Source organism: Amorphoplanes friuliensis DSM 7358 (genome assembly GCF_000494755.1).
Taxonomy (GTDB): domain Bacteria; phylum Actinomycetota; class Actinomycetes; order Mycobacteriales; family Micromonosporaceae; genus Actinoplanes; species Actinoplanes friuliensis.
Genome location: NC_022657.1, coordinates 7,620,231 through 7,733,137, shown reverse-complemented (window position 1 = coordinate 7,733,137; position 112,907 = coordinate 7,620,231). Strand labels below are relative to the sequence as shown.

Sequence of the window (112,907 nt, the reverse complement as noted above, 5' to 3'; positions counted from 1 at the left end):
TGCCCTGGTCGAGGTCGTGCCCCGGGCCTGGACCCACCTGCTCGCGGTGGCCACCGGCGCGCCCCTCGACCCGGCCACCGAGACCCCGCCGGGCTGGCGCAAGCTCGCCGCCGACCGCAGGCCCGGCACCGGCATCCCCACCACGCTGACCGACGGCATCGAGCCGGCGGTCGAGCGCTGGGAGCCGGGCACCACACCCGACCCGGTCGACAAGGCCATCATGGCGACCCGCCGCGCGGTCTTCCCGCTGCACGGGCTCGACCCTCACGACATCCGGGACTGAGGCAGGGGACAGCGGTGACCAGAGAAGCGGACGTGCTGCTCTCCGACGGCAGCGCCGTGCACATGCGCCCCATCCGCCCCGACGACGCACCGGCCATCGTGGAGTTCCACTCCCGGATGAGCGACCGCACCCGCTACCTGCGCTACTTCTCTCCCTACCCGCGCATTCCGGAACGCGACCTCGCCCGCTTCGTCAACGTCGACCACCGCGACCGCGAGGCCTTTGTCATCGTCAGCGGCCCGCGCATCATGGCGGTCGGCCGGTACGAGCGCCTCGGACCCGACGCACCCGAGGCCGAGGTCGCCTTTGTCGTCGAGGACGCCCACCAGGGCCGCGGCATCGGCTCGGTCCTCCTCGAGCACCTCGCCGAGGCGGCGCGGGAGCACGGCATCACCCGCTTCGTCGCCGAGGTCCTCCCGCAGAACGCCGGCATGCTCCGCGTCTTCAGCGACTTCGGCTACCAGGTCCAGCGCAAGTACGCCGACGGCGTGGTGCACCTCGAGTTCCCGATCGCCCCGACCGAGAAGTCCCGCGAGGTCCAGGAAAGCCGCGAGCAGCGCACCGAGGCCCGGTCCATCTCCCGCCTGCTGCACCCCCGCGCCGTCGCCGTGTACGGCGCGAGTGCCAGCGGCCAGGGCATCGGCGCCGCGTTGCTGGGCCACCTGCGCGACGGTGGCTACACCGGCACCGTGGTCCCCGTGCACCGCAGCGCCGACCGCGTGGCGGGACTCCCGGCCTACCGGTCGGCCGTCGCCGCCGGTGTTGCGGTTGATCTCGCCCTGGTCGCCGTACCGCCCGAGGGTGTCGCCGAGGTCCTCGCCGACGCAGCCGCCGCCGGTGCAGGCGGCCTGGTGGTGGTGTCCGCAGGCTTCGCCGAGGCAGGCGCGGAAGGAGCGCGGGCTCAGCGCGAGCTGATCGACTCGGCCCACGCCGCCGGCATGCGCGTCGTCGGCCCGAACTGCCTGGGCATCGCCAACACCGACCCCGCCGTCCGCCTGAACGCAACACTGGCCCCGGCCCTGCCGGCCGCCGGACGGGTGGGCTTCTTCAGCCAGTCCGGTGCCCTGGGCGTCGCGCTGCTGGCCGAGGCCGACCGCCGCGGCCTGGGGCTGTCCAGCTTCGTGTCGGCGGGCAACCGCGCGGACGTCTCGGGCAACGACCTGCTGCAATATTGGCAGGACGACCCCGGCACCGACGCCGTCCTGCTCTACCTGGAGACGTTCGGCAACCCCCGCAAGTTCGCCCGGCTCGCCCGCCGGATGAGCCGCGTCAAACCCGTGGTCGCGGTCGCGTCGGCCACCCGCCCACCCGGCCTCGCGGGCGACCTGCCCGGTCCGGACACCAAGGCGGTCACGGCGCTCTTCGCGCGTTCCGGTGTCATCCGGGTCGACACCGTCGCCGAACTCTTCGACGTCGGCATCCTCCTCGCCCACCAGCCCCTCCCCGCCGGCCGCCGCGTCGCCATCGTGGGCAACTCGTCGGCCCTGTCCGGCCTGGCCGTGGCCGCCTGCCGCGCCACCGGCCTGACCGTCGCCGACGGCTACCCGTGCGACATCAGCCCTCAGGCCGGCGCCCACGACTTCGCCGACGCCCTGGCCGACGCCGCCGTCGACGACCGGGTGGATGCGCTGGTGGTCGTCTTCGCGCCACCCCTCCCGGGCCAGCTCCCCGACGAGGACGCCGACTTCGCGGCAGCACTCGGCAGCGTGGCGCTGGCCGGCGAAAAGCCGACCGTGGCGACGTTCCTGCTCGGGCAGCTCCCACCCCGCGTCCCGGCCTACCCCTCGGTCGAGGAGGCGGTCCGAGCCCTCAGCCGCGTCGCCACCTACGCCGACTGGCTCCGCCAGGCCCCGGGCGCCCTCCCGGCCCTGTCCGGAGTGGACCCGTCCGCCCCCGAGCTGCAAGGCCCGCCGACCGACCTCCTCGCGGCCTACGGCATCAAGGTCGAACCCTCCAGCTCCGCCGGCTCACTCGACGAGGCGCTGGCAGCAGCCGAAACCCTCGGCTACCCCGTCGCCCTGAAAGCCGCAGGCGGAGCCCTCCGCCACCGCATCGACCTGGGTGCGGTCCGCCTCGCCCTGGCCGACGCGGAAGACGTCCGCGCCGCCTACAGCGAGCTCTCACAAGCCTTCGGCCCCGACGTACTCGTCCAGTCGATGGTCCCCGCAGGCGTCGCCTGCACCGTCGAAGTCGTCGAAGACCCAGCCTTCGGCCCGGTCATCGGCTTCGGCCTAGGCGGCGTAGCCAGCGAACTCCTCGGCGACCTCGCCTGGCGCGCCGCCCCGTTGACCGACCGCGCGGCCGCCGCCCTGGTCGACGAACCCCGCGCGGCGCCACTCCTCCACGGCTACCGCGGCTCGGCCCCGGTCGACCGGGGAGCGCTGATCGACCTGCTCTTACGCGTAGGCCGCCTCGCCGACGAACACCCCCAGGTCCGAGCCCTGTCTCTCAACCCGGTCCTGGCCCGCCCCGACGGCATCACCGTCCTGCACGCCTCCGTCGAACTCGGCGAACCCGGCACCCGCCCCGACACCGGCCCCCGCCGCCTCCACACCGCCTGACCCCCACCCCAACCACTCGCCGAGCGGCGTTCGGTCCAGCGCAGCTCCTCGCGGAGCCGGTCGAGGGTGCGCAGGGTGTCCGGCGCGTGTGCACCCAGCGTTCCGTGTGGACCTGCCGCCACCCACCCCAGGCGGGCGTGCGCCGGCCACTGTCGCCTGACCGCGATCACGGGCGCCGGCCTTTCATTTCCCCGCCCAGCCCACCGCAACAGGTGTCCGCTCAGGCACTAACCCGACTTCCGCCTCGAAGGCCCAACTTCGGAGAAGTCGGTCCTTCGACGCGCCCATGAAGGGCCAACTTCCTGCTTGAAGTTGGTGCTTCGAGACGGTCATGAAGGCCCAACTTCCATGAAGTTGGCCGCTCGTGGACGCCTTGAAGGCCCAACTTCCTTGAAGTTGGTGCTTCGACGCGCTCACGAGGGCCCAACTTCCTTGAAGTTGCGTGCCGGTCGACGGCTTCGACAGGTGTCGGGTGTGCTCGACTCTCATGCCGCGCAAAGCCTGCGGTGGTGAGCAAGGGCGGGGCCCGGTCCCGCTCGGGTGCCCAATTTCCGTGAAGTCGGGCCTTCGAGGCGCCCGTGAAGGCCCAACTTCATTGAAATTGCGTGCCAGTCGACAGCCGTCGGTCGCGCCTAGGCCCGTGGGCCCCCGGACTTTGGCTCCGTGGCCCGTGGCCCGTGGCCCGTGGCCCGTGGTCCGCGGGTTCGTGGCCCGTGGTCCGCGGGTTCGTGGCCCGTGGTCCGCGGGTTCGTGGCCCGTGGCCCGCGGGTTCGTGGCCCGTGGGTCGTGAGCTTGGGCTCGGGCCTGGGCTTGGGTCGTGACTGTGGGCCGGAGGCAGGAGGTCGGTTTGGGCCTTGCTGTCAGGCCAGACGAAGCCTGGCGTGACCGGCATCTGGTTGGGTACAGACTTGAGCCTCGCTCGGACGACAACTTCACGGAAGTTGGGCCTTCAAGGCGCCCACGAGCGCCCAACTTCAAGGAAGTTGGGCCTTCAAGGCGCCCACGAGCGCCCAACTTCAAGGAAGTTGGGCCTTCAAGGCGCCCACGAGCGCCCAACTTCAAGGAAGTTGGGCCTTCAAGGCGCCCACGAGCGCCCAACTTCAAGGAAGTTGGGCCTTCAAGGCGCCCACGAGCGCCCAACTTCAAGGAAGTTGGGCCTTCAAGGCGCCCACGAGCGCCCAACTTCAAGGAAGTCGGGCCTTCAAGGCGCCCATGAGGGACCAACTTCCTTGAAGTTGCGGACCGAGCGACCGGCGTGGCCACGGTGCCGGGGCAGACCGCGGCTGGTCGGGGGTGCTGGAGTAGCAGCGCGTTCAAGCCGATCACCGACCGCCGTGAGCCGCAGGCGGCCGGGGGAGTCAGACGGGGGCGTGGTCGTCGGTCGGTGCGCCCAAGAGGTGGAGGGCGAGCCGGTTCGCTGCGGCCAGCACCGCCAGCAGCCCCGCCAGGATCACATGACCAGTAACCGCGAGGGCGACCGTAGCCCCACCGAAGACCACCCACTCCGGTACAAGACGCAACGGGTCCGCAACAGGCCGGCGCGCCTTGGGCGCCACCCACTGTGCCCAGACGAGCGCGGCCACCAAAGGCAGAGCGATCGCGGCGAGCAGCCGCAGCCAGACCGCGCCAGGCAGCTGCCAGCCGGCGTAGGCGAGGGCGGCGAGGGCGCAGAGTTCGAGCACAAATCTGAGCAGAAGATTGATCGCCCTCACGATCAGCATCCTGGCGCAGTCGGTGCGGGGGCGGCAAGGGTAAAAACAACGAAGCCGGCCGCGAATCGCGACCGGCTTCGTTCGTCATGGGGTTCAGCTGGCGTAGGCCTCCAGGCGTCCCGCGCGCTGCGGGTCGCGGAGCTTGGACATGGTGACCTTTTCGATCTGGCGGATGCGTTCGCGGCTCAGGCCGAATTCGCGGCCGACCTCGTCGAGGGTGCGCTGGCGGCCGTCGTCGAGGCCGAAGCGGAGGCGGATGACGGCGGATTCGCGTTCGGACAGGGTGGAGAGGACGATTTCGACTTCGCCGCGGAGTTCGCTGCGGCCGGCGGTGTCGCCCGGGTCGGCGCGGTGGTCGACGGCGGCCACGAAGTCGCCGAGGGCACTTTCGCCGTCCTCGCCGACGGCCTGGTCGAGGCTGACGGGTTCGCGGTCGTACGAGATGAGCTCGATGACCTGGAACTCGGGCACGCCCATGGCCTGGGCGATCTCGGCGACGCCGGGCTCACGGCCCAGGGTGGCGGCGAGGTCGCGGCGGGCGCGGACCATGCGGTTGACCTGCTCGACCATGTGCACCGGGATGCGGATGGTGCGGGCCTGGTCGGCCATGGCGCGGGTGATGGCCTGCCGGATCCACCAGGTGGCGTACGTGGAGAACTTGTAGCCCTTGGTGTAGTCGAACTTCTCGACTGCGCGGATCAGGCCCAGGTTTCCTTCCTGGATGAGGTCCAGGAAGGCCATGCCACGACCGGTGTAGCGCTTCGCGATGCTGACCACGAGCCGGAGGTTGGCCTCGAGCAGGTGGTTCTTGGCGGCGCGGCCCTCGGCGATGATGATGTGCAGGAGGGGCGCCAGGTCGCTGCCCGCTGCGGGGAGCTTCTCGTCGGCGTAGAGGCCGGCCTCGATCCGCTTGGAGAGAGTCACCTCCTCGACCGCGGTGAGCAGACGCGTGCGGCCGATGCCGTTCAGGTACGCCCGGACGAGGTCCGCGGACACGCCGCGCTCGTCGGTTGCGTCCAAGTCCGCCAAGGGCTCGACACCGTCGGTCATGATGTTCTCGGCAGCAACCGCCGCCGTGGACTCCGTCGCCTTCATCTGCAGGACCACCTTTCAGTCCCCTCCCCGCGTTCACCGAGTCGTGCATTCCCAGCCGCATTCGTGCCGGTGATCACTAGCTTGGCGGCAGGCGCGTTAAGCGGAGGTGAGGCAAGCGTCCAGGTGGCATGAATCGGGGAGAACCCTGAGGTCGTGAACCCGACTCGGTGCCCGGATTGATGGGACATTTACCGAAGGCGACGCAATTTCGAATGCTTTGCCGAGGGCCGATAATCTGCAGAAGGAACGCTTCCAGGAGGGAAACACGTGGTCTTCAAGCGCATGATGCAGGCGATGGGTGTCGGAGGCCCGTCCGTGGAAACGGTGCTCGCGAACCCGAACTGCCGGCCCGGCGGGTTTCTCGAGGGGCAGGTGCACGTCATGGGCGGCGACCACGCCGTCGACATCGAGTACGTCGCCGTGGGCCTGATGACGCGGGTCGAGGTCGAGAGCGGCGACAGCGAGTACAACACTGATCAGGAGTTCCACCGGCAGCGGCTGACCGGCTCCTTCAAGCTGGACGCCCATGCCCGCCATGACATCCCGTTCCGTTTCGACGTGCCGTGGGAAACCCCGATCACCGAGGTGTACGGGCAGCATCTGCACGGCATGACGATGGGTCTGCGTACGGAGCTGGAAGTGGCCCGGGCGGTCGACAAGGGTGACCTGGACGCGGTGGCTGTGCATCCGCTGCCGGCCCAGGAACGCATTCTCGACGCTTTCCTGCGGCTGGGTTTCCGCTTCAGCCGGGCGGATGTCGAGCGGGGACGGGTTCACGGCGTGCACCAGACGCTGCCGTTCTACCAGGAGATCGAGTTCTATCCGCCGTCGCAGTACGCGGGCCGGATCAACCAGCTCGAGGTCACTTTCATCCCGACGCCGCACCAGTTGCAGGTGGTGCTGGAGATCGACAAGCGGGGCGGGCTCTTCACCGAGGGTCACGACTCGTTCGGTCGGTTCGACGTCGATTACCACACTGTCGATCAGGTCGACTGGACAGCGCAGCTCAACGGGTGGCTGCAGCAGTCCTCGCAGCGCCGCGGTTTCTTCTAGGTCTCCAGCCAGACGGTTCTCGGGCCCACGTTCACGCTCTCGACGAGCATGTGGGCCCGGAACCGCCCGGTCTCGACGGTGGCACCTCGCTCACGCAGGGCCTCGACGAAGGCCGTGACCAGCGGTTCGGCGACTTCGGCCGGGGCGGCGGCGGACCAGGTGGGCCGGCGGCCCTTGCGGGCGTCGCCGTAGAGGGTGAACTGGCTGACCACCAGCAGCGGCGCGCCGGTGTCGGCGGCCGAGGCGTCGCCGTCGAGGATGCGCATCTCGTGGACCTTGCGGGCCAAGTTTTCCGCGATCGTGGACGTGTCGTCGTGGGTGACGCCGAGCAGGACCAGCAGCCCGTTCTCGATCTTTCCGACGACCTCGTCGTCGACGGTCACGCTGGCCCGGCTCACGGTCTGGATCAGGGCGCGCACGCGAGCAGCCTTTCGACGGCGGGGCTGAGGTCCTCGGTGCCGGACAGCTGCCGGTCGCGGAAGCGGACCACCTCGTCCAGCAGTCGGGTCGGCTGACCGGGGGCGACCCGCAGAAATGCCGCCAGAACCGGCAAGGGCGCGTGCTGCGCCAAGATCAGCGCGGAAAGGCCGGTGTCCAGGTCCGGGTCGCCGGTCCGGGCGTTGCACCAGTCGATGACAACCGGGCCGCGCGAGGTCATCAGCACGTTCTCCGGGTGCAGGTCGAGGTGGAGGATGGGCGAAATCTCGTGCAAGTGGCTCAGCAGGCCGGCGAGCTGGGCGGCGCCCTCCTCGACCCCGATCGACCCCTCGGCAAAAGCCTGGGCCATCGTGGGGCCGTCGAGGCGTTCCATGATCATGTCGCGGCCCGAGGCGGAGAAGACCTCCGGGACCGGATAGCCGGCACCGGCGAGGTAGCGCATGGTGGCCACCTCGCCGGTCACGTCGGCTTCTCGGCGATAACGGCGCAGGACACGGCGCTCGTCGAGCGCGTACACGTCTGCCTCGCGGCCGGAGGCGATCAGCGGGCCGGTCACCCGCCGAACATAGCGGTCAGTCGGTCGGTTCCATGGAACCGGTCGTGGCGTCGCCGGTCGTGGTGTTGGCCACGCCCTCGCCGTGCCGGGCCTTGGGACGGAAGCTGTTGGGGCCCGCCGTGCCGCCCGTGGTCGTGACCGCACCGCCGTCGCGCGGCGGCGGACCACCGTTGATCAGCTGGTCCGTGTCGGTGCCGGCCGCGATCGTGCTCGACAGGCCCGGGTCGTCGTTGCCCTTCTCGGGGCGGGACGTCGACGGCTCGTCCAGCGTTTCGGGCGCGTAGTCGCTGTTGTCGCTCATGGTGTGCAAGGTTGCCCGGACGGGCTGGTGGCAAACCGGTTCCAGTCGAGCTCCTCGGCTGGGTGCGGCCGGGCGTACAGGTATCCCTGGCCGCGGGTGCAGCCGAGTTCGCGCAGCTCGGCCGCCTGTTCCTCGGTTTCGATGCCCTCCGCGATCGTCGTCAGGTGCAGCGCCTGGCTCAGCCGGATGACCGCCTCGGTGACGGCGGCGCCCTCGGAGGTGCCGTTCAGCTCGTTCACGAAGGTGCGGTCGATCTTGAGGATGTCGACGGGCATCCGCGTCAGGTAGTGCAGCGACGAATACCCGGTGCCGAAGTCGTCGATGGCGATCCGGATCCCGTACGAGCGCAGCGCCCGCAACGCCGGGATGCCCGCGTTCTCGTCGACGATCGCGGACTCGGTCACCTCCAGCACCAGGCGTTCCGGGTCCAGGCCGGTACGCCGCAGCACAGCCAGGACGTCGTGCACGATCGTGGGCTCCTGCAGCTGCCGCGGGGACAGGTTGACGCTCACGTACCGGGCGTCCCACTCGACCGCCTGGCGGCAGGCCTGGTCGAGCACCCACAGGCCGATGGCGTTGATCGCACCGTTGCGTTCGGCGATCGGGATGAACTGGTCCGGCGGCACCGGGCCGAGACGCGGGTGCTGCCAGCGCAGCAGGGTCTCCGCGGCGAGTGGCCGGCCGTCCTCGAGGTCGACGATGGGCTGGTAGACGACGTGCAGCTGACCACGTTCCAGGGCCACGGCGATGTCCTCGCCCAGCGCCGCGTCCGCGGCGCGGCGGTCCGTCATCGACGGATCGTGCACGGCCATGCCGTGCGATCCCGCCCGCTTGGCGTGGTACATCGCGACGTCGGCGCGGCGCTGCACCTCCTTGGCCGTGTCACCGGTACGGGCTGTCGTGACGCCGATGCTCGCCCGGATCGGCAGGGTGTCGTCACCGAGGCGAACAGGCCGGGCGGTGGCGGCGGCCAGGATGCGCTGCGCCGCCACGGCCGCTTCGGTGGCGTCGGGGATGTCGGCGAGCAGCACCACGAACTCGTCGCCACCGATGCGGGCCACGGTGTCACCCGTGCGGACGGTGTCGCTGAGCAGCCGGCCGAACTCGGTGAGCACCTGATCTCCGGCGGCGTGTCCGTACACGTCGTTGATCGGTTTGAAGCCGTCCAGGTCGATGAGCAGGAGGCCGATCGGCTCACCGGCCGCGACGGCGGCGGTGAGCCGGCTGTCGAGGGCGGTGCGGTTGGCCAGGCCGGTCAGCGAGTCGTGGAGGGCGAGGCGTTGCAGCTCGCTCTCGCGCTCGCGCAGCCGGGTCTCGACCTCCTGGCGGCGTTCGATGTCGCCGCGCAGGGCGGCGGTGGCCTGGTCGACGCGGGTCATGGCCCGGTTCCGCGCGCTGGTCAGGATGGCGACGAGCACGGTGAGGAGCAGGGTGATCGCGATCGTCGCGGCCAGCGTGAGCCCGACGATCCGGCGGTCCGTCGCGCCGAGCAGTTGCGCGGTCGGGTGCACGGTCAGCCGCCACTGCCGGCCGCCGACCTCGAGGATCCGCTTCTGCGCCGTGTCCGGCCCGTGCTTTGTGGTGCCGACCGAGACCAACGGAATGTCACTCGTGCCGTGGTGGTCGTCGAGGACGGCAGTGACCGCGCCCTGCGTGTGCACCTGCAGAGTCGTGTTCAGGAAGTCGCGGCCGTGTACGCCGAGCAGCACCCAGCCGCGCAGAGCGGGCTGCCCGTCGGCGTCGAAGCCGTGGTAGACGGGCGCCGTCATGATGAACGACATCTGCTGCTCCGCCCGCGGCAGCGACCGGTCCTTGAGCAGCACGTACGCCTCGCTCATGGTCACCTGACCGGTGCGCCGCGCCTCCACGAGCGCCTGGAACGGCTGCACGGCCTGGTTGAGGTCGATGCCGGGCCGCAGGGGTCGCATGTCGAAAGAACGGCTGAACACGACAAAGGCGTGCTCGACCCCGCGGCCCTGCGGGGCGAGCACAAGGCCGGCGGCACCCTGCTCCCGCCAGAAACCCTGCAGCGCGGGCACCTGCGAATCGGTGCCGGTCACGATGAACGCCAGCGAACTGGCCCCGGGAAGCCGCGCACTCGTGAGGTAGGAAGTGATCCCGGTGAAGTCGCCGTAAGTGAACTCGGTCTGCGCGTTGATCGCGGCGGCCACATCCTGCAGCGCGTCACCGTAGTGCCTGACCTCGTCGAGGACCGCACCCTCCACGAGGTCGCTGTAGCGGTTCATGGCCTGGTCGGCGTACCGCTGCTCGGCCCGGCTGACCGCAACGGTCGCCGCACCGGACACCCCGGCACCACCGAGCAGCACCAGAAACACCAGCACCAGTCCGGCCCAGCGCCGGCGGTCGGAGGCGGTCATCACAGCTCGCACGAACACCTGATCGGTACCGGAGGCGCGTACCTGACCCTTTCCGGGGCCGCGACGGCCGTCCATCATGGGCGGATGGCCCGAGGCTTGAGGTACGCCGACGCTGTTCGTCTGCTCGGTGGGGCCAGCCCCGCGATCAAGGCCGCGGACACCCTCCTCGGCGGCGCGCTGACCATCGCGACGGCCGGCGGCAGCGACGCGGCGCTCGGTCTTTTCGACGCCAAGGCCGAGGTGATCCGTCTCGGCCACGTCGTGGCCGGCAAAGTGCACGATTCGGTACGCGGGCAAGCGCGCCACGACCGCAGCAGCCGTCTCCAGGCCGCCCACGGGATCCTCGTGGTGTCGAGCTTCTTCGAGGCGGTCGACGAGATCATCGCCGCGACCGAGCTGGACCCGCCCGAGCTGACCCGTGACGACCAGGTGCTGCTGGTGGCCGGCACCCCGATCACCGGTGACTGGCTGCGGGACCTGCTGGGCGCGCCTGTGCCCGTACCGTCCGCCGAACGCTCGGCCGTCGGCCTGCTGGACGATCTCCGCGACTGGTACCTGCGCGAGGCATTGCACTTCGGCACGTACCTGCAGGGCCTGGCCGCGTGGGAACGCGCCGACCAGCGCAGCCGTCGTGCCGTCCAGCGGCTGCTCTCCGAGGTGCTCCCGGCGGCGGCGCTGCGCCGGTACGAGGACTCCCGCCGGGCGCTCGCCATCGACGTACCGGAATTCGGTCTGTGGGTCCGCCGGGCCGAGGACCGTGCGGTCGGTCGCAGTCTGATCGAGCTGCAGGAGGTGCTGGAGCGGACCACTTCCGCGCGGGACCCGGACCGCCGCCGGCGCGCCCTGGCCGCCGCCTACCGCGTCGAACTGGACAAACCGGTCACCGGGGAGGCTTCACCGGAGCTGATGATCCCGGCGCTGGGGGAGGCCTACCTCGATCCACTCTTCCGGGTCAAAGCCGCCGGGCCCACCGCCCGGCCGGCCGAGCACTCCTGGTGGGACGCGGACATCCGCTCCGACTTCGCCGCGTTCCTGGCGGAACACCTGACCACCCCGCAGGCCGCCGAGGCGCCGTTGCTGCTGCTCGGCCAGCCCGGCGCCGGCAAGTCGGCGCTGACGCGGGTGCTGGCCGCGCGGCTTCCGGCCGCCGACTACCTGGTGGTCCGGGTGGCCCTGCGCGAAGTGCCGGCCGAGGCCGAGATCCAGGACCAGATCGAGCAGGCCATCCGTACGACCATCGGCGAAACGGTCGCCTGGGCCGACCTGGCCGCGACCGCGGACGGCGCCCTCCCGGTGATCATGCTGGACGGCTTCGACGAGCTCCTCCAGGCGACCGGCGTCCACCAGTCCGACTACCTGCAGCGTGTCGCGCGCTTCCAGGAACGGGAGGCGGTGCAGGGCCGCCCGGTCGCGGTCATCGTCACCAGCCGCGTCGCGGTCGCCGACCGAGCCCGCCTCCCCGACGGCACTCTGATCGCCCGCTTGGAGGGCTTCGACGACGCACGCGTCGCACGCTGGCTCAGGACCTGGAACTCCCTGAACCCCACGCGTGCGGTCCAGCCCGAGGTCGTCCAGCGCTACTCCGAGCTGTGCATGCAGCCGCTTCTCCTCCTGATGCTCGTCCTCTACGACGCCACCACCGGCGCTCTCCGCGAGGACACCACCTTCGACACCGCCCAGCTGTACGAACGCCTGCTGCATCGTTTCGCCGAGCGTGAGGTGCGCAAACTGCACGCCGGTGAGCCGGAGCCGCGGATGGCGGGACTGGTCGAGGCCGAGCTGACGCAGTTGTCGGTGGTCGCGTTGGCGATGTTCAACCGCCTCCGCCAGACCGTGACTCAGCAGGACCTGGACGCCGACCTGGCCGCCCTCGGACTCACCACCGGGCGTCGGGCCGAATCCGAGGGCTTCCGCAGCTCGCTGACCGCGGGCGAGGAGGTGGTGGGCCGCTTCTTCTTCATCCAGCGGTCCGAAGCCCTGCAGGACGGGCGTCAGCTGCGGACCTACGAGTTCCTGCACGCCACCTTCGGCGAATATCTGGTCGCCCGGCTGGTGGTCCGGACAGTGCGGGGCAATGCCGCACGCGCCGCCGCCGACGATTCACCGCTGGGCCCGGCGACGACTGACGAGGGTGTCCTGCCCGGGCTGCTCAGTTATGTGCCGTTGATCGCCCGGGGAACCGTCCTGCCCTTCATTTCCTCGATGCTCGCCACGTCGAAACACGAGGAGATCCGGTCCTGGTTGATCGACGTGTTACGGGTCGCGATGATCCGCCCCGAGCCGGCGCGGGGGCGATATCAGCCCGTCGACAAGCGCGTCGACCACATGATGGCGACCTACTCCCTCAACCTCACGCTGCTGGTGATCGCGTGCGGGAAGCCGCTGCCCGCCTCGGAGATCTTCGTCCACGCGGCGGACCCGGCGGCCTGGTTCCAGGGAGCGGCCCAGCAGTGGCTGGCCGCGGTTCCCTCCGGCATGTGGAGCGCGTTCGCCGAGACGGTGTCGATCCGGAAGACCTGGGCGGGAGAACGCCGCGACCTCGTCCTGCATCGGGCAGCCGGGCTGACGCCGATTCCGGTCGACCTGCTGTGGACCTTTCCCGGCATCGGGCACCTCGCCGACACCTCCCAGCCGGGTGTGGGCCTCGGCGTCGACTCGATCGACCAGATGAACAGCCTGCTCCAGCTGATGGGTCAGGAGGGAGGCGACGTGATGTTGCACGCCGTCGAGCCGCTGGCCGCGGAGCTTCCCCGTTCACTGACCACCTTTGTCGTCCATGAGGCCGGCGAGGTCGAGTCCATCGCGCGCAGCCTGACTCGGGTGTGGTTGACCTCGTCGCTGGATGGAACCACCGCGGACCTCGTCGAGGCCTACCACCGCGCGGTCCGGGCGGTCGAGGGCAGAATGTGGGATCCGAACGAATTCGACCCGTCGCTCGTTCCCGCGATCCGTGTTGTCCTGCGTCTGCTGACCGCGGACGTGACACGGATCCCGGCGGTCACTCTGGACGAGTGGTTGCTGCGGCTGGTGACAAGTCCCTACTTCACTCAGGCACACGTGCCGGACGCCCTGGAATTCCTGGTGGCGGCCTCCCCGATCGTGGACATCCGCACGATGGCCGAGCGGGTTGTCGGCAAGCACGCCGACGGTACGACCAAGTGGTCGCCGGCCGACGAGATCCGTGTCTTCCGGGCCCTGCGCGAGCTTCAGAGGTGCCTTCCGGACTCTGAACTCGACATTCGCCGGGAACCCGATCAGTAGGCCCCGTCCGCCGCAGCCACGACGCTCGTCCGTTCGCCGCGGTGGCGGGCGGCCAGGTCGTCCAGGATCGCTGCGGTGGCCGTCGCGCCGAAGCGGGTCGCGCCCGCCTCGACCAGCTCCAGCAGGGTGTCCAGCGTGCGCACGCCACCCGCGGCCTTCACCTCGATCGCCGGTGAGACCGTCGCCCGCATCAGGCGGATGTCGGCCAGGGTCGCCCCGCCCGGTGCGAAGCCGGTGCTCGTCTTCACGAACTGCGCGCCGGCCTCCTCGACGAGCCGGCAGCCCAGGACCTTCTGGTCGTTGGTCAGGTAGGCGTTCTCCTGGATGACCTTCACGCACCGTCCGCCGGCGGCCTGCACCACCGCGGCGATGTCGTCGCGGACGTAGGCGGCGTCGCCGCTGCGGAGCCGTCCGATGTCGAGCACCATGTCGATCTCGTCGGCACCGGCCTCGACCAGCGCTTTCGTCTCCGCCACCTTGATCGCGGTCAGCGTGTTGCCGTGCGGGAAACCGACGACCGTCCCGACCAGCACCCCGGTCCCGTGCAGGGCGGCGACAGCCAGGGCTACATCGGACGGGCGTACGCACACCGACTTCGTCCCGCGGGAGGCGGCGAGCTCGCAGCCCTGCCGGACCTCGCCGACGGTCAGGTCGGGACGCAGCAACGAGTGGTCGATCATCTTGGCGACCTGCTCAACGGTGGGAAGCACTACACGTCTCCTTCTCGGGGTGGCTGCACGTCGAACGCGACCTGCAGCGAGTAGCGCGAGCCGACATAACGGCTCACGGTGTATTCGAGGGGTGCGGCGTGCTGGTCGACGATCAGGCGGGTCTCCACCAGCAGCGGCTCGCCGTCGGGCACCTGCAACCGGCCGCCGTCCCGGCCGGCGGGCTGCGCGGTCAGCGTGGACGATCCCAGCGTCGGACGGACCCCACGCTCGTGCAAGGCGCGGTGCAGCGAACCCGTCTCCAGGTCCGCCTCCAGCAGGCCGTCGAGGTGCGGCGGGAAGCACGCGTACTCGACCGCCAGCGGGACGTCGTCGGCCAGGCGTACCCGGGTGATCGCAACGACCTGGGGAGAAACGGCCGTGAGCTGCAACGCAGCGGCCTCCTCGGCGGTGGCCGGCCGCACCTCACCCTCGACCAGCCGCGACGACGGCCGCCGCCCCCAGCTGCGCACCTGATCGTGAAAGCTCATCAACGTGCCCGCGGCCCGCGGCGCCGGTCGCTGCCGCACAAAGGTGCCCCGGCCCTGGATCCGCTCGATCAACCCGTCGGCCTCGAGCGCGTTGAGCGCGGCCCGCACGGTCATGCGCGCCACGCCGAACTCCTCGGCCAGAGCGGACTCGGCCGGCACACCGTCCCCGGGCCGCGCGGTGACGAGCCGCGCCCGCAACGCCCGCTCGATCCGCACGTACAGCGGCGTATTCGCCATCCGCTCCTCCAGGTCGTCTAGACAACCTAGAAGTTAGTCCGCCGGGGCGGCTCGGGTCCATAGGATGTGGGCCATGACGCTTTCGCTGCCCATCGCCGCCGAGGCCAACGAACTGCTGACCAACGACCCCTTGGCGCTGCTCATCGGCATGGTGCTCGACCAGCAGAGTCCGTTGGAGAAGGCGTTCAGTTCGCCGTACGTGCTGGCGCAGCGGCTCGGGCATGCGCCGACCGCCGAGGAGCTCGCCGGGTTCGATCCCGAGGCGCTGGTGACGATCTTTGCCACGCCGCCTGCCCTGCACCGGTTTCCCAAGGCCATGGCGGCCCGGGTGCAGGAGGTCTGCCGGGCGCTCGTCGAGACCTATGACGGCGAGGCGCAGAACCTCTGGCAGGGCGCCGGTGATGGCAAGGAGCTGGTGAAGCGGATCGCGGCGCTGCCGGGCTTCGGGAAGCAGAAGTCGCAGATCTTCGCCGCGCTGCTCGGGAAGCAGTACGGCGTACAGCCGCCCGGCTGGCGTGCGGCCGCCGGTGCGTACGGCGAGGAGGGTTCGCACCGGTCGGTGGCGGACATTGTCGACGGGGAGTCGCTGGCGCGGGTGCGGGCGTTCAAGAAAGAGATGAAGGCCGCGGCGAAGGGCTGAGCAGGAGGTCCTGGAGTTCCGTTGGCGGCAGCGGGCGGGCGAAGAGATATCCCTGGCCGACGCCGCACCCCAGCAGCTGGAGTTCTGCCGCCTGTTCGGCCGTCTCGATGCCCTCGGCGATCGCGGTCAGGTGCAGGACCTGGCTCAGGCGCAGGATCGCCTCGGTGATGCCGGAGCCTTCCGGTGTGCCGTTCAGCTCGGCGACGAAGCTGCGGTCGATCTTGAGGATGTCGACCGGGAGGCGCGTCAGGTAGTGCAGGGACGAGTAGCCCGTGCCGAAGTCGTCGATGGCCACGCGGATGCCGTGCTCGCGGAACTCCTGCAGCATCGCGATGCCGGCGCTCTCGTCGACCAGGGCGGACTCGGTGATCTCCAGGACCAGGCGGTCCGGGGCCAGGCCGGTACGCGCGAGCACCCCGAGCACGTCCTGCACCAGCGTCGGCTCCTGGAGCTGGCGCGGTGACAGGTTGACGCTCACGTACAGGCCGTCCCACCGGGTGATCTCGCGGCAGGCCGTCTCGAGGACCCAGAGGCCGATGGCGGTGATCGTGCCGGTGCGCTCGGCGATCGGGATGAAGTCGGCGGGGGAGACCAGGCCGAGGCGGGGGTGCCGCCAGCGGATCAGGGCCTCGACACCGATCGGGCGGCTGTCGGTCAGGTCGACGAGCGGCTGGTAGAGGACGTGGAGCTCGTCGCGGTCGAGGGCGCCGGCCAGGTCCTCGGCGAGCAGCGAGTCCGCTTTGCGGCGGTCGGTCATCGACGGGTCGTGCAGCTGCACGCCGTGGGTCCCGAGGTGTTTCGCCTGGTACATGGCGATGTCGGCGCGGCGCAGGAGTTCCTTCGGGCTGTCGCCGGCCCGGCTCGTGGCGACGCCGATGCTCGCGCGTACGGGAAGGGTGTCGTCACCGAGCCGGACCGGCGCGGAGGCGGCGGCGGCCAGCACACGCTGGGCCGCGGCGACTGCTCTGGCGTCGTCCGGCACGTCCGTGATCAGCACGACGAACTCGTCACCGCCGATCCGCGCGGCGACATCACCCGTGCGTACCCCGGCCAGGAGGACCTGCGCGAACTCGGTCAGCATCGCGTCGCCGGCCGCGTGCCCGTACGCGTCGTTGACCAGCTTGAAGTCGTCCAGGTCGATGAGCAGGAGCGCAACGTCGGAGCGGGTGCCGACCACCTCGGCCAGGCGGGCGTCGAGCCCGGCCCGGTTGGCCAATCCCGTCAGGGGGTCGTGGAGGGCCATCTGTTCGAGTTCGAGCTCACGCTCGCGCAGCCGGGTCTCGACCTGCTGGCGGCGTTCGATGTCGCTGCGCAGGGCGGCGGTCGCGGCGTCGACCTTGCTCATCGCCCGGTTGCGGGCACCGGCAAGCAGCGCGACGAGCAGGGTCAGCAGCAGCGTGATCGTCATGGCCACGGCGAACGTCGTGCCGACGATCCCGCGGTCGGTCTCCTCGAGCAGCTGGTCGGTCGGGTGGACCTCGAGCCGCCAGGTGCGCAGCCCGGCAGAGACACTCGCGGTCCGGTCGAGCGCCGCGGGATAGTTGCGGGCCTTGCCGCCGGACGCGCTGGCGATGGTGCGTTCGACCCGGTCGGTCGGATCCTCCAGGCCGGCGGTCACCGCGCCGTGCGACTGCGTCCGCAGCGTCTCGGTGAGCAGGTCACGGCCGTGGACGCCCATGGTCAGCCAGCCGCGGAAGGCGCCGCCGATGCGGTAGACCGGCACGGCGAAGAGGAACGACAGCTGCTGCTGGGTCACCGGCAGAGCACGATCCTTGAGCAGCACGTACGCCCGGCTGACGGCAAAACCGCCGAGGAACTGTGCGTCCTGCAGGGCGTCCGAGGCCTCGGGTGCGGCGGACAGGTCCATGCCCGCCACGACCGGCACGCCGTCGAAGGACCGGGTGAACACCGCGAACGCGTGCTCGCCGGCGGTGTCGACCGGGCTCAGCATCAGGTTGCTCGCGCCGCGCTCACGCCAGTACGACTGCAGCGCGCCGACCCCGCTGTCGGGCGTACTGACGACAAAACCCAGCGAGGTGGCACCGGGCAGCCGGCGATTACTGATCTTGTTGGTGATCCAGCCGAAGTCGTCGGCGGTCAGATCCGTCTGCGCGCCGAGGGCGGTGGCGACGTCATCGAGCGTGTCCCCGTACCGCTGGATCTCGGTGGTGATCGCCCTGGTCAGGTCGCTGGTGTACCGGTCCATGAGCTGCGCCGCGTACCGCTGCTCGGCCCGGCGGGCGTTGCCGGTCGCCACCCACGCGACGGCGGTGCCGAGCAGTGCGACCACGACGACGAGGGCGACGCCCGACCAGCGTCGCCGATTCGACCCGAGAGACGTCGACCGCACGGCTACCTGATCGGTCGGACGGGGCCGCACCTGAAAGGGTTCGCTGCGTCGATAGTGGTCGCGACGGCCGCCGCGGTGTAAGGATGAGCTGTCGATCGGAGTTCCAGGTGAAGAAGCAGCCGGTGTTGATCACCAACGCCGCTCGCAGCCAAGACGACCAGCTCCGCAGCCGCCAGATCCGCTACGTGTCGATGATGAGCGTGCGCGCCGGCTGCCTGATCCTCGGCGCGATCCTGATCAGCGTGAAACCGCCGTTCCTCCCGCTCTGGCTGATTCTCTGCGCCGCCGGGATGGTCTTCCTGCCCTGGGCGGCGGTGCTGATCGCCAACGACCGCCCGCCCAAGAGCAGGGCCCACCCCGCGGGCGTCCCCACGGTAAACAACCAGCGGATCCTCACGGCCGAGTCTGCCGAAGAGGTCCGCCACCGCACCATCGACCTCGAACCCTAGACAGCCGGTCGCGCACCCAGCGTCTGCACCGCCGCCGCGCCGAGCGCCGCCCCGGCCTCCAGCGCGGCCTGCGGCCCCGCACCCGAACACCACGCCCTGAGCAGGCCCGCCGCAAAAGCGTCACCGGCCCCGGTCGGATCAATCACCGGTACGCGTACACCGCCGATCAACCGCAACAACCCGTCCTCGCCTCTCCACACAGCGCCGTCCGCCCCCAGCTTGACGACCACGTTCCGGGCTGAGCGGGCCAAACGCGCGGACTGCTCCTCCGCGGTCCCCGCTCCGGCCAGCACGGCTGCCTCGTCGGCATTGCAGAGGAGGAGGTCGGTCCCGCGTACCAGGTCGAGGAAAACCTCGGCCCCCAGCTGCCGCAACGGCTCCGCCGAGGCCGCGTCGACACTGGTGGTGAGGCCGCGCTCGGCGGCCGCCGCCAGCGCGGCCAGGCCGCCGGGGCGCGACCCGGCATGCAGCAGCGGATAACCGGAAAGATGCAGGTGGGACGCGTCGTGCGCGGTCTTGACCGCCGCCGTGACGTCCGCCGGGTCGAGCAGCAGCGCCGCGCCACGATCGGTGATCATCGTGCGCTCGCCGGTCGAACTCAGCACCACGACACTGCCGGTCGGCACGCCAGGATGCGCGCGGACCGCGCAGCGGACACCGGCGGCGAGGAGCTCGGCGATGCGCTCGCGGCCGGCGTGATCGTCACCCGTCGCGGCGATCAGGGTGACGCCGCCCCCCTCGCCGCCGCCGGACTCGTCCTCGGCCTGGCCGCGTGCGTCCGGTCCGGCTCCGGCTTGGGCTTCGGCTTGGGCGAGCCAGGCGGCTGTGTTGGCCGCCTGGCCGCCTCCACCTACGGTGATCCGCGCGTCGGTGTCCGAGCCCACGGCGAGGCTGCCGACGTGCACGACCAGCACGTCGGTCACCAGATCCCCGACAACCAGAACGCCCTTCCTGCCGGGTGCCGGCTGGCCGGTTGTCACGCGGGCAGGGCGAATCCGAGGGCTGCGGGTGCCGGGGTCGCCGCGGCCGCGATCTGGGCCGCCAGCGCCGCGTTGCGCAGGATGATCCGCACGTTGACCTCGAGGCTCTTGCCCTGGGTGCTCCCGTGGAAGTGCGCCAGCAGGAACGGCGTGACCGCCTTGCCGGTGATGCCGTCGCGCGCGAGCAGCTCCAGCCCCTCGGCCAGCGTACGGTCGTGCAGCTCCGGGTCGAGCTGCTCGTCGGCCGGCAGGGGGTTGCCCAGCACCAGCGCACCGGCGCCCACACCCTGGTCGGCGCGGGCTGCGATCACGTCGGCGACCTGCGCCGGCGAGTCCAGCTTCCAGTCGACGTCGAAGCCGCCGTCGGTCACGAAGAAGCCCGGGAAGCGGTACGTGCCGTACCCGGCCACCGAGACGCCGAGCGTCTCCAGGCGTTCCAGCGTCGCGCCGACATCGAGGATCGATTTGACCCCGGCACAGACCACGACGATGGGTGTGCGGGCCAGCGTGGTCAGGTCGTTCGACTCGTCGAAGGTCGTGTTCGCCTCCCGGTGCACACCGCCGAGCCCGCCGGTGGCAAACACGCCGATGCCGGCCGCGGCCGCGATCGCACTGGTGGCGGCGACGGTGGTCGCGCCGTCCGCTCCCGTGGCCGCCGCGACGGCAAGATCACGAACGGAGAGTTTGGCCACACCGTCGGCACCGGCGAGATGCTCGATCTGCGGGTCCTCGAGGCCGACGACCACCTGGCCGCCGATCATCCCGATCGTGGCGGGAACAGCACCGTTGTCCCGGACTGTCTGCTCGATCTCGCGGGCGACCCGCAGGTTGTCGGGCCGGGGCAGGCCGTGAGAGACGATCGTGCTCTCCAGCGCCACCACCGGGCGGCCGTCGCGGCGCGCCCGGGTCACATGGTCGCCGTAACGGATGGTGAAGCGGCCCATCTGCCGCGTGGAATCGGTCACGATCGCAACGGTACGGTGCCCCGCCGCTCCGTTGTCGTTGGACCGACCAGGCGTGAGGTGTCAGACTTGCGGGTTGGAGCTTCTTCCGTTGTGACCGGGGGGCACACGGGTTGGCCACCATCCTGAGACTCATGAAGGGCAGATGCCGTGAGCACGCAGATTCTGGAGCGTCCGGAGACCAAGGACGCCGACACCGGTCCCGAGATGTTCCACTACGTGCGCAAGGAGAAGATCGCGGAAAGTGCCGTCATGGGCACCTACGTGATCGCTCTGTGCGGGGAGAAGTTTCCCGTGACCAAGACGCCGAAGCCGGGCTCGCCCGTGTGCCCGCAGTGCAAGGAGATCTACGAGTCGATGAAGCACTGATCCACGGGGAGTCCGCGTGACCGGCAGCTACACCATGCTGATCGCGGACCTGATCGGTGTGGCTGTCTTCGCGGCTTCCGGCGCGGGGGCCGCGGTCGCGAAGCGCCTCGACCTGTTCGGCGTGGGCTTCGTCGGCTTCGTGGCGGCCCTAGGCGGCGGCATCCTGCGCGATCTGGTGATCGGCGCAGTGCCTCCGCTTGCCTTCTCCGACTGGCGCTACGCCGTCACCGCCGTGTGCGCGTCGGTGGCCGTGTTCTACCTGCACCCGCAGCTCAGCCGGCTGCGGCGTACGGTCCTGGTGCTCGACGCGGCCGGGCTCGGGCTGTTCACCGTGTCCGGCACGATCAAGGCCCTCGACGCCGGTGTTCCGGCCGTCGGCGCCTGCCTGGTGGGAATGCTCACAGGTATCGGCGGCGGTCTCGCCCGCGATCTGCTCACCGGTGAGATCCCGGCGGTCCTCCAGCGCGACATCTACGCGGTGGTCGCGCTCGGCGGAGCGGCCGCCGTCACCGTCCTGACCTGGCTCGACCTGGCCGGTCCGCTCCCGATGGCGTCCGCCGCGGCCGCGATGATCGGGGTACGCCTCCTCGCGCTCTACCGGCGCTGGTCAGCTCCCGTCGCTGTGCCGTGACCCCGTGTTGTCGTAGGCCGCCGCTATGCTGAGTTTCGCCTCTGCGGCCGGTTGCGCGGGGGCATTTTTGTTGGACATCGAGACTGTTCGAGTCGAGAGGAACGTCGCAGCTTGAGCCCGCCACTGCCGGACCTGGAGACCTTCCCGCCGTTGCGTGCCTGGCAGCGCAAGGCACTGGTGGAATATCTGCGCCGGCGCAGCCCCGACTTCATGGCGGTCGCGACCCCCGGCGCCGGCAAGACCACCTTCGCCCTGCGCATCGCGGCGGAGCTGCTCGCCGACGGCACGGTCGAGCAGGTGACCGTCGTGTGCCCGACCGAGCACCTGAAGACCCAGTGGGCCTCGGCCGCGGCCCGCGTCGGCATCCAGCTGGACCCGTCCTTCCGCAACGCCGACGTCCACTCGTCCCGGGACTTCCACGGCGCCGTGCTCACGTACGCCCAGGTCGGCATGGCCCCCGCGGTGCACCGCCGCCGCACGATGACCCGCCCGACGATGGTCATCCTCGACGAGATCCACCACGCCGGCGACTCCCGCACCTGGGGCGACGGCGTGAAGTCGGCCTTCGAGGAGGCCGAACGCCGCCTGATGCTCACCGGCACCCCGTTCCGCTCCGACGACAACCCGATCCCCTTCGTCACGTACGAACGCGGCGACAACGGCCTCCAGCGCTCCCGCTCGGACTCGATCTACGGCTATTCGGACGCCCTCCGCGACGGCGTCGTCCGCCCCGTCATCTTCCTGGCGTACTCCGGCGAGACCCGCTGGCGCACCAGCGCGGGCGACGAGCTGGCGGCCCGCCTCGGCGAGCCCATGACCAAGGACCTGATCGCCCAGGCCTGGCGTACGGCTCTCGACCACCGCGGCGACTGGATGCCCCAGGTCCTCAGGGCCGCCGACGCCCGCCTCTCCCGCCTGCGTTCCCACGGCATGGTCGACGCCGGCGGCCTGGTCATCGCCAGCGACCAGCAGACCGCCCGGGCGTACGCGAAGTTGCTGGGGGAAATCACCGGCGAGCCGGCGGTGGTCGTCCTCTCCGACGACCAGGGCGCCTCGGCCCGCATCGGCACCTTCGCCCTCTCCGACCAGCGCTGGATGATCGCCGTCCGCATGGTCTCCGAAGGCGTCGACATCCCCCGCCTGGCCGTCGGCGTCTACGCGACCAGCGCCTCCACCCCGCTGTACTTCGCCCAGGCCATCGGCCGCTTCGTCCGTGCCCGCGTCACCGGCGAAACAGCCACGGTCTTCCTCCCGAGCGTCCCGCATCTCTTGGGCCTGGCCAGCGAGATGGAAGCCGAACGCGACCACATCCTCGGCGCCCCCAAGGACCCCGACGGCCTCGACGACGCCCTCCTCGAGCGAGCCCAGCGCGCCGAAGACGCCGAAGGCGACCTCGACAAACGCTTCGAAGCCCTCTCCGCCACCGCCGAGCTGGACCAGGTCATCTACGACGGCACCTCCTTCGGCACGGGCGCCCGCACGGGCACCCCCGAGGAGGAGGAGTACTTGGGGCTTCCGGGCCTCCTGACGCCCGACCAGGTGTCTGTGTTGCTGAACAAGCGCCAGACCGACCAACTGGCCGCGCAGAAGCGTCAGAAGGCCGCTGAGCCGGTTCCAGCCCAACGGGAGCCGGTGGTGGTCCTGAGCGCGGGGGAGCGCCGCAACAGCCTCCGCCGCCAGCTCAACACCCTGGTCGCCGCCCACCACCACCGCACCAACCTCCCCCACGGCAAAATCCACGCCGAGCTGAGGCGCTTGTGCGGCGGCCCCCCGAGCGCCCAGGCAACCATCGAACAACTCGAAGAACGCATCGCCACCATCCAAACCATGTAACCCACCGCCGCCTCCCGCGCGCGGTTACCTGGGTAAACGGGCGTTAGTGACTGGCCCGCACGTCCCGACCGGCGCACCCACGGTGGTGTCGCCTGGTGGCCTGACAGCGGTCACAGCGGCACCGCTCGTCGGCCGACACACGGTGACTCGCATAGGGCCGCGCTGACCCAGCTCCGCGCCCGCAGGCCGCCTCCGGCAACTATCCGGTCAGCCGCACATCCCGGACAGCGCAGGCCGGAGAGCACGCCCACCACCCATCAAAGGCCGAACCCACGGCACACCCAACTTCCTTGAAGTCGGGCTCTCAACCCACCCCGAGCGCCCAACTTCCGTGAAGTCGGGCCTTCAGCGCGCTCGCGTGCCCAACTTCCTTGAGGGCGGGCTCTCATCGCGCTCGCGTGCCCAACTTCCGTGAGGTCGGGCCTTCAGCGCGCTCGCGTGCCCAACTTCCTTGAGGGCGGGCTCTCATCGCGCTCGCGTGCCCAACTTCCGTGAGGTCGGGCCTTCAGCGCGCTCGCGTGCCCAACTTCCTTGAGGGCGGGCTCTCAACCCGCCCCAAGCGCCCAACTTCCTTTAAGTTGGGCCTCCAGCGCGCCTCGCGTGCCCAACTTCCGTGAAGTTGGGGCTTCAAGGGGTGGCGTCAGGCCCGACTTCCGTGAGGTTGGGCCTCAGCGGCGGTGTGGGCCCGACTTGCGTTGAGTTGGGCCTTCAGCGGGCCGCAAAGCTGCCCAACTTCCGTGAGGTTGGCCCTTCGGCGGGCCGAGAGCGCCAACTTCCTTGAAGTTGGTGCCACAAGGAGCGGCGTAGGCCCGGTTTGCTTGAAGTTGGGCTTGGAGTCCTCCGCGAGCGCCCAACTTCCTTGAAGTCGGGGTGCAGCGGGTCGCGTGGGCTCGGTTCCGTGGGGCTGGCGCTGCAACGGGTCGCATGGGCCTGACAGCCGTGGAGTCGGGCCTTCAGCGGGCCGCGATCGCCCAACTTCCTTGAAGTTGGGCTGCAACGGTCGTGGTCGTTCCGACTTATTCGAGTCGCTTAGCCCCGACTTCTGTGAAGTTGGGGCTTTAAGGGGCGGCGTAGGCCCGACTTACGTGGAGTTGGGCCTTCGACGCCCCCTGAGGCCCCGACTTCCTTGAAGTTGGGCACTTCAGTGCGCCCTGAGGGCCCACCTTCCTTGAAGTTGGGCACTGCAGTGCGCCCTGAGGCCCCGACTTCCTTGAAGTTGGGCGAGGGGAGCAGCCCTTGCGCGCGGTAGCCGGCCTCGGAGGCTGCTGGCTGCAGGCGATCAGCATGGCCGGGCTGGTGCGCACGCAGCCGGCGTTCGGCGGGAGCGACGGTCGGTGCCATGCAGTCAGGCACGAAACCCCAGTCCAAGATCGACGAAGGGGCCGATTGCCGCCGGTGGGTGGGGGTTGGGCATGAAAAAGGGGCGTCCCGTGGGGAACGCCCCTTTGGTGGCTGAGGGGTTAGTTGGAGTTGGACATCATGTCCGCGCCGCGCCATACGAACTCGGGGTCGGCCTTGTACTGGACCGTGATTTTCACCAGGTCCTCGGCATACCTGTTGGCGTGGTGTCCGCAGAACACCAGCTCGCTGCCACCAGCCAGGGTCAAACGGAGCTTTCCGGCTGCATTGCAGCGGTCGCACCGTTCATCGGCTGCTGGTCCGGCCACCGTTCCCGCCGGCGGCGTGAGAGTCGGGGTCATCGCCTTCCTCCTCTGGTCGTCACCGATGAACATGTTCCTCGGCTACTGCTCACCCATCGTGCAACACCCTTGGCCTCTGCAGCCTTCCCACTGTGCCCCGAGGGGACTCAAGTCACATGTGGTCCGGTCAGTGTGCCGTGCTCCAAGGGTGCCACGTCAACGATCACTTCCCCACAACGGTCTGATCACCACCGAACGATGTACGGGTGGTGACCAAAGAGGCACGGACTGTTGACTGAACCGGTTGTTGTCCAGTATTGATCAAGGTGTCCGTGCCTCCTCCGTTCAGGCTCAGTCCAGGTAGTCGCGGAGGACCTGCGAGCGGGACGGGTGCCGGAGCTTCGACATCGTCTTCGACTCGATCTGGCGGATGCGCTCGCGGGTGACCCCGTAGACCTGGCCGATCTCGTCCAGGGTGCGCGGCTGGCCGTCGGTCAGGCCGAAGCGCAGGCGGACCACGCCGGCCTCGCGCTCGGACAGCGTCTGCAGGACCTGCTGGAGCTGGTCCTGGAGCAGCGAGAACGACACGGCGTCGACCGCGACGACGGCTTCGGAGTCCTCGATGAAGTCACCGAGCTGGCTGTCGCCCTCGTCGCCGATGGTCTGGTCGAGGGAAATGGGCTCCCGGGCGTACTGCTGGATTTCCAGCACCTTTTCCGGGGTGATGTCCATTTCCTTGGCCAGCTCTTCCGGAGTGGGCTCGCGGCCCAGGTCCTGGAGCAGCTCACGCTGTATGCGGCCGAGCTTGTTGATGACCTCCACCATGTGCACCGGGATGCGGATGGTGCGGGCCTGGTCGGCCATGGCGCGGGTGATGGCCTGGCGGATCCACCAGGTGGCGTACGTGGAGAACTTGTAGCCCTTGGTGTAGTCGAACTTCTCGACTGCGCGGATCAGGCCCAGGTTTCCTTCCTGGATGAGGTCCAGGAACGCCATGCCACGACCGGTGTAGCGCTTGGCCAGCGAGACGACGAGTCGCAGGTTGGCCTCGAGCAGGTGGTTCTTGGCGCGCTCGCCGTCGCGGCCGATCCAGCGCAGGTCGCGCTCGAAGGTGCGGTCGAGCTTCTCTTCACCGTCGTCGCAGGCGCGGAGGCGCTCGGCGGCGTAGAGGCCGGCCTCGATGCGCTTGGCCAGCTCGACCTCCTGCTCGGCGTTGAGCAGGGGGACCTTGCCGATCTGCTTCAGGTACGCGCGGACCGAGTCGGCGGACGCGGTCAGCTCGGCGTCGCGGCGCGCCTGCTTGAGCGCCTCGGACTCCTCGTCGTCCCACTCGAAGTCGCCGTCGGTCGCCGTCGCGGCCGCGTCGGTGGCGGCGGCCTTGACCATGGCGGCCGGCTCCTCCACGACGACGTCCTCGATCTCGGCCGCGAGCTCCTCGGGGTCGATCTCCTCGCCCTCGGCGGGTGTCTCACCGGGCTTCGCGGCCTTGGCGGCCTTTGCGGGGCCGGGCTTGGGCGCGGTGCCGGCTGCGGCCTTGCGTGGTGCGGCCTTCTTGGCGGGTGCGGCCTTCTTGGCGGCCGGGGACCCGTCGTCGTCCGCGCCCGGCTGCGTCGGGGCCGGTGCGGCCTTCTTCGCCGCCGGAGGGCGGGTCGCCTTGGCGGTGGTGGCCTTGGAGGCGGGTGTGACGGCGCGGGCGGCGGAGACGCGGCGGCGGGTGCTCGCCGATCCGTCGACGACAACCGTGACTCCCGCGTCCACGAGGGCTCGGAGGATCTTCTTGGCCTGGGCCGGCGTCACCTCGGCGGACTCGACCGTCTGGACGACCTCGGCTGACGTGATCTGCCCGCCCGCACCCTGAGCATGGGCGATCAGGGCCTCGGTGAGAGAGCGAACGTCGGCACCGGTCTGGTGGGCTTCTGTCACGAATGACCTTCCGGAGGGCGATGTAACACGGCCATGTGCCCAGCGCAGCACGCGGCGGAACGAGGCTGGCCGGTGTGGTGTGGGAGCCCTCGGGACGCGGACGGGCCCGCTGGCGGCTGTCCGTGAAGCGTGGGCAGGGGTGAATTGTAGCGCCGTCCGGCGAGATCCTCCCGCCGCAGCACGCCACCGGCACGCCGCGGGTGCTCCGGAAGGGGGTGCCCGGGGCGTTCGGAAGGCTCGGCGGGACAATCGTAGACGTGGAAAACGCTGCGGAACGGCAGGTATCGACACCGGGCGAGTTGCTCGGGATCGCGGTGCGGATCGCGCGGGAGGCCGCGGAGACCGCCCGGCGGATGCGCGTCGACGGCGTGACCGGCGTTCGGACCAAGAGCACCGACACGGACGTCGTGACGGCGGCCGATCGTGCCGTCGAACGTCAGGTGGTGGCCGCGCTGGCCGCTGAGCGCCCCCAGGACGGCGTACTGGGCGAGGAGTACGGCAACTCCACCTCCGCGGCCTCCGGAGCCGTGCGGTGGATCCTGGACCCCATCGACGGCACCGTGAACTATCTCTACGGACTCCCGCAGTACGCGGTCTCGCTCGCCGCGGAGGTCGACGGCGTCGTGGTGGCCGGCGTGGTGCGCAACGCGGCCACGGGTGACGAGTGGACGGCCACGCTCGGCGGCGGCGCGTGGCGTGACGGCCGGCGGCTGAGCGGCTCGGTCCGGACCACGCTCGACCAGAGCCTGGTCGCCACCGGCTTCGGGTACGACGCGGCCCGCCGGGCGCACCAGGCGGCCGTCGTCGCGGGGTTGATCACCCGGGTGCGTGACATCCGGCGGTTCGGCGCGGCGTCGCTCGACCTCTCCCTGGCGGCGGAGGGGCAGGTCGACGCGTACTTCGAAAAGGGACTGAACCCGTGGGACCACGCCGCGGGCGGACTGGTCGCGGCCGAGGCGGGCCTGCGGGTGTCCGGACTCGACGGTGCCGCCCCGGGCGCGGACATGGTCCTCGCGGCGCCACCGGCGCTCTTCGGCCCGCTGCACGATGTTCTGACCGAGCTGGACGCCGCCGGTGGGCCGTAGGCGGCTCAGGAGTCCTTCTTGGGCGCCACGCAGGCGCCGACCGGGAGTTCGGGCTCGCCCAGTTCGACCAGCGACTGGTTGACCTCGGTGGTGGTGGCGAGCTGCTGGAAGCCGCTGCCGACGACGATGTCCACGACGGCGCCCTTGCGCTTCGCGTCGTACTGCACGTCGGCCTGGTTCAGGAAGTACGCCCGCAGCAGCCACGCGGAGCCGACCGCCTCGGGGCCGTACCGCATGACCGCGACACCGTCGACCTTCTTCTTGTTCTCGGCCGGCTTCTGCGTCTTGAAGCGGCGGTTCTTGAACTCGTTGGTGACGCTGTCGGCCAGCCCCGCGGTGTCCGTACCGTTGAAGACCCGGACGGTGACCTGCTCGGGATCGTCGGGGAGGGTCACGTCGGCCAGCACCGAGCCGGCGGGGCAGCCGCCGTTGGCGACCGCGTCGCCCTGCGTGTCGCGGACCAGCGCCACGACGACGAAGACCACCGCGGCGACGGCGAGCACACCGACCACCACGAGTGCTCGGACGCGGGCAAAGCTCATGGAACCGGCTCCCGGGGTCAGCTCGATCGACCGCCGCCCGGTGCCGGACGGGGCATGCGGAGAGGTTAGCGTCTGTCCGCCATGCCTGCGGAAAGAGGGAATGTTCCCGGCGCGCCGACGATGATCCACGCCCTGGTACCCCTACTTTGATGTCGCCTCGGTCACATCGGGAACAATTGGCCGCCCGCGCGCGTACAAGCCACGCGCGAGGGCGGTAAGGTGCCGCGTTTGCCGGGGCAGTTTCACGAGGGGGTGGGGGCGCCCCGGCGGACGGGCGATCCCTGCTGTTCGGTCAGGCAGAAAAGTCCGTCGGAAACGGGAACCGAAACGTCGTCGCCGGCGTTACTTACGCCAAGTGACACATCGATACAGGAGAGTGAAATCCGATGGCCACCGACTACGACGCTCCGCGTCGCGACGAGGTCGACCTCGGCGAGGACAGCCTTGAGGAGCTCAAGGCCCGCCGCGCCGACTCGCAGTCGGGCGCAGTGGACGTCGACGAGGTAGAGGTGGCGGAGAGCTTCGAGCTCCCCGGTGCTGACCTGGCCGACGAGGAACTCACCGTCAAGGTGCTGCCGATGCAGACCGACGAGTTCCGCTGCGCCCGTTGTTTCCTCGTGCACCACCGCAGCCAGCTCGCGGTGGAGCGCAACGGGGAACTGATCTGCCGCGAGTGCGCCTGACCGGCGCGCTCGTGAGCAGGGTTTGCCCCGGTCGTCGCCGACGATCGGGTTACGTACCGACCCCAGATCCCGGTTCGCCCGTTTGACCGGGCGGCACCACCGGGTATCAACCTGACCGGGTACAGCAGAGATCCGACAGCAGACACGGGGAGGTCGACGATGAGCCGCCCAGACGAAAACTCGGCACAGTCCGCAGATCCGGGGCGTGAGCTCATCAAAGTCGATCCCGCCGAGCCTGCGGAGGAGGGCATCGGCGCGACCGTCGCGGCGTTGTCCGCCGACGATCTCGAGCCCGCCAAGCGCCGGCACCTGCTCGGCCGGCTCGTCGGCGACGTCCGCCGCCGCGGGCTGGGGCAGCTGTTCCGGCCGAAGGCGGCACTGCGCTGGATGGCCGATGTGGTCGCCGACGTCGCACCGCACGTGCCCGTCCGCGACCTGGAGACCCTCCGTCTCCACTTCGACGGTCTGGAGGGTGACGACCTCGCCGACCGTCTGATCCGCAACGCCGCGCGGGCCACTGCCGGGATCGGCGCGGCCGGCGGCGGCGTGGCCTCGCTCGAGTGGGCGGCCACCCCGACCCTGCTCTCCGCCCCGGTGCTGCTGGCGGCGGAGACCGTGGCCGTGGTCAGCATCGAGCTCAAGCTCGTCGGTGAGCTGCACGAGGTCTACGGGCGCCCGGTCACCGGCACCGCCACCCAGCGCGCCTCGTCGCTCATCCAGGCCTGGGCCGGTCAGCGCGGCGTCAACCCGCTCGTGCCGGGTGTCGGCGTGGCCACGGTGCTCGGCACCGCCGCCCGCAAGGAGCTGCAGAGCACCCTGCTGCGGCGTTTCGGGCGCAACCTGACCACGCTGGGACCGCTGCTCACCGGTGCGGCCGTGGCGAGTTACCTGAACAGGCGCGCCACGCGTGGTCTGGGCGAGAGCCTCACCAAGGACCTCCGCAAGGGCAAGAAGAACGCGGCGATCATCGATCCCGGCCGCAAAGAGATCAGTTCTTAGCGCGCAGCAGCGCCGTCGCCAGCTCGACCGGGCGCCGGGAGCTGACCACCCAGAACGGCGTCGGGTCGGCCGGGTCGTCCAGCACGACCTGCACGCCGCCCTTGATCCACGGTCGTTGCACCACGAAGGCCAGCGGGTGGGAGCCGACACCCAGCACTTCACGCTTGCCGTCGGCGTCCAGGGCGATCACGTCGGCGATCACACTCAGCGGCAGCCGGGCGTCGTCGACGTGGAGCTCGGTGTCCGTGACCACGACCCGGATGCGGTCCGCGCGCCACAGCAGAAGCAGAGCGACCGGCAGCAGGACCGCGAACGGCACCCAGGCGCGGAGGCCGGAGCTGCCCATCCACACCTCGGCGGCGAGCAGGGCGGTCACACCGAGCCCGGCCGGCCAGGCGAACCACGGGATGTGGAGACGCTCGGCGTACGCCCGGCGGGGCGCGGTGGTGCGTGCGGACGGCTCGGCTGTCACCCTGGTGAGGGTACGGCGCGCCTCCGCCCGTGACCACGGCAGGATGGCAGGGTGGGTGCCGCTCGCCGACGAGGAACGTGAGGAACAGATCGTGACCGACACCGTGGCCGTGCAGCTCCGCCGGCTCGACCCCGACCTGCCGCTGCCGGCGTACGCCCACCCGGGTGACGCGGGTGCCGACCTGGTCGCCGCCGAGGACGTCGAGCTCGTGCCGGGCGCGCGGCAGACCGTGCGGACGGGCATCGCGATCGCTCTCCCGGAGGGTTACGTCGGGCTCGTGCATCCACGCTCCGGACTGGCCGCACGCCTCGGCGTGACGGTGCTCAACGCGCCCGGTACGGTCGACGCCGGTTACCGCGGCGAAATTCTGGTGAACCTGGTCAACCACGACCCGGCCGCCACCGCGAAGATCTCCCGTGGCGACCGCATCGCCCAGCTGGTCGTGCAACGGGTCGAGCGGGCCGCGTTCCACGTGGTCGACGAGCTCTCCGACACCGCACGCGGGCAGGGCGGGCACGGCTCTACCGGCGGACACGTCGCCCTGCCGGCGCAGCAGCAACAGCTCTAGATCGAAGAAGGTGGCAACGCAGATGTTCTCCCGCAAGCGCGGCGGTCCGAAGCACGTGCGCCCGGACGACGCACCCCAGTCGGCGGCGCTCGCCAAGAGCATGGGTGACGGCCCGGCGCCGGACTTCGGCCCGTACGACAGCTCCCAGGCGCCGGACGGGGTCCAGCGCCTCGACCTCGGCAGCCTGCTGATCCCGGCCGTCGAGGGTGTCGAGGTGCGGGTGCAGGCCAACCCGGACGGCGCCGTCGAGCAGGTCGTGCTCGTGCACGGCAACAGCGCGCTGCAGCTCGGCGTCTTCGCCGCGCCCCGCAGCGAGGGCATCTGGGACGAGGTGCGGTCCGAGATCGCCGGGGCCATGAAGTCCGACGGCGCCTCCCCGCAGGAGTTCGACGGGCCGTACGGCGTCGAGCTCGCGGCGCGGGTCAACACACCCGAAGGCCCGGCGGACGTCCGGTTCGTCGGCGTGGACGGGCCGCGCTGGATGGTCCGGGCCCTGTTCCAGGGTCAGGCTGCCGCCGACCCGGGCCAGGAGGGCGTGCTGGGCGAGTGCCTGCGCGATCTGGTCGTCGTCCGCGACGACGAGGCCCGGCCGGTCCGTGAGGCGCTGCCGCTGCGACTGCCGCGCGAGATGGCCGAGCAGGCCGAACAGCAGCACGACCACGATCATGACCATGATCACGACCACCACCACGACCACGATCACCCGACCACCAACGGGCGCCACGCCCAGTGATCAAAACAGCTGCCGGTGAGGTACGTCACCGGCAGCTGTTCCGGCGTACCGTGAAGTTGCGGTACCGCCCCACACTGGGTGCCGTCCGCCGGGACCCCCACCGGCGCGTTCCACGGCTTGCCGAGGAAGGTGGCACCAGGTCATGTCGACCGACGAGCGCACCGGTCTGCGCCGGTTCTTCGAGAGGCTGACCGCCTCCGAGGAGGAGCTGGACGCGCAGGAGCTGCAGCGCGACAGCGCCAAGTGCGGTGCCATGCCGGCAGGTCAGTGCCACCGGGGTGAGGTCGTCTCGGTGTCGGGACGGCTCCGCACGGTGGCGTACACTCCCCGCACCAACCTGCCGACGCTCGAGGCCGACCTCTACGACGGCAGCGACGTGGTCACGCTCGTCTTCCTGGGCCGTCGTTCCATCGCCGGCATCGAACCGGGTCGTCAGCTCACCGCTCGCGGCCGGATCGCCCTGCGCGACGACCGCAAGGTCATCTACAACCCGTACTACGAGCTGGAGGCGCCCCGGTGACACCCGGCAGCGAGCCCCGTCACGCCGCGCACGAAACCGTGGAGGAGCGGGTCGCCGAGGAGGTCGTCGAAGGGCTCGACCTCAAGGCCGAGCCGGAGGAGGAACCCCTCCCGTCGATGAGCGAGCAGATCTCCGAGCAGCTGGGCGGGGTGCGTGGGCTCATCGAGTCGAGCGTTCCCGTGCTCGCGTTCGTGCTGCTCAACGTGCTGCTCGGCGAGTCCGGTCTCGACCTGGGCAAAAAGACCGCGCTGTACTGGGCGATCGGCGGCAGCGTCGGTTCGGCGGTGGCCATCGGCGTCTACCGGCTGGCCCGCAAGGAGCCCGTCCGGCACGCGGTCAACGGCCTCTTCGGCATCGCGATCGGCGCGTTCCTGGCCTGGCGCACGGGCGACGCCAAGAACTTCTACCTGCCGGGCATCCTGCTCACCCTGGGCCAGGTGGTCCTGCTGATCGGGTCCGTCGCGGTCCGTCGCCCGATCATCGGGTACGTGTGGGGAGTGCTCGCCAACGGCGGTAAGCACGACTGGTTCGACAACAGCAAGCTGTTCCGGACGTTCCAGTGGCTGACGCTGGTCTGGGCCGCGTCGCTGTTCATCCGGGCCGGTGTGCAGGGCTGGCTCTACCTCGCCGACGAGGCCAACGCGATCGGCGTCGTGCGCATCCTGATCAGCTGGCCGATCTACGCCGCGACCTTCGCCTTCACCGCCTGGGCGGTGCACCGGGTGACCTCGGCCCAGGAAGCCGAGGCCGGGGCTGGTGCCGGGGCTGCGGCCGGGGCCGAGCCCGCCGAAGAGGCGAAGGCCTAACCGAGCTCGCGGGCGCTGCCCAGCACCACCGCGCGGACCGCGTCCTCGACCTCGGCCGTGCAGACGAAGATCAGCTCGTCGCCGGCCTCCAGCGGGTCGTCCGGTGTCGGCACCAGGACACGTTTGCCGCGCAGGATCGCCACCAGTGCCGAGTCGCGGGGCATCGGCACCGCGCGGACGGGCTGACCGACGTAGGGCGCGGTGGTGGGCAGGGTGATCTCGACGAGGTTCGCCTCGCCCTGCCGGAACGTCATGATCCGGACCAGGTCGCCGACGGTGACCGCCTCCTCGACCAGGGCGGCCATCAGGCGCGGCTTGCTGACCGCGACGTCGACACCCCACTGCTCGGTGAAGAGCCATTCGTTCTCGGCGCGGTTGACCCGGGCGACCACCCGGCCGACGGCGAACTCCGTCTTGGCCAGCAGCGAGCACACCAGGTTGGCCTTGTCGTCGCCGGTCGCGGCCACGACCACGTCGCAGGCGGCCACGTCGGCCTCCTCGAGGCTGCTGACCTCGCACGCGTCCGCCAGCACCCACTCGGCCTCGGGTACACGTTCGGGGCGGAGCTGGCGGGGCTGACGCTCGATCAGCATCACCTGGTGACCGTTGCCGATGAGCTCCTGGGCGATGGACCGGCCCACGTTCCCGGCGCCCGCGATGGCGATACGCATGGTCAGTGACCCCCCAGCCCGGCGCCGGCCGCACTGGCCAGCACGTCGTCGACGATGTCGTCGGTGACCACCATGAAGACCTGGTCACCGTCCTGCAGCACGGTGGATGCCGTGGCGAGCGAGCCGATGCCGAAGCGCATGAGGTACGCCACGCGGGCGCCCGTGGCGTCCTCCAGCGACTTCACCGTCTGCCCGACCCAGTCCCGGTGCAGCGGCGCCTCGACGATCGACACCGAGCTGGTCGGGTCGCGGAAGACCTCGACCGTGCCCTCGGGGACGAGGTGCCGCACCATGCGGTCGGCCGCCCAGCGGATGGTCGCCACCGTGGGGATGCCGAGCCGCTCGTAGACCTGGGCCCGTTTGGCGTCGTAGATGCGGGCGACGACCCGGGACACGCCGAACGTCTCCCGGGCCAGCCGGGCCGAGATGATGTTGGAGTTGTCGCCGCTGGACACGGCCGCGAAGGCGTCCGCGCGTTCGATGCCGGCCGAGCGCAGCACGTCGCGGTCGAAGCCGATCCCGGTCACGGTCGTGCCGCCGAACTCCGCCCCCAGCCTGCGGAAAGCGTCGGCATTCTGGTCGATCACCGCGACCGAGTGGCCGCGGGCGTCGAGCTTGTGGGCCAGCGTCGAGCCGAGCCGGCCGCAGCCCATGATCACCACGTGCAAGGTTTTGCACCTTCCCGCTGGATGCGTACTTGTCAGAGCGTGCCATGCGGTCGCGAGACCCGGTGCCCGGGGCGGCCGACGGCGTGGCGTCCGCAGCCGTACTCTTGGCGCTTGTGGCAAGTTCGACGTCCCTAGCGAAGCGGCTGCTCCTCGGCCGGCCCTTCCGCTCCGACCGGTTGCAGCACACGCTGCTCCCGAAGCGGATCGCGCTGCCCGTCTTCGCGTCGGACGCGCTGTCCAGCGTCGCGTACGCGCCCGACGAGATCCTGCTGACGCTCTCCATCGCGGGAGCCGGCGCCTTCATCTACTCGCCGTGGATCACCCTGGCCGTCGCGGTCGTGATGGTCACGGTGGTCGCGAGCTACCGGCAGAACGTCCACGCGTACCCGTCCGGCGGCGGTGACTACGAGGTGGCGACGGTCAACCTCGGTCCGCGCTTCGGTGTGGCGGTGGCCAGCGCTCTGCTGGTGGACTACATCCTGACCGTGGCGGTGTCGGTCAGCGCCGGCGTCGCCAACCTCGGTTCGGTCGTGCCGTTCGTCGCCGAGCACAAGATCGGGATCGCGATCGCGGCGATCGTGGTCCTCGGCGCGCTCAACCTGCGGGGGCTGCGGGAGTCCGGCACCGCCTTCGCCATCCCCACGTACGCGTTCATCTTCGTGATGCTCGGCATGATCATCACGGGGCTGGTCCGGGTCTTCATCCTCGGTCAGGACCTGCGGGCGCCCAGCGCCGACCTGATCATCTCGGCCGAGGAACACCACCTGACCAGCTTCGCCTTCGTCTTCCTGCTGCTGCGGACGTTCTCCTCGGGCTGTGCCGCGCTGACCGGTGTCGAGGCCATCTCCAACGGCGTGCCCGCCTTCAAGCCGCCGAAGAGCAAGAACGCCGCCACCACCCTGTTGCTGCTCGGTGGCATCGCCATCCTCATGCTGGTCGGCATCGTGATGCTGGCCCGGGCCACCCACCTGCAGTACGTCGAGGACCCGCTCACGCAGATCGCCGGCGGGCCGGCCAACTACGTGCAGAAGACCGTCACCACGCAGCTGGGCGAGACGGTGTTCGGCAACGGCTCGATCCTGCTCTACCTGCTCGGCGCGGTCACGGCCCTCATCCTCTTCCTGGCGGCGAACACCGCGTTCAACGGTTTCCCGGTCCTCGGCTCGATCCTGGCCCAGGACCGGTACCTGCCGCGCCAGCTGCACACCCGCGGCGACCGGCTGGCGTTCAGCAACGGCATCATCTTCCTGGCGGTCGCCGCGATGGTGCTGGTCGTGGCGTTCGACGCCGAGGTCACACGGCTGATCCAGCTCTACATCGTGGGCGTGTTCGTGTCGTTCACGCTGTCGCAGGCGGGCATGATCCGGCACTGGAACAGGCTCCTGAGAACCCAGCGGGACGCCGAGGCCCGCCGCCGCATGATCCGGTCGCGCACCATCAACACCTTCGGGATGGCCCTGACCGGCGCGGTGCTGATCGTCGTGCTGATCACCAAGTTCCTGCTCGGCGCGTGGATCGCGATCGCGGCGATGCTGGTGATCTACGTGCTCATGCTCGGCATCCACAAGCACTACACGCGGGTCGCCCAGGAGCTCGAGCCCAGCGACGAGCGCCCGGTCCTGCCGTCGCGCAACCACGCGGTCGTGCTGGTCAGCAAGGTGCACAAGCCGACACTGCGTGCCGTCGCGTACGCCCAGGCGACCCGGCCGGACACGCTCACCGCGGTCACGGTCAACGTCGACGACAAGGACACCCGGCGGATCCAGGACGAGTGGGAGCGCCGGCAGATCCCGGTGCCGCTGACGGTCGTCGACTCGCCGTACCGGGAGATCACCCGGCCGATCATCGACTTCGTCAAGAGCATCCGGCGCGGTTCGCCGCGCGACGTGGTCACCGTCTTCGTCCCCGAGTACGTTGTCGGCCGCTGGTGGGAGAACCTCCTGCACAACCAGAGCGCCCTGCGCATCAAGGGCCGGCTGCTGTTCGAGCCCGGCGTGATGGTCACCAGCGTGCCGTGGCAGCTCCAGTCCAGCCAGGACCGCGACCTCGAACGCCTGGACCGTGACCTGAGCCGGGCACCCGCGCGCGGGCCGCGCACCCGGCGTACCGATCTGCCGGTGGCCGCCGAGCCGGCGGCGCCCGAGACCAGGGAAGAGCAGAAGTGACCGACGAACTGTACGAAGGTGACCGCGTCGAGGTCACCGTCGGTGCGCCCGCGCACGGCGGGCACTGTGTCGCCCGGATCGGTGGCGCGCACGGCCGGGTCGTCTTTGTCCGGCACGCCCTGCCGGGGGAGCGGGTGACCGTCGAACTGACCGAGCTGCACAAGGGTTATCTGCGCGGCGACGCGGTCGAGATCCACGAGGCTTCCCCGGACCGGGTGGAGGCGCCCTGCGTTTATGCCCACCCCGGTGGCTGCGGTGGCTGCGACCTGCAGCACGTCGCGCCGCCCGCCCAGCTGGCCTGGAAGACCTCCATCGTGCGTGAGCTGCTCGGCCGGATGGGTGGCCTGAGCGCCGAGCGGATCGCCGAGCTGAACGTCGAGGTCGAGCCGCTGCCCGGCGGCCCGCTCGGCTGGCGGTCGCGGGTCCGGTACGCCGTGGACGCCGCGGGGCGGGCCGGTCTGCTGCAGCACCGCTCGCACCAGGTCGTACCCGTGGACCGGTGTCTGATCGCCCACCCGGCTCTGCAGGAGCTGGACGTGACCGCCAAGCCCTGGCCGGACGCGGCAGCGGTCGAGGTTGTCGCCTCGACGGGCGGCGACGTCAGCGTCGTGGCCCGCGCAGCCGGCGGACCGCTGCTCTCGCCGGTGGACGGCGACCCGCTGCTGGACGAGGCCCCCGGTGGTTCCCGTGTGCTGGTGGACGGCCCGGCCGAGGTGCGTGAGCAGGCCGCCGGCCGCGAGTGGCGGGTGCCGCCGGAGGGCTTCTGGCAGGTGCATCCCGCCGCGGCGGACACGCTGGTCAGCACCGTGCTCGAGCTGCTGCAGCCGGCACCCGGCGAGACCTCCTGGGACCTGTACGGCGGCGCGGGCCTCTTCGCGGCGGCCGTGGCCGGGCGGACAGGTGCGCGGACGACCGTGGTCGAGTCGTCGCCGGTCGGTGTGGCCGCGGCACGGACCAACCTCGCGGATCTCCGTGGTGTCGAGGTCGTCCCGGCCAAGGTGGACGTGGCCCTGACCCGGCGCCGGATCACCGGCCCGGTCGATCTGGTCGTGCTGGACCCGCCGCGCACCGGCGCGGGCGCGAAGGTCGTCAAGGGGATCACCGCCGCCGGCCCGCGGGCCGTGGCCTACGTGGCCTGCGACCCGGCGGCGCTCTCCCGTGACGTGCAGACGTTCGGCGCCGAGGGTTACCGGCTGGCCGAGCTGCGGGCCTTCGACTGCTTCCCGATGACCCAGCACATCGAGTGTGTTGCCCTACTGGTGCGCGGGAGCTGACGCGGCGCGCTCCTCGAGCTCGTGCGGGTCGTCGTCGTAGCTGGTCTCGTCGAACGGGTCCTCGCCCGACAGCACCGCCCGGGCCTGGTCCTGGTCGATCTCCTTGGTCCAGGTGCCGACCAGGACGGTCGCCACGGCATTGCCGGCGAAGTTGGTCAGCGCGCGGGCCTCGGACATCAGGCGGTCGATGCCGACGATCAGGCCGACACCGGGAACCAGGTCGGGGCGGTGGCTCTGCAGGCCGCCGGCCAGGGTGGCCAGGCCGGCGCCGGTGACACCCGCGGCGCCCTTGGACGCGAGGATCATGAAGAGCAGCAGGGAGATCTGCTCTCCCACCGACAGCGGGTTGTCCATGGCGTCGGCGATGAACAGCGAGGCCATCGTCAGGTAGATCGCCGTGCCGTCGAGGTTGAACGAGTAGCCGGTCGGCACCACGATGCCGACGACCGGGCGGCTCACGCCCAGGTGGCCCATCTTGGCGATCAGCCGCGGCAGGGCCGACTCCGACGACGAGGTCGACAGGATCAGCAGGAACTCGCGGGCCAGGTACCGGAACAGCTTGAAGATCGACATGTGGGCGACCAGGCGCAGCAGCAGGCCCAGGATGACAAAGACGAAGAGCAGGCAGGTCACGTAGAAGCCGACCATGATGCCGGCCAGGCTCTTGAGCGCGTCGAAGCCGGTCGCGCCGACCACCGCCGCCATCGCGCCGAAGGCACCGATCGGGGCGAGCCACATCACCATCGCCAGGATCTTGAAGACCAGCCGCTGGAAGACCGAGACCACCCGGATGATCGGCTCGCCCTTCGCGCCCAGCGACTGCACCGCGAAGCCCACCAGCAGGGCGACCAGCAGGGTCTGCAGCACCTCGCGGGTGATGATGGCGCCGAGCAGCGACTCGGGGATGATGCCGAGCACGAAGTCGACGCCCGACTCGGCCTCCTGGCTGACCTGCTCGGCGCCGGTGGCGGCGAGTTCCTCGCTCAGGTTCAGCCCGGCGCCCGGGTGCAGGATGTTGCCCACGACGAGGCCGATGGCCAGCGCGACGGTCGACATCAGGAGGAAGTAGCCCAGGGCCAGCCCGCCGACCCGGCCGACCTGAGCGGCCTTCCGGATCGAGCCGACGCCCAGGACGATCGTGCAGAAGATCACCGGCGCGATCATCATTTGGATCAGGGCGACGAACCCCGTACCGAGGGGGCGCAGCGACTTGCCCACCTCAGGGAAGAGGAAGCCGACGGCTATGCCGAGCGCCATCGCGACCAGCACGGCGATGTAGAGGAAGTGGCTGCGGTCGCGGCGTTTCGCCGGCGCTGCTGCATCGACGGTCATGGCTCCTTCCTACCCCAGCAGGTGATCTGAGTCACCTCGGCGCTGATGTGCAGGTTTTGTGGAGGAGGTCTCTGTAGCCGTTCGCGCCAGATGCGGGTGAGCCGTTCGCCGATAGACTGACTTCCCATGAGCGAGCTCAGTGATCAGACGACGGCCGGCCTTCTCCCGGGTATCAAGACCCCCGCCGACCTCAAGCGTCTCGACCCTGACCAGCTCACCCTGCTCGCCGCGGAGATCCGCGACTTCCTGGTCGCCAAGGTGTCCCGGACGGGCGGTCACCTGGGCCCCAACCTCGGCGTCGTGGAGACCACCCTCGCGCTGCACCGGGTCTTCGACTCCCCGCGCGACCGGGTCCTCTTCGACACCGGCCACCAGGCCTACGTGCACAAGATGGTGACCGGCCGGCAGGACGGATTCGAGCGGCTGCGCCAGCGCGGCGGGCTCTCCGGCTATCCGAGCCAGGCCGAGAGCGAGCACGACCTGATCGAGAATTCCCACGCGTCCACGGCCCTGTCGTACGCCGACGGCATCTCCAAGGCCTTCGCGCTGCGCGGGGAGGAGCGGCACACGGTCGCGGTCGTCGGTGACGGCGCCCTGACCGGTGGCATGTGCTGGGAGGCGCTCAACAACATCGCGTCGGCGAAGAACCGCCTGGTCATCATCGTCAACGACAACGGCCGGTCCTACGCGCCGACCATCGGCGGGCTCGCCGACCACCTGTCCACGCTGCGCCTCAACCCCGGTTACGAGCGGGTGCTCGACCTGGTCAAGGACGCGCTGGGCTCGACACCCGTGGTCGGCAAGCCGGTCTACGAGGTGCTGCACGCGGTCAAGAAGGGCATCAAGGACGCGGTCAGCCCGCAGCCGATGTTCGAGGACCTCGGCATCAAATATCTCGGCCCGGTCGACGGGCACGACATCCAGGCGATGGAGTCGGCGCTGCGCCGGGCCAAGGGCTTCAACGCCCCGGTCATCGTGCACGCGGTGACCCGCAAGGGCTACGGCTACCGTCCCGCCGAGGACGACGAGGCCGACTGTCTGCACGGCCCCGGCGCCTTTGCCATCGAGACCGGCAAGCTGCTCGCCGCGCCGTCGGTCAAGTGGACGAACGTCTTCGCCGAGGAGCTCGTCGCGATCGCGGACGAGCGGCCCGACGTCGTGGGCATCACCGCCGCGATGGCCGAGCCGACCGGCATCGCCGCCCTCCAGAAGAAATACCCCGAACGCACCTACGACGTCGGCATCGCCGAGCAGCATGCGGTCACGTCCGCGGCGGGCCTGGCGATGGGTGGTCTGCACCCGGTCGTCGCCGTCTACGCGACTTTCCTCAACCGCGCGTTCGACCAGGTGCTGCTCGACGTGGCGATGCACGGCCTGCCGGTGACGATCGTGCTCGACCGGGCCGGCATCACCGGTCCCGACGGGCCGAGCCACTACGGCATCTGGGACATGAGCGTCTTCGGCGCGGTCCCGGGCCTGCGGATCGCCGCGCCGCGCGACGCCACCACGCTGCGCGAGGAGCTGCGCGAGGCGGTCGCCGTCGACGACGGCCCGACGATCGTGCGCTTCCCGACCGGTTCGGTCGCCGCCGACCTCCCGGCTCTGCGCCGGGTCGGCCCGGTCGACGTGCTCCGCGAGGACGACCGCAAGGACATCCTGCTGGTCGCCGTGGGTGCGTTCGCCAAGCTCGGCATGGAGGTCGCCGAGCGGGTCGCGGGTCAGGGGTACGGCGTGACCGTCGTCGACCCTCGCTGGGTCCGTCCGGTCCCGATCGAGCTCGCTTCGCTCAGCCGGGGGCACCGCCTCGTGGTGACCCTCGAGGACGGCATCCGCGCCGGTGGTGTCGGCGATGCCGTCGCGAGCATGCTGCGCGATGCCGGCGTCTCCGTGCCGCTGCGTGACCTGGGTGTGCCGGCGGGTTTCCACCCGCACGGGACCCGCGCCGAGATCCTGACCTCGCTCGGTCTCACCGCGCAGGACATCGCCCGCGACGTGACCGAGTGGGTCTCGCAGCTCGAGGAGGCGGCCGCGGAGCACCAGCCGCAGGGCTGATGGTCAACGAGCCGTTTTGTTATCCATCCGTTACCTTTGAGTCATGGCGGCGGAGACGTTCGGCGGCGCGACGGTAGTCATCGACCTCGGTCTGGCCCGGGGCGAACCCGACGAGTACGCCCGGCCGGTGGGGTCCACCGTTCCGGCCTGGTTCGCCCCGGTGCTCATCGCCGTGGTGGTGCTGCTGTCGTCCGCCGCCTCGGCCGCGCCGCCCCCGCCGGTCCTGTCGCCGCTGCTCAGCCTGCAGGTCGGGCCGGCTGACCCGTACACCCTGACTGAGGGCGGCGACCTGCTCGCGCAGACGTACGGGCAGCTGAACGCGTACGCCCTCGACGATGGGCGGCTCAAGTGGCAGGCCGGGTCGTCGTCTCCGACCTACCGGCTGCGCACCGGCGGTGGTCTGGTGCTGATGCGCCCGTGGAGCGGCAACCGCGGTGACCCCGGCACCACCGCCATCTCCCTGACCAGCGGCGCCGCCCAGTGGCGGCGCTCCGGCAACGTCGTGACCATCCCCGGCTCGGCCACCCTGCTCGCCGTGTCCGGTGTCCGCAGCAGCTCCGGCTCCGGCCGCCGGGTGCAGGGAACCGTCGACGCGGTCGATCCCGCCACCGGCAGCACCCGGTGGCAGGTCACCGTCCCGTCGACGGCCGTCCTGCTCGGTGTGCCGGGGCCGGTCGGGCAGGACCCGCGGATGCTGCTCGTGCACGACAGCCGGACCGCCGCCGTGCACGACCTCAGCACCGGCAAACAGCTCGCCGGCACCGCGCTGCCGGCCGCGGACTACGGTCCCGACAACCCGGTCGTCTCCGGCGGGCTCCTCCTGCTGCGCCACCCCACACCCACCGGGCGGATGGTCAGCGCCTTCGACCCGGTGACGCTCGAGCAGCGCTGGAGCCGGCCCGCCGGGTACGCGTTCGGCGTGACGTCCTGCGGCCGGCTCGCGTGCCTGACCGGCCCGGACGGGGTCCGCGCGGTCGACCTCGCCGACGGCCTCCAGCGGTGGTTCAAGGCCGGCTGGCGTGGGGTCGAGCAGCGCAACGGGATGGTCGTCGCGTACGGGACGCGGACCGGGGAGACCGATCCGGTCGGCGTGATCGACCCGGAGACGGGTGCGGTGCTGACCGATCTGCACGGATGGCGTCCCGTGCCCGCGTCCGGCGGCGGTGACCAGCTCGTCGTGACCAGGCCGGCCGACGGCGGAGGTCGTACCATGGTCGCGATCGCCGGCCCCGGGGACGCGGGACCGCGGGTGCTCGCCGACCTGCCTCCGGGTACGGGTGACTGCCAGTCCGCCCCGAGCCGGCTGGTGTGCCGGTCGTCCGCCGGTGATCTGATCGTCTGGGCGTACCGGAAGAAGGGGTGATCGTGGCGCTGATCGAGCTGAGCCTGGACTCGCCGGCTCCGCCCGAGGCAGCCACCCCGCCGCCCGCCTCCTTCTATCGCCGTGCCGGGCTCGCGCTCACCGTTGTGCTGGTGCTCGCGCTCGGTGGGGCCGCACCGGTCTCGTCGATGCTGTGGTCGCGCCTCGGCGGGGTACCGCTGCCGGCCGGCGGCGACTTCCAGGTGACCACCGACCGGATCTTCACCATGGATCTCGACGCGAGCCCCCGGGTCCTGACGGCGTGGCAGTCCGACCCGGTCCGCCGGCTCTGGAGCATCGAGGCCACCGGCTCCGGAGATCCGTTCCTGGTCCGCGACGCGACCGCCGATCTGGTACTCGTCCAGCAGGGAAGCAGCATCTCGGTGCTGGATGGCCGCACCGGAAACCTCCGCTGGACCTCGGACGTGCCCGTGCAGCGGCTCACCGGGACGGTCGGCGTGGTCCGGAAGGAGACGTTCCGGCCCGGGACCGAGTACGACCCCGAGTCCGGTGACCCCGGCCGCCTCTACGGCGTCTTCGGCGATTCGCTGCACACCGAACCCGCCCTCAGCACGGAACTGCGCGGTGTCGAGCTCGCCACCGGGCGTCCGCTCTGGTCGTTCAAGGTGCCCGGGTCGGCCTTCACGGCCTGGCCGGACGAGCCGGGATCGGCCTTCGCGGTGCTCTCGGCGCAGAAGCTGACCCTGATCTCCGCGGAGACCGGCCGGGTCGTGCGCGAGCGGACCGTCCCCAGGATCGACGGTCAGGGGCCCGCCATGGGTGAGGTCGTCGACAACATGGTCATGGTCCACTACGGCGCCTTCGGCGCGGGCGGGAAAGTTGTCGCGTACGCGCTGGACACCCTCGACGAGCGCTGGCACCAGGACCAGCCCGACCCGTCCGGCAACCCCGCCGCCTGTTACGGCGTGAGCTGCACGGTCACCCGCGACAACCTCGTGGTCCTCGACGTGGACACCGGCGAGCCGAAGTGGCAGGCGTCCGGACCGGACATCCTGTCGTTCGGGCCCGCCTCGGTTCTCGAGGTCCGCAACCTGACGACGCCGGTGCGCTCGGTCAGCCTCGGCACCGGGCAGACCGTGGCCGACCTCGACGGCTGGCGCGACTACTACCAGGTCCGGGGCGAGCCCGCCGTCCTCCTGAGCCGGCCCCAGGACACCCGGACGACGGCCTTCGGGGTGCTGCGGGCGGGCCGTACCGCGGTCCAGCCGCTCGGTGTGCTGCCCGCCAACGTCCTGCAGTGCCAGGCCGCCCCGGGCACCGTCGTCTGCCAGACCTTCGAACAGCTCGAAGTGTGGTCCTACCGCGGCTGACCCGCCCGATCTTCGTCCACCCGGCGCACAATGGCGGCGTGGGAGATGTCCTGATCGACCTGGGTGAGCAGCACGGGCGGCTCCCGGACGTCCCCGCGCCCCGCCGCCGGCCGGCACACCGCTTCCGGATCGCCCTCGCCGTCCTCACCGCCGTCCTGCTGATCACCATCACCGGTGCGGCGCCGCGTCCCGCGCCCGCCGAGCCGATCACCGTCCCGGCCCGCATCGGCGACAACATGTTCGTCGACCGGACCCGCGTGTACGTGGTCAGCGCCGGCCCCGCCCTCCACGACTCCGCGGTCAACAACAAGATCGTCAGCACGTACGCCCTGCCGGACGGGCAGCTGCTGTCCCGGACCACGGTGGCCGTCACCGGCGCGATCTTCTCGGTCATGTCGGTGGGGGAGACGATCCTGGTGTCGTACCAGGTCGACACGGTCGGCGCCGAGGCGACGGTGGCGCTCACGGCCGGCTCCGACCAGGCGCTCTGGCGGGTTCCGGCGCGCCTGCTCAGCGTCTCCGGACCGGCCGGCCTGGTGCTGCTGCGCGAGAACAGCCCCCAGTTCGGCGACCTCCACTGGTACGGCGTCGACCTGCTCACCGGCCGTCCCCGGTGGACGTTCGAGCAGCCCGTCCAGGGGTACACGACCTACGCCGGATCGGACTCGGGCTTCCCGCCGCACCTCGTCACGGCCACCACCGGCGGGCACATCGAGGTCCGCGACACCGTCAGCGGCCGGCTCGTCACCGAGACCGACGTCGAGGCGCCACCCGGCTGGTCCCGCCGGGGCATCACCGTCTGGCCCGTCGGAGACCTCCTGCTCGTCGGTGGTCTCGGCGGGGTCACCGCGTACGCCCTCAGCGACCTGAGCCGGCGCTGGCACAGCAGTGTCGAGTTGTCCGGTCACTGGGTGCAGGAATGTGTCACCGCCATCTGCGTCTTCGGGTACCAAGGGGGTGTCGAGGCGCTCGACCCGGTCACCGGCCGGGTCCGCTGGACCGCCGACCGCTGGACCAACGCCGAGCCGGTCGGACGATATCTGCTGGTCAACGGCCGGGAAGGGCTCGAGGCGAGCTACCCGCTGGCGGTCGTCGAACCGGAGACCGGCCGCGTCCACGGCGACTTCGGCATGTGGCGGTCGACGGGCGAGGTGCGGGCCGACGGCACGGTTGTCGGGCTGCGCCAGCGCATCGGCGAGGATCTGGTCTTCTACGCCCTGCTCGACCCGGCGACGGTCAGCCTCCGGGTGCTCGGCTCCGCCACCCACGTCTCCGGCGACTGCCGGTCGACGCCCGAGGTGCTCGTCTGCCGCCGGATCGACGCCTCCCTGGCGATCTGGCCCCTGACCGTTTCGTAACCGACCGGTAGCCTGCATTTACGGCCTCTTCACACGTCGGCGGCGAGGCTTGGCGGCGGACTGACTTTGACTTTCGGAGGACCGCGGGTGCGCGTGCTGGTGGTGGAAGACGAGCGGAACCTCTGCGATGCGATCGCGCGAGGGCTCCGCCGCAAAGGCATGGCGGTCGACGTCGCTTACGACGGCCTGACCGGCCATGAGATGGCCTACGTGACCCGGTACGACGTGGTGGTGCTGGACCGGGACCTTCCGGGCATGCACGGCGACGAGATCTGCGCCGCACTGGTCGCCTCCGGTGCGCTGACCCGCGTCCTGATGCTCACGGCGAGCGTCACCGTCGCGGACCGCGTCGAAGGCCTGCAGCTGGGCGCCGACGACTACCTGCCCAAGCCCTTCGCCTTCGAGGAGCTCGTCGCCCGCGTCCAGGCCCTCGGCCGGCGAGCCACCCCGGCCGCGCCGCCGGTGCTGACCGTCGGCGACCTCGTCCTCGACCAGGCCCGGCGCGTGGTGACCCGCGGCGGCGCGCCCATCGACCTGACGAACAAGGAGTTCGGCGTCCTCGAGGAGCTCCTCAAGGCCCGCGGCGGTGTCGTCTCCAGCGAAGAACTGCTCGAACGCGTCTGGGACGCCAACACCGACCCGTTCACCACGACGGTCCGGGTCACGGTGATGACCCTGCGCAAGAAAGTCGGCGACCCACCCCTGATCGAAACGGTGGTCGGCGCGGGATACCGCGTCCCCGAGCCCGTCGTCGTGATGCCCGCCGGCGGCGGGGCGTGACCGTCTACGCCAGCCGGCGCGAACGGATGCGGCTCCGGCCGACCCTCCGGCTCCGGCTGACCCTGCTGAACGGCATCCTGCTCGTCGGCGCCGGTGCCATCCTCGTCCTGCTGGCCTGGCTCCTCGTCGGCGACGCGCTCCACCCGGCCGACGAGCTGCAGGCCGGCACCCAGGTGCTGCTGTCCGACGGCCGCCGGCTCGACGCCCTCACGTGGCAGACCCAGCTCGTCGACCGCGCCTCCCGCGAACTGCTGCTCAAGGGGCTGCTCGCGCTCTTTGCCATCGGCCTGATCGGCATCGCCGGCGCGTACGCCGTCGCCGGCCGCGCCCTGCGACCCCTCCACTTCGTCACCGCCACCGCCCAGCGGCTCGGCGAGGAAACCCTCGACCAGCGCATTCGTTACTCCGGCGCCGACGACGAGGTGGCCGAGCTGGCCCGTACCTTCGACGCGATGCTCGACCGGCTCGCCGGCGCCTTCGAGTCCCAGAAACGCTTCGTGGCCAACGCGTCGCACGAGCTGCGTACGCCCCTGGCCGTCATGCGTACCGAAATCGACGTGACCCTCAGCGACGACGAGGCCGACGTCGCCGAATACCGCCGCATGGCCAAAGTTGTCCGCAACGCCTCCGAACGCGCCAACGGCCTCGTCGACGCCCTGCTCGTCCTGGCCCGCAGCGAAGCCCAGTCCGGCCGCCGCCTGGTCCGCAAGGTCCCCGCCGACCTGGCCACCAGCGTCTACAACGCGCTCTCAGCGGTCAAAGCCGAAGCCGAACGCATGAAACTCGACGTCACCACCGACCTCCAGGCCGCCCCTGTCGTCGGCGACCCGAGCCTCCTCGACCGCCTCGCGGGCAACCTCATCGAGAACGCGATCCGCTACAACCACCTGATGGGCAAACTCTGGCTCCGCACCCAGAACGTCGACGGCCACGCCCTGCTGGTCGTCGGCAACACCGGTTATGAGGTCGACCCGGGCGACGTGCCCGGCCTCTTCGAACCGTTCCGCCGCGGCGGCTGGGAACGCACCGGCTCGCGGGGCTCGGGTCTTGGCCTTTCGATCGTCCGCGCGGTCTGCGACGCCCACGGCGGGACGGTGTCCGCGGTCGCCCAGAACGGCGGTGGCCTCGAGGTCACGGTCAGCCTCCCCGCCGCCGACACCACCCCGGTCGTAGCAGCCACCGCCACCGTCCCCCGCACCAAAGGCCTCGGCGTCGCCCCCGGCTGAGCCGTCACGGATTCTCTTGGCTGGTGGGTGATCGGTGCGGCACTGCTCAAAGGCCCGGGTCTTCGCGGTCGAAGGCGTGGCCGCCGCTACCCGGTAGGACATTCGTCGGCCACGGCGCGAGGGGTGAGTCGGCCGGCGGGCCGACGCGTTGATCACGGGGAGGCGGGCCGTTTCGCGGTAGGTCGCAACGAGCCGCTACTTGGCCTGGTCGTCACGGCGGAGCAGGGCTTTGCTATTCCGGGTCGCGGCCAGCTCCAGGGCGCTACGGGCATGACGTCACGGCCATCGGCCTGCCGCGGCCTCGCCGCCTGCCATCATCACGGCTGTCGTGGGACTTGCAGAGCGGGTGTGGCTGCACTGATAGATGGCAACGGCCCGGGCGTCCGCCCGGGCCGTTGGATCGCTTGCAGGAGAGAAGCTAGGCGGCGAGTCGCAGGTCGTCGGCTTCGCGGCGGATCGTGCGCCAGCGGGAGGCGCTGATGCCGAGTTCGGCGGCCAGGTCCGCTTCGGTGATGTCCGGGCGCTGCGACTTGATCTTTGTGGCGGCTTCGATGGTCTCGGCCGGGGTTCGACGGGGCTTTGTGGTGGCCTTGGCCGAGGAACCTGGCTTTGTGCTCGTGGCCCGCGCGGTGGTTGTGGTGCGCGAGCTGGTCGAGCGGGCGGGGACCGCCTGCTTGGCGGTCGGTGTGGGCGCGGCCGTTCGTGATCCCTGGCGGGTCAGCGTCGGGGCGAAGGCCGACACCTCGGCTCCCCGGGTCTTGGGCAGACCGGCGCGGGGGAGGGTGGCAGCAACCTCGGCCAGCGCGGCGACCGTGGTGGCGCTCCGGCGCGTGCTGCCCGGCGTCCGGCCCGGAACCGGGATCAGGCCGGGCACCGCATCGCCCGACCCGGCACTGCCGGCCGCGGGGATGGCAGCGGCCTGAGCGGTGGAACCATCCCCGACAGCGGACGCTGCGGTGGTCACCGACGCGAAGGCCGGAACCTGCGCGCCGGCTGGGACCTGCGCGCCGGCTGGGACCTGCGCGCCGGCTGGGACCTGCGCGCCGGCTGGGACCTGCGCGCCGGCTGGGACCTGCGCGCCGCCCGCGGCAAAGTTCCCGCCGGTGAGGTGGCTTTCGGCGGCGATCTGCGATCCTGCCGCGGTGAACTGCGTCGGGGAGACCGCCTGCGCAACCGCCGCGAACTCGGCTGCTTCCCGGGCTGCGTTTCGTTCTGCTTCCAGGGTGGAGATGCGGCCGCCGAGTTCGACCAGGCAGATGCTGGCGACGATGATCAGGCCGTCGACCGACAGGGGCAGCAGGTAGGGCGAAGCGCCCGTTTCGCCGTAGCGGGCGGCCACGCCAACCATGTGCCAGTAGGAGACCCAGGCGGCGATGCCGGCGATGGTTGCTGTGGCGAGCAGGCGGGCGAAGGCCAGGGAGCGGCGGTGGACCGGGACCCGCGAGATCAGTTCGACCGTGAGGAGGAGGGCGAGCGGGGGCCAGGCGGCGATGGCCTGGCTGATCGGGTTGTCCAGGGCGTGGAGGATGTTCGCGACCACGGAGGCCGCGACGCCCAGGACCAGCGTTGCTCGCACTGCCCAGCGGACACGGCGAAGCTGCGGGAGTAGCACCTGACGCTCCTCTGCCAGTCGTAACGAAAGATCAGATCCCGGAGGGGACCCGGCGAACCATGCTGTCCGCTCGATGTTTCGTTACGGCATCGGTGGAGCCCACGCCGCGGACCGAGTCGTGTTCGTGTCGGGAGCGAGACGAACGTGTGACTTGGCCCGACGGCGTGTCAGTTTGACTTCTTCTCGATCTGGCCTCGGAGGCTCGGGAGTTCGCTCTTGGCCTGGCTCATCGACTTGTAGTACCAGATGATCCAGCCGACGCTGCCCTCGTCGGCCCAGCCGCACATGATCAGCGGTGCGCCGCCGGCCTCGCCGCGGCCGCATTTCGCCGCACCGCCCAGGCGGCCCGGGTCGGCGGTGGAGATGCCGGTCAGTTTGAGGCCGCTGACACCGGCGCCGAGGAACGTGCCGTCGAGTTCCCTTTTCGGGTCGCTGACGTCGGCCGCGGCGGCCGCGACGATGACGATGTCCTGCTTGGCCGGGGTGCCGTAGAGGGCGCCGACGGTCTCCGAGGCGTTCGGCACCTTGGTCAGGCCCTGCTTCAGCTGCTCGGCCGCGCTCGCGAACTGCGGGTCGGTCAGCTTGGGGCGTCCACCCAGCGTCCTCGGCTCCACCACGGTGATCGTGGAGGCCGGCGGCTCGGTGGTCGTCTTCTCGGTGGGCAACGTCGGCGCTGTCGGCGCGGCCGAGTTCAGGGTGTCCACGATGCTGTCACTGGCGTTGCGACCGGCCAGGTAGATCGCGGTGCCGCCACCGACGCAGAGCACGAGCACCACGGCGATCGACACCAGCGTGATCGGGAGCGCCTTCGACTTCTTCTTCGGCGGCGGCGGGTAGCCCTGCATCGGCGGCCCGGACTGCGGATAACCCGGCTGGGCATAGTCCGGCTGACCGTACTGCGGCTGCCCGTACTGAGGCTGCCCGTACTGCGGCTGCTGGCCGTACTGAGGCTGACCGTAATCCGGCTGGCCGTACTGAGGCTGGCCGTAGGAAGGCTGGCCCTGGTCGGGCGGCGGGTAGGAAGGCTGGCCCTGGTCGGCGGGCGGCCCGTAGGAGCCGGACGGCGGGTACGAGGGCTGCGCCGGAGGGCCGTAACCCGGCTGCGACGGCGGCACGTCCGGGTTGGGCTGGCCCTGGTAGGGATAGCCGGGCTGCGACGGGTACGGCTGCGTCGGCGGATTTCCCGGCTGGCCGGACCAGGGCGGGCCCGAGCCGGGCTGCTCAGGGTAGGGCTGGCCCGGGTAGGGCTGGTTCGGGGGCTGGGACATCAACGCTCCAGAGATCGGGACACAGCAGAGCGAGCCTAGCGGCCCTGGTCATCGGTCGGCGTCCCCCGTTACGCGAGCCCCGCCACACCGAACGTGCCGGTGCGGCGGGGTCCGGAACGTCAGGCCTTCTTCTCGATCTCGCCACGCATGGTGACGAATTCCTTCTCGAGGTCCGCCCGCTGCTTGAACATCATCGCGATCATGCCGACGCTGCCGTTGTCGGACCAGACACAGACCGCCATGGGTACGCCCGCAGTGCTGCTGTCGCCGCACTTGGCGATGCCGCCGAGAGGGCCCGGGTCGGTGTCGGTCATCGCGTCGACCTTGATGCCGCCCTGGCCGAGGCCCTGGGTGAACTCGTCGAAGCGGCTCTGTGCGGAGCCGCTGATCGAGGACGCGGCGGCGACCATGACGATGTCCTGCTTCTGCACGTCGCCGTAGATGGCGCCGACGGAGCCGGTGGAGCCCGGGATGCGCGACATCTCGCCGTCGAGGCCGTCGATGCTGCTCTGCAGGGCCGCGTCGGTGGCCTTTTCGCGACCGCCCAGAGTCGTCGGCTCGACGACGGTGATCTTGGCTGCGTCGACGACCTCTTCGACCTTGTCCTTGGCGGCGAAGAAGGTGATGACACCACCGGCGATGCACAGCATGGCGACAACACCGACGACGATCAGCACGATCTTCAGCGCCGACGACTTCTTCTTGGCCGGCGGCGGTGCGCCGTACTGCGGGGCGCCGTACTGGCCCTGGCCCTGGTCGGCGGGCGGCGGGTAGGAGCCGGGCGGCGGGTAGGAACCCTGGCCCTGGCCGGGCGGCGGCGGGGGGTACGAACCCTGGCCGGGCGGCGGTGGGTAGGAACCGGGGGCCGCCGGCGGCTGGTAGCCACCCTCGGGCCCGGGCTCACCGGGGTAGGGCGGCTGGTACGGCGGCTGTGACATAAGGAAGCTCCAGAACTAAAGACGTCAGCCGCCGGAGCCTACCGAGGACGAGCAACTCGTGGCGTCGCGTAACCGTCACTGTTGGAACACAGTGGTATTGCAAAAGTCACCCCCGCACCTGGGCAGGTACGGGGGTGACTGAAAAACGGTCAGGCCGGGAGGCTGGCGACACCCTGCGGCAGGAACCGCTTGCCCGTCACACGCTCCGACGTGCCGCTGCGGTCGAGGTACGGCGTCACACCACCCAGGTGGAACGGCCAGCCGGCACCGAGGAGCATGCACAGGTCGATGTCCTGTGCCTCGGCCACGACACCTTCGTCCAGCATGAGCCGGATCTCCTCGGCCAGGGCGTCGAGCGCCTTCTGGCGTACCTGGTCGCCGGTCAGGGGAGCGGAACCGCCCTCGACCAGCTTGACCACCTCGGGGTTGATCTCGTCGTCGACCATGAGCGGCAGGCCGGCGTCGACGATCTTGCGGAGGTTGGGGCTGTCGCCGTAGCGGTCCGGGAACGCCTGGTGCAGCGTCTCGCCCACGTGTAGGCCGACGGCGGGGCCGACGAGCTGCAGCAGCGCGATCGGGCGCATCGGCAGGCCCAGCGGGTCGAGTGCGGTGTCGACCACGTCGAGGGGCGTACCGGCGTCGATGGCGTTGAAGACCTCGCTGGTGAAGCGGGTCAGCAGGCGGTTGACCACGAACGCCGGGGCGTCCTTGACCAGCACCGACGACTTGCGCAGCTCCTTGCCGACCGCGAACGCCGTGGCCAGCGTCTCGTCGTCGGTCCGCTCACCCTTGATGATCTCGAGCAGCGGCAGCACGGCGACGGGATTGAAGAAGTGGAAGCCGACCACACGTTCCGGGTGCTCGAGGTCGGCGGCCATTTCGGTCACCGACAGCGAACTCGTGTTGGTGGCGAGCACTGCCGAAGGGCTGACGATCTTCTCCAGCTCGGCCCAGATCTGCTTCTTGAGGTCGAGGTTCTCGAAGACGGCCTCGATGACGAAGTCGGCGTCGGCGAAGACGGACTTGTCGACCGAGCCGCTGACCAGGCCGCGCAGCTTGGCCGCGGTGCCCTCGTCCATCCGGCCCCGGCCGACCATCTTGTCGATCTGGCCGCCGACGTACCCGACGCCCTTGTCGACGCGGGCCTGGTCGAGGTCGGTCAGGACGACCGGCACCTGCAGGCGGCGGGCGAACAGCAGCGCCAGCTGGGACGCCATCAGACCGGCGCCCACGATGCCGACCTTGGTGACCTTGCGGGCCAGCGACTTGTCGGGCACGCCCACCGGGCGCTTCGCACGCCGCTGCACCAGGTCGAACGCGTACAGGCTGGCGCGGGACTCGTCACCCATGATCAGGTCGGCGAGGGCCTGCGTCTCCGCGGCCGTACCGTCCTCAAAGGTGGCGTCCTTCGCGAGAGCAAGGAGCTCGAGGGCCTTGTTGGCCGACGGGACGGCGCCGTGGAGGCGCTCGTCGAGCTGCTGCTTCGCGAAGAAGAGCACGCCCTCCCACATGTCCTTGTCGACCTCGGGACGCTCGACGGTCACGTCACCGTTGACCACACCCGCCGCCCACTCGAGTGAACGCTCGAGGAAGTCGGCCGGCTCGAACAGCACGTCGGCGATGCCCAGCTCGGCGGCCTGCTTCGGCTTGAGGACCTTCTGGGTGAGGGGGTTCTGCAGGATGACCTGCGCCGCACCCGGCACACCGATCAGGTTGGGGAGCAACTGGCTGCCACCCCAGCCGGGGATCAGGCCGATCGCGACCTCGGGCAGGCCGAGCGCCGCGGCACCGCCGGACACCGTCCGGTAGTGACAGTGCAGCGAGACCTCGAGGCCACCGCCGAGCGCCGCGCCGTTGATGAACGCGAACGTCGGGATGGCCGAGTTCTTGAGCCGGGCGAAGACCGAGTGGCCCAGCTCACCCAGCGCCACGGCCTGGTCCCGCGACGTGATGAACGGCATGCCGGTGATGTCAGCACCGACACAGAAGATGTACGGCTTACCGGTCAGCGCGATGAACGCCGGCTCGGCCGCCGTGGCCTCCGTGATCGCCTCGTCGAGCGACCGCAGCCCGGCCGGGCCGAAGCTGTTCGGCTTCTTGTAGTCCAGGCCGTTGTCGAGCGTGATCAGCGCAGCGGGCTTGTCCAGCCCCGGCACGCGCACCAGCCGGACGAGAGCCTTGGTGACAACCTCGTTGGGGTAGTCCGGGAGTGCCGTCACTTGTCGTTTCCTTCCCAGTTCGGGTTCTCCCAGATGACCGTGCCGCCCATGCCGATGCCGATGCACATGGCGTTGATGCCGTACCGGACCTCGGGGTGCTCGGCGAAGTGGCGGGCCAGCTGCGTCATCAGCCGGACGCCGGAGCTCGCCAGCGGGTGCCCGATCGCGATCGCGCCGCCCCACGGGTTGACCCGCGGGTCGTCGTCGGCGATGCCGTAGTGGTCGAGGAACGCCAGGACCTGCACGGCGAAGGCCTCGTTGAGCTCGAACAGGCCGATGTCGTCGATGGTCAGACCGGCGAGACGCAGGGCCTTCTCGGTCGACGGGATCGGGCCGTAACCCATGATCTCCGGCTCGACACCGACAAAACCGTACGAGACCATGCGCATGGCGACGGGAAGTCCCAGCTCACGCGCGGTCTCCTCGTCGGCCAGCAGGGCCGCCGTGGCGCCGTCGTTGAGGCCGGCCGCATTGCCCGCGGTGACCTTGCCGTGCGGCCGGAACGGCGTCTTGAGCGTGGCCAGCTTTTCCATCGACGTCTCCCGCGGAGCCTCGTCGACGGTCGCCAGACCCCAGCCCTGCTCGGCGTTGCGGATCGCCACGGACACCATGTCGGGCTGCAGCTTGCCGTTCGCGTACGCCTTGGCCGTCTTCTCCTGCGAGGCCAGCCCGTACGCGTCGACACGCTCCTTGGTGATCTGCGGCAGACGGTCGTGCAGATTTTCGGCGGTCGAACCCATGACCAGCGCGGACGGGTCGACGAGCTTCTCGGCCAGGATCCGGGGGTTCGGGTCGACACCCTCACCCATCGGGTGGTGGCCCATGTGCTCGACACCACCGGCGATGGCCACGTCGTAGGCGCCCATCGCGATGCCACCGGCGACGTTGGTCACCGCGGTCATGGCGCCGGCGCACATCCGGTCGATGGCGTAACCGGGAACGGTCTTGGGCAGCCCGGACAGCAGGGCGGCCGTGCGACCGATGGTCAGCCCCTGGTCGCCGGTCTGCGTGGTGGCGGCGATGGCCACCTCGTCCACACGCTCGGGCGGAAGCTGCGGATTACGCCGCATCAACTCACGGATGCATCGAATCACCAGGTCGTCGGCGCGGGTCTCGGCATACATGCCACCCGCCTTGCCGAACGGGGTGCGGACGCCGTCGACGAAGACGACCTCGCGGCTTACTCGGGGCACAACAAGCCTCCTTGCAGGCGAACCCAGGGGGATTTCATGCTACTCGTCGGTAACTTGTTTGCCTACCTCGGTGTCGGATCCACCTCGACCGTAAGTGAGAAGACGATCAAATTCAGGATGTCGCACCTGGTTGCATGGTTCTGACCGTCGCTCCCGCCGATTGCCGGCTGCGTGCATGGCAGACCCGTTGTGGCTGGTCAGTGCGGGTAGGTGCGCGCCAGCCGGGGGGTGATCCCGGCTCGGAACCTCTCGATGCGGGTGCTGATCTGGCGCATGCCGACGGTGTCCTCGAGGCGGTCGAGGTAGAGGTTGTGGCGGGCCAGGGCCGGGAGGTCGACGGTGAAGTAGACGGCCATCAGCGGGTTGACGAAGAGCGTGCTGTCCGCCGTGCGGGTCGTGAACTGCTCGTTGCCGCTGGCGCCGCGGGTGGCCGCGGCGATCTGGCCCTGCACGATGCTCGGCCGCATCGGGGTCGTGGCCTGGGCGTCGGCGACCGCGTCGCGGTAGAGCGCCGCCTCCCGGCCGTGGCCGGGGATGGACAGAGCACCCAGGTAGGCGCCGTCGCGGTCCAGCGTGGCGAGATTTTCCAGCACCTGGACGTGGTTGACGCCGTGGTACGCGTCGATGCCGAAGCCGAGGCAGGTCACCAGCCGGGTCGGCACGTCGAGTCCGGCCACGGCGCCCAGGCTCGCCATGTCCTCCTCCGGCGTGCCCAGCCCGGCCTCGTCACCGCGCATCAGGATGTCCGTGCCACCGTCGACCAGCACGATCGCGTCCACGGCGTACCGGGTGATCAGGTTTTGGTAGGCCGCGCGGAGCGGCTGGACGCCGGTCCGCGGGAAGGCGTGCACGGCCGGCGGCATGTCGTGGGCCGCGAGCCACCGCGCGAGGGTCCGCTCGGGGAAGTAGTCGTCGGGTCCGCGGGTGTCCGGCATGATCAGCGCCAGGTCCGGGTCGAGCCAGGCTTCGAGGTCGAGCAGGCCCAGCTGGGTGAAGGACAGGTTGGCCAGGTGGACATCCACGCCGGCGTCGCGCAGGGCGAACGCCAGCGGTAACCCGGCATATATGTCGAAACCGCCACCGGCGCCCGCGAGGAGCACCGACCGGGCTCCCTCGAGCGCGGTGAAGAGCGGCGGCTTGATCAATCTGCCGGGTCGGCCGGAGTCTCGGGCTGGGCGTCGGGCTGCACCTCGGGCAGGGCCTTGGCGATGTTGTCGGCGAGCAGGACGACCTGCCAGTTGCGTGCGCCGAAGCCGAGGAGGGTGTCCGCCACGGCCTGCGGGGTGACCTCCTCCGGCGGGGACCAGGCCAGCCGGCGGATGAAGTCCGGGCTGATCAGGTTTTCCGGCGGCAGGGTGTGCGCCTCCGCGGTGCTGATGACCACCTGGCGGCAGCGCTGCAACCTCGCGGCGGCGATCGGGTCGCGTTCCGCCCAGCGGTGCGGGGGCGGCGGGCCCTCCACCGGCACGTTCACCGGCAGCTCGTCGTCGGGCAGGGCGCGGGCGGCGTCGAGCGCGTCGAGCCAGACCCGGGCCAGGCGGCGGACCGAGCGGCCACCGAAGCCGGGCAGGCCGAGCAGGGTGCGTTCGTCCTTGGGGTCCAGCTCGGCCGCCGCGATGATCGCCGAGTCGGGCAGGACACGACCCGGCGCCGAGTCGCGGCGGGACGCCACGCCGTCGCGGGCGTACCAGAGGGCGCGGACGCGGGACTGAGCGCGGGCACCACGGACTCGGTGTATTCCCGACGTGCGGCGCCACGGGTCGGGGCGGGTGCGGGGCGGACGGTCGGCGCTGGCCACGAGGGCCTCGAACTCCTCGGCGGCCCAGGCGGACTTGCCCTGCCGGTCGAGCTCCGCGGCGAGCAGGTCGCGCAGGTCGGTGAGCATCTCGACGTCCAGGGCGGCGTACGTCAGCCAGGACTCCGGCAGCGGGCGGGTCGACCAGTCGGCCGCCGAGTGGTGCTTCTCCAGCGAATAGCCGAGCAGCTGCTCGGTCAGCGCGGCCAGGCCGACACGCTCGAAACCGGCCAGTCGGGCGGCGAGCTCGGTGTCGAAGAGCTTGCGCGGCTTCATGCCGATCTCGGCCAGGCAGGCCAGGTCCTGGCTCGCGGCGTGCAGCACCCACTCGGTGTTCGCCAGCGCCTCGTCGAGCGTGCTCAGGTCGTCCAGGGGCATCGGATCGATCAGGACGGTGCCCGAACCGGCCCGGCGCAGCTGCACCAGATAGGCCTTCTGGGTGTAGCGGTAGCCGGACGCGCGTTCCGCGTCGACGGCCACGGGGCCGGTGCCGGCGGCCATGCGCGCGACAACTTCGGCCAGCTCAGCGGCGGTCTCCACCGGCCTCGGAGTGCCGTCCCGGGGCGCCGTGAGGGGAACGGACGTGCGGGCAGGCTCGGGCTCGGGACCGCCAGACATCGGGTCGGGCGGCACGGCGTGCGGTCCGTCCCCTGCTTGGTCCGGCGCGTCCCGACGGCGCAGGGGTGCTTCGTCGGTCACCACGTAACCGTACGGGGGTACCGCCCCCCTGGTGCGCAGCCGGGTCCCGGCGCGTCGGGCCTCGATCCACTCGACTCTTTGAAGAAAGCTGCCCGAGGCCCGTCCGCGGACCCCTTTTCGTCCGTACTACCGGCCGGAGCGTCGACACCCGGGAGGCCCGTGCCGCATGACGACTGCCTACGACCCCTTCGGGGTGCCGGGCCCGCGCCGGGCACCGCAGGATCCGCTGCTCAGCCTGCCCGACCACCCCTCGGGTGAGTGGGCCACCGCGCCGCGTGCCGTCCCGCGGATAGGGCATCCGCGCCCGGCCCGCCGTGCCCCCGGGCCGTACCTGCCGTCGCCCACGGGCGCCGCGCCCTATCCGGTGGTCGCCGAACCGTCGAGCGAGCCTGCTGTCCTCAACGGCCGCGGCCGGAGCCGGCTGATGACAATTCTGCTGGTCATCGTGCTGCTGCTGGTCGCCGGCTGGCAGGCCTGGCGCCTGGACCGGGTCGACCACCGCCTCGTGACCAGCACCGAACAGCTCACGGCGGCGATCGGCCGCCAGGATCAGCTCGCGGATCGGGCCGACCGGCTGGAGAAGCAGCTCGCCGCGGTCTTCGACCCCGAGGCGATCTCACAGACCGTGCTCCCGAGCGTCTTCCGGGTCCGGGCCGGCAACTTCACCGGTACGGCGTTCTCGGTCGGCGACAAGGCGGCGGACGGCCAGGCGAACCTGCTGACGAACTACCACGTGGTCGAGTCGGTGTGGGAGTCCGGTAACCGCAAGGTCTTCCTCGAGCGTGGCAAGGACGAGCTGTCCGCGACCATCGTCAAGGTCAGCAAGAACAAGGATCTGGCGCTGCTCCGCGCCAACCGCAAGATCGCCGGGCTCGACACCGCCCCCGCCACGGTCAAGCCGGGCCAGCAGGTGGTGGTCGTCGGCGCGCCGCTCGGCCTCGAGGACACCGTGACGACGGGTGTTGTCAGCGCCTACCGGCCCGACGACGCCGAGGGCCCGTCGATCCAGTTCGACGCGCCGATCAACCCGGGCAACTCCGGCGGACCCGTGGTGAACAGCGAGGACGAGGTCATCGGACTCGCCACCGCAAAAGCCCGTGACGCCGAGGGCATCGGTATCGCCGTACCGATCAAGACCGCTTGTGACGCCTTCAAGGTCTGTTAGTTCGCGTCCGCCCGCTGGCGGTTGTTGAGAGATGTCACGCCCGGGGGCGGAAGGCCCGCGGTCGAGGCGAGCATCGTGCACCAGCCCTGGAGGTGGGCGCCGAGGTCGTCGGAGGTCGGCGTCCACGAGGCGCGGATCTCCAGGTCGGCGGTCGGCGCCGGACCGGCGAGCTCGCCGAAGCGGGTCGACGTGGTCTGGGTGATCGTGCCGCCGATCGCGGTGTAGGCCGCCGCGTGCTGGTCCAGGCCGTCGCTGAGCCAGGTCCAGGCGACCGCGGGCAGCAGCGGGTCGCCGGCCATGTCGGACTCCAGCTCGGCCGTGATCAGGGTGACCAGCCGCAGGTTGCCCTGCCAGGCGTCGTGCCCGTCGGGGTCGTGGAGCAGGATCAGCCGGCCGCTCGCCACCTCGTCACCGTCGCGCAGGACGGTCGCGCTCAGCGCGAACCCCCACGGGGCGAGCCGCTGCGGCGCGGCGATCTCCTCGAGCAGGATCTCCTCGCGCGGCGCAGCAGCCCGGAGCCCGGCGACGGCGCGGGTGAACGCCTCGGGTGCAACGGACGTGGGCGCCATGGGACGAAGCCTATGCCGATCACCGCGATCCTCCCTTGCGCGGCGCGCCGCACAGCCTCGTTCACTCACGTGGCACGATGTCGCAAGTGACCACGACTCTCCAGGATTCGGTGTTCGTCCGGGCCTGCCGCGGCCGGTCAGTGCCGCACACGCCCGTCTGGTTCATGCGGCAGGCGGGCCGGTCCCTGCCCGAATATCGCAAGATCCGCGAAGGCGTCGGGATGCTCGAGTCCTGCCGCCGTCCCGACCTGGTCACCGAGATCACCCTCCAGCCGGTACGCCGCCACGGCGTCGACGCGGCCATCCTGTTCAGCGACATCGTGGTGCCGCTGGCCGCCGCGGGTGTCGACCTGGACATCGTGCCCGGCACGGGCCCGGTCGTCGCCGAGCCGATCCGTACGGCCGCCGACGTCGCCGCGCTGGGGACGCTGGAGCCGGGTGACGTGTCGTACGTCGACGAGGCCGTGCGCCTGCTGGTGCCGGAGCTCGGCGCGACGCCGCTGATCGGGTTCGCGGGTGCGCCGTTCACGCTGGCCAGCTATCTCATCGAGGGCGGCCCGTCCCGGACGTACCTGAAGACCAAAGCCATGATGTACGGCGACCCGGACCTCTGGAACGAGCTGTGCGGCAAGCTGGCCGACATCACGCTGGCGTTCCTGCGGGTGCAGGTCGGCGCGGGTGTCAGTGCGGTCCAGCTCTTCGACTCGTGGGCCGGCGCGCTGTCCGAGGCGGACTACCGCCGGTTCGTCCTGCCGCACTCCGCCCGCGTGCTGAGCGGTCTCCAGGATGCGGGTGTCCCGCGGATCCACTTCGGGGTCGGTACGGGTGTGCTGCTCCAGGCCATGGGGGAGGCCGGCGCCGACGTGGTCGGTGTCGACTGGCGCACCCCGCTGGACCGGGCCACGACCGTCATCGGGCCGGACAGGTCGGTGCAGGGCAACCTCGACCCCGCGATCCTCTTCGCGCCCTGGGAGGTCGTCGAGCGCGAGGCCCGCCGGGTCGTCGCCGAGGGCCGCGCCGCGCCCGGGCACGTCTTCAACCTCGGTCACGGTGTCATGCCGGAGACCGACCCCGAGGTCCTCACCCGCCTGGTCGAGCTGATCCACACCCTGTAGGCACGAGTTGTCACATCGAAGTACCCCGGTGGCCGTCGAGGGCCGCGACCTGACAGGGTGACAAGTGTGCGGAAGCGTGTTGCGGTCGTGGGTGGCGGAATCGCCGGGCTCGCTGCCGCCGTACGGATCCGGGACCGCGCCCCCGCCGACACCGAGATCATCGTGTACGAGCAGTCGGGCCGTCTCGGCGGCAAACTGCGCACCGGTGAGCTGGCCGGCACCGTCGTCGAGCGGGGCGCCGAGTCGTTCCTGATCGGTGGCCCGGACGGTGGTGAGTCCGCAGCTGTGCGCTTCGTCCGCCGGGTCGGCCTCGGCGACTCCCTCGTGCACCCGGCCGCTGTGCCGGCGGCGCTGGCCATCGCCGGGCGCCTCGAGCCGGTGCCGAAGGGCACGCTGGTGGGCGTACCCGGTGATCTGACGTCCTTGGGGGCAGTGGCGCGACCGGCGGCGGACGCCGACCGCGACGAGGGCCGCCCGCTGCTCGCGCCCGGCGCCGACATCGCCGTGGGCGCGCTGGTCCGGGCCCGGTACGGCGACGAGGTGGCCGACCGGCTCGTCGATCCGATGCTCGGCGGTGTCTACGCGGGCCGCGCCGACCGGCTGTCCCTGGCGACCACCATGCCCGCGCTGGCCCGCACCGCCCGCACCGAGCACACCCTGGCCGGCGCTGTCCGCGCTGCTCAGGCCGCGTCCGTGCGGGTGCCGGGGCGACCGATCTTCGGCGCGGTCGCCGGCGGGATGGGCCGCCTGGTCGCCGCCGCCGCGGGGCCGCGGCGCCCGGCTCAGCCTCGGCCTGCCGTCCGCGAGCTGGCCCGGACCTCGCACGGGTGGCGGCTGCTGATCGGCCCGGTGTGGGAGCCGCAGACCGACGACGTCGACGCCGTGGTGCTCGCCGTGCCCGCGCGCCCGGCGTCCCGGCTGATCTCCGGCCTCGACCTGTCCGCGGCCGCCGAGATCGAGGAGCTCGATTACGCCAGCGTCGCGCTGGCCGCGTTTGCGCTGCCTCCGGGCACACCGCTGCCCGACCTGTCGGGATTTCTGGTGCCGCCGACCGAGGGCACGCTGGTCAAGGCGGCGACGTTCTTCACGCACAAGTGGTCCCACCTGCACCGCGAGGGCGGGCCGGTGATCATCCGGGCGTCGCTCGGGCGCGTCGGCGAGGAGGAGCGGTTGCAGCACGACGACACCGTGCTCGCCGCGACCGCTCACGCCGAGCTGGGCAAACTGCTCGGTGACGCGTTGCCGCCACCGGTCGCGTCCTGGGTGCAGCGCTGGGGCGGTGGGCTCCCGCAGTACGCACCCGGTCACCTCGACCGGGTCGCGCTGGCCCGGGCCGCACTCGCCACCAGCCCCGGCCTCTCCCTGGCCGGCGCCGCCTTCGACGGCGTCGGCATCCCAGCCTGTGTAGCCAGCGGCGAGAAGGCCGCCGACGACGTCTTGAAATACTTGGAGGAGCGATGACCGACCAGCCGCAGACCAACGCCGCGCGGGTCAAGGAGCTGAACGCGACGATCCGCTACACGATGTGGTCGGTCTTCAAGGTCGCCTCGCCGCTCCCCGCCCTGCGTGAGGACCTGGCGAGCGAGGTCGACGCGCTGTTCGAGCAGCTGCTCGGCAAGGACGTCGTCGTCCGTGGCACCTACGACGTGTCCGGCCTGCGCGCCGACGCCGACATCCTGGTCTGGTGGCACTCCGAGTCGCCGGACGCGCTGCAGGAGGCCTACGGGCTGTTCCGGCGTACAGCCCTGGGCCGGCACCTCGAGCCCGTGTGGTCGCAGATGGCACTGCACCGGCCCGCCGAGTTCAACAAGAGCCACCTGCCCGCGTTCCTGGCCGGTGAGGAGGCGCGCCCGTACATCTGCGTCTACCCGTTCGTGCGGTCGTACGAGTGGTACCTGCTCCCCGACGAGGAGCGGCGTTTCATGCTGGCCGAGCACGGCAAGATGGCGCGCGGCTACCCCGACGTGCGGGCCAACACCGTTGCTTCGTTCGCGCTCGGCGACTACGAGTGGATGCTCGCGTTCGAGGCCGACGAGCTGCACCGCATCGTCGACCTGATGCGTGACCTGCGCGCCTCGACGGCCCGCCGGCACGTCCGTGAGGAAGTGCCGTTCTACACGGGCCGCCGTCGGTCGGTCACCGAGCTCGTCGCCACGCTCCCTTAAGCCCGCTTCATGGGTACGTGGGGGATGCCGTCCTCCAGGTACCCGGGCCCGGCCTCGGCGTACCCGAAACGGCTGTAGAAGCCGGTCAGGTGCGCCTGGGCCTCGAGCGTGCTGGGCCGAGATCCGATCACCGTCAGCGCGTGCTCCATGAGCCTGCTCGCGTGGCCGCCCTTGCGTGCGTCCGGCGCCGTCACCACGCGGCCGATCCGCGGAGTGCCGTTGTCGTCGAGGATCCGCAGGTAGGCCAGGATCTCGTCGCCCCGGGCCAGCCACACGTGGCGGGTGCCGGGCTCGTCGTCGCGCCCGTCCAGCTCGGGGTAGGGGCACTTCTGCTCGACGACAAAAACATCGACGCGCAGCTTCATGATCGCGTACAGGGTGCTGACGTCGAGGTCGCGGAAGGCCGCGACATGGGTCTCCGGTTGCATGAATCGGATTTTAGGGCGTCACCGATCGCACCCCCGGGCGTTGGTGAGAGAGGAGCCGGGCACTCTGGAGGGGAAAATGATCAAGCGGAGCAAGCTCTTCGGCAACAAGACCAGGGTGACCTTCTGCCTGCCGAAAGACGCTCCCGACGGGTCGGTGAGCGTGGTCGGCACGTTCAACGACTGGGAACCGGGACTGCACGAGCTCAAGGTGCGCCGGGACGGCATGCGCACTGTGACGCTGAGGCTCGATCCGGGCCACTACCGCTTCCGGTATCTCGCCAGCGACGGTGTCTGGCTCGACGACGAGCACGCGGACGCGGTCGGCCCGCAGGGCAGTGAATTGGTCCTCTGAAGTTTCGTTCGCCTGCGCGCGGGCAGGCAACCCCTGAATAGTTGACGTAACAACCAACTACGGAAGGGGTCCTCGTGGCTGCCGTGAAACTGGCGATCATCTACTACTCGTCGACGGGCACGATCCACAGCATGGCGGAGCGGCTCTCGCAGGCCGGTGAGAAGGCCGGCGCCGAGGTGCGGGTCCGCCAGGTGGGGGAGCTCGCGCCGCCGGAGGCCATCGCGTCGAACGCGGCGTGGAGTCAGCACTTCGACAAGACCAAGAACGAGCCCAAGGCCACGGCTGACGACGTCGTCTGGGCGGACGCGGTGCTCTTCGGGACCCCGACCCGGTACGGCAACGTCGCCAGCCAGCTCAAGCAGTTCATGGACACCCTCGGCCCGCAGTGGCAGCAGGGTCTGCTCGCCGACAAGGCGTACGCGGGCTTCACCGCGACGATGACCGCGCACGGCGGCCAGGAGTCGACGCTGCTCGCGCTGTACAACACGATCCACCACTGGGGTGGCGTGGTGGCGGCGCCCGGCTACACCGACCCGCTCAAGTTCGCCGACGGCAACCCGTACGGTGTCTCGCACGTGACCGGGGGTAACAACGACGCCCCGCTGACCGAGGTTCAGAACGCGGCGCTCGACCACCTGGCCCAGCGCATCATCAAGATCGGTGGCCGGCTCCGCGATTAGTCCATCGATGGGGTGTTTCCCTCGGACGGCTGCGTTGGCAGACTGGGCGCGTGAAAAAGTTCGATGCTGACCTGACCAACGCCGTGTGGCGACGCAGTGCCGCTTCCGAGAAGGCCGGCGCCGCCGCCGTCGAGGTTGCTCTGCTCGACGGCGGGGGAGTCGCGGTGCGGGACGGTCTGCGCCCCGACGGTGACGTGCTGTTCTTCACCCCGGCCGAATGGGACGCCTTTGTCGGCGGCGCCAAGGACGGCGAGTTCGACCTGTAGCGTGTCGAAATGGGGCGTGACGGTCTTTCCGGATATCAACCTGAAAAAGGTTCATTTCTGGGTAGCCTGCCCGTATGACCATTCACGAGAGTTCTGACCTGCTGAAAAAGGTGGAGCGCTACGAGGCTGCCGTGAAGGAGCTCGAAGCCGCCCACGAGGACGTCAAGGACGTCCTGATCGACACGATCCTGTTCGCCCGGTGGCAGCAGCTCGGCGGTCAGCTCGGCTTCTCCGCGGTCGACCCCGCGAAGCAGAAGGAAGAGCCGAACCGTGACCTCCAGCAGCTCAACCAGCAGATCTCCGCGATGAGCGAGTCCTGGGCGCACTAGCTGTGACCGGCGACGCCCGGGGCCTTGAGGGCTCCGGGCGCCCGGAGGCGCTAGCGTGGCGGCCATGGTCGACACCCAGTACGAAGATCTGCTGCGCCGGGTTCTCGAGACCGGCATCCCGAAGGCGGACCGCACCGGCACCGGCACGGTCAGCCTCTTCGGTGAACGCCTGCGCTACGACCTGTCGCAGGGCTTCCCGCTGATCACCACGAAGCGGGTGCACTTCAAGTCCCTCGCGGTCGAGCTGCTCTGGTTCCTGCGCGGCGACAGCAACACCCAGTGGCTCCGCGAGCGCGGTGTGACCATCTGGGACGAGTGGGCCGACAAGAACGGTGACCTCGGCCCGGTCTACGGCAAGCAGTGGCGTTCCTGGCCCAGGCCCGACGGTGGTCACGTCGACCAGATCACCGAGCTGCTGACGACGCTCCGCCAGAACCCCGACTCGCGCCGGATGATCGTCTCCGCCTGGAACGTCTCCCAGCTGCCGGAGATGGCGCTCATGCCGTGCCACGCGATGTTTCAGTTCTACGTCGCCGACGGCAAGCTCTCCTGCCAGCTCTACCAGCGCAGCGCGGACATGTTCCTCGGCGTGCCGTTCAACATCGCCAGCTACGCGCTGCTCACCCAGCTGATCGCGGCCCAGGTCGGCCTGGTCCCCGGCGACTTCATCTGGGTCGGCGGCGACTGCCACATCTACTCGAACCACGTCGAGCAGGTCAAAGAGCAGCTCAGCCGGCCCGCGTACGCGTTCCCGCAGCTGGAGATCGCCCCGGCGGACTCGCTCTTCGACTACGCGTACGAGGACTTCAAGGTTGTTGGTTATGAGCATCACCCGGCTCTGCGGGCACCGGTCGCCGTATGACGATCCACCTGATCTGGGCTGAGGCCGCGGGTGGTGTGATCGGCGCGGAGGGTGGGATTCCCTGGAACGTGCCGGGGGAGCAGAAGATCTTCCGCGAGCGCACCCTGGGCTCGACCGTGGTCATGGGCCGGACCACCTGGGACTCGCTGCCGGAGCGTTTCCGGCCGCTGCCGGGCCGGCGTAACGTCGTCCTGACCCGGCAGTCCAGCTGGTCGGCGGCGGGCGCGGAGGTCTTCGGCTCGATCAACGACCTGCTGAAGGTCCACGACGACTTCTGGGTCATGGGCGGCGGGGCGGTCTACACCGCGTTCCTGCCGCTCGCCACCCACATCGTGCGGACCCGGATCGACCTGGCCGTCGAGGGAGACACCTTCGCGCCGCGTCTCGGGCCGGAGTGGCAGGTCACCGCCGGTGCCGACCTGACGTCGGACACCGGCGTGCATTACGTGGTGGAGGACCTCACTTCGGGTCGAGCTTGATCGACAGGCTGTTCACGCAGTGCCGCGTGTTCTTCGCCGTCATCATCTCGCCCTTGAAGACGTGGCCGAGGTGGCTGCCGCACCGGGCGCACTGGATCTCGGTGCGGACCATGCCGAGGCTGCGGTCCTCGATCTCCTTGATCGCTCCCGGGATGGCGTCGTCGAACGACGGCCAGCCGCAGTGCGAGTCGAACTTCGTGTCACTGGGGTAGAGCGCGGCACCACAGGCGCGGCACTCGTACGTGCCCTCGGTCTTGGTGTCGACGTACTCGCCGCGCCAGGCCGGCTCGGTGGCGCCCTGGCGCAGCACCCGGAACTCGTCGGGGCTCAGGCGGACCCGCCACTCTTCTTCGGTGGTGGGCAGGGTGGTCTTGTCGGTTGCCATGCCACCAAAGGTACGTCGGCGCACCGCCAGTGCGCCGTCCGTCCGGCCCCGGAGCCGTTGAGCAGCTATGGACGCAGCGCGATTCAGCCCCACCTGGCAGCAGGCCCTCGGCCGCGGTTTGTACCTCGGCGTTCTCACCGCGGTGGTGGCGCTGCTCGTCACCGTGGTGGCGCTGAGTCTGACGCCGTCCGCACCACCGCACTGGGCCTGGCCGCTGCTCGCCTTCGGACCACCCCTCGCCGGTGTGCTCGTCGGCGCCCTCGTGCGTCCCCGGGTCGGTACGCGTGTCGACGCCCGCGGCATCCGTACGGTGACGCCCTTCGGTGAGGGTGTCGAGCCGTGGAGTGAGGTCGTGGACCTGCGCGCCGAACGCCGGGGCGCCCGCACGGTGGTCTCCGTCTACCTCGAGTCGGGCGCGAGTGTGCAGCTCAGCGCTCCGTACAGTGGGGAACTTTTTGCCTCGGACCCGCAGTTCGAGCTCAAGATGTTCGCTCTGTCGCACTTGTGGCGGAGTCATCGCTTCGGTGGCGTTCCGAGCTGAAATGAACCGTCGGGAGTGCCGATGCTGCGATTTCGGGCATAAGCCGCTAAACTCCCTCCGGACCAAGACGGACTTACCGCAACAGAACGGATGCCCTTCATGAGTTTGACGCGCCGGTTGGCCGCTGGAATTCCCGCGGCCGGCGTCACCGTCCTCGCCGCACTGGCCCTCTCGGGGTCCCCTGCCGCTGCGACGGGCGACGAGTCCGCCGCCCGCGCCAAGCAGCCCGCTGTGATGGCAACGCCGTGTTCGGAGGTGCCGCGCGGCGAGAAGTGCGACTACGCGTACGGCGACGACGACGAGGCTCCTGGCGACACCGCCACGGACGATGTGACCGACACCCCGACCCGCGGTGGGCCCGGCTACGGCGGCGAGAGCCCCACGCCGTCCCCGTCGGTGACCCCGACAACGCCGACCGCCAGCGTCGACACCGTGCCGCCGGGCGGCGAGAGCCCGGCGGTCACCCCGTCGGCCAGCACCCCGGGCGGCGTCAGCGCGGGCGGCACCCTCCCGCTGACCGGTGCCCCGATGGGCATCACCATGGGAATCGGTGGCCTCATGGTCGCCGCCGGTGCGGCTGCCATCCTCATCACCCGGCGTCGTCGCAGCGCCTGACCCGAAAAGCACCACCGAAGGCCGTTCCCGGATCTTTCCGGGGGCGGCCTTCGCCGCACCTGCCCTAAGGTCGACCCATGGCCCCATCTGCCAAGTCACCCGCCGTCGAGCTCGAGATCGCCGGTCATCCGGTACGCCTGAGCAGCCCCGACAAGGTCGTCTTCCCCGGCCCCGGATACACGAAGCGGGACGTCTTCGAGTACTACCTCGCGGTCGGCGACGGCATCATGCGGGCCCTCTCCCGCCGCCCCACGACCCTCCAGCGCTTCCCCGACGGCATCGACGGGGAAATGTTCTTCCAGAAACGCATCGGCGCCCGCGGCGTCCCACCGTGGATCACCACCGAGACCATCACCTTTCCGAGCGGCCGCACCGCCGACGAGTTGTGCCCCGCCGACCTGGCCCACGTGGCCTGGGCCGCCCAGATGGGCACAGTGGTCTTCCACCCGTGGCCCGTCCGCGCCGGCGCCGCCGACAACCCCGACGAACTCCGCATCGACCTCGACCCCCAGCCGGGCACCGATTTCGGCGACGTGGTGGCGACCGCGGGAGTGGTCCGAGAGGTCCTGAACGACCTGGGCTGGACCGGCTACCCGAAAACCTCCGGCGGCCGCGGCGTCCACGTCTACGTCCGCATCGCCGCGGACCACTCGTTCGTCGACGTCCGCCGCGCCGCGATCGCGCTGGCCCGCGAGGTCGAACGCCGCAACCCCACCCACATCACCACGGCGTGGTGGAAGGAGGAGCGCGGCGAAAAGGTCTTCCTGGACTACAACCAGATGGCGCGCGACCGGACGATCGCTTGTGCGTACTCCCTGCGTGCCAACGCCCGCGCGACCGTCTCCACGCCGGTGACCTGGGACGAGCTCACTTCGGTCGAGCCGGACGATTTTGACCTGCGTACCGTCCCGCCCCGCTTCGCCGCCATCGGTGATCCGCACGCGGCCATCGACGACGTGGCCTACGACTTGGCGCCGCTGCTGGAATGGTCCGATCGCGACGCTGCCGGCGGGCTGGGCGATCTGCCCTATCCGCCGGACCACCCCAAGATGCCGGGGGAGCCGAAGCGGGTGCAGCCTTCCAAGGACCGCGACCGCAAGAAGTGACGTGGTTTTCGGGGTGGGGCTCGGGGGCGGGGATGACCCACTCCAGGCGGTCAGGCTTGATCCTTCCGTGGGTCATCCCCGCCCCCGAGCCGACGGAAGGCCCGGACGATGCGGCTGAGCGGCCGTGCGTCACGGCAGCGGGAGGTTGTCCAGGGCCAGGGTGAGGTCGGCGATCTGCCATCCGGTGGCGGATCGGCGCAGTTCGAATGTGTAGGCGCCGGTCGAGATCACCTGCACGGTCTCGCCGGTGTTCCGCGTTTGCATCAGGTAGGCGCGTACCTGGGCGTTGTCGGGGTTTGATGTCTTGACCACGACGTTGCTCAGGTGGTGCCGGACCTTTCCGGTCTGGGCTGCGTGCCCTTCGCGGACGAAGGCGAGCACCGCCGTGCGGCCGGTGACAGGGCCGAGCACTCCTTGGCCGGGCACCGTGAAGGTCCAGGTGGTGTCCTCGGTCAGGATCGCTTCCAGGGCGGGCACGTCGAGCTCGTCCAGGGCGTGGGCGTAGGTCGCCACCGCCTGCTGCAGTTCGGCGATCATGGGGTCACCGTCAGCACGATCTTGCCCTGGATGTGGCCCTGGGCGGCTCGTGTGTGTGCGGCGGCGGCCTCGGAGAGCGGGTAGGTGCTGTCCACCCCGGTCTGGAGCTTGCCCTCGTCGAAGAGGCGCCCGATCTCGGCGAGCTGGGGGCCGTTGGATCGCACCTGGATGTTGGAGACCGAGATGCCCAGACGCTCGGTCTCTTCCGGGTCGTACTGGGCGAAGAACACCGGGAGCATCGTGCCGCCGCGCTTGAGTACGGTCAGGAAGCGTGAGCTGTCCGGGCCGCCGACCGTGTCGATCACGAGGTCGACCCCGCTGACCACGTCCGCGGCGCGTGTTGTGGTGTAGTCGATGAACTGGTCGGCGCCGAGCTTGCGCAGGAACTGCTCATGGCGGCCCGAGGCGACCGCGATCACGTGCGCGCCCTTCCACTTCGCCAGTTGCACCGCGAAGTGGCCCACTCCGCCGGCGGCGCCGTTGACCAGCACGGTCATCTCCGGTGTGATCGGCACCGGCTGGTGCACCTGGCCGGTGAACGGGGACGGCACGTCGTGGCCGAGATCGATCAGGTACTGCCAGGCCGTGAGCACGGCCATCGGTGCCCCGGCCGCCTGTACGGGGTCGAGACCGGCGGGTTTGTGAGCCAGGTCCGACGCCGGTGCGGCCACGTGCTCGGCGTACGTCCGGCCGTCGAAGCCAGGGAACCGCAGCATGCCGAAGACCTCGTCGCCGACGGCGAACTCCGCCACGTCCGGGGCTACCGCCTCGACCACACCTGACATGTCCGTTCCGGGAGTCAGGGGGAATTCCAGCGGCGGCCTCATCTCGGCCGGCATGACCTTCAGACCTTCGCGCAGGTACCAGTCCGGCGGGTTGATGCCCGCCGCGTGCACCCGGACGAGGACCTCGCCCGGTCCGAGCTCGGGCACCGGCACCTCTTCGTACTGGAGAACTTCCGGCCCGCCGGCTTCGTGGAACTGGATCGCCTTCATCACGCCTGCGCTTTCTCGGGGAAACGTTGCTCCTTCAGTGAAGGCCCGGGACGGCACGACCGTCCAAGACCGGTTCGGCAACCGATCATTCCGAAAAGACATGACGCGTACGCTGGGCCGGGTGAACGATCTCGGGCAGGACCTGGATCTGCGGCTGGTGCGCTACTTCACGGCGGTCGCGGCGCACCAGCACTTCGGCCGGGCCGCCGCCGACCTGCACGTCGCCCAGCCGGCGCTGAGCCGCCAGATCCAGCGGCTCGAGAAACATCTCGGCGCACGACTGCTGGACCGCGTGCCCCAGGGCACCCGGCTCACTCCGGCCGGCCAGGCGTTCCTTCCCCGGGCCCAGGCCCTGCTGCAGGCTGCCCGGCAGGCCGAGCTGGCCGTGCGCGACCAGGCCGGGACCGAGCGGATCACCATCGGCTACGTCGAGGACCTCGTGATCACCGCCGCGGTCCGGGAACTGCGCCGCCGCCACCCGCACGCCGAGATCACCACCCGGCACCTGAGCTGCCGAGACGTGGGAGCACTGTCCGACAGGCACGTCGACGCCCTGATCGGGCGGGCCCCGCTGCCGCTGGCCGCCGATGAGGTGCTCACCACCCCGCTGTACGAGGAGCCCCGGATGCTCGTGGTCCCGCGCGGTCATCCCTGGGCCGGCCGTGCGTCGGTGACCTCGGAGGAACTGGCCGGAGAGCAGGCGGCACCCTGCGCTTTCGAGACCGCGGACTGGACCTCCTACCAGCTGCTCGGGCCCGCTGTGCCGCCGGCGGAGAGCTACGAGGACAAGCTCGAGCTGGTCGCGAGCGGCCGGGCGATCGCCGTGCTACCGGCCGGTGATCTGCGCAGTTCCCTGCGTCCCGACCTGGTCACCGTCCCGATCGAAGGTGCTCCCGCGAGCCGGGTCGTCGTGGTCAGCCGCAAGCGCGACCCGAATCCGATGATCAGGAGTTTCCGGTCGGCGGCCAAGGCCTCCCTGGCACCCGGTCAGGGGTCTGGGGTGGTCGGGGTGACCAGGCCTGTCTCGTAGGCCACGACCACGGCCTGGACGCGGTCGCGGAGGTTGAGTTTGGCCAGGATGCGGGCCACGTGGGTTTTCACGGTGGCTTCGGAGAGGTGGAGGGTCGCGGCCAGTTCGGCGTTGCTGAGGCCTCGGGCCAGCAGGCGGAGGACCTCGGTTTCGCGGGGCGTGAGCGTGGCCAGGTCGCGGTGCAGAGTCGCTGTTTCCGGGTCGCGGCGGGCGAAGCGCTGGACCAGGCGGCGGGTGATGGCCGGGGCCAGGAGGGCGTCGCCGTTCTGGACCATGAGGACGGCGGCGACCAGGTGTTCCGGGGTGACGTCCTTGAGGAGGAAGCCGCTGGCACCGGCGGCGAGGGCGGCGTAGACGTACTGGTCCAGGTCGAAGGTGGTCAGGATGATGATGCGGGGGGCCGCTGCCGCTCCCGTGAGGATGCGGCGGGTCGCTTCCAGGCCGTCGAGCTCGGGCATGCGGACGTCCATGAGCACAACGTCGGGGCGGGTGCGGCGGACCGCGTCGATGGCTTCGGCGCCGGTGGCGGCCTCGGCGACGACGTCGACGCCGCCGGCGGTGAGGATCATGCGGAACCCGGTGCGGACCAGGGACTGGTCGTCGGCGACAACAACGCGGACGGTCATGCCGGCTCCAGGGGGATGAGGGCTTCGACGCGGTAGCCGGCGGGGCGGGGCTCGGCACGGAGGGTGCCGCCGTAGATCGTCAGGCGTTCGCGGAGGCCGAGGAGGCCGCGGCCGCCCGTGGTGCGGGGCGGGGCCGGGAGGATCGGCTCGGTGTTGAGGACCTCGATGCGGAGGGCTTCCGGCTGATATTCGACGGTGACCGTGGCGGCGGCGCCGGGGGCGTGGCGGACCATGTTGGTCAGGGCTTCCTGGACCACGCGGTAGGCGGTCAGGCCGATGCCGGACGGAACCGGGACCGGCCCGCCGAGGACGGTCAGCTGAACCGCCACGCCGGCGTCATGCATGCGCGCCACCAGGGCGGGAAGGCTTTCGATGCCGGGTTGGGGGTCCACCGGGCTGTCCGGTGCCGGATCGGAGAGCAGGCCCATCACGTGGCGGAGCTCGGTGAGAGCGGACCGGCCGGTGGATTCGACGGCCAGCAGGGCCTCGCGGGACTCGTCCGGGGCGGCGGCGAGGACCGCGCGGGCCGCGCCCGCCTGGATGACCATGACGCTGACGTGGTGGGTGACGACGTCGTGAAGCTCGCGGGCGATGCGGGCGCGTTCCCCGGCAACCGCGTCGCGGAGGGCCTCCTCCTGGGCGTGGGTCTCGGCAGCGAGGCGGTGGCGGTCCGCGCCGGCGCGCAGGCGCCACACGTGGTGGCCGCCGGCGGCGGCGACCAGCGGGGCCAGCAGCACGAACGGCAGGTAGTTCCGGGTCACCTCGAGCAGCGTCAGCTGGCGCAGGACGGTGACCAGCACCGCGAGCGCCGGGACCGTCGCCAGCACGAGCAGGCGGTACGGGCTGTGGGCGGCGGCGCTGTAGACGGCGACGAGGCCGGCCAGGATCACGCACGGGTAGATGTTCGGCTGGATGGTGCTGTCCGTCATCAGGACCAGCGGCGCGGCGACCATGATCGTCCACAGGACCGCGAGCGGGTAGCGGCGGCGCAGGATCAGGGGGGCGCACAGGACGAAGACGAGCAGCAACGCCCCGAGTTCCGAGCCGGGCTCGGCCGGCATCGGTGGCGGCGGCGGGTGCGGCAACACACCGAACGGTGGCACCGGCTCCGGGAAATTCGAGTCGTCCGTCGCGGCCTGGAAGCAGGCGAGCCCGAGCGCGACCGCCAGCGCGCCGTCGAGCACCAGGGCCCGCCAGCGTGGCCGGGGCAGCGGTCCCACCGCCTCGATCAGGTTCACCGGCTCATTCTTGCTGGCGTACGCACCCGGGGACATCCGTCGCAGTGTGCACGGCGACTACATCGCAAGGATGACGCCGATCGAGTGTCCACCCACGACGGTACGCCCGGTGCTCCGCCGGACGGACGCGGACGACGACGGTCCGCTCCTAGCGTCACAGCGTCCACCGGATGCCCACGACGAAGGAGCACCTCATGACCGACCCGGTTATCGAACTACGCGGGGTGACACGCCGCTACGACGAGGGGCCGCCAGCGCTGCACGACGTGTCGCTGACCGTGGCGGCGGGCGAGTCCGTGGCCGTGCTCGGGCCGTCCGGCAGCGGCAAGTCGACGCTGCTCAACCTGGTCGCCGGTCTGGACCGGCCGAGCGAGGGCACGGTCACCGTCGCCGGTACGCGGGTGGAGACGCTCGGCGAGGCGGCCTCGGCCCGCTTCCGCCGGGCGCACGTGGGGCTGGTCTTCCAGTTCTTCAACCTGCTCGACGACCTCACCGTGCTGGAGAACGTGCTGCTGCCCGCTCACCTCGCCGGCGCCCCGAAGCGTGGTGCCCGGGAGAACGCGACCCGGCTGCTGGACTCCCTCGGGATCGCCCGGCACGCGGACGCGTACCCGGGGAGGTTGTCGGGTGGTGAACGGCAGCGGGTCGCCGTCGCAAGGTCTCTGATCAACCGGCCGGCGTTGCTGCTGGCCGACGAGCCGACGGGTGCGCTGGACACGGCGTCCGGTGAGGAGGTGCGGCGGCTGCTCACCGATCTGCACGCCGGTGGCCAGACGATCGTGCTCGTCACCCACGATCTGCGGCTGGCGCAGGCGTGCGCGACGCGGACGATCGGCATGCGTGACGGTCGTGTGGAGTCCGACCGATGAGCGGCCTGGGCCGGGTGATCCGGTCCGGTGTCCGGCGCCGGCGCGTGCAGACCGTGGTGATCGGCCTGGTCGCGGCGGCGGCGGTGACCGCGTCGGTACTGGGGGCCGGGCTGCTGGTGGCTTCGCGGGCGCCGTTCGACGACGCGTTCTCGGCGCAGCGGGGGGCGCATCTGACCGTGCAGGCGGACCCGGATCGGGTCACGGAAGCGCAGCTCACGGCCTCTGCCTCCGCTCCGGGTGTGGCGGCTGCTTCCGGCCCGTACCCGGTCATGGGTCTGGATTTCAGGGGCGAGCTGTCGCTGACCGTGGTGGTCCGCGCGGATCCGGGCGGGCCCGTGGATCGGGTCGAGCTGGCCGCCGGGCGCTGGCCGGCCGGGCCCACCGAGATCGTGCTCGGTGGCGGGGCGCTGCGGATGCCGGTCGGTGTGCAGATGACCACGGCCGGGGGGACCGTCTTCACCGTAGTCGGCACGGCGAGGTCGGTCAGTGCCACCGCGGCCGCCTGGGTGCTGCCGTCCGCGCAGCTCGGCCCACCGGATGGCTACCAGATGCTCTACCGCTTCGGGGCCGCGAGCACGCCGGCCGAGGTCGACGCCGGTCGTGCCGCTGTGGCCGCGACGCTGCCGGCGGGTGCGGTGACCGCCGCCCGTTCCTGGCTCGACGTGCGGCAGCGCGCGGTGGAGGACGCGGCCGTGTTCGTGCCGTTCCTGGTCGCGTTTGCGCTGCTCGGCATCGTGATGGCGGTGCTGGTGGTGGGCACGGTGATCGCCGGGACGGTCGGGGCCGCCACCCGCCGCATCGGTGTCCTCAAGGCCCTCGGGTGCACCCCGGCCGGGATCGTCCGCGCCTACGTCGCCCAGGCCCTGCTCCCGGCCGCCGTCGGAGCTGTCGCCGGAATGGTCGTCGGCAACCTGATCGCGCTGCCGGTGCTGGCCGAGACCGAGGAGGTCTACGGCTCTGCCAACACGACGATCGCCTGGTGGGTGACGGCCCTGGCCGCCGGTGGTGTCCTGGCCGTCGTCGCGGTGACCGCCTGGGCCGCCGCGCTGCGAGCGGGCCGGCTGCGCACCGTGGACGCCATCGCGGTCGGGCGCGCTTCCGGCCCCGCCCGCGGCCGGTGGGCGGCCCGGCTCGCGGCCCGCCTCCCGGTCTCCCGCCCGGTCGGGCTCGGCCTGGCCCGGCCCTTCGCCCGCCCCTTGCGGACCGCGGCGATCCTGCTCGCAGTCGCTTCCGGTACGGCCGCAGTCACGTTCGCCACCGGTCTCGGCACGTCCCTGGTACGCATCCAGACCGCCTCCGAGCAGAACACCGCGGACGTCATGGTCGAGGGCAACGGCGGCCCAGGAGTTCTCGCCGCGATCGAGGCGCGGGACGGCACGCGGGCCGCGTACGGGATCGGCCAGGCACCGGGCTCGGTCGCGGGTTTTGCCGACCCGCTGAGCGTCAACGCGTTGACCGGCGACGGGTCGTGGGACGGCTTCGAGATGGTGTCCGGGCGCTGGTTCGCGGCTCCCGGCGAGGCCGTCGCGGGCGCACCTTTCCTCAAGGCGGCCGGCGCTCGCGTAGGGGACACCGTCACGGTGCAGGTGGCGGGCCGGCCGGTCGCCCTGCGCGTGGTGGGCGAGGTGTTCGAGACGGGCACCGGGGTCTTCACCAGCGCCGCGACCGTGCCCGGCCTGAGCCCCGGTGAGTTCCGGATCGCGCTTACCGACGGCACCGACGCCGGCTCCTACGCCGAGGCGCTGACGGGTGTCCTCCCCGCGGGCTGGACCGCGCACCCGAACGGCGGCGAGATCGATCCCCTGCTCGTGGTCGTGCAGGGCCTGACCGCGACGCTGACGCTGCTGCTCATCGCGGTGGCCGCCCTCGGTGTGCTCAACATGCTCATCCTCGACCTGCGCGACCGCGTCCACGATCTCGGCGTCCACAAGGCGCTGGGCATGACACCGCGGCAGACCATCGTCATGGTGGTCGCGTCCGTCGCGGGGATCGGCGTGGCCGGCGGGCTGCTCGGCGTACCCGTGGGTGTGGTGATGCAGCGGCTGGTCGTGCCCGCGATGGCCGCGAGCGGCGGGCTGCACGTGCCCGAAACGCTGCTCGACGTCTACGGCCCGGTGCTGCTCATCGTGCTCGCCCTTGGCGGGCCGGCAACAGCCCTGCTCGGGGCGTTGCTGCCGGCGGGCTGGGCCGCCCGCACCCGGACGGCGGTGGCGCTGCGCACCGAGTGACGGTCAGAGCGCCATCTTGAAGCCCTCGTGCGAAGGTTCGAAGCCCAGCGCCGAGTAGAAGCGGTGGGCGTCGGTGCGGCGTTTGTCCGTGGTCAGCTGGGCCAGGCGGCAGCCGCGTTCGCGGGCCCGGCCCAGCGACCACAGCATCATCGCCCGGCCCACACCACGACCGCGGCGATCGGTGCGGACCCGGACGGCCTCGATGGTCATGCGGTCCGTGCCGCCGCGGCTCAGCGACGGGGTGAAGGTCAGCTGGCAGGTGCCGACTACCTCGCCGTCCTCGTCGGCCACGATCAGCTCGTTGCGGGGGTCGGCGTCGATCTGCTCGAACGCCGCCCAGACCGCCGCATCGACCTCCTCGGAGGTCGCCGCCGGGGAGCCGCCGCCGGCGCGGGAACGCGCTATCTCGTCGTTCGTCAGCAGGTCGAGGATCGCGGGTACGTCCGCGCGGGTCGCGATTCGGAAGATCACCTGGGCCACCCGGCCATCCTGACACGCCCGTCGGGCTGAGCCCCAGCGTGGCGCCGCCGGTGCACGATGACCCGATGCGATTGCTGCTTGCGCCGTTCCGGGCGATCTACCGCGGGCTGGTGTGGCTGGCCAACTCGCCGCCGACGCTGATCCTCTCCTATCTGATCCTCATCGTGACGTGCAGCGTGCTCTACCACTTCTTCGAGGACGAGTCCTACGGCGACGCCCTCTGGTGGGCCGTCGTGACCGCGTCGACGGTCGGTTACGGCGACATCTCACCCGAGACGGTGCAGGGACGCTTCATGGCGGCCCTGCTCATCTCCGTGATGGTGCTGATCGTCGTCCCGCTGATCACGGCGCACTTCGCCAGCAAGCTCATCGTCGATCACGACGCCTTCCAGCACGACGAGCAGGAGGAGCTGAAGAACAACCTGCGGCAGGTGCGCCGGCTGCTCGAGGAGCTGGCCGCCCGTCAGGGCATCACTGCGGAGGACAGCGCAGCCCCACCCGCGGAACCTTCAGGTCGATGAGATAACCGTCGACCGCGTCCACGATGCACTTCGTGCTCGGGTACGCCGTGTGGCCCTCACCCTCCCAGGTCAGCACCTGGCCGGTGCCCAGCATCTTCGCCAGCTCGGCCGTGTTCTCGTACGGGGTGGCGGGGTCACCGGTCGTGCCCACCACGACGATCGGCGGCGAACCGGTCGCGGGACCGACGGGGTAGGGGTCCTTCTTGCCGGGCCAGAACGTGCACGGCAGCATGCCGACCGCCAGCGTCGCCCCGAACAGCGGGTACTTCTTGCGCCACTCGCCCTGCAGCTGCCGGATCCGCTCGACCGTCGGCGCGTCGTCGGTGTCGGCGCAGTTCACCGTGAGGTTGGCGTCGAAGAGGTTGGAGTAGCTGCCGTCGGGCTTGCGGTCGGCGTACTGGTCGGCGAGCTCGAAGATGCCCGAGGCGTCGCCGGCCTGGAGGTCGTCGACGGCCTTGGCCAGCTGCTGCCAGCCCGACTCGGTGTAGAGCGAGGAGATCACGGCCACGAAGATCCAGCCCGCGGTGGCGCTGCGCCCGTCGGTGCCCTTGACCGGTGAGGCCTTCGCCTTGGCCAGGGCGTCCGTGACCGCGCCGCGGCCGTCGGGGGCGATCGGGCACTTGCCGGCGTTGGCCTTGCACCAGGCGGTGAAGTTGGTGAAGGCGCGCTCGAAGCCCTTGGCCTGCGACTCCGAACCGGCGATGAAGTCCTGCTTCGGGTTGATCGCGCCGTCGAGCACCAGGGCGCGGACCTTGTCGGGGAAGAGCTGCGCGTAGGTGGCGCCGAGCAGCGTGCCGTACGAGAAGCCGAGGTAGGTCGTCTTGGGATCACCGACAGCCGCGCGGATCGCGTCCATGTCGTGCGCCGCCTGCTCGGTCGAGAAGAGCGGCAGCTGGGCGCCGTACTTCGCGCCGCAGCCCTCGGCGACCCGCTTGTTGAGGGCGACGAGCTCCTGGAACTCCGCGTCGCTCTCCGGGTCGGGCGGTGCGGCGAACGTCGCGTCCTGGTCCTCGTTGCTGATGCATTTCACGGGGTTGGACCGGCCGACACCCCGCGGGTCGAAACCGACGATGTCGAACTTGTCGGTGACCGCGGTCGGCAGGCCACCCAGCGCCTGTCCGAAGGAGAGGTAGACGGACGTGTCGATGCCCGAGCCGCCGGGACCGCCGGGGTTGATGAGCAGCGAGCCGATCCGGTCCTGCTGGGTGCGCGAGCGGATGCGGATCATGGCGACGTCGTACGTCTCGCCGCTCTGCGGGGCGTTCCAGTCGCGCGGCACGGCCACCGAGGCGCAGTCGTAGGACATGCCGGACGCACCCCGGCCGACCAGGTCCTGCGGGACCTCCGGGCAGGGCGTCCACTGCGCCTGCGTGCCCGGCACCGCGGGGGGCGCCTTGCTGCCGGACGTGGTCGGCGCGGCGCTGTCGGAATCGTCGGGCGCAAAAGCCGGCAGCGTGCAACCGGCGGTCACGACAACGGCGGCGACCAGTGCGGCCAGGACCAGACGGGGGGTACGCGGCACAGTGCGCGGCCTTTCTCGATCGGCTCTTGCACGCACGAGGCTACGCGAGCTGTCTGACAACCGGCGTCAGCGGCTCGTGAGCACGTCCGCGAGGTTGAAGCGGACCGGCCGCTCGAGCTGCTCGTAGGTGCACGAGCGCGGCTCCCGGTCGGGACGCCAGCGCTCGAACTGCGCGGTGTGCCGGAACCTCAGGCCCTCCATGTAGTCGTAGCGCACCTCGACCACACGCTCCGGCCGCAGCGGGATGAAGGACAGGTCCTTGCCGTTGTTCCAGCGGCTGACCTCGTTCTTGCGCGGGGTGCGCTCGCCCTGCTCGTGCGCCGCCCAGTTCCACGGGTGTCCTTCGAACGTGGTGACCAGGTGCTGCATCTCCGTGAAGAGCTCCTCGCGGACCGCCATCGGGAACGAGCCGATGACACCGACCGAGACCAGCACGTCCCGCTCGTCGAAGAGGCCCAGCAGCAGCGAGCCGATGCGGTTCTCCGCCGACTTGTGCACGCGGTACCCCGCAACGACACAGTCGGCCGTCCGCTTGTGCTTGATCTTGGTCATGACGCGCTTGTCCGGCACGTACTCGAGATCCTTGGCCTTGGCGATGAGGCCGTCCAGGCCGGCACCCTCGAACTCGGCGAACCACCGCTGGGCGGTCTCGAGCTCGTCCGTGGCCGGGGTGACGTAAACGGGCGGCTTCGCGTCGGCGAGGCACTGCTCGAGGCGCGCGCGGCGCTCGGCGAAGGGCAGCGTGGTCAGATCCTCGTCACCCAGCGCCAGCAGGTCGAAGGCCACAAAACCGGCCGGCGTCTGCTCGGAAAGCAGCTTGACCCGGCTCGCCGCGGGGTGGATGCGCTGCTGCAACGCCTCGAAGTCGAGGGTGTTGCGGGCCGTGTCGGCGACGATGATCTCGCCGTCGATCACCGACCGGGGCGGGAAGTTCGCCAGCACGGCCTGCACGACCTCGGGGAAATAGCGGGTCATCGGCTTCTCGTTGCGGCTGCCGATCTCCACCTCGTCACCGTCGCGGAAGATGATCGACCGGAAACCGTCCCACTTGGGCTCGTAGAGCTGCCCCGGCGGGATGTCGGCGACGGGCTTGGCCAGCATCGGCTTGACGGGCGGGTTGATCGGCAGGTCCATCGGCCCAGTCTGCCTGCTCAGAAGCATCTTTTGCGTCCCGTCGGCACCGCTTCGCCCGATCTTGAGGAAAAGACGTCACGCTGGGTATGCCAGGGGCCATGACCTCACGTGTGGTGGTGCTGACCGGCGCGTCCAGCGGGATCGGGCGGGCCGCGGCGCTGGCCTTCGCCGCCCGCGGAGATCGGCTGGTGCTCGCCGCGCGCGGCCTGGCCGACCTGGAGAAAGTCGCGGCGAGCTGCGGCGGGAGCCCCCTCGTCGTCCCGACCGACGTGAGCGTGCGTGCCGAGGTCGACGAGCTCGCCGAGGCCGCCGTCGACCGGTTCGGCCGCATCGACGTCTGGGTCGACACCGCCGCGGTGATGGCCTACGGCCGGTTCGAGGACCTCCCACCGGAGGTGTTCGACCAGGTCGTGACGACCGACCTCCTCGGCTCCGCCAACGTCGCCCGGACGGCTCTGCGACAGTTCCGCCGCCAGAACCACGGCACGCTGATCCTCTGCGGTTCCCTCCTGGGACACATCACCGTGCCGTACATGTCGGCCTACTCGACGGCCAAGTGGGGCCAGCGGGCCCTGTCGCGGGCGTTGCGGCAGGAGACCCGGGACGCCCGGGACATCAACGTCTGCCAGCTGGTGCCCGGCAGCGTGAACACCCCGATCTACACGAGCGCCGCGAACTACGCCGGGTTCGTGGGACGCCCGCCGCCGCCCGTGGACACCGCCGAGCGGATGGCCGCCGCGGTGCTCAAGCTGGCCAACAAGCCCCGCCGCGAACTCTCCGTCGGTGCCACCAACCGGCTGATCGAGTTCGGCTTCAAGACCATGCCCCCGGTCTACGACGCCCTGGTCGGCTCGATGATCACCCGGCTCGGCCTGAGCCGCCGCCGCGTCTCCCCGCAGCAGGGCAACATCTTCACGCCCGCCCCGCGGGTGGAAGGCGGCCCCCTCCGGCTCGGCCGCGGCGCGGTGGCGGCAGCCGCGGCCACGGCCACCGTCCTGGCCTCGACCACGGTCGTGGCCGGCGTCCGCCTCTGGAAACGCTCTTGAGTCTCCCCCTGGGGCGGGGTGCACACTCCCCGGCATGACCCGTGCACGACCTGCGGGGCCTCACAATCGGCGAGTTCGCCTGGAAGCGGCGGGCTGGAAGCTGCGCGGTGACCTGGAGTTCGAGGACGACGACGGCCCGACACGATCACCGAGTCGCACACCGTCTCCTTCTGGGCCGAGCGGGACGGCCTGATGCTGCCGGGACGCCGGGTGCTCGTGCGGGTGCTCGGATCGCGTTCGCCGGCCTGTTGCCCGCGGCGTGCCGTCCGGCCGGTCTGCCCGCCGAGCCGCCGGCCGCGGACACCCGTCTCAGCCGCGAAGCCGTCGTCTACGTGACCCAGGAGTCGACGCCCGAGCAGCGCAACTACATCGACGCCGCGATCTTCCGGGTGATGGCGGCGGGCCCGGGCAACTTCTACTACGACCCGCTCTCGCCGGAATTCCGTCGCGCCTACTGCGGCCGGGCGCCGCTCGACCCGAAGATCGGCCCGACGCTGCCGTACCTCTACGAGGTCGGTCTTTCCAGCCCGGGGGCGTTCCCGGCGCTGGTCAACGAGGTCCAGGGGATGCCCGGCGTCGTCGGCGTGCGGCACGCCCTACCGGACTAGCAGCTCCACCAGCCGGTCCAGCTCGGCGGACGGATCCACCGCCAGACCCATGTGTACGGGTCCCGCCTGCAGGATCGTGCTGCGCGGCGCCACCAGCCAGCGGAACCGCTCGCCGAGCTTCATCTCCCGGGCCGCGCCGCCGTCCGCACCCCCGGCGCAGGTGATCTCCCAGGACTTGAGCGACGCGCGGATGCCGTCGAGGTCGGCGTTCGGGTCGAGGGCGAGCAGCCGGCCCTCGTGCAGGTGCGTGCGGGCGGCCATGAAGTCGAGCCGCTGGCAGTAGAGGATCACGCCGACGTTGATCAGCTCACCCCGTTCGACGCGGGGGACGGCACGGATGATCGCGTACTCGTACGGGATCCTCATGCTGCCGCTCCCGGCAGCCAGGCCGAGGGATCCGCGGCCCTCTCCCGCAGGTGACCGAGGTAGGCCGCGCGGGCCTCGTCGGCGGTGGCGAAGTCGAACTCCTCCAGCCACTCGTCCGGGACGAGACCGATCACTTCCTCCAGCACCTGCGGCGTGAGCTGGGCGGCGAGCTCCGGCCCGGCGGTCGCCAGCTCCGTCGCGTACGGGCGCAGCACGTGATCGTCCCACTTGTACGCCCGGTGCACGACCTTCTCGGCCCGCGGCCAGTTGTGGTGGAAGTACAGCGTGGCGCCGTGGTCGATCAGCCACAGCTCGCCGTGCCAGACCAGCAGGTTCGGGTTGCGCCAGCTCCGGTCGACGTTCTCCACGAACGCGTCGAAGGCCAGCGTGCGCGACGCCAGCCGAGCCTCGACGGGATGCGCCACCGGGTCGTAGCCCAGCGCCCCCGGCAGGTAGTCCATCCCGAGGTTGGCCCCCGCGCTGGCCTTGATCAGCTCCTGCACCTCCTCGTCGGGCTCCGCGCGCGCGACGATCGGATCCAGGTGCGTGACGGCCAGCTCGGGCACGGGCAGGTCGAGCCGCCGGGCCAGCTCACCGGAGATCACCTCGGCGACCAGGGCCTTGGGACCCTGCCCGGCGCCGCGGAACTTCACCACGTACGTACCGAGGTTGTCGGCCTCGACGATCCCGGGCAGCGACCCGCCCTCGCGCAGCGGTGTGACGTAACGGATGGCGGTGACCTCGGGCAGCACGCCGATCACCCTAGCGGGCTGCCCGGGGCCCGGCGGTCAGGCGGTGGCCGGGCCCTGCCGGCGCAGGTCCTCGACCTTGGTCATGGCGGAGCGGAGCTCGGTGAGCCAGTCCTCGGTGTGCTCGCCGACCAGGCGGACACACCAGGCCAGCGCCTCGGAGCGGCTGCGGGCCACACCCGCGTCGACGAGGGTGTCGAGCACCTGCCGCTCCGGCTGGCGCAGGCGCGTCATGACCGGTGCGGAGAGGTGGGTGAAGAGGTCCTGGGTGTCGCCGCAGCGGACACCCCAGCTGACCTTGCGCTGGTACCGGTGCTCGACCTGCAGGGCGACCTTGATCCGGTCGTCGCGGGTGTCCTCCCGGAACTGGTGGATGCGGCCGGCCTGGGCGGCGGCCCGGTCGGCTTCGGTGGCGTCGGCGCTCAGCTCGGGCGTCGGCACCCGGCCCCAGATGATGATCTCGTCGCGGTCGACGATCACCTCGGGCGGTTCGGTGAACCAGCCGTCGGGGGAGGCCCCGGTGATCCAGGCGGCGGCGTCGTCGGCGGGTGGCGGTTCGGTACGAGCCCCGGAGGGCGGGCGGTAGCGCATGATTACATGCTTACACCGTTGCAGCCGTAGTGCCATGGTGGCCGTTCAGCTGTCAGAGGACAAAGGCATCGGTCCAGAGCTGACGCGTACGCCCGGACAGCGCCTCCATCAGGGCGACCGCCTGGCTGTCGGTCAGAGCGGCCACGTAATCGACGATCGCCCGGCCCCGGGCCCGCGCCACCCGGTCGGGGGTGCCGTCGGGCAACTCCGCCTCGGCCAGCTCGACCAGGTCGTGGATGCGGCGGGGGAGGCGTTCGGTCTCGGCCGGGTCCGCCAGCCAGGCCAGCAGCGCCTCGACCAGGTTGCTGAGCAGGCGGGCCTGACCGCGCTGATGCAGCGCCAGGTCGGGGCGGGCCAGGACGAACCTGTTCTGCACGAACTTGAGCACCTGCACCTCGTGCCACTGGACCGGGGCGAGCAGCACGTGACCCGAGCGGACCGCCGGTGACCCGGTGGCCTCGATCGACTCGACCAGACGCCGGGTCCACGTCGCCGAGAACGCCGCGACCTGGGCTTCCGCCTCCAGGGAGCCGTCGAAAGGTGCGCTCAGGAGGCCGTCGACGAGCTCGGCGCGTACCTGTTCGACGGCTGCGGCGAACGCCTCGTCGTTGCTGACCCAGCTGTCCTTGCGGTGCAGCTGGCGGCGCAGCGCCTCGATCGCGTGGCCGGGGCGGCGCTGGGTCAGGGCCAGCTCCTCGTCCGGCACGTCCCGGAACGAGGACCGCTGCCAGGCCATCAGCTCCGCCGCGACCGCACCCTGCTGGAGGACACCGACACGGTGGACGTCCTCGAGGTCGTGGATCGCGTACGCGATGTCGTCGGCCGTGTCCATCACCGAGGCCTCGGCCGTCTGCTGCCAGTCCGCGACCCGGCCGGCAAACGGGAGCCGCGCCTCGACCATGTCCTCGACCTCGGTCGAATACGCGCCGAACTTCAGCGAACCACCGTCGGGGTCGTCCGGGGGTGCGGCCGCCCCGCGCGGCGGCGGGTCCAGGTGGCGCGGGTGCGGGGCCGGATGGGTGCGGCGCGTCCACGGGTACTTGAGGATCGCCGCCCGGGTCGCGGCCGTCAGGTTCAGACCGATCGTCGCCTCGCCACGGATCTCCGTGCTGGTGACGATCCGGTACGACTGGGCGTTGCCCTCGAAGCCGTCCCGCAGGCGCAGCCGCTGCCGGGCCAGCTGGTCCAGGACACGCTCACCGAGGTGCCCGAACGGCGGATGTCCCAGGTCGTGCGCGAGCGCCGCCGCCTCGACCACGTCCGGGTCGCAGCCGCCGAGCTTCTCCAGCACGTCGCTGAAGTGCTGGTCGCGGAGCAGCCGCTCGGCGATGGCCCGGCCGACCTGCGCGACCTTCAGGCTGTGCGTGAGCCGGTTGTGCACCAGCAGGCCGGCGCCCCCGGGACTGATGACCTGGGTGACGCCGGCGAGCCGGGCGAAGAACGGTGAGCTGACGATCCGGTCCCGGTCGACCCGGAACGGGCTGGCGGCAAGATCACCGGGGGCGACAAGACTGTCACCGAAGAGGCGCCGGGCGCGGGGATCGTCCATGCGCCCGACGCTAATGCATCAGGTCAGCGCGACTGGAGAGCATCCAGGGCAACCGCCATGGCGGCGACCAGACGGCGGTCCAGCTGCGGGTCGTGGATCGTGACGACGTACTTGTCCCGCAGGCCCCACTTCTTGACCACCGAGAACGCCGGGCGGTCGTTGAGCAGGAACTCGAAGTGGTACGGCAGCCACGACAGCGAGTCCACGAACCGGCGCAGGATGGCCACGGTCATGTTGGTCTCACGGCCGACCATCTCGCCGTACCCGGGCTGCTCGAGGTGCCACGTCGAGCGGAGCAGCGATTCCTTGAAGTTTTTGCGGAACAGGCCGATAGGACTACCGGCGGCGTCGGTGATGTCGTAGGTGGCGGCCAGGTCGAGACGCTGACGGGCCTTGAAGCCGAGAACAGGAGTGCTCTTGGTGTCGTCGGTGTAGAGCGTCACCTGCTCCTTGAACGCCATCCGCTTCTGCTGGGCGAACGCGAGCACACCGGCCTCGGACCCGTCGGGACCGACGGCGTGGACCTCGTACTGGTTGACCATCAATCGGAGGCGCTGACGCACGATGAGCTGCTGCTGGGTCTGAAGGGTGTCGACAGTCACGGCGGCAGTGTGACATATCGGCGCTTCCCTGAGGAGATCCACAGCACCACGCTGGCGCAACGCGCCCGCGGGCGGTCAGACTTGGCGATCGGGACTGAACTGACACGGAGGAATGACGCATGGCGAAACAGGCAAACAGCCGTCGGGGGCGCACCGGGGCATGGATCGCCCTGGCTCTGGGAGCCGCCGCGGTGTGGGCCGCACGTGACGTCCCGCTCCAGATGGGCTCCCGCAAGATCGGCGCCAAGGCCGACGGCGAGCGCGGCGAGCGCTACCGCCGCTCCCCGCAGTTCGCGGACGGCAAGTTCGTCAACACGGTCCCGGCGGTCCAGCCCGCGGCGGCAGCCATGCCCCGCATCGTCGCCGCATCGCTGACCGACCGCGACCGCCGCCACCCCTCGGCCCCGATCCCCGTGATCCGCCCCGAGCCCGGCGACGCCTCAGGCCTCCACGTCACCTGGTACGGCCACTCGTCCGCCCTGATCGAGATCGAAGGACGCCGCGTCCTCATCGACCCGGTCTGGAGCGAACGCTGCTCCCCGTCCCGCCTGACCGGCCCGAAACGCCTCCACGAGCCGCCGATCGCCCTCCGCGAACTCCCCCCGATCGACGCCGTGCTGATCTCCCACGACCACTACGACCACCTGGACATGGACTCGATCCGCAACCTGGTCGACCTCCAGGCAGCGCCGTTCCTGGTCCCGCTGGGCGTCGGAGCTCACCTGGAGCGCTGGGGCGTACCGGCCACCCGCATCATCGAACTCGACTGGAACGAAAACGCCACGGTCGCCGGCATCGACTTCACCGCCACGGCCGCCCGCCACTTCTCCGGCCGCGGCTTCACCCGCGACGAAACCCTGTGGTCGTCCTGGGTCATCGCCGGCCCCACCCGCAAAGCGTTCTACTCCGGCGACACCGGCTACTTCCCGGGCTTCGCCCAGATCGGCGAAGAACACGGCCCCTTCGACGTCACCCTCGTCCAGATCGGCGCCTACGGCGACGCCTGGCCCGACATCCACATGCTCCCCGAAGACGGCGTCGCCACCCACGTCGACGTCCAGGGCGGCCTGATGATCCCGGTGCACTGGGCCACGTTCAACCTGGCCCTCCACGACTGGCCCGAACCTGCCGACCGCGCGTGGCGCGAAGCCAAGGCCCGCGACGTGAAGCTGGCGGTCCCCAGGCCCGGCGAACGCGTCGACGTGGACAACCCGCCGGCCGTCGACGGCTGGTGGCAGCAGATCGCCTGATTCTTGCCGGGTCGTTCTGCCTGACCGTGGCTCCGGCCGAGGCGCACTCTTGAGACCTAAGTCCAGGGCATGTCGTGGTCGCTGGGGTCTGACCGTCGCTCCGGCCGAGGCGCACTTGGCGGCTCATGGCCACCCGCACCCTGGCAGGTCCGTGCTTCTGAAGCCCCCGCACCGAAGTGGTGCGGGGGCTTCGCTGTTCCCCAACCGCCGATCTCCGGCACCGCGGCGTCTTGAGGCCGGCGTTGCCGGCCACGATCACGTCAGGTCCAGCAGTGTCGATGACGCCGGCGTCGGGCAGGCGCCTACCGAGCCGGGTCCCCAACTTCAGCGAAGTTGGGCCCTCCGGGTGCGTCGTAGGCCCGACTTCGCTGAAGTTGGGCCTTCCCAGCGTGTTGTGGGCCCAACTTCGGTGAGGTTGGGCTTTCCGGGTGGGTAATAGGCCCGACTTCGTTGAAGTTGGGCTTTCGCAGCGTGGTGTGGGCCCTACTTCGTTGGGGTTGGGCCCTCCGGGTGCGTTGTAGGCCCGACTTCGTTGGAGTTGGGCTTTCCCAGCGTGGTGTAGGCCCAACTTCGGTGAGGTTGGGCCTTCGGGGTGGGTTGTAGGCCCTACTTCATTGGAGTTGGGCCTTCCTGGTGCGTTGTAGGCCCGACTTCGTTGAAGTTGGGCCTCCCAGCGTGTTGTAGGCCCGACTTCATTGGAGTCGGGGCTCTGGTGGGGCATCCGGATCTTGTCCAGGTCGCCGGGTGCGTGGCGGCTCAGCGATGGCGGGCGGGCAGCGGGGAGAGGTTTGCCAGTGGTGGCTGGGCAGGTTCGGCGGCCGGCGTTGTGGCTGGTGGTGCCGATGACGGCGTCCAGAACATGTCGCTCTGGTCGCGGCGATCCGTCGTCTCCCAGCTCTCAGGTGACGGTCACACCGCTGAGGCGGGCGGCGCCTGCCGAGTTGAGCGCGCCCAACTTCAGTGAAGTTGGGCCTTCCGGGCGCGTTGTGGGCCCACTTCAGCGAGATTGGGTTTTCCGGGTGTGTTGTAGGGCCTACTTAGTTGAAGTTGGGCCGTCCCAGCATGTTGTCGGCCCTACTTCAGTGAGGTTGGGGCTTCTGGGCGCGGTGTAGGCCCGACTTCCTTGGAGTTGGGTCTTCCCAGCGTGCTACGGGGCCCTACTTGATTGGCGGTGGGGTGTCGTAGGGGTCGCGGGTGGTGAGGAGGGTGGCGAAGGGGAGGCCGCGGCGGGTGGCGAGGCGGCGGCGTTGGCGGATCTGGGGGCTGGTGCGGGGACGGAACTTTGGTTGGCGCGCGCAGCCGCAGGTTTCGAAGCCGTCGTAGCGGAGTCCCTCAGCGAGCACCGCGGCCACGGCGATCCAGGCGGATGTGTCGCGGTGCCGGGGTGCGGCGAAGTCGTGGCCCGCCGGGATCATGGGCTTGCGGCAGCGGGGGCACGGGTGGTCGAGGTCGTCCCAGGGGAGTTTGCTGCTGCGGCGGCACGGGACGCATACGTAGTGGACCTTGTAGGTGGTCTCGGCGTACCGGCACATGGGGGCAGGTTAGTCGGTGTAGCAGGTGCCGGCGGCGGCCTGGACTGTCCATTCGCCGGTGGTCAGGGGGAGTGTCAGGTCGATGTCGTCGGCGGTGGCGGTCAGCTGCGGGGCGGCGGTCAGGGTGATGCCGTCCTCGGGGATGTCCAGGGGCTTGGGGTCTTCTGCATCGGTGAGGACCAGGATGACCAGGGTGTCGCGGGCTTCGGCCGGGCGGTGCGCTTCGAGGTGCAGGACTGTTCGGTCGGTGTGTTCGAGGAGACGTAGGCGGGTGACGTCGAGACCAGCAAAGAGGGTGGCGGCGGTGCCTACGGTGATGCGTTGCGGTGACGGCGTTCGGGGGCCGGGTGCTGCGGGGAGGGCTGAAAGGGTGGCGTCGAGCAGGGTTTGCAGGCGGCGTTCGGCGGCGTGTTCCGAACGGGCGACAGCCGACGCGATGCGGATCGTGTCGGTGCCCAGGCCGGCGCACAGGGCACCGATCGCTGCGAGCTCGCATCGGCGAACGTTCTCGGCCCGGCGTATGGTTTGCAGCCTGCGGATCAGGTGCAGCTGGGCATCGACCAGCCTGGTGAGTTGAGGGCCGAGGGTGCGGGCCGGCACGGTGGCGACGTTGGTGCGCAGCCACTGCTCGCTGTCCGGGTCGGAGGCGTGCATGGTGTGCCAGACCGAAAGGCCGGCCGCCCGGCGGGTGCGCAGCGGCGCGTTCGCTGCTGCGACTGCGGGCAGCAGGTGGTCGGTCCACAGGTCCAGTTGGCGGAGCAGTCGTGGGCGGTCCAGTGTGCTGGGACGGTGGCCGGCTTCGGCCACCTCGGCGTAGGTCCGGTCCAGCATCGACCCGAGCGCGGTGACCTCGTCGGGTCGTGCCGTCCACATCATTCCGGCACTCTGTCAGGTTGGTCCGCCCCCGGCCAGACCTTCTCGGGTCAGAACCCTCGACGGGTGCTGTCCGGCCCGTAGGGCCGGACAGCATCAAGGGTCACGACCGGTCAGTGGGCTGCGTCGTACGCGGCGGCGACGAACGTTCCCAGCAGGAACAATGCTCCCCAGACGAGGGGCCGGGTGTGTCCCCAGGCGAGCTTGCGCTTCGCGGGGATGTCTCGTTTGGCGGAGCGGAGGTCCCGCCAGGCCGCATGGGCGCGGCCGAGGCGGTACCCGATGACGATGACGGTGGCTGCGGTCATGACTGCTGCGACGCTCACTGCGGAACTCTGGTGGTACGGCATGGCCATCCCCCTGGGGTCTCGTAGCGGTGCCCGACGCCCTCAGTGTGGGGTCGGGCAACCGCTGACAGCCAGGGGATTGATGGGCCTTAACGACCATAAACAGGATTTACGGCCACAGGTCTGACTCTTACCTTCTGTCGCTTATCCGATTCGCTCTTCCGGTACGCAGACCTTGACAGCCGCCGGGGCGACGTCGATGCGGATGCGTTTGACGGCCTCGCGGGCGCCACCGTCCAACTCGTACGTGAGGGGTTCGGCGAGGCGGACGTCGATGCGGCGGGCGCGGGTCATGTGTACGAACGGGGAGTTCTCGGAGCGGCCGACCGCCATGCGGCTCATGGTGCGGGCCCAGTCGGCGGCGTTGCGGGCGGTGGCGACGCCGACGTCGAGCCAGCCGTCGTCGGGCTTGGCGTCGTCGAAGGCCTTGATGCCGCCGGTGACCTTGCTGACGTTGCCGACCAGGACGCAGCTCGCGTCGTCGGAGAACCAGCTCGTACCGTCCACCTTGATCTTGGCTTTGGGGGCCGGGCCGTCGAGGTGGCGCAGGCCGGTCCAGACGTAGGAGAGCTTGCCCAGGCGGTCCTTGAGCTTGCCGTCGGCGTCCTGGATCATCGCGCCGTCGAAGCCGATGCCGGCCATGACCGCGAAGTGTTCGCCGTTGAGGATGCCGAGGTCGAGCTTGTGGCGGGCGCCGTGGAAGGCGATCCGGACGGCCTCGTGCAGGTCGTGCGGGATGCCGAGGTTGGTGGCCAGCAGGTTGGCGGTACCGGCCGGGATGATGCCGACCGGGACCTTGGCGCCGCCCTTGGTGCCGGCGAGCGCGTCCAGCGAGCGTTGCACCATGCCGTCGCCGCCCCAGACGATCAGCAGGTCCGGCTCGCCCGCGAGGGCCTTGCGTACCTGCTTGGGGGCCTTGCGGCTCTTGGGCACCTCGTGCCAGTCGAGCTCGTCGACGCCCTCGTCGGTGATGAGGCGGCGCAGCTCGTCGAGCCCGCCGCCCAGGGTCTTGCGCTGGTGGGCGACAACAGCGATCTTCCGGGGGGTCCGCATGGGACCGCCGTTACCCGATGCCGCCGATTCCTACGCGCACCGGCCCTCTCAGTGGACCGTTTCGCGCATCCGCTGCTCGGCGGCGGCGCTGCGGATCACCATCAGGCGCAGCTCGAGCTCGTCCGAGACCATCGCCGCGAGGTGCTCCAGGGCGGTGAGCTGACGCTTCGACGCGTCCCGCGGGCGGTTGTCGATCACGTTGACCGTGCCGAGGCGGTACCCGTCGTGGGTGCGGATGGGGGCCGCGGCGTAGAAGCGCAGGCCGAGCTCGCCCCGGACCAGCGGGTGCTCGAGCGTACGCGGATCGACAGCCGCGTTGTTGATCACGTAGACGTCGTCCTGGGCGATGACCGAGGCGCACAGGCCCGGTTCCTTGCCGACCTCGCGGACACCGCTGAGGCCCTGGCAGGCGGCGAGCCACACCCGGTCCTGCTCCACGAGGGACACCGTCGCGATCGGGGTGTCGAAGATGGCGCCGGCGACAAACGCGATCCGGTCGTACGCGTCCTCGACGGGCTGGTCGACCAGCCGGTAGCGGCGGACCGCCTCCAGCCGGCGCTGCTCCTCGGGGCTGACGTTGTCGAGGTACTCGAAGGCCTGACCCGACACCGGGCTGCTGTTCGTCACGGGGGAACCACCTCACGCAATGATCGCTCGCGGTCACTGAGAGCCTAGTGAAAGTGACCTGGGCGTCCGCAATGGCCGTGCCCGTCAAATTCCGGCCGATGATCGCCGCGGGCGCGAATGTCGCACAAACTGTCAGGTATGAAACCTCCGGTAGCGACCGTAGTTGGGCAACTCGCCCGTGACCTCGTCCTGTCCGTCGGTGCCGTCCCGGACACCGGTGCCGCGGCGGATGCGACGGACCGGCGCGAGCAACTGGGCGGCAAGGGCGCCAATCAGGCGGTTGGACTGGCCCAGCTGGGGGTAGTCCCGAGGCTGGTGGCGGTGGCCGGCGAGGACATCATCGGCGACGTGCTGCTCGACCAGGCCAGGCGCGACGGCATCGACGTCACCGCGGTGGTACGCCGCCCCGGCGCGCTCACCGGCCTGATCGTCGAACTGCTCGACAGCGACGGCCAGTGGCGTTATGTCCAGCATCTCAGCGAGGAGGTCCTGCTCACCGTGCGCGACGTGGAACGGGCGCGAGACGTGATCAGCGGGGCTGACGCCGTACTCGTGCAGTTGCAGCAACCCGCCGCGGCCGCGCTGGCCGCAGCACGGATCGGGCACGACGCGGGCCGGCTGGTGGTGCTCGACGGCGTGCCGGAGGAGCACCGGGACGAGCTGCTCGCGGCGGCCGACGTGGTGCGCGCGGACGATCAGGAGGCCCGGTTGCTGCTGGACGGACCTGTCACGCCCGCGGCGGCACGGCGCCTGCTCGACGACGGCCCGCGGCTGCTCGCGCTGGGTGTCGAGGACGGCAACCTCTTCGTCTGGAAGGACGGTCACGTGCGTCTGCCTCTCACCGGCGGCAAGCCGGTCGACACCACCGGCGGGGGTGACGCCTTCACCGCCGCGCTGACGGCCTCCTTGCTGCGCGGCGAGGACTATTCACTCGCGGCCCGCTGGGCGGTCGCGGCCTCGGGCGCCACGGTCACGCACGTCAGCGGTCGTCCTTCTCTCGCCGGTCTGCAGGTCTCCGCCGATGGGTGAGATCGGGCCCGCGGAGCCGTGGGTGGTCCGCGAGATCGGCCTGCCCGACGAGTTGCGCCAGGCTGAGTCCGTCTTCGCCCTCGCCAACGGGCACGTCGGCCTGCGCGGCAACCTCGACGAACCCGAGCCGTTCGGCATGCCCGGGACCTACCTCAATTCCCTGTACGAGCACCGTGACCTGACCTACCCCGAAGCCGGGTACGCCTTCCCCGAGCGCACCGAGACGATCATCGACGCGCCGAACGGCAAGCTGGTCACGCTGACCGTCGACGACGAGCCGTTCGACGTGCGCACCGGCGACCTGCGGCGGCACGAGCGCTGCCTGGACCTGCGGGCCGGGACGCTGCACCGTGAGGTCGAGTGGGGGCCCGTCCGGATCACCAGCACCCGGCTCGTGTCCTTCCCGCACCCGTCGGTGGCCGCGATCCGGTACGAGGTCGAGGCGCTGGACCGGCCCGTCCGGATCCGCCTCGACTCCGATCTGCTCGCCAACGAGGAGCAGCCGGAGCCCCGCGACGATCCCCGGGCATCGGCCGTCCTCCACGCGCCGCTGCGCTCGCTGTCGCACTCCGACGACGTGCTGGTGCACCGCACCCGGCGCAGCGGGATCACCGTGGCCTCGTCGGTCGCCCACGTGTCCGAACCGGGGGAGGTGTCCGCCGAGGAGGACCGCATCCGGTTCACCCTGACGACCGTCGTGCACCCCGGTACGCCGCTGCGGCTGGACAAGTTCGTCGCGTACGCGTGGGGTACCGGTGACAGCGACGACGACCTGGCCGGGACCGCTGTGCGGGACCGCGACGAGGCTGTCCGGGCCGGCTTCGAGACGCTCCTGGACGAGCAGCGCGACTATCTCGACGACTTCTGGGACAGCGCCGATGTCGAGCTCGACGGTGATCCCGAGGTGCAGCAGGCCGTCCGGTTCGGGCTCTTCCACGTGCTCCAGGCCGGCGCGCAGGCCGGGCCGCACCCCATCGCCGCCAAGGGCCTGACCGGCAACGGTTACGACGGGCACATGCTCTGGGACACCGAGTCGTACGTGCTGCCGGTGCTGACCTACACCCATCCGGCCTGCGTCGGTCTGGCGCTGCGCTGGCGGCACGCCGCCCTCCCGGCCGCCCGGGAACGCGCCGCGGAGCTGCGACTGGCCGGTGCGACCTACCCGTGGCGCACGATCAGCGGCGCCGAATGCTCCGGATATTGGCCCGCCGGCACGGCCGCGCTGCACGTGAACGCCGACATCGCCGACGCGGTCCTGCGGTACGCGGCGGCGGCCGGCGACGACACGTTCGTCCGTGAGGCCGGGCTCGAAATACTGGTCGAGACCGCGCGGCTCTGGTGCCGGCTCGCCCACGAGGACGACGCGGGTGTCTTCCACCTCGACGGTGTCACGGGCCCCGACGAGTACACCGCGCTCGTGGACGACAACATCTACACCAACCTGATGGCGCAGCGGAACCTGCGGGGTGCGGCGCAGTACTGCGAGCTCTTCCCCGAGCGTGCCCGCGACCTCGGCGTCAGCGCGGACGAGCCCCGGGCCTGGCAGGAGACGGCTGACAATCTGGCCCTCCCGTACGACAACCGGCGCGAAGTGCACGAGCAGCACGCCGGATTTGCGCGGCTGCAGGAGTGGGACTTCGCCTCGACCAAGGACGACGACTACCCGCTGATGCTGCACTACCCGTACCTCGACCTGTACCGCCGCCAGGTGGTCAAGCAGGCCGACCTCGTCCTCGCGATGGTGCTGCGCGGCGACGCGTTCACCCCGGCCGAGAAGACGCGTGCTTTCGAGTACTACGAGGCGCGTACCGTGCGGGACTCGTCGTTGTCCGCACCCGCGCAGGCCGTGCTGGCCGCGGAGACCGGATATCTGGAGCTGGCCCACGACTACCTCGCCGAGGCGGCGCTGCTCGACCTGCGGGCTGGCGGCGAGGCCAGCGGTGACGGGCTGCACATCGCGGCGTGCGCGGGCGTCTGGATGGCCCTGGTCCAGGGCTTCGGCGGCCTCCGGGACCACGACGGGCAGCTGTCCTTCGCCCCGCGGCTTCCGTCCCACCTGCCGCGTCTCAAGTTCAGCCTGCGGTGGCGTTACAGCCGGCTCCACGTCACGGTCACCCCGACGACCGTCACGTACGCCGTGACGGACGAGGACCTGTCGTTCCACCACTACGGCGAGCCCGTCGACCTGAAGGCCGGCACAACGGTGACGCTGGACCTGCCGCCGGTCGAGGAGAAAGCCGCGCCACCGGCTCCGGCGGGCCGTGCACCGGCCCGCCGCCGCGACGCCCTCGACCGTTAGTCCTCGTCCTCCGGCTCCTCGCGGGGCAGCGCCCGCAGCCGGAGGCGGGTGATCGCGCGGCCGGTGACCTCGACGACCTCCGCGGTGAACTGCGGCAGCGTGACCACCTCGCCGGGCTCCGTCGGGATGTGCCCGAGCGAGGCCAGCACCATCCCGGCGACGGTCGTGTAATCACCCTCGTCGGGCACCGAGTTGTCGAAGCCGATGTCCGGCAGGTCGTGGATCGGGAACGAGCCCGGCATCAGCAGCGCGCCGTCGGCCTCCTTGACCACCGACTGCACGTCGCGGTCCGTCTCGTCGTAGATCTCACCGACGATCTCCTCGACCAGGTCCTCCATGGTGATGATGCCGTCGATCGCGCCGCGCTCGTCGACCACGAGGGCGAGCTGGTGGCGTTCCAGCCGCATCTGCCGCAGCGCGTCGGACACCCGCAGCGTCTCGGGCAGGAACAGCCCCGGCCGCGCCACCAGATCGACCGGCCCCTGGGCGCCGACCAGGTCACGCAGGTGCACGACCCCGAAAACGTCGTCGAGACCGGCCGGGCCGACCACCGGCGCGCGGGAGTGGCCACCGGCGATCAGCTGGGTCAGCGCTTCCGGGGCGGCCAGGCCGGTCGCCAGGGTCAGCACGTCGCGGCGGGGCACCAGGATCTCCCGCAGGATCCGGTCCGCGATCTCGAACGCGCCGCTGATGATGGTCCGCTGCTCGACCGAGAAGTCCTGCTGGGCCGCGACCATGTCGCGGATCTCCTCGGTGCTGACCTCCTCGCGCTGCGCCTTGGGGTCACCACCGGCCAGCCGCACGAGCAGGTTGGTCGCGACGCTGAGCAGCCACACCGCCGGCCGGGAGATCGTCGAGAGGATGTCCAGCGGCCGGGCCACCAGCAGGGCCCAGCCCTCGGTGCGCTGCATCGCGATGCGTTTGGGCGCCAGCTCGCCGATCACCAGCGTGACGAAGGTCAGCACGATCGTGACGACGACGATGGCGGCGGGCTCCGCGGCCGAACCCAGGAAACCGAGCGGCTCCACCAGCGGCTTCGAGAGCGACACGGCGGCGGCCGCCGAGGCCAGGAAACCCGCCAGCGTGATGCCGATCTGGATGGTCGCCAGGAACCTGTTCGGGTCACGGGTCAGCCGCCCGAGCACCCGGCCGCGGCGCGACTGCCTTTCCAGCTTGTTCACCTGGCTGTCGCGCAAGGACACCAGGGCCATTTCGCTGCCGGAGAAGGCTGCGTTCACCAACACCAGCACCAGCACGAGCAAGACCTGCCCGCCTATGCCATCCACGACAGTCCCAGCCCCTCAGGCATTTGGATCACGAATTCCACAGGCTAGCGACAGTCGGTTACGGCCGCGCGGCGGCAGGCGGGAAAACCTGCTCAAACCCTCTTTTCCAGGTACGTGATCCCCGCAGCGGCCGCCCCCGGACCCCAGCCGCAGTCGACATAGCCCAGTTTGTGGTAAAGCGCCAGGTTGGCGGCGCTGGTGGCACCGGTGAACAACTCGAACCGCTGGACCTGTCCGGCCAGAGCCTGCTCGATCGCGGTCATCAGGCGCCGTCCGAGACCCTGGCCCTGCAGATCGGGAGCGATCGAGAGCCGGGAGACGTGGCCGGTGCCGTCGGTCACGCGGCCGCGCACCGAGCCGACCAGGCGGTGCTCCTGCCGGGCGACGAGGAACACCAGGCCGGTGTCATCGATCGCGGCGCGGACCTCGTCGAGCGTCTCGGTCAGCGGCGGCAGCGTGAACGAGTCGTTCAGCGCGCCCTCGGCCAGGAACGCGGCCCGCTGCACGGTGAGGACCTCACCGGCGTCCGCGGGAGCGGCCGCCACGATGCTGATCTCCATCAACTGACCTCGTCGGCCCAGACGCGCCAGTCGTCCAGCACGCCGTAGAGGGCCGGGGTCAGCCAGCCCGGCGCCGACCGCTGGAAGACACCCGGCTCCATGCCGCCGGCACCGTCCGGCAGCGCGCCGACCAGGTGCGGGACCAGCTCGGTGAGGTTGGCCCAGTGCACCAGCTCCGGCTCGGCGGGCCACGCCCCCAGCACCACCTTCGCCGCCACACCGCGGCGCTCGAGTGCCTCCAGGGTCAGCGCGGTGTGGTTCAGCGTGCCGAGCCCGGCGCGCGACACGACGATCGTCGGCACACCCAGGGTCGTGGCCAGGTCGGCGACGGTCCACGCCTCACCCGAGGGGCGTACGCCCATCGGCACCAGCAGGCCACCGGCGCCCTCCACCAGCACCAGATCGTGCTTCTCGCCCTCGGCGCGGACGGCGTCCACGACCTCGTACAGCTCGAGCGGCGCCAGCCCGGAGATCTTGGCGGCGGCCAGCGGGGCGAGCGGTTCCGGGTACGACGCGAGGGTGCGGGTCGTGTGCGGGTTGGCCAGGTGCGTGACGCGGTCGATGTCCGTGGGGCCGCCCTCGGCCGTCCCGGTCTGGCCGGGCTTGACGACCGCCACGCGCAGACCGGCGGCCTGGGCGGAGGCCGCGATCGCCGACGTGACGATCGTCTTGCCGACGTCGGTGTCCGTGCCGGTGACCAGCACGATGCCCCGCCACTCACCGGCCTCCACCGGGCGCTGCGCGGGCCGCGCGGCGGGCTCGGGCTGAGCCTCGGACCGGGGCTCGGACCGGGGCTCGGGCTCCGGCTCCGGCTCGACCACCGTGGCTTCGATGACCTCGTCCGTCACGGTGCGCACTCCACGATCACGTCCAGGGCCCGGTCGAAGTCCTCCGCCGCGATGCCCGCGTTCAGAGTGAGGCGCAAGCGCGAGGAGCCGTCCGGCGTCGACGGCGGCCGGAAGCAGCCGACCGCGATGCCCCGGTCGCGGCAGTCCTCCGCCCAGGTCAGGGCAGCTTCCGGGCCGGGTGCGGTCACCGAGAGCACCCCGGCGGCGGGCGCGGTCACCGGGAATCCGGCCGCGGTCAGCCGGCTCACCGTCTGGTCGGCGCGGGCCACCAGCACAGCCCGGCGGTCGTCGGCGGCGCGGGTGATCCGCAGTGCCGCCCGCACGCCCGCCACCACGGCGGGCGGCGGCGCGGTGTCGTAGATGAAGGTGCGTCCCGTGTCGATCAGGTGCCGGATCAGCGCCGCCGGGCCCGCGACCACACCACCGGCGCCGCCGAGCGATTTCGACAGGGTCGCCGTCACGATGACGTCGGGCTTTCCCGCCAGACCCGCCGCGGCGACACCACCGGCACCGGAATCACCCAGGATGCCGAGCGCGTGCGCGTCGTCGACCAGCAGCAGCGTGTCGTGGGCCGAGGTCACCGCGTGGAGCTCGGCCAGCGGCGCCAGGTCGCCGTCGACGGAGAATACCGACTCCGTGACGAAGACCGTCTCCCGGCCGGGGTGCGCGTCGAGGATCGTGGCGAGTGCGGCCGGGTCGGCGTGCGGGGCCACGACAACCTCGGCGCCGGAGCTCCGGCAGCCGTCGATCAGTGACGCGTGGTTGTAACGGTCGGAGATCAGCAGCGTCCCGGGACCGGCCAGCGCCCGGACCGCGCCGAGATTGGCCAGGTAACCCGAGGAGTAGACCAGCGCCTGCTCGGCGCCCAGCCAGCCGGCCAGATCCGTCTCGAGGGCGGTGTGGGCGTCCGTCGAGCCGCGCACCAGGCGGGAACCGGTCGCCCCCAGCCCGTACCGGTGGAGGGCCTCGGCCGCGGCGGCGATCACCTCGGGATGGGCGGCGAGACCGAGATAGTCGTTGCCGGCCAGATCGACGACGGAGTCGTCGGCGGCGCGGGGCCGCAGAGTGCGGGTGAGCCCGGCTTTCGCCCGCGTGCGGGCCTGGCGCTCGAGCGCCTCCTGCCAGCCCGCCAAAGCACCCTCACCCTCATCGTCCCGACCTGCTCGCCGGGCAAACTACCACCCGGCTCCGACATCCCCGACGCCCGGAACGCCTTGTAGGGTACGGACATGCCAGAGATCCTCGACCGGGCGCGGGCCCAGGTTCTTGCCGACGGTGCCGGGCTCGACGAAGCGGGGATCCTGGAGGTCCTGCGCCTGAGCGACGAGGATCTGCCGGAGCTGCTGCAGGTCGCCCACGACGTCCGGATGAAGTGGTGCGGCCCCGAGGTCGAGGTCGAGGGCATCGTCTCCCTCAAGACCGGCGGCTGCCCCGAGGACTGCCACTTCTGCTCCCAGTCGGGCCTGTTCACCTCGCCGGTGCGGTCGGTCTGGCTGGACATCCCGTCGCTGGTCGAGGCGGCCAAGCAGACCGCCGCGACGGGCGCGACGGAGTTCTGCATCGTGGCCGCCGTGCGCGGCCCCGACACCCGCCTGATGACCCAGATGCGCGACGGCGTCAAGGCGATCAAGGAAGCCGTCGACATCCAGGTCGCGGCCAGCCTCGGCATGCTCACCCAGGAGCAGGTCGACGAGCTGGTCGACATGGGCGTCCACCGCTACAACCACAACCTCGAGACCTGTCAGTCGTACTTCCCGAACGTCGTCACCACCCATTCGTGGGAGGAGCGCTGGGGCACCCTCAAGATGGTGCGCGACTCGGGCATGGAGGTCTGCTGCGGCGGCATCCTCGGCCTGGGCGAGTCGATCGAGCAGCGCGCGGAGTTCGCCGCCCAGCTCGCCGAGCTCGACCCGCACGAGGTCCCGCTCAACTTCCTCAACCCCCGGCCGGGCACGCCCCTCGGTGACCGCCCGGTCGTCGAGGGCAAGGACGCCCTCCGGGCCATCGCGGCGTTCCGCCTGGCCATGCCCAGGACCATCCTCCGGTACGCCGGTGGCCGCGAGATCACGCTGGGCGACCTCGGCACCCGTGACGGCCTGCTCGGCGGCATCAACGCGGTGATCGTCGGCAACTACCTGACGACACTGGGCCGGCCGGCGACCTCCGACCTGGAGCTGCTGCAGGAGCTGAAGATGCCGGTCAAGGCGCTCTCGGCGACGCTGTGACGGTCCTGGTGTATTGCGACCGCTGCGGCGAACCCGCCGCCGAGGGTGACCACTCGGCCTGTGCCACGGCACGGGTGCTGGAGCCGCCGCGTTTCTGCCCGGACTGCCGCCGCCGCATGAAGGTGCAGGTCGTTCCCGCGGGCTGGACGGCCACCTGCGTCGAGCACGGCGTCCGTCACTCCTAGAGAACCCATCGGCGGCGGCAGACCCGGGGGTCCGCCGCCGCCGCTCTCACCCGTCACCCTGAGGTGGCAGGAGTCTCTTTGCCGGCCGGCTGACGGCCGGTCATCGGCAGCGTCAGGCTCAGCAGGTCACCGTCACGGTCGCCGCGGCCGGTGACACCGAAGCGGCGCAGCGTCCGCAGCATCGCGACGTTCTCGGCGCCGGTGTGCGCCACGATCGCCGAGGCCTTCAGCCGGGTCGCCGCCGTGATCAGCCGGCGCAGCAGCGCCGTGCCGAGGCCCCGGCGCTGCCAGGAGTCCTCGACGAGCAGGCCGACCTCGCCCAGGTCGCCCTCGGTCAGCAGGGTGGCCAGCGCCACGACCTGCTCCTCGCCGCTCACCGGGTCGGCGTGCACGGCGAGCAGCGTCGTGCCGGTCGCCGGCTCGAGCATCCGGCGCAGCCGCGCGTCGGACGGCACCTCCGAGCCACTCAGATAGCGGCGGCGGCGGGTCTGAGACGAGCTGCGGGTGTGCAAGCCACGGACAGCCTCGAGGTCGTCGCCGCCGGCCGTCCGGATCAGCAGCTCGGAGCCGTCCGGGAGCAGCAGTGTGACCTGTTCGGTGGTGCGGCGGACCAGGGCGCCGCTGACCTCGACCAGGGCCTGAGCACGGGCATATTCCGCGGGCGTGAAGGCCGGCGCCGGGCGCAGCACCTCGTAGCTCCCGCCGGCCGGGTCGATGAGCGTCATCCGCTCCTCGTCGAAGCCGTGCAGCACAACCGTGCCCTCCGGCCGCCAGCGCACCTCGGCGGCGTCGAGCAACGTCACCAGGGCCTCACCCAGCGAATCGGGGTCGTGGACAAGACGACCGGCCAGCGCCAGCGCGCGGGTCGGCTGGTCGGCCAAACCCTGCGCCTCGGCCCGCGTGACGAAAGCCTCCCGGCCGCGGCCCCGCGCGATCGCGGCGTGCAGCTCGGCCTCGGTCATCGTGTCCGGCGTGTCCACGAGGAAGTCGTCGACCGCGCCGCCCTCGGTGGTGTGCACCTGAACGGCGAGGATGTTGACCGACCGCAGCGCGAGGCTCGCGGTGAGCACGGAAAGGTACCCGGGCCGGTCGTCGACCGTTGCCCTGATCCGCCACAGCGCCATGCGAGGCACTTCCCTTCCGGATCGACCCGCCTCCTGAACCGAACTTAAGCGTGCCTCGCCGGTGTTACCTGCACATTGCCTGAGCTGGGACGACTATGAGGGGTCAGTCACAGCCGTAGCGACGCTCGGCACACCCGTCCGGTCCAGGCGGTCGCCGAGGATGACCGCGGCGGCGCGGACCAGCTGAGCGATGCGGTCGACCTCGGTGATGTGGAACGCCGCCGCCGGCAGGTCGTCGTCGTCCGACCGCGCGATGACGAGCACCAGACCGGCCCGTCCGAACGGCGCCACGGCAAAACGGGTGCCGTCGGAACCCGTCATCGGGCGGGCGCGCAGCGGGGTCACCTCCGGCAGGTGCAGCGGGGACGGGGCGCGCCAGCTCGCGTACGCCACCGCGGGCTCGCTGCTCGCGGAGAGACGCAGCTTCGGCTCGTCGGAGACGATCGGCCGGGGTGCGGCGGTGCGGGCGGCCCAGTCGGCGGGCACCACCGCGGCGGCGGCCCAGTCGGCGGCCAGCAGACCCGGCACGGCGTCGACCAGCGTGGCCAGGCCGTCCTGCGGGTTCGCGGCGACCTGCGCCAGGAGCTCGGCGTCGTGACCACCGGAGACCGGCGCGCCGATCGCCCGCCAGACACCGTCGACCTGCACACCGGGGATGGCGGCGAGGCCGGCGAGGAGTCGCTCGACACGGGAGGCACCCGGCCAGACGACGGTGAAGTCGTCCACGGCCCGTCCACCGAGCCGCTCCAGCACCACCACCTGGACGATGTCGGCCCCGGCCACGCCCAGCGTGCGCGCAACCTGACCGAGGGCACCAGGACGGTCCGGCAGAGTGACCCGTACCCGCAGCAACATGCAACTCCTCCAGTCGGAAGACGGCACGGCGATGCCGTCCTAGGCGCCAAGAGTGCCGACGTGGCGTTACACACCCGTTGCGACGCCGTGTCCCGGTCGTCAAGGCGCAGAGATATGCCCGGAATCACACCCAGGCTAGGACGGGTCAGGCGGAGGCGCGACGGACCAGATGGGTGTCGAGCAGAACGTGGGAATTTTCCACGGGCTCGCGGCGGATCCGGCACACCAGCAGCTCCGCCATCCGGCGGCCCATCTCCTCGACGGGCTGGTGGATCGTGGTCAGCGGCGGCTCGCACTGCCGGGCGACGGGCGCGTCCTCGAAGCCGATCACGGCCACGTCCTGCGGCACCCGCAGACCCTTGTCACGCAGGGCCCGCAGCGCGCCGCTGGCCATCAGGTCGGACGCCGCGAAGACCGCGTCGAGGTCCGGCTCGCGCTCCAGCAGCGCCCTCATCGCCCGGGCGCCGCCGGCCTCGCTGAAGTCGCCGTACTCGACGAGCTCGGGGCCGGTCACGGCCGCGCGGTAACCGGCCAGCCGGGCCCGGCCGACCTCCATGTCCTGCGGCCCGGCGACCGTGGCGACCCGCCGGGCGCCGTTGCCGAGCAGGTATTCGACCGCCTTGCGGGCGCCGGCGGCGTTGTCGACGTCGACCAGGAAGTCGCTCTCGGCCGCGCGTGCCGACCGGCCGCCGAAGACGAACGGCATGCCGCGCTCGCGCAGCACCGCGGGCAGCGGGTCGTCGTCGTGCAGGGAGAGCAGCAGCACACCGTCGACGTGCTGGCCGGTCAGGTGGTGCTCGACCCGCTCCCGCTGCTCGGGGGAGGCCGCCATCGCCAGCCAGAGCTGCAGCGGCGTCTCCAGCAGCGCGGCGTTGATGCCGCGCAGCACGCCGGCGAAGAACGGCTCGCCGAAGACACGTTCCTGGGACTCCGAGACGACGAGCGCCACCGAGTCGGTCCGCTGGGTGACCAGCGAACGGGCCGCGCGGTTGGGCACGTAGCCCAGCTCCTGGATGGCCGCCTCGACGGCGGCCTTGGCCTGCGGGCTGACCTGGGACGACCCGTTGAGGACTCGGGAGGCGGTGCCGCGGCCGACCCCGGCGCGTGCGGCGACGGCGTCGAGCGTCGGTCGCCCCGGTGAACGGACGGGCTGCCTGGTCATCCGGGCATTATCGCCCTCCGGCCCGCCGATGTCTCGCCCCTGCGCGGGGTCAATTGACCATGCTCCCCGCCGGGCTAGGGTTTTTGCATGATCTGCCGTGCCTGCCGGGAGAAGCATCACGACCAGTGCCGGGGCGGGTCGTGGTGCGACTGCCAGCACCGGCCGGTCGAGCCCACGCCGCCCGTGACCGGACCGGCATCGCCGTGATCGACGTCCATGACGCCGATCTTGTGGCGCTTTATCCCCGCAATCCGACCCCGACACTGCGGGTCAACTTCATCACCGGCCTGGACGGCGCCGCGACGGTGGACGGCAAGTCCGCCGGGCTCGGCGGGCCGGGCGACAAGCTGATCTTCGACTCGCTGCGCCGGGTCTGCGACGCGCTGGTCGTCGCCGCCGGCACGGTTCGCGCCGAAAAATACGACGGCCTGCGCCTCGACGCCGCGGCCCGGGAATGGCGCCGATCGGCCGGCCTCCCCGAGTTCCCGCTGATGGTCGTGGTCTCCGGCTCGCTGGAGCTCGACCCGGCCCAGCTGGTCTTCGCGGACGCGCCGATCCGCCCCCTGGTGATCACCCACGCGGCTGCCCCGGCCGACCGGCGCGCCGCCCTGCAGCCCGTCGCGGACGTGCTGACCTGCGGCGACACCTCGATCGACCTGGCGGCGGCAGTGGAGGCGCTGCACGCCCGCGGTGCCACACAGCTCCTTTGCGAGGGCGGTCCACACCTGTTCGGCTCGCTCATCGCCGCCGATCTGGTCGACGAGCTCTGCCTGACCGTCTCGCCGCAACTGACCGGGGGCAGTGCCGGTCGCATCGCGACCGGACCGGACACCCCGCCGCGCTCCATGTCCCTGCGCAGCGTCCTGGCCGATCAGGACATGCTTTTCCTCCGGTACGCCCGCAGCCGCTAGAAGTTGTGGACAAGCCTGTGGATGACCCCTAGAACTTGTGGACAACTCATGCCAACCGACGTGCCGTCCGTCGGATGTCATACGTCTGGTGCAACATGATCGGCGTGTCTGACGAAGCAAGCGAAGTGAACGAGCCTGTCGGAAGGGTCCTCGGCACCGCCGACGCGACCCCGTTGCAGTTCTGGACGGCGGTCACGCCGGGCAGCTATCTGCAGCTCGACGACGTCGTGGTGACCAAGCGGGAGCTGCCCGACCGCGAGCCCGTCACCATCGCCGGGGTCGTCACGCAGGTGCGCGCCCGGCACGAGGGCGCGCAGTTCGACTCGGACGTCTTCGCCATCGCCGACGGCACCCTGCCCGCCCTGGTGCAGGAGGCCGCCGAGATCACCACCACGCGGGTCGACCCGGAGCTCTACGTGCCGCCGGCCCCCGGCGCGGTGGTGCACCGGGCCTCCGGCGCCGCCCGTGACGCCGCCCTGCACTTCGACCGCATGGAGCGCCGCGTCCCGATGGGCACCGGCCGCGACGGCGTCCCGGTCTTCCTCAACGCCGACTTCCTCGACGGCACCCGCGGCGCGCACGTGTCGATCTCCGGCATCTCGGGTGTCGCGACAAAGACCAGCTTCGCGACCTTCCTGCTCTACTCGGTCTTCCGCTCGGGGCAGCTCGGCGGTGACGCGGTCAACGCCCGTGCGCTGATCTTCAACGTCAAGGGTGAGGACCTGCTCTTCCTCGACCACCCCAACACCAAGCTCGACGAGGCGACCACCGCGGCCTATGCAAAGCTCGGCCTGCCGGCGACGCCGTTCCCCGACGTCCGGGTCTACGCGCCGCCGCGGGCGGGTGACTCCTCCGGGGCGCCCGACGTGCAGAGCCGGCTGACGGGCGTCGACAGCTTCTACTGGACGCTCGAGGAGTTCTGCGAGAAGCGGCTGCTGCCGTACGTCTTCGCGGACGCCGACGACGAGCGCCAGCAATACACGATGATCGTGCACTCCGTGACCGCCCACCTGGCCCGGCACGCGATTCCCGCCGAGGGTGGCATCAGCATCGACGGGCGCCGTCTCGGGTCCTACGGCGACATGGTCGACCACATCGTCGATCAGCTCACCGACGACGAGACACGCTCGATGTGGGCCGGCAGCGCGGTCAACATGGGCACGGTCAACGCGTTCGCCCGGCGCCTGATCGGCAGCAAGCGTGACCTGGCCCGGCTCATCCGCGGCGACCTCGCGTCCCGCCGCCCGCACCAGATCAAGACGGCCGAGAGCGCCCAGGTCACGGTGGTCGACCTGCACAACCTGCCCGACCGTGCGCAGCGGTTCGTCGTCGGTGTCACCCTCAAGACCGAGTTCGACGACAAGGAAAAGTCCGGTACGGGCCGCCCGCTGCTCTTCGTCGTCCTCGACGAGCTCAACAAGTACGCACCTCGTGAGGGCTCGTCGCCGATCAAGGAGGTGCTGCTCGACATCGCCGAGCGGGGGCGTTCACTCGGTGTGATCCTGATCGGTGCCCAGCAGACCGCCAGCGAGGTCGAGCGGCGCATCGTGACCAACTCCGCGATCCGGGTGGTCGGCCGTCTCGACCCGGCCGAGGCCTCCCGCCCGGAGTACGGCTTCCTGCCCCCGGCGATGCGTCAGCGGGCGCTGCTGGCCCGCCCGGGCACGATGTTCGTCAACCAGCCGGACATCCCCGTCCCACTCTGTGTCGAGTTCCCCTTCCCTGCCTGGGCGACCCGCAAGTCCGAGTCGGGGCCCCCTCCGGCAGCCACGATGCGGTCGATCGTGCAGGGCGTCGACCCGTTCGCGGTGGTCGGCGGTCGCGGCGGTTCGTCCGACGACGACATTCCGTTCTAGGGTTCTGCGATGCGCATCCTGCACACGTCCGACTGGCACGTCGGCAAGGTCCTCAAGGGCCGGAGCCGGCACGAGGAACACATCCGGGTGCTCGGCCAGGTCGTGGAGATCGCCCGCGCGGAGCGTCCCGACCTGGTCATCATCGCCGGTGACCTCTACGACACCGCGGCGCCGTCGCCCGACGCCGTCCGGGTCGTCACCCGGGCGCTGTCGGCGTTGCGGCAGACCGGCGCCCAGGTCCTCGCGATCGGTGGCAACCACGACAACGGCCAGGCCCTGGACGCCCTGCGGCCGTGGGCGGACGCCGCCGGGATCACCCTGCGGGGTTCGGTGCGTGACAAGCCCGAAGACCTGATCATCACGGGGACGACCGAGGGTGGTGAACGCTGGCAGGTCGCGGCGCTGCCGTTCCTCTCGCAGCGGTTCGCCATCCGGGCCGTCGAGATGTACGACCTGACCGCCGCCGAGGCGAGCCAGACCTACGCCGACCACATCGCCCGGCTGATCGGCCGGCTCGCGACGGGCTTCGACGAGCCCGGCGTGATCAATCTCCTGACCGCGCACCTCACCGTTGTCGGGGCCAGCACGGGTGGCGGCGAACGCGAGGCGCACACCGTCATGGGTTACGCCGTGCCCGCGACCGTCTTCCCGCCGGGCACGCACTACGTCGCGCTGGGCCACCTGCACCGCTCGCAGTCGGTGATCGGGCCGTGCCCGGTGCGTTACAGCGGCAGCCCGCTCGCCGTCGACTTCGGTGAGGAGGAGAACGTCAGCTCGGTCGCGATCGTCGACGTCTCGGCCGACAAAGCCGCCAAGGTGCGCGATGTGCCCGTGACCTCGGCGCGGACGCTGCGGACGGTCCGGGGTTCGCTCGATCAGCTCTCCACGGTGAACCTTCCGGATGCCTGGCTCCGTGTATTTGTCCGTGAGACGCCGCGTGTGGGGCTTCGTGAGGACGTCCAGGAGATGCTGCCCGACGCGCTCGAGGTCCGCATCGACCCGGACATGGTCCCCGACAAGGCCGGCGAGCGGATGGCCCAGCGCGCGGGCCGCTCACCGCGCCAGCTCTTCGGTGATTACCTCGACAACCGGGGGAATGCGGAAGAGGGCGTCCGGGAACTTTTCGACGAGCTCTACGACGAGGTGAGCAGCACCAAATGAGGCCACTGCGGCTTGATATGGCCGGGTTCACGGTGTTCCGCGACGAGACCACCGTCGACTTCACCGACGCTGACTACTTCGCGCTGGTCGGGCCGACCGGCTCCGGAAAGTCCACGGTGCTCGACGGCATCTGTTTTGCCCTCTACGGCACGGTGCCGCGCTGGGGCGGGAGCCGGGGCATCGGCAACGCCCTCGCCCCGTCGGCGACCGAGGCCCGGGTGCGGCTGGTCTTCGAGTCGGCCGGCTCGCGCTATGTCGCCACCCGCGTGGTGCGCCGCGACGGCCGCGGCAACGTCAAGACCGCCGGTGCCGGTCTCCAGCTCATGCCGCCCGGCTTCGACGTCACCCGCCTCGACACGGGCATGAGCCTCGAGGACCTCGGTGACGTGCTCGCCGGCACCCCGGCCGAGATGGAAGGCGCCGTCGTCGAGGCGGTCGGGCTGCCCTACGAGCAGTTCACCAGCTGCGTCATCCTGCCGCAGGGTCAGTTCGCCGACTTCCTGCACGCCAAGCCGGCCACCCGGCAGCAGATCCTGGTCAACCTTCTCGGTCTCCACGTCTACGAGGAGGTCCAGGCCCGGGCCTCCACCCGCGCCACCAAGGCCGAGGCCCAGCTGGCCACCATCGACCAGCTGCTCGCCGGTCTCGTCGACGCCGACGACGAGGCGGTCGAGGCCGCCGAGGTGCGCCTGACCGCGATGCGCGAGCTCACCCAGGCCGTCGAGACCGCGGTTCCGCAGCTCAGCGTGGTTCGTGATCGTGAGGCCGAGCTGGCCGCCGCCCGCGACGCCGTCGCCGAGGAGCTGGCCGCGCTGGCCCGGGTGAGGACCCCGGCCGCCAGCACCAAGGTCGCGGAGGCCGCAGCCGCCGCCCGGGCCGGCGCCTCCGACGCAGCCCAGGGTGTGCGGATCGCCGAGGAGCGCGAGGACAAGGTGCGCGGTGAGCTGGCCGCCGCCGGTGACGCCGGCTCGCTGGGCCTGCTGCTCGACCGCCACGTCGAGCTGGACCGTCTCACCGGCCAGGCCGAGTGGTTCGCCGGTGAGGTCTCGGTCGCCGAGGTCGAGCACCAGGACGCCGTCGCCGCCGCCGAGCTGGCCCGGGCCGCCCACAACGGCGCCGAGCAGCTCCTCGAGCAGGCCCGGCTCGACTACGCCGAGGCGCAGACGCTGGACCGCGCGGCCGCGCTCCGCGCCCACCTGACCGCCGGTCACGACTGTCCCGTGTGTGCCCAGCCGGTCACCGAGGTCCCGCCGATGCCGGAGGGCTCGGCCGTGCAGATGGCGGAACGCTCCGGCAAGGCCGCCCGGTCCGCGGCCGACGTCGCCTCGACCGCTTTCCGGCAGCGTGACGCCGTCGCCCGCGAGCTCGAACGCGGCCTCGACCGTAAACGCGCCCAGCTCGAACAGCACAAGTCCCGGCTCCAGGAGGTGCGGGCCGCGCTGGCCGACTCGCCCGGGGTCGACGCGCTGCGCCGGCGGCTCGACGAGCTGACCAAGCTGCAGAAGAAGCTGGACGAGGCGGGCGCCGACGTCCGGACGGCGCGGGAGACCCAGCGCCGTGCCCAGGCCGCCGTGGCCGCGGCCGACGAACAGCAGCGCGCCGCCTGGCGCTCGTTCGACGCCGTGCGCGACAGCGTGGGGCGCTTCTCGCCGCCGCCCGCCGACCGTGACGACCTGGCCGCGGCCTGGTCGGCGCTGACCGCATGGGCCGAGGTGTCCAAGCGGCAACGCGAAGAGGCCCGTGCCGAAGCAGCCGCCGCCGTCGAAGCCGCCCACGCGGAGACCCAGCGGGCCCGCGCGGCCGTCGTCGAGCTCTTCACCGCCAACGGTCTGAGCGCGCCCGCTTCGGGTGCCGACGCCGACCTGATCCGCGCCGCCGCGGTCGCTGCCGAACGCGCGGCGGCAGCGTGGCAGCGGCTCGTCGACCGCCGCGAACAGGCCCGCGAGTTCGCCGAGCAGCGCGCCGCGCTGCTGCGCGACGGCCGGGTCGCCAAAGCCCTGGCCGGGCACCTGCGCGCCAACAACTTCGAACGCTGGCTCCTCGAGGAAGCCCTCGACCTGCTGGTCGACGGTGGCTCCCGGATCCTGCGCGAGCTGACCGGCGGCCAGTACGACCTGATGCACGACAAGGGCGAGTTCTTCGTCATCGACCACCACGACGCGGGCCTTCGCCGCGGCGTCCGCACGCTGTCCGGCGGCGAGACGTTCCAGGCCTCCCTGGCGCTGGCCCTCGCCCTCTCCGAACAGCTCGCCGGCATGTCCACCACGGCGGCCAGCCTCGAGTCGATCGTGCTCGACGAAGGCTTCGGCACGCTGGACGCGGCCACGCTGGACGTCGTGGCGGCGACTCTGGAAAACCTCGCCGCCCGCGGTGACCGCATGGTCGGCGTGGTGACCCATGTGAACGCGCTGGCCGAACGTGTCCCGGTCCGCTTCGAGGTGCACAAGGACGCGCGTACGGCCTATGTAGAAAGGGTTGGTCTGTGACCCGAATGTTCGTCGACGCCTGGGACCCGTCGTACGGCGCGTCCTTCGAGGGCGACTCCTCGGACGGCCCGGCCTCCCCGAGCAGCGCCCAGGTCGACACCGACGTCGAGATCCCGTCGGCGGAGTGGCGGCCGCTCGACGTCGCTCCGGGTGTCCGCTGCCCGGACGTGGTGTTCCTGGTCGACGGTGTCCGCCGCAACGACGCGGGCCTGTGGACGGCCGAGGAGGACGGCATGTCGTACGCCGGCCTGGCCGCCTCGTACGCGGCCGGGGTGGTCCGCTGCGATCTTGGCAACGGCATCGCTGAGCTGGTCGGAGCGCGGGTGGGGCGGGGGCTGTTCACGGCCTCGCCGAGTGCGTCCGACGTGCAGGCGGGTTCCGTGCGGTACGAGGTGCACAGGGTCAGTGGCACCGGCGAGGCCAGCAAGCTGCCGGCGGCTGTGCAGGCGCCGTTGACTGCTCTGGAGATCGACATCTCGGGTGCGGCACGGGACGGTGGGTCCGACGGGGCCGATCTGCTCGTGGTGGATGGGCCGTTGCGGAACAGGCGGCAGTTGCCGCGGACTATCGGATATGTGAAGACGCAGCAGAAGCAGTATCTGCCGGCTTCGCTCACTCCGGTGGTCACGTCGTTGCGGCCCGGGCAGCGGACGCCGGTGTTCCACATGGGATCTGTGTGGGGTGGGTGGTCCTGGTATCTGAGGTTGCCGGGGGCTTCGGGGGCGCCCTGGTCCGGGATTGTTCGGGTGGAGTGTTCGCCGGATCTGGCGGTGGCTGAGGCTGTGGAGTTGGCTGAGGTTTCTTCGGCCACTTTGCCGCGGTTTGCGTCTTCGGCTTACAAGGATCCTCGGGCTCCTCAGAATCTTGTTCCTATTGCTGGGTTGGAGCGGCGGTTGCGGGGGTTGCTCGGGGATTCTCGGGTTCTGCATCGTGCTTTGACGCTCGCTACTGCTCGGTCGCGGATGGTCTGAGACTTTTACTTGCGGTTAGAGCTCACCGGCGGCGGGGGTGGTGTCCGTCGTGGGCCTGTTTGGTGTCCCGCTGCGGGTTGGTGTGTGCTTCTGGTCAGGTCAAGGGCGGCACTGTGGGGTGTCCGCACGGTGCCTTTTCCGTAGCCACCGTGCGGGGGTTCGTGCTTGGTTGCCGTCTTTTGCAAACGATTCTTTGCGCAAACCATCTTTTGCGTTACGGTTGCTGGGTGACTGCTTCTCTGGACGCTGCCTTTGCTGCTCTTGGTGATCCGGTTCGGCGTGCTCTGGTCAGTCGGCTTTCCCTGGGTGACGCGACGGTGGGGGAGTTGGCTCGGCCTTTTGCTCTGACGCCGCAGGCGATTTCGCATCACGTCGGAGTTCTGCGGAAGTGTGGGCTGGTCGAGCAGCGGCGGGAGGGGACCAGTCGGCCGTGCCGGTTGCGGGTTGATCAGTTGGCGTTGCTGGGGTCGTGGATCGATGAGCAGCGCCGGGCCTGGGATGACCGGCTTGATGCCCTCGAGGGTCATCTGGGGGCGCCGCAGTGACCCGGGTTGAGCTTCAGGGTGACGAGCTGATCGCTCGGCGGTGGCTGGCGGCTTCGCCTGAGCGGGTCTGGGCTGCCTTTTTGACGCCGGCGAGCATTGCGGCTTTCTGGGGTGGCTCGCACGCCACTGTTCCCTCGGAGTCCGTGACTGTCGATCCGCGGCCGGGTGGCGAGTTTGCGCTTGATACGCGGGGGCCCGACGGGAGTGGTCGGCGGCTGCGGTTCGTCTACGTGAGTCTCGACGCTCCGCGTGAGCTGGTGTTCGACGAAGCCGTGACCGGGCTGCGGACGACGGTGACCATCCGGGCTGCCGGAGAAGGTACTGACCTGACCATCCATCAGCGCAGGCTTCCGCCTGAGCTTGCGACGGCGCAGGCCGCCGGTGGGCTCGGGTCGATCGTCGACGCGCTGGCCGTACATCTGGGGGAAACGCCGTGAGTCAGAAGCAGCTCGTGGAGGAATACTTCGCCGGTTTCCGGGCGAGTGATCATCCGCGGATCCTCACCACCCTGGCCGAGGATGTCGAGTGGGTCATTCACGGGCACCGGACGACCCGGGGCAAGGACGAGTTCGACGGTGAGATCGAGAACCCGGCCTTCGACGGCAGCCCTCAGCTCGACGTCCATCGCGTCCTGGAGGACGGCCCAGTTGTTGTCGTCACGGGTGAAGGTCGTGGCGTCAGCGTCGAGCACGGGCCGTTCCGGTTCGCCTTCAACGACCTCTTCACCTTCCGGGACGGGCTCATCGCCCGCGTCGACTCCTACGTGGTCCCTCTGTCCTGAGTTACTCGTCCCGCCCCTTGGGCACGTTTTTGTCCGGGGTTGTGCCGGGAGTCACCGCGTACCGGGAAGTTGATGTTGCTCTGGGTGGTGAGGGCTGGGCTCTTCGGCGGTGGTGGGTCGGCCTGGCGTCCGAGGTCGAAGGCCCTTTTGTCCCTTGTTCTGTGTGAAACGGAGTCGACCGGTACTCACGTTTTGGTGACGGTGGGTCACTGTCGCGGCACCGGTTGCTGGTGTTGCATCCGCTTTGCGGGTGGAGTGCGCACTGTGCGTCTGTCGACTCGGCGTGCTTGCTGAGTATTATTCGCGTGCCCCCGAGTACAAATCGGTGTCTATGGATGAAAGTCACGGCCCCCCTGTGGCTTGGACCCGGAGGATCCTCTTGCAACTGCTCGTCCAGACCGGCCTGCCCACCGGGCTTCCGGAAATTTTCCCGTTCGCTTTGATCCCGGCCGGGTTCCACGGCCGTATGACAGGCGACGGGGAAAGCACCGGCTGGAGGAATCGATGCATGCGTTGGTCATGGAGCGGCTCACGCCGGACAGGGTGTGCGCGATGACGCAGCAGCGGTCCGGTGGCGGTTGGCAGGCTCTCGACGGAGGCCGTGGTGCGGACAATGATGATGCCGTGATTCCACGACAGGCCCGGCACGGGGCTACGTCGGAAACGGCCAGCCACGAAGACACACTCGTCCGGATGCTCTACGAGGAGCACGCGGGTCCGCTGCTGATGTTCGTTCTCCGGCTCACCGGCGGCGACCGTCAGCGGGCCGAGGACATCGTCCAGGAGACGCTCCTGCGGGCCTGGCGCAACGCGCACCGGCTCGGCGCCCAGGGGCAGCAGTCGCTCCGGCCCTGGCTCGTCACCGTCGCCCGGCGCATCGCCATCGACGATCACCGCAGTGTCAGTGCGCGGCCGCCGGAGACGTACGACCGGGAGCTGGAGAGTTTTCCCAGCACGGCCGACGACACCGATCGGGTGCTGCAGCTGATGACCGTTACCGACGCGCTCCGTACGCTCAGCCAGTCGCACCGTGAGATTCTGGTCGAGACGTATTTTCGCGGCAAAACTGTCCCTGAGGCGGCCGAGGTGCTCGGTCTTCCCCTGGGCACTGCCAAGTCTCGTGTGTACTACGCCCTGCGGGCCCTGCGTACGGCCCTGCAGCAGCGGGGGGTGACGGAATGACCCAGGAACAGCACTTCGACGTCGCCGCGTACGCGCTGGGCGTGCTCGACGACCGGGACGCCACGCGTTTCGAGGACCACCTGATCGACTGCCCGACCTGTGCGATCGAGCTCGAGTCGCTGCTGCCGGTGGTGGACATCCTCTCGGACGTCGACGCCGACGCGCTGGTCGCGACGGAGCAGTCACGCCGGGACGGCCTCGTGCTGAAGAAGATGATCGGTGAGGTCAAGCGGGAGCGGCGGCGGGCGAACAGCCGTCGGCTCTACTCCCTGGCCGCCGCGGTTGTCGTCTTCGCGATGCTGTCGATCGGTGCGCTCTTCGCCGGTGGCCAGTGGCTCGGGCCCGACCAGCAGAACAACCCGTCCACGCCGGCCCAGGCGCGACAGGGCTCCAGCAAGCAGCTGGACCCGCTGCCGCTGTCCGAGGGTGGCGTCGGCATCGGCGGACCGGACCTGGTCGGCGAGCGGCTCGGCGGCACCGACCCCCGTTCCGGGGTTCGCGCCGACGTGGCTCTCGAGGCCAAGGACTGGGGGACACAGGTGTCCTTCGCGGTCTCCAGCATCAAGGGACCACTGACTTGCCGGCTGGTGGCTGTCCGCACCGACGGCTCGACCGAGGTCCTGTCGACGTGGCAGGTCGGTGACAAGGGCTGGGGCACGGCGGCCCAGCCGGACCCGCTGCTGCTGCAGGCGGCCACGGCACTGCCACGTGACGAGATCGCGCACCTGCAGATCCAGTCTGTCGGCCCCAAGGGCGCGACGGAGACGCTGGTCCGCGTTCCCTGATCCATCGAGCACTTGGAAAGCCCGACC

At 70.7% G+C, this 112,907-nt stretch carries 108 protein-coding genes and 3 pseudogenes (1 of these 111 only partly in view); 59 read left to right on the top strand and 52 right to left on the bottom strand.

The window, feature by feature from the left end; translation table 11 throughout:
• Together AFR_RS35610 and AFR_RS35605 are read left to right on the top strand one after the other, a co-directional pair.
• Positions 1–283: the end of an acetoin utilization protein AcuC gene (locus tag AFR_RS35610; RefSeq protein WP_023561678.1), read on the top strand. Its footprint begins 902 nt before the window's first position; 283 of the gene's 1,185 nt are visible here — the last part of the coding sequence; its start codon lies beyond the left edge, outside the window; the stop codon is at positions 281–283.
• A 62-nt stretch (positions 284–345) separates the two neighbouring features.
• Positions 346–2,844, top strand: a complete 2,499-nt coding sequence (locus AFR_RS35605; RefSeq protein ID WP_052359877.1) for a bifunctional acetate--CoA ligase family protein/GNAT family N-acetyltransferase — start codon at positions 346–348, stop codon at positions 2,842–2,844.
• A 1,358-nt stretch (positions 2,845–4,202) separates the two neighbouring features.
• On the opposite strand, the gene AFR_RS35600 is transcribed toward AFR_RS35605, so the two are convergent.
• Positions 4,203–4,556 carry a YrdB family protein gene (locus AFR_RS35600; protein ID WP_023561676.1) on the bottom strand — a complete coding sequence of 118 codons (354 nt, stop codon included), beginning with the start codon at positions 4,554–4,556 and terminating at the stop codon, positions 4,203–4,205.
• 93 nt (positions 4,557–4,649) lie between these two features.
• On the bottom strand, positions 4,650–5,606 hold the full coding sequence (gene sigB, locus AFR_RS35595; protein ID WP_041843168.1) for an RNA polymerase sigma factor SigB: 957 nt from the start codon (positions 5,604–5,606) through the stop codon (positions 4,650–4,652).
• A gap of 312 nt (positions 5,607–5,918) precedes the next feature.
• On the opposite strand from sigB, the gene AFR_RS35590 reads away from it, so the two are divergent.
• The gene (locus AFR_RS35590; RefSeq protein ID WP_023561674.1) at positions 5,919–6,704 is read left to right on the top strand and encodes a sporulation protein; all 786 of its coding nucleotides are present in this window, start codon (positions 5,919–5,921) and stop codon (positions 6,702–6,704) included.
• Here the strand turns inward: AFR_RS35590 and dtd are convergent.
• From dtd to AFR_RS44270, 4 genes are read right to left on the bottom strand one after another with little or no spacing between them, the layout of a single operon-like run.
• Positions 6,701–7,123 (bottom strand): D-aminoacyl-tRNA deacylase, encoded by a 423-nt coding sequence (gene dtd / locus AFR_RS35585; RefSeq protein WP_023561673.1) that lies wholly within the window; start codon positions 7,121–7,123, stop codon positions 6,701–6,703. The genes AFR_RS35590 and dtd overlap by 4 nt on opposite strands.
• Complete coding sequence (locus AFR_RS35580) at positions 7,111–7,698, bottom strand: phosphotransferase (RefSeq protein WP_023561672.1); 588 nt, start codon at positions 7,696–7,698, stop codon at positions 7,111–7,113. Before AFR_RS35580 ends, dtd begins: the two co-directional genes overlap by 13 nt.
• A 16-nt stretch (positions 7,699–7,714) precedes the next feature.
• On the bottom strand, positions 7,715–7,999 hold the full coding sequence (locus AFR_RS35575; RefSeq protein ID WP_023561671.1) for a hypothetical protein: 285 nt from the start codon (positions 7,997–7,999) through the stop codon (positions 7,715–7,717).
• Positions 7,996–10,377 carry a putative bifunctional diguanylate cyclase/phosphodiesterase gene (locus tag AFR_RS44270; RefSeq protein ID WP_023561670.1) on the bottom strand — a complete coding sequence of 794 codons (2,382 nt, stop codon included), beginning with the start codon at positions 10,375–10,377 and terminating at the stop codon, positions 7,996–7,998. Before AFR_RS44270 ends, AFR_RS35575 begins: the two co-directional genes overlap by 4 nt.
• Positions 10,378–10,461: 84 nt before the next feature.
• Here AFR_RS44270 and AFR_RS35565 point away from each other — a divergent pair, with 84 nt between their 5' ends.
• The gene (locus AFR_RS35565) at positions 10,462–13,638 is read left to right on the top strand and encodes an NACHT domain-containing protein (RefSeq protein WP_148308178.1); all 3,177 of its coding nucleotides are present in this window, start codon (positions 10,462–10,464) and stop codon (positions 13,636–13,638) included.
• On the opposite strand, the gene deoC is transcribed toward AFR_RS35565, so the two are convergent.
• Both deoC and AFR_RS35555 read right to left on the bottom strand, forming a co-directional pair.
• Positions 13,632–14,348 (bottom strand): deoxyribose-phosphate aldolase, encoded by a 717-nt coding sequence (deoC, locus tag AFR_RS35560; RefSeq protein WP_023561668.1) that lies wholly within the window; start codon positions 14,346–14,348, stop codon positions 13,632–13,634. The two genes, AFR_RS35565 and deoC, sit on opposite strands and share 7 nt — an antisense overlap.
• A complete protein-coding gene (locus AFR_RS35555; RefSeq protein ID WP_023561667.1) occupies positions 14,348–15,073 on the bottom strand; it encodes a GntR family transcriptional regulator in 726 nt (241 codons plus the stop codon). The genes deoC and AFR_RS35555 overlap by 1 nt, the downstream gene beginning before the upstream one ends.
• A 73-nt stretch (positions 15,074–15,146) precedes the next feature.
• On the opposite strand from AFR_RS35555, the gene AFR_RS35550 reads away from it, so the two are divergent.
• Positions 15,147–15,713: an HhH-GPD-type base excision DNA repair protein gene (locus tag AFR_RS35550; protein WP_023561666.1), complete on the top strand. Its 567-nt coding sequence runs from the start codon at positions 15,147–15,149 to the stop codon at positions 15,711–15,713.
• Here AFR_RS35550 and AFR_RS44265 read toward each other — a convergent pair.
• Positions 15,679–18,063 (bottom strand): putative bifunctional diguanylate cyclase/phosphodiesterase, encoded by a 2,385-nt coding sequence (locus AFR_RS44265; protein WP_023561665.1) that lies wholly within the window; start codon positions 18,061–18,063, stop codon positions 15,679–15,681. The genes AFR_RS35550 and AFR_RS44265 overlap by 35 nt on opposite strands.
• A gap of 83 nt (positions 18,064–18,146) precedes the next feature.
• Here AFR_RS44265 and AFR_RS35540 point away from each other — a divergent pair, with 83 nt between their 5' ends.
• Entirely contained in the window at positions 18,147–18,512 is a 366-nt protein-coding gene (locus AFR_RS35540) for a DUF3099 domain-containing protein (RefSeq protein WP_438829914.1), read from the top strand.
• Here AFR_RS35540 and AFR_RS35535 read toward each other — a convergent pair.
• Both AFR_RS35535 and AFR_RS35530 read right to left on the bottom strand, forming a co-directional pair.
• Entirely contained in the window at positions 18,509–19,492 is a 984-nt protein-coding gene (locus tag AFR_RS35535) for a carbohydrate kinase family protein (protein WP_023561663.1), read from the bottom strand. The two genes, AFR_RS35540 and AFR_RS35535, sit on opposite strands and share 4 nt — an antisense overlap.
• Positions 19,489–20,436 carry a pseudouridine-5'-phosphate glycosidase gene (locus tag AFR_RS35530; RefSeq protein WP_023561662.1) on the bottom strand — a complete coding sequence of 316 codons (948 nt, stop codon included), beginning with the start codon at positions 20,434–20,436 and terminating at the stop codon, positions 19,489–19,491. The genes AFR_RS35535 and AFR_RS35530 overlap by 4 nt, the downstream gene beginning before the upstream one ends.
• Before the next feature lie 168 nt (positions 20,437–20,604).
• Here AFR_RS35530 and AFR_RS35525 point away from each other — a divergent pair, with 168 nt between their 5' ends.
• From AFR_RS35525 to AFR_RS35515, 3 genes are all read left to right on the top strand, one after another.
• Positions 20,605–20,823 carry a DUF3039 domain-containing protein gene (locus AFR_RS35525; RefSeq protein WP_023561661.1) on the top strand — a complete coding sequence of 73 codons (219 nt, stop codon included), beginning with the start codon at positions 20,605–20,607 and terminating at the stop codon, positions 20,821–20,823.
• Positions 20,824–20,839: 16 nt separating this feature from the next.
• Positions 20,840–21,454 carry a trimeric intracellular cation channel family protein gene (locus AFR_RS35520; RefSeq protein ID WP_023561660.1) on the top strand — a complete coding sequence of 205 codons (615 nt, stop codon included), beginning with the start codon at positions 20,840–20,842 and terminating at the stop codon, positions 21,452–21,454.
• A gap of 111 nt (positions 21,455–21,565) precedes the next feature.
• Complete coding sequence (locus tag AFR_RS35515; RefSeq protein ID WP_023561659.1) at positions 21,566–23,287, top strand: DEAD/DEAH box helicase; 1,722 nt, start codon at positions 21,566–21,568, stop codon at positions 23,285–23,287.
• Between the two features lie 1,460 nt (positions 23,288–24,747).
• On the opposite strand, the gene AFR_RS35510 is transcribed toward AFR_RS35515, so the two are convergent.
• Together AFR_RS35510 and AFR_RS35505 are read right to left on the bottom strand one after the other, a co-directional pair.
• Entirely contained in the window at positions 24,748–24,987 is a 240-nt protein-coding gene (locus tag AFR_RS35510) for a DUF7455 domain-containing protein (protein ID WP_041843161.1), read from the bottom strand.
• Between the two features lie 291 nt (positions 24,988–25,278).
• Positions 25,279–26,850, bottom strand: coding sequence for an RNA polymerase sigma factor (locus AFR_RS35505; RefSeq protein WP_023561657.1), 1,572 nt, complete (start codon positions 26,848–26,850; stop codon positions 25,279–25,281).
• A gap of 257 nt (positions 26,851–27,107) precedes the next feature.
• Between AFR_RS35505 and AFR_RS35500 the strand changes: the two genes are divergently transcribed.
• Complete coding sequence (locus AFR_RS35500; protein WP_023561656.1) at positions 27,108–27,935, top strand: inositol monophosphatase family protein; 828 nt, start codon at positions 27,108–27,110, stop codon at positions 27,933–27,935.
• A gap of 5 nt (positions 27,936–27,940) precedes the next feature.
• On the opposite strand, the gene AFR_RS35495 is transcribed toward AFR_RS35500, so the two are convergent.
• Complete coding sequence (locus tag AFR_RS35495; RefSeq protein ID WP_023561655.1) at positions 27,941–28,477, bottom strand: LytR C-terminal domain-containing protein; 537 nt, start codon at positions 28,475–28,477, stop codon at positions 27,941–27,943.
• 386 nt (positions 28,478–28,863) lie between these two features.
• Here AFR_RS35495 and AFR_RS35490 point away from each other — a divergent pair, with 386 nt between their 5' ends.
• Both AFR_RS35490 and AFR_RS35485 read left to right on the top strand, forming a co-directional pair.
• Complete coding sequence (locus AFR_RS35490; protein WP_023561654.1) at positions 28,864–29,160, top strand: DUF4193 domain-containing protein; 297 nt, start codon at positions 28,864–28,866, stop codon at positions 29,158–29,160.
• A gap of 159 nt (positions 29,161–29,319) precedes the next feature.
• Positions 29,320–30,159, top strand: coding sequence for a hypothetical protein (locus AFR_RS35485; RefSeq protein WP_023561653.1), 840 nt, complete (start codon positions 29,320–29,322; stop codon positions 30,157–30,159).
• On the opposite strand, the gene AFR_RS35480 is transcribed toward AFR_RS35485, so the two are convergent.
• Positions 30,149–30,631 carry a DUF3093 domain-containing protein gene (locus AFR_RS35480; RefSeq protein WP_023561652.1) on the bottom strand — a complete coding sequence of 161 codons (483 nt, stop codon included), beginning with the start codon at positions 30,629–30,631 and terminating at the stop codon, positions 30,149–30,151. The genes AFR_RS35485 and AFR_RS35480 overlap by 11 nt on opposite strands.
• Positions 30,632–30,674: 43 nt before the next feature.
• Between AFR_RS35480 and dut the strand changes: the two genes are divergently transcribed.
• The 4 genes from dut (at position 30,675) to AFR_RS35460 (ending at position 33,258) form a co-directional block, all read left to right on the top strand.
• On the top strand, positions 30,675–31,199 hold the full coding sequence (gene dut, locus AFR_RS35475; protein WP_052359543.1) for a dUTP diphosphatase: 525 nt from the start codon (positions 30,675–30,677) through the stop codon (positions 31,197–31,199).
• A gap of 22 nt (positions 31,200–31,221) precedes the next feature.
• Positions 31,222–31,932 carry a DUF3710 domain-containing protein gene (locus tag AFR_RS35470; RefSeq protein WP_023561650.1) on the top strand — a complete coding sequence of 237 codons (711 nt, stop codon included), beginning with the start codon at positions 31,222–31,224 and terminating at the stop codon, positions 31,930–31,932.
• A 142-nt stretch (positions 31,933–32,074) separates the two neighbouring features.
• Positions 32,075–32,452, top strand: coding sequence for an OB-fold nucleic acid binding domain-containing protein (locus AFR_RS35465; protein WP_023561649.1), 378 nt, complete (start codon positions 32,075–32,077; stop codon positions 32,450–32,452).
• A complete protein-coding gene (locus AFR_RS35460) occupies positions 32,449–33,258 on the top strand; it encodes a DUF3159 domain-containing protein (RefSeq protein ID WP_023561648.1) in 810 nt (269 codons plus the stop codon). Before AFR_RS35465 ends, AFR_RS35460 begins: the two co-directional genes overlap by 4 nt.
• On the opposite strand, the gene AFR_RS35455 is transcribed toward AFR_RS35460, so the two are convergent.
• Together AFR_RS35455 and AFR_RS35450 are read right to left on the bottom strand one after the other, a co-directional pair.
• Positions 33,255–33,935 carry a potassium channel family protein gene (locus AFR_RS35455; protein WP_084298246.1) on the bottom strand — a complete coding sequence of 227 codons (681 nt, stop codon included), beginning with the start codon at positions 33,933–33,935 and terminating at the stop codon, positions 33,255–33,257. The two genes, AFR_RS35460 and AFR_RS35455, sit on opposite strands and share 4 nt — an antisense overlap.
• Positions 33,932–34,597 (bottom strand): potassium channel family protein, encoded by a 666-nt coding sequence (locus AFR_RS35450; protein WP_041841385.1) that lies wholly within the window; start codon positions 34,595–34,597, stop codon positions 33,932–33,934. Before AFR_RS35450 ends, AFR_RS35455 begins: the two co-directional genes overlap by 4 nt.
• Positions 34,598–34,710: 113 nt before the next feature.
• On the opposite strand from AFR_RS35450, the gene AFR_RS35445 reads away from it, so the two are divergent.
• Together AFR_RS35445 and AFR_RS35440 are read left to right on the top strand one after the other, a co-directional pair.
• The gene (locus AFR_RS35445; protein WP_041841384.1) at positions 34,711–36,762 is read left to right on the top strand and encodes an APC family permease; all 2,052 of its coding nucleotides are present in this window, start codon (positions 34,711–34,713) and stop codon (positions 36,760–36,762) included.
• Positions 36,759–38,036: a class I SAM-dependent RNA methyltransferase gene (locus AFR_RS35440; RefSeq protein WP_023561644.1), complete on the top strand. Its 1,278-nt coding sequence runs from the start codon at positions 36,759–36,761 to the stop codon at positions 38,034–38,036. The genes AFR_RS35445 and AFR_RS35440 overlap by 4 nt, the downstream gene beginning before the upstream one ends.
• On the opposite strand, the gene AFR_RS35435 is transcribed toward AFR_RS35440, so the two are convergent.
• Positions 38,016–39,368 (bottom strand): cation:dicarboxylate symporter family transporter, encoded by a 1,353-nt coding sequence (locus tag AFR_RS35435; protein WP_023561643.1) that lies wholly within the window; start codon positions 39,366–39,368, stop codon positions 38,016–38,018. The genes AFR_RS35440 and AFR_RS35435 overlap by 21 nt on opposite strands.
• Before the next feature lie 126 nt (positions 39,369–39,494).
• On the opposite strand from AFR_RS35435, the gene dxs reads away from it, so the two are divergent.
• The 6 genes from dxs (at position 39,495) to AFR_RS35405 (ending at position 47,475) form a co-directional block, all read left to right on the top strand.
• A complete protein-coding gene (dxs, locus tag AFR_RS35430) occupies positions 39,495–41,420 on the top strand; it encodes a 1-deoxy-D-xylulose-5-phosphate synthase (RefSeq protein WP_023561642.1) in 1,926 nt (641 codons plus the stop codon).
• Positions 41,421–41,463: 43 nt separating this feature from the next.
• Positions 41,464–42,783, top strand: coding sequence for an outer membrane protein assembly factor BamB family protein (locus AFR_RS35425; RefSeq protein ID WP_023561641.1), 1,320 nt, complete (start codon positions 41,464–41,466; stop codon positions 42,781–42,783).
• Positions 42,784–42,785: 2 nt separating this feature from the next.
• Positions 42,786–44,111, top strand: a complete 1,326-nt coding sequence (locus tag AFR_RS35420; protein ID WP_148308177.1) for an outer membrane protein assembly factor BamB family protein — start codon at positions 42,786–42,788, stop codon at positions 44,109–44,111.
• Positions 44,112–44,149: 38 nt separating this feature from the next.
• The gene (locus AFR_RS35415) at positions 44,150–45,469 is read left to right on the top strand and encodes a hypothetical protein (protein ID WP_148308176.1); all 1,320 of its coding nucleotides are present in this window, start codon (positions 44,150–44,152) and stop codon (positions 45,467–45,469) included.
• 87 nt (positions 45,470–45,556) lie between these two features.
• Positions 45,557–46,249 carry a response regulator transcription factor gene (locus tag AFR_RS35410; protein WP_023561638.1) on the top strand — a complete coding sequence of 231 codons (693 nt, stop codon included), beginning with the start codon at positions 45,557–45,559 and terminating at the stop codon, positions 46,247–46,249.
• 26 nt (positions 46,250–46,275) lie between these two features.
• Positions 46,276–47,475 (top strand): sensor histidine kinase, encoded by a 1,200-nt coding sequence (locus tag AFR_RS35405; RefSeq protein ID WP_052359874.1) that lies wholly within the window; start codon positions 46,276–46,278, stop codon positions 47,473–47,475.
• A gap of 1,153 nt (positions 47,476–48,628) precedes the next feature.
• Here AFR_RS35405 and AFR_RS48865 read toward each other — a convergent pair.
• The 7 genes and pseudogenes from AFR_RS48865 to AFR_RS35370 form a co-directional block, all read right to left on the bottom strand.
• Positions 48,629–49,087 (bottom strand): annotated as a pseudogene (locus tag AFR_RS48865) (DUF2637 domain-containing protein); the annotation flags it as partial.
• A 167-nt stretch (positions 49,088–49,254) separates the two neighbouring features.
• Positions 49,255–50,355 carry a hypothetical protein gene (locus AFR_RS35395; protein WP_023561635.1) on the bottom strand — a complete coding sequence of 367 codons (1,101 nt, stop codon included), beginning with the start codon at positions 50,353–50,355 and terminating at the stop codon, positions 49,255–49,257.
• 119 nt (positions 50,356–50,474) lie between these two features.
• Entirely contained in the window at positions 50,475–51,293 is an 819-nt protein-coding gene (locus AFR_RS35390; RefSeq protein ID WP_023561634.1) for a flagellar basal body-associated FliL family protein, read from the bottom strand.
• A gap of 149 nt (positions 51,294–51,442) precedes the next feature.
• Positions 51,443–53,512 carry a 3-hydroxyacyl-CoA dehydrogenase NAD-binding domain-containing protein gene (locus AFR_RS35385; protein ID WP_023561633.1) on the bottom strand — a complete coding sequence of 690 codons (2,070 nt, stop codon included), beginning with the start codon at positions 53,510–53,512 and terminating at the stop codon, positions 51,443–51,445.
• Complete coding sequence (locus tag AFR_RS35380; RefSeq protein ID WP_023561632.1) at positions 53,509–54,705, bottom strand: thiolase family protein; 1,197 nt, start codon at positions 54,703–54,705, stop codon at positions 53,509–53,511. The genes AFR_RS35385 and AFR_RS35380 overlap by 4 nt, the downstream gene beginning before the upstream one ends.
• A 197-nt stretch (positions 54,706–54,902) precedes the next feature.
• Positions 54,903–55,805: a DUF1152 domain-containing protein gene (locus AFR_RS35375; RefSeq protein WP_238547178.1), complete on the bottom strand. Its 903-nt coding sequence runs from the start codon at positions 55,803–55,805 to the stop codon at positions 54,903–54,905.
• A 41-nt stretch (positions 55,806–55,846) separates the two neighbouring features.
• Positions 55,847–57,199, bottom strand: coding sequence for a ribonuclease D (locus AFR_RS35370; protein ID WP_084298243.1), 1,353 nt, complete (start codon positions 57,197–57,199; stop codon positions 55,847–55,849).
• 166 nt (positions 57,200–57,365) lie between these two features.
• On the opposite strand from AFR_RS35370, the gene AFR_RS35365 reads away from it, so the two are divergent.
• Positions 57,366–58,364, top strand: coding sequence for a S1C family serine protease (locus AFR_RS35365; protein WP_023561629.1), 999 nt, complete (start codon positions 57,366–57,368; stop codon positions 58,362–58,364).
• On the opposite strand, the gene AFR_RS35360 is transcribed toward AFR_RS35365, so the two are convergent.
• Positions 58,361–58,933, bottom strand: coding sequence for a DUF3000 domain-containing protein (locus tag AFR_RS35360; protein ID WP_023561628.1), 573 nt, complete (start codon positions 58,931–58,933; stop codon positions 58,361–58,363). The genes AFR_RS35365 and AFR_RS35360 overlap by 4 nt on opposite strands.
• A gap of 86 nt (positions 58,934–59,019) precedes the next feature.
• Here AFR_RS35360 and hemE point away from each other — a divergent pair, with 86 nt between their 5' ends.
• The 3 genes from hemE (at position 59,020) to hemQ (ending at position 62,213) form a co-directional block, all read left to right on the top strand.
• Positions 59,020–60,048, top strand: coding sequence for a uroporphyrinogen decarboxylase (gene hemE, locus AFR_RS35355; protein WP_338012105.1), 1,029 nt, complete (start codon positions 59,020–59,022; stop codon positions 60,046–60,048).
• A 66-nt stretch (positions 60,049–60,114) separates the two neighbouring features.
• Entirely contained in the window at positions 60,115–61,509 is a 1,395-nt protein-coding gene (hemG, locus tag AFR_RS35350; protein ID WP_023561626.1) for a protoporphyrinogen oxidase, read from the top strand.
• Positions 61,506–62,213 carry a hydrogen peroxide-dependent heme synthase gene (hemQ, locus tag AFR_RS35345; protein ID WP_023561625.1) on the top strand — a complete coding sequence of 236 codons (708 nt, stop codon included), beginning with the start codon at positions 61,506–61,508 and terminating at the stop codon, positions 62,211–62,213. The genes hemG and hemQ overlap by 4 nt, the downstream gene beginning before the upstream one ends.
• Here the strand turns inward: hemQ and AFR_RS35340 are convergent.
• Positions 62,210–62,641 carry a GNAT family N-acetyltransferase gene (locus AFR_RS35340; RefSeq protein ID WP_023561624.1) on the bottom strand — a complete coding sequence of 144 codons (432 nt, stop codon included), beginning with the start codon at positions 62,639–62,641 and terminating at the stop codon, positions 62,210–62,212. The genes hemQ and AFR_RS35340 overlap by 4 nt on opposite strands.
• 76 nt (positions 62,642–62,717) lie before the next feature.
• On the opposite strand from AFR_RS35340, the gene AFR_RS35335 reads away from it, so the two are divergent.
• The 6 genes from AFR_RS35335 (at position 62,718) to AFR_RS35310 (ending at position 65,609) form a co-directional block, all read left to right on the top strand.
• Positions 62,718–62,993: an isoamylase early set domain-containing protein gene (locus AFR_RS35335; protein ID WP_023561623.1), complete on the top strand. Its 276-nt coding sequence runs from the start codon at positions 62,718–62,720 to the stop codon at positions 62,991–62,993.
• Between the two features lie 74 nt (positions 62,994–63,067).
• The gene (gene wrbA / locus AFR_RS35330) at positions 63,068–63,673 is read left to right on the top strand and encodes an NAD(P)H:quinone oxidoreductase type IV (protein ID WP_023561622.1); all 606 of its coding nucleotides are present in this window, start codon (positions 63,068–63,070) and stop codon (positions 63,671–63,673) included.
• Positions 63,674–63,723: 50 nt separating this feature from the next.
• Positions 63,724–63,939 carry a DUF397 domain-containing protein gene (locus AFR_RS35325; RefSeq protein ID WP_023561621.1) on the top strand — a complete coding sequence of 72 codons (216 nt, stop codon included), beginning with the start codon at positions 63,724–63,726 and terminating at the stop codon, positions 63,937–63,939.
• Positions 63,940–64,013: 74 nt separating this feature from the next.
• Positions 64,014–64,268, top strand: coding sequence for a hypothetical protein (locus AFR_RS35320; RefSeq protein WP_023561620.1), 255 nt, complete (start codon positions 64,014–64,016; stop codon positions 64,266–64,268).
• A gap of 64 nt (positions 64,269–64,332) precedes the next feature.
• Complete coding sequence (locus tag AFR_RS35315; RefSeq protein WP_023561619.1) at positions 64,333–65,130, top strand: thymidylate synthase; 798 nt, start codon at positions 64,333–64,335, stop codon at positions 65,128–65,130.
• Positions 65,127–65,609, top strand: coding sequence for a dihydrofolate reductase (locus AFR_RS35310; RefSeq protein WP_023561618.1), 483 nt, complete (start codon positions 65,127–65,129; stop codon positions 65,607–65,609). Before AFR_RS35315 ends, AFR_RS35310 begins: the two co-directional genes overlap by 4 nt.
• Here the strand turns inward: AFR_RS35310 and msrB are convergent.
• On the bottom strand, positions 65,590–65,994 hold the full coding sequence (msrB, locus tag AFR_RS35305) for a peptide-methionine (R)-S-oxide reductase MsrB (protein ID WP_023561617.1): 405 nt from the start codon (positions 65,992–65,994) through the stop codon (positions 65,590–65,592). The two genes, AFR_RS35310 and msrB, sit on opposite strands and share 20 nt — an antisense overlap.
• Positions 65,995–66,061: 67 nt before the next feature.
• Here msrB and AFR_RS35300 point away from each other — a divergent pair, with 67 nt between their 5' ends.
• From AFR_RS35300 to ligD, 3 genes are all read left to right on the top strand, one after another.
• Complete coding sequence (locus tag AFR_RS35300; RefSeq protein WP_023561616.1) at positions 66,062–66,535, top strand: PH domain-containing protein; 474 nt, start codon at positions 66,062–66,064, stop codon at positions 66,533–66,535.
• A gap of 99 nt (positions 66,536–66,634) precedes the next feature.
• Positions 66,635–67,150: an LPXTG cell wall anchor domain-containing protein gene (locus tag AFR_RS35295; protein WP_158510591.1), complete on the top strand. Its 516-nt coding sequence runs from the start codon at positions 66,635–66,637 to the stop codon at positions 67,148–67,150.
• A 77-nt stretch (positions 67,151–67,227) separates the two neighbouring features.
• The gene (gene ligD, locus AFR_RS35290) at positions 67,228–68,256 is read left to right on the top strand and encodes a non-homologous end-joining DNA ligase (protein ID WP_023561614.1); all 1,029 of its coding nucleotides are present in this window, start codon (positions 67,228–67,230) and stop codon (positions 68,254–68,256) included.
• A 129-nt stretch (positions 68,257–68,385) separates the two neighbouring features.
• Here ligD and AFR_RS35285 read toward each other — a convergent pair whose 3' ends face one another.
• Positions 68,386–68,793 carry a nuclear transport factor 2 family protein gene (locus AFR_RS35285; protein ID WP_023561613.1) on the bottom strand — a complete coding sequence of 136 codons (408 nt, stop codon included), beginning with the start codon at positions 68,791–68,793 and terminating at the stop codon, positions 68,386–68,388.
• Positions 68,790–69,788, bottom strand: a complete 999-nt coding sequence (locus AFR_RS35280) for an NADP-dependent oxidoreductase (RefSeq protein WP_023561612.1) — start codon at positions 69,786–69,788, stop codon at positions 68,790–68,792. The genes AFR_RS35285 and AFR_RS35280 overlap by 4 nt, the downstream gene beginning before the upstream one ends.
• A 121-nt stretch (positions 69,789–69,909) precedes the next feature.
• Between AFR_RS35280 and AFR_RS35275 the strand changes: the two genes are divergently transcribed.
• Complete coding sequence (locus AFR_RS35275) at positions 69,910–70,818, top strand: LysR family transcriptional regulator (protein ID WP_052359873.1); 909 nt, start codon at positions 69,910–69,912, stop codon at positions 70,816–70,818.
• On the opposite strand, the gene AFR_RS35270 is transcribed toward AFR_RS35275, so the two are convergent.
• Both AFR_RS35270 and AFR_RS35265 read right to left on the bottom strand, forming a co-directional pair.
• Entirely contained in the window at positions 70,776–71,444 is a 669-nt protein-coding gene (locus AFR_RS35270; protein WP_023561610.1) for a response regulator, read from the bottom strand. The two genes, AFR_RS35275 and AFR_RS35270, sit on opposite strands and share 43 nt — an antisense overlap.
• Positions 71,441–72,682: a sensor histidine kinase gene (locus AFR_RS35265; protein ID WP_023561609.1), complete on the bottom strand. Its 1,242-nt coding sequence runs from the start codon at positions 72,680–72,682 to the stop codon at positions 71,441–71,443. The genes AFR_RS35270 and AFR_RS35265 overlap by 4 nt, the downstream gene beginning before the upstream one ends.
• A 194-nt stretch (positions 72,683–72,876) precedes the next feature.
• Between AFR_RS35265 and AFR_RS35260 the strand changes: the two genes are divergently transcribed.
• From AFR_RS35260 to AFR_RS48855, 3 genes and pseudogenes are all read left to right on the top strand, one after another.
• Complete coding sequence (locus AFR_RS35260; protein ID WP_023561608.1) at positions 72,877–73,551, top strand: ABC transporter ATP-binding protein; 675 nt, start codon at positions 72,877–72,879, stop codon at positions 73,549–73,551.
• Positions 73,548–74,552, top strand: a pseudogene (locus tag AFR_RS48860) (FtsX-like permease family protein); the annotation flags it as partial. The gene AFR_RS35260 and the pseudogene AFR_RS48860, both read left to right, overlap by 4 nt.
• Before the next feature lie 879 nt (positions 74,553–75,431).
• On the top strand, positions 75,432–75,779 hold the full coding sequence (locus tag AFR_RS48855) for an FtsX-like permease family protein (RefSeq protein ID WP_438829954.1): 348 nt from the start codon (positions 75,432–75,434) through the stop codon (positions 75,777–75,779).
• Positions 75,780–75,782: 3 nt separating this feature from the next.
• Here the strand turns inward: AFR_RS48855 and AFR_RS35250 are convergent, their stop codons facing one another.
• The gene (locus AFR_RS35250; protein ID WP_023561606.1) at positions 75,783–76,259 is read right to left on the bottom strand and encodes a GNAT family N-acetyltransferase; all 477 of its coding nucleotides are present in this window, start codon (positions 76,257–76,259) and stop codon (positions 75,783–75,785) included.
• Between the two features lie 65 nt (positions 76,260–76,324).
• Between AFR_RS35250 and AFR_RS35245 the strand changes: the two genes are divergently transcribed.
• Complete coding sequence (locus tag AFR_RS35245) at positions 76,325–76,780, top strand: potassium channel family protein (RefSeq protein ID WP_041841381.1); 456 nt, start codon at positions 76,325–76,327, stop codon at positions 76,778–76,780.
• On the opposite strand, the gene AFR_RS35240 is transcribed toward AFR_RS35245, so the two are convergent.
• Positions 76,731–78,302, bottom strand: coding sequence for an alpha/beta hydrolase (locus AFR_RS35240; protein ID WP_023561604.1), 1,572 nt, complete (start codon positions 78,300–78,302; stop codon positions 76,731–76,733). The two genes, AFR_RS35245 and AFR_RS35240, sit on opposite strands and share 50 nt — an antisense overlap.
• 66 nt (positions 78,303–78,368) lie before the next feature.
• On the bottom strand, positions 78,369–79,436 hold the full coding sequence (locus AFR_RS35235; protein ID WP_023561603.1) for an ATP-dependent DNA ligase: 1,068 nt from the start codon (positions 79,434–79,436) through the stop codon (positions 78,369–78,371).
• A 98-nt stretch (positions 79,437–79,534) separates the two neighbouring features.
• Here AFR_RS35235 and AFR_RS35230 point away from each other — a divergent pair, with 98 nt between their 5' ends.
• Entirely contained in the window at positions 79,535–80,482 is a 948-nt protein-coding gene (locus AFR_RS35230) for an SDR family NAD(P)-dependent oxidoreductase (protein ID WP_041841380.1), read from the top strand.
• A 248-nt stretch (positions 80,483–80,730) separates the two neighbouring features.
• Positions 80,731–81,090 (top strand): hypothetical protein, encoded by a 360-nt coding sequence (locus AFR_RS35225; RefSeq protein ID WP_023561601.1) that lies wholly within the window; start codon positions 80,731–80,733, stop codon positions 81,088–81,090.
• Here AFR_RS35225 and AFR_RS35220 read toward each other — a convergent pair.
• From AFR_RS35220 to AFR_RS35200, 5 genes are read right to left on the bottom strand one after another with little or no spacing between them, the layout of a single operon-like run.
• Positions 81,079–81,456, bottom strand: coding sequence for a DUF3037 domain-containing protein (locus AFR_RS35220; RefSeq protein WP_023561600.1), 378 nt, complete (start codon positions 81,454–81,456; stop codon positions 81,079–81,081). The two genes, AFR_RS35225 and AFR_RS35220, sit on opposite strands and share 12 nt — an antisense overlap.
• Positions 81,453–82,208 carry a HipA family kinase gene (locus tag AFR_RS35215; protein WP_041843152.1) on the bottom strand — a complete coding sequence of 252 codons (756 nt, stop codon included), beginning with the start codon at positions 82,206–82,208 and terminating at the stop codon, positions 81,453–81,455. Before AFR_RS35215 ends, AFR_RS35220 begins: the two co-directional genes overlap by 4 nt.
• 36 nt (positions 82,209–82,244) lie before the next feature.
• Positions 82,245–82,796, bottom strand: coding sequence for an ATP-binding transcription factor AbmR (gene abmR, locus AFR_RS35210; protein ID WP_023561598.1), 552 nt, complete (start codon positions 82,794–82,796; stop codon positions 82,245–82,247).
• Positions 82,797–82,848: 52 nt separating this feature from the next.
• Positions 82,849–84,345 (bottom strand): deoxyguanosinetriphosphate triphosphohydrolase family protein, encoded by a 1,497-nt coding sequence (locus AFR_RS35205; protein WP_023561597.1) that lies wholly within the window; start codon positions 84,343–84,345, stop codon positions 82,849–82,851.
• A gap of 23 nt (positions 84,346–84,368) precedes the next feature.
• On the bottom strand, positions 84,369–84,947 hold the full coding sequence (locus tag AFR_RS35200) for an LURP-one-related family protein (protein ID WP_023561596.1): 579 nt from the start codon (positions 84,945–84,947) through the stop codon (positions 84,369–84,371).
• Between the two features lie 119 nt (positions 84,948–85,066).
• Here AFR_RS35200 and AFR_RS35195 point away from each other — a divergent pair, with 119 nt between their 5' ends.
• Entirely contained in the window at positions 85,067–86,197 is a 1,131-nt protein-coding gene (locus AFR_RS35195) for an MBL fold metallo-hydrolase (RefSeq protein WP_023561595.1), read from the top strand.
• Positions 86,198–87,354: 1,157 nt separating this feature from the next.
• Here AFR_RS35195 and AFR_RS35190 read toward each other — a convergent pair.
• From AFR_RS35190 to AFR_RS35170, 5 genes are all read right to left on the bottom strand, one after another.
• Positions 87,355–87,729, bottom strand: a complete 375-nt coding sequence (locus AFR_RS35190; protein WP_023561594.1) for a hypothetical protein — start codon at positions 87,727–87,729, stop codon at positions 87,355–87,357.
• 9 nt (positions 87,730–87,738) lie between these two features.
• Positions 87,739–88,605: a hypothetical protein gene (locus tag AFR_RS35185; RefSeq protein WP_023561593.1), complete on the bottom strand. Its 867-nt coding sequence runs from the start codon at positions 88,603–88,605 to the stop codon at positions 87,739–87,741.
• Positions 88,606–88,715: 110 nt separating this feature from the next.
• The gene (locus AFR_RS35180; protein WP_148308174.1) at positions 88,716–88,928 is read right to left on the bottom strand and encodes a hypothetical protein; all 213 of its coding nucleotides are present in this window, start codon (positions 88,926–88,928) and stop codon (positions 88,716–88,718) included.
• A 165-nt stretch (positions 88,929–89,093) separates the two neighbouring features.
• Entirely contained in the window at positions 89,094–90,002 is a 909-nt protein-coding gene (locus AFR_RS35175; protein ID WP_023561591.1) for a diacylglycerol/lipid kinase family protein, read from the bottom strand.
• Positions 90,003–90,050: 48 nt separating this feature from the next.
• Positions 90,051–90,629, bottom strand: coding sequence for a GAF domain-containing protein (locus AFR_RS35170; RefSeq protein ID WP_023561590.1), 579 nt, complete (start codon positions 90,627–90,629; stop codon positions 90,051–90,053).
• Positions 90,630–90,767: 138 nt separating this feature from the next.
• Between AFR_RS35170 and AFR_RS35165 the strand changes: the two genes are divergently transcribed.
• Both AFR_RS35165 and AFR_RS35160 read left to right on the top strand, forming a co-directional pair.
• Positions 90,768–91,658, top strand: coding sequence for a PfkB family carbohydrate kinase (locus AFR_RS35165; RefSeq protein WP_023561589.1), 891 nt, complete (start codon positions 90,768–90,770; stop codon positions 91,656–91,658).
• Positions 91,651–93,957 (top strand): glycoside hydrolase family 65 protein, encoded by a 2,307-nt coding sequence (locus tag AFR_RS35160; protein ID WP_023561588.1) that lies wholly within the window; start codon positions 91,651–91,653, stop codon positions 93,955–93,957. Before AFR_RS35165 ends, AFR_RS35160 begins: the two co-directional genes overlap by 8 nt.
• On the opposite strand, the gene AFR_RS35155 is transcribed toward AFR_RS35160, so the two are convergent.
• From AFR_RS35155 to AFR_RS35140, 4 genes are all read right to left on the bottom strand, one after another.
• A complete protein-coding gene (locus tag AFR_RS35155) occupies positions 93,954–95,243 on the bottom strand; it encodes a hemolysin family protein (RefSeq protein ID WP_193786334.1) in 1,290 nt (429 codons plus the stop codon). The genes AFR_RS35160 and AFR_RS35155 overlap by 4 nt on opposite strands.
• Before the next feature lie 92 nt (positions 95,244–95,335).
• Positions 95,336–95,803, bottom strand: a complete 468-nt coding sequence (locus tag AFR_RS35150; RefSeq protein WP_023561586.1) for a GNAT family N-acetyltransferase — start codon at positions 95,801–95,803, stop codon at positions 95,336–95,338.
• Positions 95,803–96,534 carry a dethiobiotin synthase gene (gene bioD / locus AFR_RS35145; RefSeq protein WP_041843149.1) on the bottom strand — a complete coding sequence of 244 codons (732 nt, stop codon included), beginning with the start codon at positions 96,532–96,534 and terminating at the stop codon, positions 95,803–95,805. Before bioD ends, AFR_RS35150 begins: the two co-directional genes overlap by 1 nt.
• 113 nt (positions 96,535–96,647) lie before the next feature.
• Positions 96,648–97,784, bottom strand: a complete 1,137-nt coding sequence (locus AFR_RS35140; protein ID WP_023561584.1) for an 8-amino-7-oxononanoate synthase — start codon at positions 97,782–97,784, stop codon at positions 96,648–96,650.
• Positions 97,785–97,880: 96 nt separating this feature from the next.
• Between AFR_RS35140 and bioB the strand changes: the two genes are divergently transcribed.
• Both bioB and bsaP read left to right on the top strand, forming a co-directional pair.
• Complete coding sequence (gene bioB / locus AFR_RS35135; RefSeq protein WP_023561583.1) at positions 97,881–98,876, top strand: biotin synthase BioB; 996 nt, start codon at positions 97,881–97,883, stop codon at positions 98,874–98,876.
• 11 nt (positions 98,877–98,887) lie between these two features.
• Positions 98,888–99,061 (top strand): annotated as a pseudogene (gene bsaP, locus AFR_RS35130) (biotin synthase auxiliary protein BsaP); the annotation flags it as partial.
• A gap of 53 nt (positions 99,062–99,114) precedes the next feature.
• Here the strand turns inward: bsaP and AFR_RS35125 are convergent.
• The 3 genes from AFR_RS35125 to AFR_RS35115 form a co-directional block, all read right to left on the bottom strand.
• Positions 99,115–100,185, bottom strand: coding sequence for a GNAT family N-acetyltransferase (locus tag AFR_RS35125; protein ID WP_023561581.1), 1,071 nt, complete (start codon positions 100,183–100,185; stop codon positions 99,115–99,117).
• A 93-nt stretch (positions 100,186–100,278) separates the two neighbouring features.
• On the bottom strand, positions 100,279–101,040 hold the full coding sequence (locus AFR_RS35120; protein WP_023561580.1) for an ACT domain-containing protein: 762 nt from the start codon (positions 101,038–101,040) through the stop codon (positions 100,279–100,281).
• A 145-nt stretch (positions 101,041–101,185) separates the two neighbouring features.
• Positions 101,186–102,202: a LacI family DNA-binding transcriptional regulator gene (locus tag AFR_RS35115; RefSeq protein WP_023561579.1), complete on the bottom strand. Its 1,017-nt coding sequence runs from the start codon at positions 102,200–102,202 to the stop codon at positions 101,186–101,188.
• Between the two features lie 197 nt (positions 102,203–102,399).
• Between AFR_RS35115 and AFR_RS35110 the strand changes: the two genes are divergently transcribed.
• The 10 genes from AFR_RS35110 (at position 102,400) to AFR_RS35065 (ending at position 112,880) form a co-directional block, all read left to right on the top strand.
• Positions 102,400–103,113: a pyrimidine reductase family protein gene (locus AFR_RS35110; protein ID WP_052359872.1), complete on the top strand. Its 714-nt coding sequence runs from the start codon at positions 102,400–102,402 to the stop codon at positions 103,111–103,113.
• Between the two features lie 95 nt (positions 103,114–103,208).
• Positions 103,209–104,969 (top strand): ATP-binding protein, encoded by a 1,761-nt coding sequence (locus tag AFR_RS35105; protein ID WP_438829953.1) that lies wholly within the window; start codon positions 103,209–103,211, stop codon positions 104,967–104,969.
• A gap of 9 nt (positions 104,970–104,978) precedes the next feature.
• Positions 104,979–106,130, top strand: a complete 1,152-nt coding sequence (locus AFR_RS35100; RefSeq protein WP_023561576.1) for an exonuclease SbcCD subunit D — start codon at positions 104,979–104,981, stop codon at positions 106,128–106,130.
• Complete coding sequence (locus AFR_RS35095) at positions 106,127–108,616, top strand: AAA family ATPase (RefSeq protein ID WP_041841378.1); 2,490 nt, start codon at positions 106,127–106,129, stop codon at positions 108,614–108,616. Before AFR_RS35100 ends, AFR_RS35095 begins: the two co-directional genes overlap by 4 nt.
• Complete coding sequence (locus AFR_RS35090; RefSeq protein WP_193786333.1) at positions 108,613–109,587, top strand: hypothetical protein; 975 nt, start codon at positions 108,613–108,615, stop codon at positions 109,585–109,587. The genes AFR_RS35095 and AFR_RS35090 overlap by 4 nt, the downstream gene beginning before the upstream one ends.
• 62 nt (positions 109,588–109,649) lie before the next feature.
• The gene (locus tag AFR_RS35085; protein ID WP_338012104.1) at positions 109,650–110,132 is read left to right on the top strand and encodes an ArsR/SmtB family transcription factor; all 483 of its coding nucleotides are present in this window, start codon (positions 109,650–109,652) and stop codon (positions 110,130–110,132) included.
• On the top strand, positions 110,129–110,569 hold the full coding sequence (locus AFR_RS35080) for an SRPBCC family protein (RefSeq protein ID WP_023561572.1): 441 nt from the start codon (positions 110,129–110,131) through the stop codon (positions 110,567–110,569). Before AFR_RS35085 ends, AFR_RS35080 begins: the two co-directional genes overlap by 4 nt.
• A complete protein-coding gene (locus AFR_RS35075) occupies positions 110,566–110,913 on the top strand; it encodes a nuclear transport factor 2 family protein (protein WP_023561571.1) in 348 nt (115 codons plus the stop codon). Before AFR_RS35080 ends, AFR_RS35075 begins: the two co-directional genes overlap by 4 nt.
• Positions 110,914–111,417: 504 nt before the next feature.
• Entirely contained in the window at positions 111,418–112,095 is a 678-nt protein-coding gene (locus AFR_RS35070; protein WP_041841376.1) for a sigma-70 family RNA polymerase sigma factor, read from the top strand.
• A complete protein-coding gene (locus tag AFR_RS35065) occupies positions 112,092–112,880 on the top strand; it encodes an anti-sigma factor family protein (protein ID WP_023561569.1) in 789 nt (262 codons plus the stop codon). The genes AFR_RS35070 and AFR_RS35065 overlap by 4 nt, the downstream gene beginning before the upstream one ends.
• Positions 112,881–112,907 lie beyond the last annotated feature (27 nt).

Coding starts and splice junctions, on each gene's coding strand:
- AFR_RS35605 (WP_052359877.1), top strand. CDS start 346: ATGCGCCCCATCCGCCCCGACGACGCACCGGCCATCGTGGAGTTCCAC.
- sigB (WP_041843168.1), bottom strand. CDS start 5,606: ATGACCGACGGTGTCGAGCCCTTGGCGGACTTGGACGCAACCGACGAG.
- AFR_RS35575 (WP_023561671.1), bottom strand. CDS start 7,999: ATGAGCGACAACAGCGACTACGCGCCCGAAACGCTGGACGAGCCGTCG.
- AFR_RS44270 (WP_023561670.1), bottom strand. CDS start 10,377: ATGACCGCCTCCGACCGCCGGCGCTGGGCCGGACTGGTGCTGGTGTTT.
- AFR_RS35565 (WP_148308178.1), top strand. CDS start 10,462: ATGGCCCGAGGCTTGAGGTACGCCGACGCTGTTCGTCTGCTCGGTGGG.
- AFR_RS35555 (WP_023561667.1), bottom strand. CDS start 15,073: ATGGCGAATACGCCGCTGTACGTGCGGATCGAGCGGGCGTTGCGGGCG.
- AFR_RS35550 (WP_023561666.1), top strand. CDS start 15,147: ATGACGCTTTCGCTGCCCATCGCCGCCGAGGCCAACGAACTGCTGACC.
- AFR_RS35540 (WP_438829914.1), top strand. CDS start 18,147: ATGAGCTGTCGATCGGAGTTCCAGGTGAAGAAGCAGCCGGTGTTGATC.
- AFR_RS35530 (WP_023561662.1), bottom strand. CDS start 20,436: ATGGGCCGCTTCACCATCCGTTACGGCGACCATGTGACCCGGGCGCGC.
- AFR_RS35510 (WP_041843161.1), bottom strand. CDS start 24,987: ATGACCCCGACTCTCACGCCGCCGGCGGGAACGGTGGCCGGACCAGCA.
- AFR_RS35495 (WP_023561655.1), bottom strand. CDS start 28,477: ATGAGCTTTGCCCGCGTCCGAGCACTCGTGGTGGTCGGTGTGCTCGCC.
- AFR_RS35490 (WP_023561654.1), top strand. CDS start 28,864: ATGGCCACCGACTACGACGCTCCGCGTCGCGACGAGGTCGACCTCGGC.
- AFR_RS35485 (WP_023561653.1), top strand. CDS start 29,320: ATGAGCCGCCCAGACGAAAACTCGGCACAGTCCGCAGATCCGGGGCGT.
- dut (WP_052359543.1), top strand. CDS start 30,675: ATGGCAGGGTGGGTGCCGCTCGCCGACGAGGAACGTGAGGAACAGATC.
- AFR_RS35470 (WP_023561650.1), top strand. CDS start 31,222: ATGTTCTCCCGCAAGCGCGGCGGTCCGAAGCACGTGCGCCCGGACGAC.
- AFR_RS35465 (WP_023561649.1), top strand. CDS start 32,075: ATGTCGACCGACGAGCGCACCGGTCTGCGCCGGTTCTTCGAGAGGCTG.
- AFR_RS35435 (WP_023561643.1), bottom strand. CDS start 39,368: ATGACCGTCGATGCAGCAGCGCCGGCGAAACGCCGCGACCGCAGCCAC.
- dxs (WP_023561642.1), top strand. CDS start 39,495: ATGAGCGAGCTCAGTGATCAGACGACGGCCGGCCTTCTCCCGGGTATC.
- AFR_RS35425 (WP_023561641.1), top strand. CDS start 41,464: ATGGCGGCGGAGACGTTCGGCGGCGCGACGGTAGTCATCGACCTCGGT.
- AFR_RS35405 (WP_052359874.1), top strand. CDS start 46,276: ATGCGGCTCCGGCCGACCCTCCGGCTCCGGCTGACCCTGCTGAACGGC.
- AFR_RS35395 (WP_023561635.1), bottom strand. CDS start 50,355: ATGTCCCAGCCCCCGAACCAGCCCTACCCGGGCCAGCCCTACCCTGAG.
- AFR_RS35390 (WP_023561634.1), bottom strand. CDS start 51,293: ATGTCACAGCCGCCGTACCAGCCGCCCTACCCCGGTGAGCCCGGGCCC.
- AFR_RS35365 (WP_023561629.1), top strand. CDS start 57,366: ATGACGACTGCCTACGACCCCTTCGGGGTGCCGGGCCCGCGCCGGGCA.
- AFR_RS35360 (WP_023561628.1), bottom strand. CDS start 58,933: ATGGCGCCCACGTCCGTTGCACCCGAGGCGTTCACCCGCGCCGTCGCC.
- hemQ (WP_023561625.1), top strand. CDS start 61,506: ATGACCGACCAGCCGCAGACCAACGCCGCGCGGGTCAAGGAGCTGAAC.
- AFR_RS35340 (WP_023561624.1), bottom strand. CDS start 62,641: ATGCAACCGGAGACCCATGTCGCGGCCTTCCGCGACCTCGACGTCAGC.
- AFR_RS35335 (WP_023561623.1), top strand. CDS start 62,718: ATGATCAAGCGGAGCAAGCTCTTCGGCAACAAGACCAGGGTGACCTTC.
- AFR_RS35320 (WP_023561620.1), top strand. CDS start 64,014: ATGACCATTCACGAGAGTTCTGACCTGCTGAAAAAGGTGGAGCGCTAC.
- AFR_RS35315 (WP_023561619.1), top strand. CDS start 64,333: ATGGTCGACACCCAGTACGAAGATCTGCTGCGCCGGGTTCTCGAGACC.
- AFR_RS35310 (WP_023561618.1), top strand. CDS start 65,127: ATGACGATCCACCTGATCTGGGCTGAGGCCGCGGGTGGTGTGATCGGC.
- msrB (WP_023561617.1), bottom strand. CDS start 65,994: ATGGCAACCGACAAGACCACCCTGCCCACCACCGAAGAAGAGTGGCGG.
- AFR_RS35300 (WP_023561616.1), top strand. CDS start 66,062: ATGGACGCAGCGCGATTCAGCCCCACCTGGCAGCAGGCCCTCGGCCGC.
- AFR_RS35295 (WP_158510591.1), top strand. CDS start 66,635: ATGAGTTTGACGCGCCGGTTGGCCGCTGGAATTCCCGCGGCCGGCGTC.
- ligD (WP_023561614.1), top strand. CDS start 67,228: ATGGCCCCATCTGCCAAGTCACCCGCCGTCGAGCTCGAGATCGCCGGT.
- AFR_RS35285 (WP_023561613.1), bottom strand. CDS start 68,793: ATGATCGCCGAACTGCAGCAGGCGGTGGCGACCTACGCCCACGCCCTG.
- AFR_RS35280 (WP_023561612.1), bottom strand. CDS start 69,788: ATGAAGGCGATCCAGTTCCACGAAGCCGGCGGGCCGGAAGTTCTCCAG.
- AFR_RS35270 (WP_023561610.1), bottom strand. CDS start 71,444: ATGACCGTCCGCGTTGTTGTCGCCGACGACCAGTCCCTGGTCCGCACC.
- AFR_RS35260 (WP_023561608.1), top strand. CDS start 72,877: ATGACCGACCCGGTTATCGAACTACGCGGGGTGACACGCCGCTACGAC.
- AFR_RS48855 (WP_438829954.1), top strand. CDS start 75,432: ATGCTCATCCTCGACCTGCGCGACCGCGTCCACGATCTCGGCGTCCAC.
- AFR_RS35245 (WP_041841381.1), top strand. CDS start 76,325: ATGCGATTGCTGCTTGCGCCGTTCCGGGCGATCTACCGCGGGCTGGTG.
- AFR_RS35235 (WP_023561603.1), bottom strand. CDS start 79,436: ATGGACCTGCCGATCAACCCGCCCGTCAAGCCGATGCTGGCCAAGCCC.
- AFR_RS35230 (WP_041841380.1), top strand. CDS start 79,535: ATGACCTCACGTGTGGTGGTGCTGACCGGCGCGTCCAGCGGGATCGGG.
- AFR_RS35220 (WP_023561600.1), bottom strand. CDS start 81,456: ATGAGGATCCCGTACGAGTACGCGATCATCCGTGCCGTCCCCCGCGTC.
- abmR (WP_023561598.1), bottom strand. CDS start 82,796: ATGCGCTACCGCCCGCCCTCCGGGGCTCGTACCGAACCGCCACCCGCC.
- AFR_RS35205 (WP_023561597.1), bottom strand. CDS start 84,345: ATGGACGATCCCCGCGCCCGGCGCCTCTTCGGTGACAGTCTTGTCGCC.
- AFR_RS35195 (WP_023561595.1), top strand. CDS start 85,067: ATGGCGAAACAGGCAAACAGCCGTCGGGGGCGCACCGGGGCATGGATC.
- AFR_RS35190 (WP_023561594.1), bottom strand. CDS start 87,729: ATGTGCCGGTACGCCGAGACCACCTACAAGGTCCACTACGTATGCGTC.
- AFR_RS35185 (WP_023561593.1), bottom strand. CDS start 88,605: ATGATGTGGACGGCACGACCCGACGAGGTCACCGCGCTCGGGTCGATG.
- AFR_RS35175 (WP_023561591.1), bottom strand. CDS start 90,002: ATGCGGACCCCCCGGAAGATCGCTGTTGTCGCCCACCAGCGCAAGACC.
- AFR_RS35165 (WP_023561589.1), top strand. CDS start 90,768: ATGAAACCTCCGGTAGCGACCGTAGTTGGGCAACTCGCCCGTGACCTC.
- AFR_RS35160 (WP_023561588.1), top strand. CDS start 91,651: ATGGGTGAGATCGGGCCCGCGGAGCCGTGGGTGGTCCGCGAGATCGGC.
- AFR_RS35150 (WP_023561586.1), bottom strand. CDS start 95,803: ATGGAGATCAGCATCGTGGCGGCCGCTCCCGCGGACGCCGGTGAGGTC.
- bioB (WP_023561583.1), top strand. CDS start 97,881: ATGCCAGAGATCCTCGACCGGGCGCGGGCCCAGGTTCTTGCCGACGGT.
- AFR_RS35125 (WP_023561581.1), bottom strand. CDS start 100,185: ATGGCGCTGTGGCGGATCAGGGCAACGGTCGACGACCGGCCCGGGTAC.
- AFR_RS35120 (WP_023561580.1), bottom strand. CDS start 101,040: ATGTTGCTGCGGGTACGGGTCACTCTGCCGGACCGTCCTGGTGCCCTC.
- AFR_RS35115 (WP_023561579.1), bottom strand. CDS start 102,202: ATGACCAGGCAGCCCGTCCGTTCACCGGGGCGACCGACGCTCGACGCC.
- AFR_RS35105 (WP_438829953.1), top strand. CDS start 103,209: ATGATCGGCGTGTCTGACGAAGCAAGCGAAGTGAACGAGCCTGTCGGA.
- AFR_RS35100 (WP_023561576.1), top strand. CDS start 104,979: ATGCGCATCCTGCACACGTCCGACTGGCACGTCGGCAAGGTCCTCAAG.
- AFR_RS35095 (WP_041841378.1), top strand. CDS start 106,127: ATGAGGCCACTGCGGCTTGATATGGCCGGGTTCACGGTGTTCCGCGAC.
- AFR_RS35070 (WP_041841376.1), top strand. CDS start 111,418: ATGCATGCGTTGGTCATGGAGCGGCTCACGCCGGACAGGGTGTGCGCG.
- AFR_RS35065 (WP_023561569.1), top strand. CDS start 112,092: ATGACCCAGGAACAGCACTTCGACGTCGCCGCGTACGCGCTGGGCGTG.